This is a genomic window from Arthrobacter sp. HS15c (assembly GCF_040812005.1).
Classification (GTDB): Bacteria; Actinomycetota; Actinomycetes; order Actinomycetales; family Micrococcaceae; genus Arthrobacter.
Window position 1 is genome coordinate 1 of record NZ_JBFOHM010000001.1, and the last position, 115,343, is coordinate 115,343.

The 115,343-nt window shown below is 66.2% G+C and carries 103 protein-coding genes, 4 tRNA genes, 2 pseudogenes and 1 riboswitch (1 of these 110 running past the window's edge); of the genes and pseudogenes, 34 read left to right on the plus strand and 75 right to left on the minus strand.

Features of this window, described 5'->3' with window-relative positions; genetic code table 11:
* The 6 genes and pseudogenes from ABV518_RS00005 to ABV518_RS00030 form a co-directional block, all read left to right on the plus strand.
* Positions 1-850: pseudogene (locus ABV518_RS00005) on the plus strand (pyruvate dehydrogenase (acetyl-transferring), homodimeric type); the annotation flags it as partial.
* 185 nt (positions 851-1,035) lie between these two features.
* Positions 1,036-2,280, plus strand: a complete 1,245-nt coding sequence (locus tag ABV518_RS00010; RefSeq protein WP_131131849.1) for a CdaR family transcriptional regulator — start codon at positions 1,036-1,038, stop codon at positions 2,278-2,280.
* Between the two features lie 88 nt (positions 2,281-2,368).
* Complete coding sequence (locus tag ABV518_RS00015; RefSeq protein WP_367764796.1) at positions 2,369-3,298, plus strand: ACP S-malonyltransferase; 930 nt, start codon at positions 2,369-2,371, stop codon at positions 3,296-3,298.
* Positions 3,295-4,356 (plus strand): beta-ketoacyl-ACP synthase III, encoded by a 1,062-nt coding sequence (locus ABV518_RS00020; RefSeq protein ID WP_367764798.1) that lies wholly within the window; start codon positions 3,295-3,297, stop codon positions 4,354-4,356. Before ABV518_RS00015 ends, ABV518_RS00020 begins: the two co-directional genes overlap by 4 nt.
* An 80-nt stretch (positions 4,357-4,436) precedes the next feature.
* Positions 4,437-4,682 carry an acyl carrier protein gene (locus ABV518_RS00025; RefSeq protein WP_009359314.1) on the plus strand — a complete coding sequence of 82 codons (246 nt, stop codon included), beginning with the start codon at positions 4,437-4,439 and terminating at the stop codon, positions 4,680-4,682.
* Between the two features lie 160 nt (positions 4,683-4,842).
* Complete coding sequence (locus tag ABV518_RS00030) at positions 4,843-6,078, plus strand: beta-ketoacyl synthase (protein WP_131131846.1); 1,236 nt, start codon at positions 4,843-4,845, stop codon at positions 6,076-6,078.
* A gap of 106 nt (positions 6,079-6,184) precedes the next feature.
* Here ABV518_RS00030 and ABV518_RS00035 read toward each other — a convergent pair whose 3' ends face one another.
* From ABV518_RS00035 to ABV518_RS00115, 17 genes are all read right to left on the minus strand, one after another.
* Positions 6,185-6,688: a DUF3145 domain-containing protein gene (locus ABV518_RS00035; RefSeq protein ID WP_131131845.1), complete on the minus strand. Its 504-nt coding sequence runs from the start codon at positions 6,686-6,688 to the stop codon at positions 6,185-6,187.
* Positions 6,689-6,973: 285 nt separating this feature from the next.
* Positions 6,974-7,900 (minus strand): tyrosine recombinase XerC, encoded by a 927-nt coding sequence (locus tag ABV518_RS00040; protein WP_367764801.1) that lies wholly within the window; start codon positions 7,898-7,900, stop codon positions 6,974-6,976.
* 50 nt (positions 7,901-7,950) lie between these two features.
* A complete protein-coding gene (gene dprA / locus ABV518_RS00045) occupies positions 7,951-9,135 on the minus strand; it encodes a DNA-processing protein DprA (protein ID WP_367764802.1) in 1,185 nt (394 codons plus the stop codon).
* A gap of 10 nt (positions 9,136-9,145) precedes the next feature.
* Positions 9,146-10,690 carry a YifB family Mg chelatase-like AAA ATPase gene (locus ABV518_RS00050; protein ID WP_367764803.1) on the minus strand — a complete coding sequence of 515 codons (1,545 nt, stop codon included), beginning with the start codon at positions 10,688-10,690 and terminating at the stop codon, positions 9,146-9,148.
* Entirely contained in the window at positions 10,691-11,047 is a 357-nt protein-coding gene (locus ABV518_RS00055; protein WP_131131801.1) for a YraN family protein, read from the minus strand.
* 118 nt (positions 11,048-11,165) lie between these two features.
* Entirely contained in the window at positions 11,166-11,492 is a 327-nt protein-coding gene (locus tag ABV518_RS00060; protein ID WP_056335405.1) for a DUF2469 domain-containing protein, read from the minus strand.
* Positions 11,493-11,546: 54 nt separating this feature from the next.
* Entirely contained in the window at positions 11,547-12,284 is a 738-nt protein-coding gene (locus tag ABV518_RS00065; protein WP_367764804.1) for a ribonuclease HII, read from the minus strand.
* Positions 12,285-12,286: 2 nt separating this feature from the next.
* Positions 12,287-13,150 (minus strand): signal peptidase I, encoded by an 864-nt coding sequence (lepB, locus tag ABV518_RS00070; RefSeq protein WP_367764805.1) that lies wholly within the window; start codon positions 13,148-13,150, stop codon positions 12,287-12,289.
* Positions 13,151-13,828 carry a signal peptidase I gene (gene lepB, locus ABV518_RS00075; RefSeq protein ID WP_367764806.1) on the minus strand — a complete coding sequence of 226 codons (678 nt, stop codon included), beginning with the start codon at positions 13,826-13,828 and terminating at the stop codon, positions 13,151-13,153.
* A gap of 83 nt (positions 13,829-13,911) precedes the next feature.
* Positions 13,912-14,271, minus strand: coding sequence for a 50S ribosomal protein L19 (rplS, locus tag ABV518_RS00080; protein ID WP_131131797.1), 360 nt, complete (start codon positions 14,269-14,271; stop codon positions 13,912-13,914).
* A 240-nt stretch (positions 14,272-14,511) separates the two neighbouring features.
* Positions 14,512-15,312, minus strand: coding sequence for a tRNA (guanosine(37)-N1)-methyltransferase TrmD (trmD, locus tag ABV518_RS00085; protein ID WP_367764807.1), 801 nt, complete (start codon positions 15,310-15,312; stop codon positions 14,512-14,514).
* Positions 15,313-15,858 carry a ribosome maturation factor RimM gene (gene rimM / locus ABV518_RS00090; protein ID WP_367764808.1) on the minus strand — a complete coding sequence of 182 codons (546 nt, stop codon included), beginning with the start codon at positions 15,856-15,858 and terminating at the stop codon, positions 15,313-15,315.
* A 109-nt stretch (positions 15,859-15,967) separates the two neighbouring features.
* Complete coding sequence (locus ABV518_RS00095) at positions 15,968-16,210, minus strand: RNA-binding protein (protein WP_066292169.1); 243 nt, start codon at positions 16,208-16,210, stop codon at positions 15,968-15,970.
* A gap of 1 nt (position 16,211) precedes the next feature.
* Positions 16,212-16,625: a 30S ribosomal protein S16 gene (gene rpsP / locus ABV518_RS00100; protein WP_367764809.1), complete on the minus strand. Its 414-nt coding sequence runs from the start codon at positions 16,623-16,625 to the stop codon at positions 16,212-16,214.
* 204 nt (positions 16,626-16,829) lie between these two features.
* Complete coding sequence (locus tag ABV518_RS00105; RefSeq protein WP_367765309.1) at positions 16,830-17,267, minus strand: hypothetical protein; 438 nt, start codon at positions 17,265-17,267, stop codon at positions 16,830-16,832.
* 117 nt (positions 17,268-17,384) lie between these two features.
* Entirely contained in the window at positions 17,385-18,260 is an 876-nt protein-coding gene (locus tag ABV518_RS00110) for a VOC family protein (RefSeq protein ID WP_367764810.1), read from the minus strand.
* Between the two features lie 105 nt (positions 18,261-18,365).
* Complete coding sequence (locus ABV518_RS00115; RefSeq protein ID WP_367764811.1) at positions 18,366-19,448, minus strand: amidohydrolase family protein; 1,083 nt, start codon at positions 19,446-19,448, stop codon at positions 18,366-18,368.
* A 72-nt stretch (positions 19,449-19,520) separates the two neighbouring features.
* A riboswitch (TPP riboswitch) is annotated at positions 19,521-19,628 on the plus strand.
* Here ABV518_RS00115 and thiC point away from each other — a divergent pair.
* A complete protein-coding gene (thiC, locus tag ABV518_RS00120) occupies positions 19,623-21,431 on the plus strand; it encodes a phosphomethylpyrimidine synthase ThiC (RefSeq protein WP_367764813.1) in 1,809 nt (602 codons plus the stop codon). Its footprint overlaps the riboswitch before it by 6 nt.
* A gap of 71 nt (positions 21,432-21,502) precedes the next feature.
* Here thiC and ABV518_RS00125 read toward each other — a convergent pair whose 3' ends face one another.
* Together ABV518_RS00125 and ffh are read right to left on the minus strand one after the other, a co-directional pair.
* The gene (locus ABV518_RS00125) at positions 21,503-22,237 is read right to left on the minus strand and encodes an alpha/beta fold hydrolase (protein WP_367764814.1); all 735 of its coding nucleotides are present in this window, start codon (positions 22,235-22,237) and stop codon (positions 21,503-21,505) included.
* Positions 22,238-22,340: 103 nt separating this feature from the next.
* A complete protein-coding gene (gene ffh, locus ABV518_RS00130) occupies positions 22,341-23,924 on the minus strand; it encodes a signal recognition particle protein (protein ID WP_367764815.1) in 1,584 nt (527 codons plus the stop codon).
* 144 nt (positions 23,925-24,068) lie between these two features.
* On the opposite strand from ffh, the gene ABV518_RS00135 reads away from it, so the two are divergent.
* The gene (locus tag ABV518_RS00135) at positions 24,069-25,472 is read left to right on the plus strand and encodes a glucose-6-phosphate dehydrogenase (protein WP_367764816.1); all 1,404 of its coding nucleotides are present in this window, start codon (positions 24,069-24,071) and stop codon (positions 25,470-25,472) included.
* A gap of 78 nt (positions 25,473-25,550) precedes the next feature.
* Here ABV518_RS00135 and ABV518_RS00140 read toward each other — a convergent pair whose 3' ends face one another.
* Positions 25,551-25,889 carry a P-II family nitrogen regulator gene (locus tag ABV518_RS00140; protein WP_131131786.1) on the minus strand — a complete coding sequence of 113 codons (339 nt, stop codon included), beginning with the start codon at positions 25,887-25,889 and terminating at the stop codon, positions 25,551-25,553.
* The gene (locus ABV518_RS00145; RefSeq protein ID WP_367764818.1) at positions 25,886-27,235 is read right to left on the minus strand and encodes an ammonium transporter; all 1,350 of its coding nucleotides are present in this window, start codon (positions 27,233-27,235) and stop codon (positions 25,886-25,888) included. The genes ABV518_RS00140 and ABV518_RS00145 overlap by 4 nt, the downstream gene beginning before the upstream one ends.
* A 226-nt stretch (positions 27,236-27,461) precedes the next feature.
* On the opposite strand from ABV518_RS00145, the gene ABV518_RS00150 reads away from it, so the two are divergent.
* Entirely contained in the window at positions 27,462-28,718 is a 1,257-nt protein-coding gene (locus ABV518_RS00150; RefSeq protein WP_367764819.1) for an MFS transporter, read from the plus strand.
* A gap of 39 nt (positions 28,719-28,757) precedes the next feature.
* Here the strand turns inward: ABV518_RS00150 and ftsY are convergent, their stop codons facing one another.
* The 9 genes from ftsY to coaD form a co-directional block, all read right to left on the minus strand.
* A complete protein-coding gene (ftsY, locus tag ABV518_RS00155; protein ID WP_367764820.1) occupies positions 28,758-29,966 on the minus strand; it encodes a signal recognition particle-docking protein FtsY in 1,209 nt (402 codons plus the stop codon).
* A 65-nt stretch (positions 29,967-30,031) separates the two neighbouring features.
* Positions 30,032-33,622 (minus strand): chromosome segregation protein SMC, encoded by a 3,591-nt coding sequence (smc, locus tag ABV518_RS00160; RefSeq protein ID WP_367764821.1) that lies wholly within the window; start codon positions 33,620-33,622, stop codon positions 30,032-30,034.
* Between the two features lie 105 nt (positions 33,623-33,727).
* Positions 33,728-34,813, minus strand: a complete 1,086-nt coding sequence (locus ABV518_RS00165; RefSeq protein WP_367764822.1) for a hypothetical protein — start codon at positions 34,811-34,813, stop codon at positions 33,728-33,730.
* Between the two features lie 59 nt (positions 34,814-34,872).
* Positions 34,873-36,159 (minus strand): MFS transporter, encoded by a 1,287-nt coding sequence (locus ABV518_RS00170; protein ID WP_367764823.1) that lies wholly within the window; start codon positions 36,157-36,159, stop codon positions 34,873-34,875.
* Positions 36,160-36,291: 132 nt separating this feature from the next.
* A complete protein-coding gene (gene mutM, locus ABV518_RS00175; RefSeq protein WP_367764824.1) occupies positions 36,292-37,248 on the minus strand; it encodes a bifunctional DNA-formamidopyrimidine glycosylase/DNA-(apurinic or apyrimidinic site) lyase in 957 nt (318 codons plus the stop codon).
* An 8-nt stretch (positions 37,249-37,256) separates the two neighbouring features.
* The gene (gene rnc, locus ABV518_RS00180) at positions 37,257-37,985 is read right to left on the minus strand and encodes a ribonuclease III (RefSeq protein WP_367764825.1); all 729 of its coding nucleotides are present in this window, start codon (positions 37,983-37,985) and stop codon (positions 37,257-37,259) included.
* Between the two features lie 21 nt (positions 37,986-38,006).
* Positions 38,007-38,210 (minus strand): 50S ribosomal protein L32, encoded by a 204-nt coding sequence (rpmF, locus tag ABV518_RS00185; protein WP_009356569.1) that lies wholly within the window; start codon positions 38,208-38,210, stop codon positions 38,007-38,009.
* A 36-nt stretch (positions 38,211-38,246) separates the two neighbouring features.
* Complete coding sequence (locus ABV518_RS00190; RefSeq protein WP_367764826.1) at positions 38,247-38,771, minus strand: DUF177 domain-containing protein; 525 nt, start codon at positions 38,769-38,771, stop codon at positions 38,247-38,249.
* Between the two features lie 138 nt (positions 38,772-38,909).
* Positions 38,910-39,395: a pantetheine-phosphate adenylyltransferase gene (gene coaD / locus ABV518_RS00195; RefSeq protein WP_131131778.1), complete on the minus strand. Its 486-nt coding sequence runs from the start codon at positions 39,393-39,395 to the stop codon at positions 38,910-38,912.
* A 43-nt stretch (positions 39,396-39,438) separates the two neighbouring features.
* Between coaD and ABV518_RS00200 the strand changes: the two genes are divergently transcribed.
* Positions 39,439-40,668: an aminotransferase class I/II-fold pyridoxal phosphate-dependent enzyme gene (locus ABV518_RS00200; protein WP_367764827.1), complete on the plus strand. Its 1,230-nt coding sequence runs from the start codon at positions 39,439-39,441 to the stop codon at positions 40,666-40,668.
* Complete coding sequence (locus ABV518_RS00205) at positions 40,668-41,456, plus strand: spermidine synthase (protein ID WP_367764828.1); 789 nt, start codon at positions 40,668-40,670, stop codon at positions 41,454-41,456. The genes ABV518_RS00200 and ABV518_RS00205 overlap by 1 nt, the downstream gene beginning before the upstream one ends.
* A gap of 16 nt (positions 41,457-41,472) precedes the next feature.
* Here the strand turns inward: ABV518_RS00205 and rsmD are convergent, their stop codons facing one another.
* The 5 genes from rsmD to ABV518_RS00230 form a co-directional block, all read right to left on the minus strand.
* Positions 41,473-42,102, minus strand: a complete 630-nt coding sequence (rsmD, locus tag ABV518_RS00210) for a 16S rRNA (guanine(966)-N(2))-methyltransferase RsmD (RefSeq protein ID WP_367764829.1) — start codon at positions 42,100-42,102, stop codon at positions 41,473-41,475.
* A gap of 45 nt (positions 42,103-42,147) precedes the next feature.
* Positions 42,148-44,415: an ATP-dependent DNA helicase RecG gene (locus ABV518_RS00215; RefSeq protein ID WP_367764830.1), complete on the minus strand. Its 2,268-nt coding sequence runs from the start codon at positions 44,413-44,415 to the stop codon at positions 42,148-42,150.
* Positions 44,405-45,424 (minus strand): DAK2 domain-containing protein, encoded by a 1,020-nt coding sequence (locus ABV518_RS00220; RefSeq protein ID WP_367764831.1) that lies wholly within the window; start codon positions 45,422-45,424, stop codon positions 44,405-44,407. The genes ABV518_RS00215 and ABV518_RS00220 overlap by 11 nt, the downstream gene beginning before the upstream one ends.
* A 22-nt stretch (positions 45,425-45,446) precedes the next feature.
* Positions 45,447-46,487, minus strand: coding sequence for a thiamine-phosphate kinase (locus ABV518_RS00225; RefSeq protein ID WP_367764832.1), 1,041 nt, complete (start codon positions 46,485-46,487; stop codon positions 45,447-45,449).
* Positions 46,488-46,548: 61 nt separating this feature from the next.
* Positions 46,549-47,733, minus strand: coding sequence for a hypothetical protein (locus ABV518_RS00230; protein ID WP_367764833.1), 1,185 nt, complete (start codon positions 47,731-47,733; stop codon positions 46,549-46,551).
* A gap of 385 nt (positions 47,734-48,118) precedes the next feature.
* Here ABV518_RS00230 and ABV518_RS00235 point away from each other — a divergent pair, with 385 nt between their 5' ends.
* Complete coding sequence (locus tag ABV518_RS00235; protein ID WP_367764835.1) at positions 48,119-48,613, plus strand: DUF3515 domain-containing protein; 495 nt, start codon at positions 48,119-48,121, stop codon at positions 48,611-48,613.
* A 29-nt stretch (positions 48,614-48,642) separates the two neighbouring features.
* Here the strand turns inward: ABV518_RS00235 and ABV518_RS00240 are convergent, their stop codons facing one another.
* The 6 genes from ABV518_RS00240 to leuC all read right to left on the minus strand — a co-directional run bounded on the left by ABV518_RS00240 (position 48,643) and on the right by leuC (position 55,231).
* On the minus strand, positions 48,643-49,791 hold the full coding sequence (locus tag ABV518_RS00240; protein WP_367764836.1) for a D-alanine--D-alanine ligase family protein: 1,149 nt from the start codon (positions 49,789-49,791) through the stop codon (positions 48,643-48,645).
* A gap of 2 nt (positions 49,792-49,793) precedes the next feature.
* Positions 49,794-50,846 carry an NAD(P)H-dependent glycerol-3-phosphate dehydrogenase gene (locus ABV518_RS00245; protein ID WP_367764837.1) on the minus strand — a complete coding sequence of 351 codons (1,053 nt, stop codon included), beginning with the start codon at positions 50,844-50,846 and terminating at the stop codon, positions 49,794-49,796.
* Positions 50,843-51,664, minus strand: coding sequence for a lysophospholipid acyltransferase family protein (locus tag ABV518_RS00250; protein ID WP_367764838.1), 822 nt, complete (start codon positions 51,662-51,664; stop codon positions 50,843-50,845). Before ABV518_RS00250 ends, ABV518_RS00245 begins: the two co-directional genes overlap by 4 nt.
* A 10-nt stretch (positions 51,665-51,674) precedes the next feature.
* Entirely contained in the window at positions 51,675-53,000 is a 1,326-nt protein-coding gene (gene murA, locus ABV518_RS00255; RefSeq protein WP_131131769.1) for a UDP-N-acetylglucosamine 1-carboxyvinyltransferase, read from the minus strand.
* 164 nt (positions 53,001-53,164) lie between these two features.
* Positions 53,165-53,767, minus strand: a complete 603-nt coding sequence (leuD, locus tag ABV518_RS00260) for a 3-isopropylmalate dehydratase small subunit (RefSeq protein WP_310161999.1) — start codon at positions 53,765-53,767, stop codon at positions 53,165-53,167.
* Between the two features lie 9 nt (positions 53,768-53,776).
* On the minus strand, positions 53,777-55,231 hold the full coding sequence (gene leuC / locus ABV518_RS00265) for a 3-isopropylmalate dehydratase large subunit (RefSeq protein WP_367764839.1): 1,455 nt from the start codon (positions 55,229-55,231) through the stop codon (positions 53,777-53,779).
* A 113-nt stretch (positions 55,232-55,344) separates the two neighbouring features.
* On the opposite strand from leuC, the gene ABV518_RS00270 reads away from it, so the two are divergent.
* Positions 55,345-56,064, plus strand: coding sequence for an IclR family transcriptional regulator (locus ABV518_RS00270; RefSeq protein ID WP_066292257.1), 720 nt, complete (start codon positions 55,345-55,347; stop codon positions 56,062-56,064).
* A gap of 47 nt (positions 56,065-56,111) precedes the next feature.
* Positions 56,112-56,651, plus strand: a complete 540-nt coding sequence (locus tag ABV518_RS00275) for a DUF1697 domain-containing protein (protein WP_367764841.1) — start codon at positions 56,112-56,114, stop codon at positions 56,649-56,651.
* 57 nt (positions 56,652-56,708) lie between these two features.
* On the opposite strand, the gene ABV518_RS00280 is transcribed toward ABV518_RS00275, so the two are convergent.
* From ABV518_RS00280 to ABV518_RS00315, 8 genes are all read right to left on the minus strand, one after another.
* The gene (locus ABV518_RS00280) at positions 56,709-58,325 is read right to left on the minus strand and encodes a GTPase (RefSeq protein ID WP_367764843.1); all 1,617 of its coding nucleotides are present in this window, start codon (positions 58,323-58,325) and stop codon (positions 56,709-56,711) included.
* The gene (locus ABV518_RS00285) at positions 58,322-60,106 is read right to left on the minus strand and encodes a dynamin family protein (protein ID WP_367764844.1); all 1,785 of its coding nucleotides are present in this window, start codon (positions 60,104-60,106) and stop codon (positions 58,322-58,324) included. Before ABV518_RS00285 ends, ABV518_RS00280 begins: the two co-directional genes overlap by 4 nt.
* Positions 60,107-60,198: 92 nt before the next feature.
* A tRNA-Glu gene (locus ABV518_RS00290) sits at positions 60,199-60,271 on the minus strand.
* Positions 60,272-60,401: 130 nt separating this feature from the next.
* Positions 60,402-60,473 (minus strand) — tRNA-Gln (locus ABV518_RS00295).
* A gap of 151 nt (positions 60,474-60,624) precedes the next feature.
* The gene (locus ABV518_RS00300) at positions 60,625-61,347 is read right to left on the minus strand and encodes an HAD family hydrolase (protein WP_367764845.1); all 723 of its coding nucleotides are present in this window, start codon (positions 61,345-61,347) and stop codon (positions 60,625-60,627) included.
* Positions 61,348-61,361: 14 nt separating this feature from the next.
* Positions 61,362-62,876, minus strand: a complete 1,515-nt coding sequence (gene gltX / locus ABV518_RS00305; protein ID WP_367764846.1) for a glutamate--tRNA ligase — start codon at positions 62,874-62,876, stop codon at positions 61,362-61,364.
* Between the two features lie 57 nt (positions 62,877-62,933).
* The gene (locus ABV518_RS00310) at positions 62,934-63,710 is read right to left on the minus strand and encodes a fumarylacetoacetate hydrolase family protein (protein WP_131131761.1); all 777 of its coding nucleotides are present in this window, start codon (positions 63,708-63,710) and stop codon (positions 62,934-62,936) included.
* A gap of 41 nt (positions 63,711-63,751) precedes the next feature.
* Positions 63,752-64,555, minus strand: a complete 804-nt coding sequence (locus ABV518_RS00315; RefSeq protein ID WP_367764847.1) for an MBL fold metallo-hydrolase — start codon at positions 64,553-64,555, stop codon at positions 63,752-63,754.
* 118 nt (positions 64,556-64,673) lie between these two features.
* Here ABV518_RS00315 and ABV518_RS00320 point away from each other — a divergent pair, with 118 nt between their 5' ends.
* The gene (locus ABV518_RS00320; protein ID WP_367764848.1) at positions 64,674-65,270 is read left to right on the plus strand and encodes a hypothetical protein; all 597 of its coding nucleotides are present in this window, start codon (positions 64,674-64,676) and stop codon (positions 65,268-65,270) included.
* A 124-nt stretch (positions 65,271-65,394) separates the two neighbouring features.
* Here the strand turns inward: ABV518_RS00320 and ABV518_RS00325 are convergent, their stop codons facing one another.
* From ABV518_RS00325 to ABV518_RS00385, 13 genes are all read right to left on the minus strand, one after another.
* Positions 65,395-66,507, minus strand: a complete 1,113-nt coding sequence (locus ABV518_RS00325; protein WP_367764849.1) for a branched-chain amino acid aminotransferase — start codon at positions 66,505-66,507, stop codon at positions 65,395-65,397.
* A 111-nt stretch (positions 66,508-66,618) separates the two neighbouring features.
* Entirely contained in the window at positions 66,619-67,671 is a 1,053-nt protein-coding gene (locus ABV518_RS00330) for a 3-isopropylmalate dehydrogenase (protein ID WP_367764850.1), read from the minus strand.
* A 47-nt stretch (positions 67,672-67,718) separates the two neighbouring features.
* Positions 67,719-68,438, minus strand: a complete 720-nt coding sequence (locus ABV518_RS00335; protein ID WP_367764851.1) for a class F sortase — start codon at positions 68,436-68,438, stop codon at positions 67,719-67,721.
* Between the two features lie 117 nt (positions 68,439-68,555).
* Positions 68,556-69,152 (minus strand): hypothetical protein, encoded by a 597-nt coding sequence (locus tag ABV518_RS00340; RefSeq protein WP_367764852.1) that lies wholly within the window; start codon positions 69,150-69,152, stop codon positions 68,556-68,558.
* 274 nt (positions 69,153-69,426) lie between these two features.
* Positions 69,427-70,986, minus strand: coding sequence for a methionine--tRNA ligase (gene metG, locus ABV518_RS00345; RefSeq protein ID WP_367764853.1), 1,560 nt, complete (start codon positions 70,984-70,986; stop codon positions 69,427-69,429).
* Between the two features lie 33 nt (positions 70,987-71,019).
* On the minus strand, positions 71,020-71,775 hold the full coding sequence (locus ABV518_RS00350; protein WP_131131755.1) for an ABC transporter ATP-binding protein: 756 nt from the start codon (positions 71,773-71,775) through the stop codon (positions 71,020-71,022).
* A complete protein-coding gene (locus tag ABV518_RS00355) occupies positions 71,772-74,567 on the minus strand; it encodes an FtsX-like permease family protein (RefSeq protein WP_367764854.1) in 2,796 nt (931 codons plus the stop codon). Before ABV518_RS00355 ends, ABV518_RS00350 begins: the two co-directional genes overlap by 4 nt.
* 207 nt (positions 74,568-74,774) lie before the next feature.
* Positions 74,775-76,364, minus strand: coding sequence for a phosphoglycerate dehydrogenase (serA, locus tag ABV518_RS00360; protein ID WP_367764855.1), 1,590 nt, complete (start codon positions 76,362-76,364; stop codon positions 74,775-74,777).
* A 126-nt stretch (positions 76,365-76,490) separates the two neighbouring features.
* Complete coding sequence (gene ilvC / locus ABV518_RS00365) at positions 76,491-77,516, minus strand: ketol-acid reductoisomerase (RefSeq protein WP_131131752.1); 1,026 nt, start codon at positions 77,514-77,516, stop codon at positions 76,491-76,493.
* Positions 77,517-77,614: 98 nt separating this feature from the next.
* On the minus strand, positions 77,615-78,127 hold the full coding sequence (gene ilvN / locus ABV518_RS00370) for an acetolactate synthase small subunit (protein WP_055796055.1): 513 nt from the start codon (positions 78,125-78,127) through the stop codon (positions 77,615-77,617).
* A 2-nt stretch (positions 78,128-78,129) separates the two neighbouring features.
* Entirely contained in the window at positions 78,130-80,037 is a 1,908-nt protein-coding gene (locus ABV518_RS00375; RefSeq protein ID WP_310161970.1) for an acetolactate synthase large subunit, read from the minus strand.
* A 378-nt stretch (positions 80,038-80,415) separates the two neighbouring features.
* Positions 80,416-82,137: a dihydroxy-acid dehydratase gene (ilvD, locus tag ABV518_RS00380; RefSeq protein WP_367764856.1), complete on the minus strand. Its 1,722-nt coding sequence runs from the start codon at positions 82,135-82,137 to the stop codon at positions 80,416-80,418.
* A gap of 141 nt (positions 82,138-82,278) precedes the next feature.
* The gene (locus ABV518_RS00385) at positions 82,279-83,205 is read right to left on the minus strand and encodes a LysR family transcriptional regulator (RefSeq protein WP_367764857.1); all 927 of its coding nucleotides are present in this window, start codon (positions 83,203-83,205) and stop codon (positions 82,279-82,281) included.
* Positions 83,206-83,358: 153 nt separating this feature from the next.
* On the opposite strand from ABV518_RS00385, the gene ABV518_RS00390 reads away from it, so the two are divergent.
* The 3 genes from ABV518_RS00390 (at position 83,359) to ABV518_RS00400 (ending at position 85,672) form a co-directional block, all read left to right on the plus strand.
* Positions 83,359-84,396 (plus strand): hypothetical protein, encoded by a 1,038-nt coding sequence (locus ABV518_RS00390; RefSeq protein WP_367764858.1) that lies wholly within the window; start codon positions 83,359-83,361, stop codon positions 84,394-84,396.
* A complete protein-coding gene (locus ABV518_RS00395) occupies positions 84,347-85,480 on the plus strand; it encodes a PQQ-dependent sugar dehydrogenase (protein ID WP_367764859.1) in 1,134 nt (377 codons plus the stop codon). The genes ABV518_RS00390 and ABV518_RS00395 overlap by 50 nt, the downstream gene beginning before the upstream one ends.
* Positions 85,481-85,596: 116 nt before the next feature.
* Positions 85,597-85,672: transfer RNA gene (locus tag ABV518_RS00400), tRNA-Lys, on the plus strand.
* A gap of 87 nt (positions 85,673-85,759) precedes the next feature.
* On the opposite strand, the gene ABV518_RS00405 is transcribed toward ABV518_RS00400, so the two are convergent.
* From ABV518_RS00405 to ABV518_RS00415, 3 genes are all read right to left on the minus strand, one after another.
* Complete coding sequence (locus tag ABV518_RS00405; RefSeq protein WP_367764860.1) at positions 85,760-86,662, minus strand: SDR family oxidoreductase; 903 nt, start codon at positions 86,660-86,662, stop codon at positions 85,760-85,762.
* A gap of 148 nt (positions 86,663-86,810) precedes the next feature.
* Complete coding sequence (locus ABV518_RS00410) at positions 86,811-87,491, minus strand: HNH endonuclease family protein (protein ID WP_367764861.1); 681 nt, start codon at positions 87,489-87,491, stop codon at positions 86,811-86,813.
* 133 nt (positions 87,492-87,624) lie between these two features.
* Entirely contained in the window at positions 87,625-88,080 is a 456-nt protein-coding gene (locus ABV518_RS00415) for a MarR family winged helix-turn-helix transcriptional regulator (protein ID WP_367765310.1), read from the minus strand.
* Between the two features lie 95 nt (positions 88,081-88,175).
* Between ABV518_RS00415 and bcp the strand changes: the two genes are divergently transcribed.
* The 8 genes from bcp (at position 88,176) to ABV518_RS00455 (ending at position 98,189) form a co-directional block, all read left to right on the plus strand.
* A complete protein-coding gene (gene bcp / locus ABV518_RS00420) occupies positions 88,176-88,649 on the plus strand; it encodes a thioredoxin-dependent thiol peroxidase (RefSeq protein ID WP_367764862.1) in 474 nt (157 codons plus the stop codon).
* A gap of 89 nt (positions 88,650-88,738) precedes the next feature.
* Positions 88,739-88,820: transfer RNA gene (locus tag ABV518_RS00425), tRNA-Leu, on the plus strand.
* A gap of 274 nt (positions 88,821-89,094) precedes the next feature.
* Positions 89,095-89,769, plus strand: coding sequence for a fasciclin domain-containing protein (locus tag ABV518_RS00430; RefSeq protein ID WP_131131744.1), 675 nt, complete (start codon positions 89,095-89,097; stop codon positions 89,767-89,769).
* 192 nt (positions 89,770-89,961) lie between these two features.
* Positions 89,962-91,635, plus strand: a complete 1,674-nt coding sequence (locus ABV518_RS00435) for an ABC transporter substrate-binding protein (protein ID WP_367764863.1) — start codon at positions 89,962-89,964, stop codon at positions 91,633-91,635.
* Positions 91,636-91,714: 79 nt separating this feature from the next.
* Positions 91,715-93,217 (plus strand): malate:quinone oxidoreductase, encoded by a 1,503-nt coding sequence (locus tag ABV518_RS00440; RefSeq protein WP_367764864.1) that lies wholly within the window; start codon positions 91,715-91,717, stop codon positions 93,215-93,217.
* Positions 93,218-93,286: 69 nt separating this feature from the next.
* Complete coding sequence (locus tag ABV518_RS00445; RefSeq protein WP_367764866.1) at positions 93,287-96,502, plus strand: efflux RND transporter permease subunit; 3,216 nt, start codon at positions 93,287-93,289, stop codon at positions 96,500-96,502.
* 116 nt (positions 96,503-96,618) lie between these two features.
* Entirely contained in the window at positions 96,619-97,728 is a 1,110-nt protein-coding gene (locus tag ABV518_RS00450) for an LLM class flavin-dependent oxidoreductase (RefSeq protein WP_367764867.1), read from the plus strand.
* Positions 97,728-98,189 (plus strand): MarR family winged helix-turn-helix transcriptional regulator, encoded by a 462-nt coding sequence (locus tag ABV518_RS00455; protein WP_367764868.1) that lies wholly within the window; start codon positions 97,728-97,730, stop codon positions 98,187-98,189. Before ABV518_RS00450 ends, ABV518_RS00455 begins: the two co-directional genes overlap by 1 nt.
* A 40-nt stretch (positions 98,190-98,229) precedes the next feature.
* On the opposite strand, the gene ABV518_RS00460 is transcribed toward ABV518_RS00455, so the two are convergent.
* Both ABV518_RS00460 and ABV518_RS00465 read right to left on the minus strand, forming a co-directional pair.
* The gene (locus ABV518_RS00460; protein WP_367764870.1) at positions 98,230-99,036 is read right to left on the minus strand and encodes a transglutaminase family protein; all 807 of its coding nucleotides are present in this window, start codon (positions 99,034-99,036) and stop codon (positions 98,230-98,232) included.
* 72 nt (positions 99,037-99,108) lie between these two features.
* A complete protein-coding gene (locus ABV518_RS00465) occupies positions 99,109-99,906 on the minus strand; it encodes a hypothetical protein (protein WP_367764872.1) in 798 nt (265 codons plus the stop codon).
* A 68-nt stretch (positions 99,907-99,974) separates the two neighbouring features.
* On the opposite strand from ABV518_RS00465, the gene ABV518_RS00470 reads away from it, so the two are divergent.
* From ABV518_RS00470 to ABV518_RS00480, 3 genes are read left to right on the plus strand one after another with little or no spacing between them, the layout of a single operon-like run.
* Positions 99,975-100,637, plus strand: coding sequence for a DUF1684 domain-containing protein (locus tag ABV518_RS00470; RefSeq protein ID WP_367764874.1), 663 nt, complete (start codon positions 99,975-99,977; stop codon positions 100,635-100,637).
* A gap of 52 nt (positions 100,638-100,689) precedes the next feature.
* Entirely contained in the window at positions 100,690-101,532 is an 843-nt protein-coding gene (locus ABV518_RS00475; protein ID WP_367764876.1) for a fumarylacetoacetate hydrolase family protein, read from the plus strand.
* A 17-nt stretch (positions 101,533-101,549) separates the two neighbouring features.
* A complete protein-coding gene (locus ABV518_RS00480; protein ID WP_367764878.1) occupies positions 101,550-102,053 on the plus strand; it encodes a GtrA family protein in 504 nt (167 codons plus the stop codon).
* Between the two features lie 14 nt (positions 102,054-102,067).
* On the opposite strand, the gene ABV518_RS00485 is transcribed toward ABV518_RS00480, so the two are convergent.
* The 5 genes from ABV518_RS00485 to ABV518_RS00505 are packed head-to-tail and all read right to left on the minus strand — an operon-like array spanning position 102,068 to position 107,893.
* On the minus strand, positions 102,068-103,225 hold the full coding sequence (locus ABV518_RS00485; protein WP_367764881.1) for a cysteine desulfurase family protein: 1,158 nt from the start codon (positions 103,223-103,225) through the stop codon (positions 102,068-102,070).
* 7 nt (positions 103,226-103,232) lie between these two features.
* Complete coding sequence (gene nadC, locus ABV518_RS00490; protein ID WP_367764882.1) at positions 103,233-104,120, minus strand: carboxylating nicotinate-nucleotide diphosphorylase; 888 nt, start codon at positions 104,118-104,120, stop codon at positions 103,233-103,235.
* Entirely contained in the window at positions 104,113-105,873 is a 1,761-nt protein-coding gene (gene nadB / locus ABV518_RS00495) for an L-aspartate oxidase (protein WP_367764884.1), read from the minus strand. The genes nadC and nadB overlap by 8 nt, the downstream gene beginning before the upstream one ends.
* Entirely contained in the window at positions 105,873-107,177 is a 1,305-nt protein-coding gene (nadA, locus tag ABV518_RS00500) for a quinolinate synthase NadA (RefSeq protein ID WP_367764886.1), read from the minus strand. Before nadA ends, nadB begins: the two co-directional genes overlap by 1 nt.
* On the minus strand, positions 107,174-107,893 hold the full coding sequence (locus ABV518_RS00505; RefSeq protein ID WP_367764888.1) for an NUDIX domain-containing protein: 720 nt from the start codon (positions 107,891-107,893) through the stop codon (positions 107,174-107,176). The genes nadA and ABV518_RS00505 overlap by 4 nt, the downstream gene beginning before the upstream one ends.
* Positions 107,894-108,143: 250 nt before the next feature.
* Between ABV518_RS00505 and ABV518_RS00510 the strand changes: the two genes are divergently transcribed.
* The 5 genes and pseudogenes from ABV518_RS00510 (at position 108,144) to ABV518_RS00530 (ending at position 112,210) form a co-directional block, all read left to right on the plus strand.
* Positions 108,144-109,514, plus strand: coding sequence for an amino acid permease (locus ABV518_RS00510; RefSeq protein WP_367764890.1), 1,371 nt, complete (start codon positions 108,144-108,146; stop codon positions 109,512-109,514).
* 17 nt (positions 109,515-109,531) lie between these two features.
* Positions 109,532-109,696: pseudogene (locus tag ABV518_RS00515) on the plus strand (biotin attachment protein); the annotation flags it as partial.
* A 4-nt stretch (positions 109,697-109,700) separates the two neighbouring features.
* Positions 109,701-110,528 carry an alpha/beta fold hydrolase gene (locus ABV518_RS00520; RefSeq protein ID WP_367764892.1) on the plus strand — a complete coding sequence of 276 codons (828 nt, stop codon included), beginning with the start codon at positions 109,701-109,703 and terminating at the stop codon, positions 110,526-110,528.
* Positions 110,529-110,651: 123 nt separating this feature from the next.
* On the plus strand, positions 110,652-111,467 hold the full coding sequence (locus ABV518_RS00525) for a serine hydrolase (RefSeq protein WP_367764894.1): 816 nt from the start codon (positions 110,652-110,654) through the stop codon (positions 111,465-111,467).
* A gap of 95 nt (positions 111,468-111,562) precedes the next feature.
* Complete coding sequence (locus ABV518_RS00530; protein WP_367764896.1) at positions 111,563-112,210, plus strand: phosphoribosyltransferase; 648 nt, start codon at positions 111,563-111,565, stop codon at positions 112,208-112,210.
* 93 nt (positions 112,211-112,303) lie between these two features.
* Here the strand turns inward: ABV518_RS00530 and ABV518_RS00535 are convergent, their stop codons facing one another.
* The 3 genes from ABV518_RS00535 to ABV518_RS00545 form a co-directional block, all read right to left on the minus strand.
* The gene (locus ABV518_RS00535) at positions 112,304-113,635 is read right to left on the minus strand and encodes an MFS transporter (RefSeq protein WP_367764898.1); all 1,332 of its coding nucleotides are present in this window, start codon (positions 113,633-113,635) and stop codon (positions 112,304-112,306) included.
* Between the two features lie 151 nt (positions 113,636-113,786).
* The gene (gene hpaB / locus ABV518_RS00540) at positions 113,787-115,241 is read right to left on the minus strand and encodes a 4-hydroxyphenylacetate 3-monooxygenase, oxygenase component (protein WP_367764899.1); all 1,455 of its coding nucleotides are present in this window, start codon (positions 115,239-115,241) and stop codon (positions 113,787-113,789) included.
* A 55-nt stretch (positions 115,242-115,296) separates the two neighbouring features.
* Positions 115,297-115,343 carry the final stretch of a flavin reductase family protein gene (locus ABV518_RS00545; protein ID WP_367764900.1) on the minus strand. 490 nt of this gene lie beyond the right edge of the window, so 47 of the gene's 537 nt are visible here — the last part of the coding sequence; the start codon falls outside the window, past its right edge; its stop codon occupies positions 115,297-115,299.

Here is a 115,343-nt window from a genome sequence, read left to right on the forward strand (position 1 = left end):
AGCCGCGGACCAAATGACCCGCGGCTTCATCATCGGCGCCACCGCAGGACGGACCACCCTCACCGGCGAAGGACTCCAGCACGCCGACGGCCACTCCCCCATCCTCGCCGCCACCAACCCGGCTGTAGTCACCTACGACCCCGCCTACGGCTACGAAATGGGCCACATCATCCGCGACGGCATCGAGCGGATGTACGGACCCGACTCGTCCGACCGGAACCTGATGTACTACATCACCGTGTACAACGAGCCGATCAGCCAGCCCGCCGAACCCGAAGAGCTTGACGTTGAAGGTGTGCTGAAGGGCATCTACCTGCTGGCTCCGGCCAAGATCGACGGTCCCCGGACCCAGGTCCTGGCGTCCGGTGTCTCGGTGCCGTGGGCGCTGGAAGCCCAGCGCCTCCTCGCGGAGGACTGGGGCGTTTCGGCCGACGTCTGGTCCGTGACGTCCTGGAACGAACTGCGCCGCGACGGCATGGCCGCGGAGGAGGACGCGTTCCTGAACCCGGGCCAGCCCGCACGGGTTCCGTTTGTCACCCAGCAGCTCGCTGGTGCCACCGGACCGATCGTGGCGGTCTCGGACTACATGAAGGCCGTCCCGGACCAGATCCGCCAGTTCCTCCCGAACGAGTTCGCCTCGCTCGGCGCGGACGGCTTCGGCTTCTCCGACACCCGGGCAGCAGCACGCCGCTTCTTCAAGAACGACATCCACTCCATCGTGGTCCGTTCCCTGGAGATGCTGGCGCGCCGCGGCGAAGTGGACGCCCAGGCTCCGGCGAAGGCAATCGAGAAGTACCGCCTGCACAACGTCAATGCCGGTTCCACCGGCAACGCCGGCGGGGATTCCTGATCCACCCCCGCTGACTGTCACTGGCAGTTGGTCCGACGACGGCGGCCCTCACCTTTTGGTGGGGGCCGCCGTCGTTGTTCCTGGCTGGCGGTTGCGGCCGGCGGGGAGGACTGTGACCCACAACCCCGTCCGTTGTAGCCTTCGCACAAATGGAGCTTGCGGGGCAGGCACCGTATGCTCAAAGGATGCCAGAGCCAAGTTCCCCGCCCGTGAAGCGCAAGCCGTCCTCGCGCAGCATGACTCCGGAGAAATCCGAAACCCTGAAAAAGCTCCGGGCGAGCGTGGGCCAACTGTCCACCACAACCCTTCGGCAGCTTGAAAAATCACTGCCGTGGTACAGCCGGCTCAGCTCTGACGAACGGTCCGCGCTGGGCATGGTGGCGCAAAACGGCATCGCTGCCTTCGTCACCTGGTACGAACGTCCCAGCTCGCCGTCGTGGATCCTGTCCGACGTCTTTGGCACTGCCCCGACGGAGCTCACACGCTCCATCAGCCTCCAGAAAGCGCTCCAGCTCATCAGGATCGTGGTTGAAGTGGTGGAAGACCAGGTTCCTGTCATCGCGCCCGAGGCCGACCAGCCCTCGCTCCGCGAAGCTGTTCTGCGGTATTCGCGCGAGGTTGCCTTCGCTGCCGCCGACGTCTACGCCAGGGCTGCTGAATCCCGCGGTTCCTGGGACACCCGGCTGGAAGCGCTGATCGTGGACGCCATCCTCCGCGGTGAAAACACCGACGCCCTGCGCTCACGCATTGCAGCCCTGGGCTGGAAAGCCCAGGAGCGGTTCACTGTGATGGTGGGAAATTCGCCGTCGGAACCCAGTGCCAGCTACGTCAGCGAACTGCGGCGACTCGCCGGACGCTATGCCGAGGATGCCCTGGTGGGGATCCAGGGTGACCGGCTGATCCTGATCCTGGGCGGCGTGCACGACCGTGAAACGGCTTACCTTAAACTCAGCGAAATGTTTGCCCCGGGGCCCGTGGTTTACGGGCCCGAGGCGAGTTCGCTGCTGGAGGCCAGCGGATCCGCGCAGTCCGCCTTTGCCGGCCTGACGGCAGCCCGGGCATGGCCGTCGGCTCCGCGTCCCGTAGCCGCCGACGACCTGCTCCCTGAGCGGGTCATCTCCGGCGACGACGCGGCCCGCCGGTCACTCGTCAAGAACATCTACCGTCCGCTCGTGGCTGCTTCCAACGGGCTCGTGGAGACGCTGGGAACGTACCTGGAGCTGGGCCATTCGCTGGAGGCGACCGCCCGGGAGCTCTTTGTCCATGCGAACACCGTCAGGTACCGGTTGAAGCGCGTGTGTGACGTCACGGGCTGGGATCCGCTGCTCCCCCGGGAGGCGTTTGTGCTGCAGGCTGCGCTGGTGGTGGGCCGCCTCGCGGCGCCCCCGAAAGCACCGGCCGAGCGTCATCCGGCGCGGAATCAGACCTGAGGCGTTGTAGACTTCCTACAACCTGACCCCGTGAGCTTGGTGCAGAGAAACACCGCTGGATCACACAGTAATTTGGAAAGCTGGATACGTGCTTGCAATAGTCTGCCCTGGACAGGGCTCACAGACCCCGGGTTTTCTGGCCCCCTGGCTGGAACTGCCTTCGGTAGCAGGCCAGCTGGCCTCCCTGAGTGAAATCGCAGGCATCGACCTGACAGCCCATGGGACCACCTCGGACGAGGAAACCATCAAGGACACCGCTGTGGCGCAGCCGCTCATTGTGGCGGCCGGCCTCGTGGCTGCGAAGTCCCTCTTCGACGTCGAACTCAGTTCCCTCCCGGTGATCCTCGCCGGCCACTCGGTCGGTGAAATCACCGCTTCTGCCCTGGCCGGAGTCCTCACCGAGCAGGAAGCCATGGCTTTTGTCCGGGAGCGCGCCAACAGCATGGCCGCAGCCGCGGCGGTCACCCCCACCGGCATGAGCGCCGTGGTGGGCGGCGACCCGGCCGAGGTCCTGGCCGCGATCGAAGCGTCAGGTGCCACCCCGGCCAACGTCAACGGCGCAGGCCAGACTGTGGCTGCAGGGACCTTTGACCAGCTCCAGGCGCTGGCTGAGAACCCGCCTGCCAAGGCCCGCGTTATTCCGCTGAAGGTGGCCGGGGCGTTCCACACCTCCCATATGGCGCCGGCGGTCACTGCCCTTGAAGCGCTCAAGCCGACGCTGAACCCGCAGAATCCGCGGGTGCCGCTGCTCTCCAACTTTGACGGCAAGGAAGTTACAGGCGGAACCGCCGGCGTTGAAAGCCTGATCGCCCAGGTCTCCCGTCCTGTCCGCTGGGACCTCTGCATGGATACCATGGTGCAGCGGGGCGTCACCGGCGTCATCGAACTGGCACCCGCCGGCACGCTTGCAGGGCTCGCAAAGCGCGGCATGCCCGGAGTCAAGACGGTTGCCGTCAAGACGCCGGACGACCTCTCGGCCGCACTGGCACTCTTCGCAGAATTGGAGGGCAACGCATGAGCGTTCCCACGCTGAAACAGGCCCCGGTCCAGGAGAACACCCGCATCCTGGGAATCGGCGCCTACCGCCCGGACATCATTGTCACCAATGACGACGTCTGCCAGTGGATTGATTCCTCGGACGAATGGATCCGGCAGCGTACCGGTATCGTGACCCGCCACCGCGCCCCGGCTGACGTCAGCGTCATCGACATGGCTGAACGGGCGGCGCAGGAGGCCCTCAGGCACGCCGGCATCGAAGCCTCCGAGCTCGGCGCGGTCATCGTCTCCACCGTCACCCACCCCTACGCCACGCCGTCAGCGGCGGCCAGCCTGGCCGACCGGCTGGGCGCAACCCCGGCCCCCGCCTTCGACATCTCGGCTGCCTGCGCCGGCTACTGCTATGGCATCGCCCAGGGTGACGCCCTGGTCCGCTCCGGCGCGGCCAAGTATGTCCTGGTCGTTGGGGCGGAAAAACTCTCCGACGTCATCGACAACCATGAGCGCACCATCTCGTTCCTGCTGGGCGACGGCGCCGGCGCCGTCATTATCGGCCCCTCGGACACGCCGGGCATCGGCCCGTCGGTATGGGGTTCAGACGGCAGCAAATGGGACGCCATTGGCATGACGCGGTCGATGCTCGACGTCCGGACCCTGAGCCAGGCGGCGCGCCAGTCGGACGAGTCCGGCGACTTCGCGCTGATGGAAGAAGCCCAGGACCTGTGGCCGACCCTGCGCCAGGACGGACAGACCGTCTTCCGCTGGGCCGTCTGGGAAATGGCGAAGGTGGCACAGCAGGCACTGGAGGCCGCCGGTGTGCAGGCCGAAGACCTGGTGGCGTTCATCCCGCACCAGGCAAACATGCGGATCATCGACGAAATGGTGAAGAAGCTCAAGCTTCCCGAGACCGTCACCGTGGCCCGGGACATTGCCGATGCCGGCAACACCTCGGCCGCCTCCATCCCCCTGGCCACGCACAGACTGCTCCAGGAGAATCCGGGCCTCAGCGGCGGTCTTGCGCTGCAGATCGGCTTCGGAGCCGGCCTGGTCTTCGGAGCCCAGGTAATCGTCCTTCCTTAGGAACACCCAACACGGACAGCATCCGCTGTCTGAACCATTTCCGGCAGCCCCTGCCGGCAATAACAGAAAAGGAGCCATCAATGGCTAGCAACGAAGAGATCCTGGCCGGCTTGGCTGAAATCGTCAACGAAGAGACCGGCCTCGCCCCCGAGGCTGTGGAGCTGGACAAGTCCTTCACCGAGGACCTGGACATCGACTCCATCTCCATGATGACCATCGTGGTCAACGCTGAAGAGAAGTTCGGCGTGCGCATCCCGGACGAAGAGGTCAAGAACCTCAAGACCGTCGGCGACGCAGTCAGCTTCATCGCCGGCGCACAGGCTTAGCCTAAGCTCCAGCCGCTTACGGCTTGGCTGGGCTGCCGGCCCGGATTCCCGGACCGGCAGCCCAGCCGCATTCACCCGGCAGCCACCTGCCTACACCCCACACGCGGGACCCCGCCGGAGAAAACCGGAGCCGGGCTGCCCACCGACAGAGAGTGATCCCATGACACGCAAAGTAGTCATTACCGGTCTGGGTGCCACCACGCCCATCGGCGGCGACGTACCCACTATGTGGAAGAACGCGCTTAAGGGGGTCTCCGGTGCCCGCACCCTGGAAGACGACTGGGTTGCCAAGTACGAACTTCCCGTCCATTTTGCTGCGCGCTGCAGCACCCCGGCCCTTGAGGTCCTGAGCCGCGTCGAAGCCAAGCGCATGGACCCCTCCACGCAGTTCGGCGTCATCGCCGCGCGGGAGGCCTGGGCCGACTCCGGCATTACCGAGATTGACCACGACCGCCTTGCAGTTGCCTTCGCAACCGGCATCGGCGGCGTCTGGACCCTGCTGGACGCGTGGGACACGTTGAAGGAAAAGGGGCCGCGCCGTGTTTTGCCGATGACGGTTCCCATGCTGATGCCCAATGGCGTCGCCGCAGCCGTCAGCCTCGACCTGGGCGCCCGTGCCGGCGCCCACACCCCGGTTTCCGCCTGCGCATCCGGCACCGAGGCCCTCCACCTTGGCTTGGACCTGATCCGCTCCGGTAAGGCCGACGTGGTGATGTGCGGCGGCGCTGAAGCTGCCATCCACCCGATGCCTCTCGCGGCGTTCGCATCCATGCAGGCACTCTCCCGCCGGAATGACGACCCGCAGGGCGCTTCCCGCCCCTACGACCTGGGCCGCGACGGCTTTGTGATGGGCGAAGGCGCCGGCGCGCTGGTCCTCGAAGCCGAAGAGCACGCACTGGCCCGAGGCGCGCGGATCTATGGCGAACTCGCCGGCACGTCCGTGACCGCCGACGCCTACCACATCACCGCACCTGACCCCGAAGGCCTGGGCGCCACCCGCGCCCTGAAGGCAGCCATGTTCGACGGCCGCATCCAGGCTGAGGACGTGGTGCACGTCAACGCGCACGCAACGTCGACGCCTGTTGGTGACAAGCCCGAGTACACGGCGCTTCGTGCCGCCCTGGGGAACCACCTCGACAGCGTGGCAGTGTCAGCCACCAAGTCGCAGATGGGCCACCTCCTGGGTGCGTCCGGTGCCGTGGAAGCCGTCCTCACGGTGCTCGCCGTCTACGAACGCAAAGCCCCGGTGACCATCAACCTGGAAAACCAGGACCCGGAAATCCCGCTCGACGTCGTCACCTCAGCGCGTGACCTCCCGGCCGGCAACATTGTGGCGCTGAGCAACTCCTTCGGCTTCGGCGGCCACAACGCCGTGATCGCGGTACGCAGCGTCTAGCACCACCGGAGTGAAACAGCAGGGGCCCCGCCGGTTGGCGGGGCCCCTGCTTTGCTATGGACACAACTGGGACTGCCCGGCCGCGGACAGTCCATGATGGCGGCGGTCAGCCCACCTGGTGGAGCCAGCGCACCGGGGCGCCTTCGGCTGCGTGCCGGAAGGGTTCGAGTTCCTCGTCCCACGCCTCACCAAGGGCAAGGGACAGCTCGTGATAGACCGCGGAGGGATCACCGGCACCGGATTCGTAGGCATACCGGATCCTGTCTTCTGACACCATGATGTTGCCGTGCACGTCGGTCGTTGCATGGAAGATCCCCAGTTCGGGGGTATGCGACCAACGGCCGCCGTCGACGCCCTGGCTTGGTTCCTCGGTGACCTCGTAGCGGAGGTGGGCCCAACCGCGCAGCGAAGAGGCCAATGACGCTCCGGTCCCGGGCGTGCCGGTCCAGGAGAGCTCCGCCCGAAACATTCCGGGCGCGGCAGGCTGAGGGGTCCACTCAAGATCCGTCCGCTTGTCCACGACGGATCCAATCGCCCACTCCACGTGCGGGCACAGTGCGGTAGGGGCCGAGTGTACGAACAACACACCGCGGGTCATTGCAACAGACATTCCATCCTCCATAGCTGTAGGTACGTCTTCCCCAACGACCTCTGCCCGGATGAAATGTGCTGTGCCGTGTTCCTGACGGCTGCGGTTATCCCTGCCTTTATATGTAACTGTGTCCGGACTTGCTGGTACGCGCGAAGCAGTGAGCTTCAAGCGAAACTTGAAAGTTGCCGGACTTGACTCTTATTGTGCCGCACGCCGCCTAATTACGCCACTGCAATTCCCTGATCCCGTCCCTCAGGCCGCTAGTTGTTCGAAAGTTACAGGCACCGCCGGCGGACGGCGGACTCAAGCCCTTGGATGTGCCTGCTTGTAGCTGTTCCGGAGCCTTTCCACGGAGACATGGGTGTAGATCTGCGTCGTGGCCAGGCTGCTGTGCCCCAGGATCTCCTGGACCGCCCGAAGGTCCGCACCGCCATCAAGCAGATGCGTAGCGGCCGAATGCCTGAGCGCATGAGGACCCGTGGCCGAAGTGTCCCCCAGGGCTTCGAAGAGGTCCTTCACCACGGCGCGTACCTGCCGCTGGTCCACCCGGCTCCCCCGTGATCCCAGGAACAGTGCAGGACCGCTCTGCTCCCGGACCAGCCGTGGCCGGCCCCTACGCAGCCAGTCATCGACCGCAACGGCTGCTGGGACGCCGTAGGGTACGGTTCGTTCCTTGTTGCCTTTGCCGATGACGCGGAGTGTGCGGCGGTCCGGGTTGAGGTCGTCGACGTCCATCCCGGCCAGTTCGCCCACACGAAGGCCGGTGGCATAGAGGAGTTCCACCATGGCCCGGTTGCGTATTGCCAGCGGCGCGCCGTCCGCGGCGGCTTCCTCAAGCGTGGCCAGCAGCCTTGTCAGTTGCTGGGCCTGCAGGACGCCCGGCAGGGACTTGTCCTTTTTCGGGGCCTTCAACCGCAGCGAGGGATCCGTTGTGAGGAGTTCTTCCCGGAGGGCCCAGGCAGTGAACGAACGCGCTGTTGCCGATCTCCGGGCGAGGGTTGACCGGGAGGACCCTGCCTCGCTTTGGGCACCCAGCCACCGCCGCAGCGTGCCGAGTTCAAGGCCGGGCAGGTCAGTGACTCCTTCAGATGAGCAGTATGCCAGCAGGCTCCGCACGTCCGAGAGGTAGGCACGCACCGTGTGCTCCGACCTTGCGCGCTCCCCTGCCAGATATTTGCCGAAGGCTGCGGCGGCCCGGTCAAGGGCCGGGGGCAATTCTTGGTTCTCCACATCCCTACTCTCCCAGCATTTGTTCGCAGACAGGGCCCGGACACAGCGGCCTACGCTGACGCTTTGGACCGCTTCCACCCGCCCCGTTCCGAAACGGCCAGGCCAAGGAGCCCCAGCCTGCCCAGACCCGCACGTACCGATTCCTGGCTGAGCCCGGCAACGGTACATAGTTTGTCGACAGAGCTTGTGGACCTGAGCGGGAGTGCGTCGAGCAGGATCAGGTCCTCGAGGGTCAGGCCGTCGTGCTCTGCTGCGCGTGCCGTCCGGGTTTCGGGAAGGGCTTCTCCGCTCGGTGAAGCCAGCTCAGCGATCTCGCCGGCATCCGTCACGCAGACTGCGCCGCCGTCCCGGAGCAGGCGGTGGCAGCCCGCCGAATTGGCACTGTGAACCGAACCGGGGACCGCTCCGACAGCCCGGCCCAAGGTTTCTGCGTGATGGGCTGTGTTCAGGGCACCTGACCGCCAGCGTGCTTCGACCACCACCGTCACGGCGGACAGCGCCGCGATGAGGCGGTTGCGTTGCAGGAACCTGTACCGGGTCGGCGCCGACCCGGGCGGGACCTCGGCCAGCACGGCTCCCTGGTTACACACCGCCCGGAGCAGGTCTTCGTTTCCGGATGGATAAAACCGGTCCACACCGCCGGCCATGACGGCGATGGTGGGCACGGCGCCCGATCCCCCTGCCAAGGCCGCGCGATGGGCGTGGGCATCTATGCCGTAGGCGCCGCCGGACACGACCGTAAAGCCGCGCTGGGCCAACGAGTAGGCAAGGTCACCGGTGACGGACGCCCCGTAGCTGGTGCTGTCCCGGGACCCCACCAGGGCCACACACCTCGAAACGTCCGGGAGTTGCTGCTCCAGGCCGCGCCACCACAGGCAGATCGGCTCCTGGAGTCCGAGGTCGGCAAGTTGCGCGGGCCAGAGGTCATCAGAGGGGACCAGCAGCCGGCCACCGAGGCGCGCCATGGTGGCGAGGTCCCGTTCGGGTGCGAGGTCCGGAATCCTCGGGGCCCAGCGTTTGAGCGCGGCCCCGATCCCTGCCCAGCTGGTTCCTGCTCCGTTGTCCGCCAGGAGCGCCGTGATCTCCTGCTCCAGTGCCGGTCCGGCGCTCAGTTGGCCGGTGGCGATCCGCAGCGCGTCGGTTGCTCCCGCAGCTTTGACCAGGGCGAGCCCTGCCGCGTCCTGCGGTTCCATCAGCCGCGACAATGAGGCGCGGGCTATCCGTTCGTTGTCCATGTGTGGTTCCTTATGCCGCGGCCGAGGCGGCCTGCCGGAGGGCGAGGGCCTGTCCAATGTCGTTGGGGTCCGGCCTGTCCCGGTGTGCAAGGTCGGCCAGGGTCCAGGCGAGCCGCAATACCCTGTCGTATCCCCTGGCCGTCAGGACGCCGCGCTCCAAGGAATGGTCGAGGATGCGCGTCGAAGAAGCGGGGAGGCGGAGTTCGCCACGCAGGATCCGCCCGGGAACCTGCGAATTGGTTTCAAGGCCTAAGGGGTGCAGCCGTTCGGACTGCCGGCGGCGGGCGGCACGCACACGCTGCGCCACAGCGGCGGTGTCCTCTTCCATCCCGGCCTGGCCGAAGTCCGCCAGGGACACGCGCTCCACCTGCAGCTGGATGTCCACGCGGTCCAGGAGGGGCCCGGACATCCTGGCGAGGTAACGGCGCCGCATCATGGGAGTGCAGGTGCAGTCCAGGCCCTTTCCGGATGCCTTGCCGCAAGGGCACGGGTTCGCGGCAAGGACCAGCTGGAACCGGGCCGGATACGCTGCCGTGCCGGCCGAGCGGTGGATCACCAGTTCGCCGCTCTCCAGCGGCTGGCGGAGGGCATCCAGAACCCGGCGTTCGTATTCGGGGGCCTCGTCCAGGAACAGCACACCTCGGTGGGCCCGCGAGGCGGCTCCCGGGCGGGGCAGCCCTGAGCCGCCTCCGATGATTGCGGCCGCGGTAGCGGAATGATGCGGGTTTTCAAAGGGCGGCCTGCGCAGGAGCTGGACTGCCGTGGAGGGAAGGCCGCAGAGCGAATGGATCGCGGTGACTTCCATGGCCTCATTGTCCGCAAGGTCCGGCAGCAGGCCGGGCAGCCGTTCAGCCAACATCGTTTTCCCGGCCCCCGGAGGTCCGGTGAGCAACAGATGGTGCGCGCCGGCTGCTGCCACTTCAAGGGCCTTCCGCGCGTCACCCTGGCCTGATACGTCGGCCATGTCGGGTACGGTTTCGTGGCCCGCCCCTGCCCCGTTCGCGTCAGACTCGTCCTCGGGTTCGAAGTCCAGGGCCAGTTCCTGCGGATCGGCGCCAAAGTCCAGGGCGAGCCTGGCAAGCGTCCGGTAGCCCCTGACGTTGGCGCCGGGCACCAGTGCCGCCTCGGCCAGGTTTGCCTGTGCCACAACGAGGTCCGGGTACCCTGCCTGCACGGCAGCCATTACTGCCGGGAGGATGCCCCGCACGGGCCGCAGCCGGCCATCCAGCCCCAACTCGGCGATGAAGACCGTGCGCTCGGTGGGTTTGATGTCATTCGCGGCCCGCAGGACCGCCATGGTGACGGCGAGGTCGAAGCCGGAACCGCGCTTGGGAAGCGACGCAGGAATCAGGTTTGCGGTGATCTTCCGCCGGCTCAGCGGAATTCCGGAGTTCTTGGCTGCCGAACGTATGCGCTCCTTCGCTTCGTTGAGGGCGGCATCGGGCAAGCCCAAGAGGACGAATGCCGGAAGGGTCTGGCCGATGTCCGCCTCAACCTCAACGATGTACCCGTTCAGCCCCACGAGGGCAACCGAGTAGGTCCGGCCCAGAGCCATCTACCCCACCCCCTTGAGGTGCTCCACCAGAGGGTCGCCGCCGCCGTCGTCCACCACCGCGATGACGTCGACACGCCGCAGCGGCATCCGCAGTTCACGGTCCCGGCACCAGGCCGAACCCAGGCGGTGCAGGCGCGCCAGTTTGGCGGTGCCGACGGCCTCAAAGGGGTGCCCGTAGTCGAGGGTGCGGCGGGTTTTCACCTCGGCGATCACAAGGGCGTCCCCGTCGAGGGCCACAATATCGATTTCGCCTTCGGTGCAGCGCCAGTTCCGCTCCACCACCAGCATGCCCAGCGATTCCAGATACAAGGCGGCGAGCTCCTCGCCGCGCCTCCCCAGCAGGTCTTTGGATTTCATTTCTACCTCCGCAACCAGCCTGCAGGGGCAGGACGGCGGAGGACAGCGAACGATTGGCCTATGTGGGCAACCCGGCCGGATTCCGGGGATGTTGGGGACTAGTGGCGCTCAGGGGGCCTCAGTTACCGAGGTCAACATCCTTGGGCAGCGCCAGTTCCTCGTTGCGTGGAAGCTCCTCGACGTTGACGTCTTTGAACGTGAGCACGCGGACGCTCTTGACGAAGCGGGCGGAGCGATAGACGTCCCATACCCAGGCGTCCTGCAGGGTCAGGTCAAAGTAGACTTCGCCGTCTGCGCTGCGTGCCTGGAGATCCACATGGTTTGCGAGGTAGAAACGCCGTTCGGTCTCGACAACGTAGCTGAACAGTCCGACGACATCGCGGTATTCACGGTAGAGCTGGAGCTCCATGTCGGTTTCATAGTTTTCAAGATCCTCGGCACTCATGCTTCCATCTTGCACCATTGAGTGCAGCACTGGCGCCACGGCGGACGGCAGTTGTCAGAGTTCGCCGCCCAGCAGCCGCCAGCTCACGCGGTGGTACGGGGTTGGGCCGGCCGCCCGGAGCACGTCACGGTGCATGGACGTGGCGTAACCCTTGTTGATGTCCCAGCCAAAATCAGGGAACTCGGCGTGCAGCTCGCGCATTTGCTGATCCCGTTCGACCTTGGCAATCACGCTGGCGGCCGCAACGCTCAGGCAATGCATGTCCGCCTTCACCCGGGTGTGGACGGGGGCGTCGCAGCCGGGGCCACTGGGCGCCTCATCAAACAGGGAAAGCTGCACCTCCGGCGAGAGCCAGTTGTGGCTGCCATCCAGGAGGACGATGTCAGGGGTGATCCCTCCGGCCAGGATGTCAGTCCACGCGCGGGTGCCGGCCAGCCGCAAGGCGGCGATGATACCAAGCGCGTCGATCTCCGCAGCCGAGGCATGCCCTACCGCCGAAGCGACGCTCCATTTGCGGACCAGCGGTTCCAGCCGCTCCCGTTCGGCGGGGCTGAGCAGCTTACTGTCGCGCACCCCCGTGAGCGGCTTTTGGTTCAACAGGTCCACGACGGCGATTCCCACGCTCACCGGGCCGGCCAGCGCACCGCGCCCCACTTCGTCGACGCCGGCAAGATACCGGGCGCCGAGCGCCTTGAAAGTGCGTTCGTGGCGCAGGGTGGGGGCTTTGGAACGCGGGCCCGTAGCAGGCCGCGCGGCAGCCTTGGCTGGCGCGACGGGCGAAGCTGCGGACATCGTCATTTTCCGGCGGGCACGTTCTTGAAAACGTCCGGGTAGTTGTCGAGGACTGTGAGCCGGTTCAGCGGCCACGCGATCACTGCTGCCTTGCCCTCGATGTCGGCCAGGTTGACGAAGCCTCCGTTGGCGTCCATGTGGGCGCGGGAATCAGCGGAATGGTTGCGGTTGTCACCCATGACCCAGACTTTTCCCTCCGGCACAACAACATCGAAGTTGCGGATCTGCGGGACTTCGGCGCCGTTGACGTAGCCTTCGTCGATCGGGGATCCGTTGATGGTCAGTTTACCGCCGGCGTCGCAGCAGATCACGTGGTCCCCGGGGAGGCCAATGACGCGCTTGACGAGATGCTGCTCCGAGTTGTCCGGCAGCAGGCCCACAAACGTCAGTCCGTCCTGGACCCACGTGAACGGTCCCTGGGTCTCTTCCGGTGCGGCCGACAGCCAGCCCTGGGTGTCACGGAAGACCACCACATCCCCATGTGACAGGGCGAACGGTTCGGGCACGAGCAAGTTGACGAAGATGCGGTCGTTGACGTCCAGGGTGCTGACCATGGATTCGGACGGAATATAGAACGCGCGGAACAGGAACGTCTTGATCAGGAATGACAGCACCACCGCGATGACCACCACGGTGGCGATTTCCTTCAGCCAGACAAATACGGGACTGGGAGCGGAAGGCTCAGTGCGGGGAGCGGCTGAATGCTTTCCGGCGCCAGGACTGGCGGGAGCCCTGTCCTGGCCTGCAGCCGGTGCGGATTCCGAAGCGGCACCGGCCTCGTCCGTGTCGGCAGCAGCGTGGGCGGTGGGTGCATCCGGGCCGCCCTCATGGCCGGAATCAGGGATCCTGGCGTGGTTCTCGGGCATCTACTGTCCGTCCTCTGTTGTTGGTCCTGCCTGCTGCGGCCGTGATACTGCAGCAAATCTATCAAGCGGCCAGACAATCTGGACCGGCCGGCCGATCACCCTGTCCAGCGGCACCATGCCGCCGCCGGGAGCGCCGAGCAGGCTGCGGGAATCAGCGGACAGTGACCGGTGGTCCCCGAGCAGCCACAGCCGCCCGTCCGGCACCACTGCGGTGAACGCCTGCCGGCTGGCGGCGTCCCCCGGGAAGACATACGGTTCGTCCAGCGGCGCACCGTTCACGGCGATCATTCCGTCCTTGTCACAGCAGACCACAGTGTCGCCGGGAAGGCCGATGACTCTCTTGACGTAGGTGGTGTCGCTCCCGGCCAGCCCAAGCCACTGGGCGGCGGCCACCGCAGCATCAGCCAGCGGACCCTTCCCGCTGTTCAGCGGCGCGAAGGTGCCCCGCCCGTCAAAGACCACAATGTCACCCCGGCGGACGGGTTCTGCCTGGAAGTCCGTCCTGGACACCAGGATGCGGTCCCCGCCCTGCAGGAGCGGCTCCATGGACTCCGAGGGAATGTAGTAGACGTCAAGCCACAGTGAGCGGACGAGTCCACTGATGGCTACGGCGAGCAGGAGCGCCAGGAACGCAAAACGCCAGCCCATTCTTCTGGGCTGGCGTTTTGTCTGGTCCATGAATCCGTATCCTGGGGCGCTGTTGCGAATGGCTCCGGCGCCGGCCTGGTACGGCTGTGGCCCTGCCTTGTAGGTCCGGGGACTTACTTCTTGGGCTGGAAGTCGCGCTTTTCCTTGATCTTCGCAGCCTTGCCGCGCAGGTCGCGCATGTAGTACAGCTTGGCGCGGCGTACGTCACCCTTGGAGACGACCTCGATCTTTTCGATGATCGGGGAGTGCACCGGGAAGGTACGCTCCACACCGACGCCGAAGGAGACCTTGCGGACGGTGAAGGTTTCGCGAAGACCGTCGCCGTGGCGGCCCAGGACGAAGCCCTGGAATACCTGGACACGGGAGTTCTTGCCTTCGATGATGTTCACGTGGACCTTGAGGGTGTCACCCGCGCGGAAGACAGGAACATCGGTGCGCAGCGAGGCTGCATCTACGGAATCGAGAATATGCATGATTGCACTCCTGGTGAACGCCACAGGTCATTCACTTTGGGTCACGGCGGGCAAGCCCGGAAGCACCGGAAATTACCGCCGAAAGTTAAGTGGATCCGGTTCCTTCACTGATTGAAGGTCCCGGGGTGTCCGGCTGTTGGTTGCGCTCCCCCTGTAGCAGGTGCGGACCCAGCAGACACAAGGACTAATTTTGCCACATCCGGGGGCTTACAGCCAATCCCGGCCGACGGCGTGCACCCGTCAGTTGGGCGCGTCGGGCCGGGGACGGAGATGGCCGTCGACGACGTCGTACCCCAGGTCCGCGAATGCCGTGCGGTCCGCGCGGGGCAGCTTCCCGGCGTCGAACGTCGCCAGCAGGTCGGGACGGCGCTCGGCCGTCCGGCGGAACTGCTCATGGCGGCGCCACTGAGCGATCTTCCCATGGTTGCCGCTCAGGAGTACGGCCGGCACTTCGCGGTCCCGCCAGACGGAGGGTTTAGTGTAGACGGGGTATTCGAGCAGCCCGTCCGAATGTGACTCCTCCACCAGGGAATCGGGGTTGCCGACAACACCGGGCAGCAACCGGCCAATGGCCTCGACCATGGCCAGTACGGCCACTTCGCCGCCGTTCAGGACGTAGTCGCCCAGGCTCATGGGCCGCACCGTAAAGTGTTCTTCCGCCCATTCGATGACGCGTTCATCGATGCCCTCGTAGCGTCCGCAGGCGAAGACGAGCTGGTCCTCCTCGGCCAGCTCGTACGCCAGGGCCTGGCTGAAGCGCTCCCCCGCAGGCGACGGGACGATCAGCACGGGCTTGGCTGCCTTGCCTCCGCTGGCCGCTGCCACGGACGCCAGGGCCTGCGCCCATGGTTCGGCCTTCATCACCATGCCGGCGCCGCCGCCGTAGGGGGTGTCGTCCACGGAGCGGTGCTTGTCCGTGGTGAAGTCGCGCAGGTCGTGGACCAGCAGGTCCAGCAGGCCGTCCTGGCGGGCCTTCCCGATGAGGGACAGCTCCAGGGGCGCCAGGTATTCCGGGAAGATGCTGACGACGTCGATTCTCATCTACGCGTGGTCCCCCGGTCCGGCGGCACCGGCGTCGTCGGTGTTGACGTCAAACAGGCCATCCGGCGGAGTCAGCAGGACAAACCCTTCGGCGACGTTGACCTCGGGGACGATCTGCTCCACGAACGGAATCAGGATTTCCTTGCCGTCCGGGGCTTCGACCACCAACAGGTCCTGGACGGGCATGGTGTGCAGGGCCGCGATCTTGCCCACCACCTGTGAGCCGACCCGGGCCTCGAGGCCCACCAGCTCGTGCTCGTACCAGCCTTCGTCGTCGTCTTCGTCCAGCTCTTCGGTTTCGATGAACAGTTTGGCGCCGCGGAGGGTCTCCGCTTCGTTCCGCGTCTCGATCCCGTCGAAGGCGAGGAGCAGGATGTCCTTGTTCCAGCGGGCACTGACCACAGTCAGGGGACCGACTGAGGCGGGTTCCACCACGAACTCGGTGCCCGGAACGAACCGGTCCGCCGGCGCGTCAGTCAGCACCTGGACCGTCACTTCCCCGCGGATTCCATGCGGTTTGCCGATTCGTGCCACCTGAAGCTGCATCTGTTCCTCTGTTCATGGTTGTGCCGGATTAGGCGTGATGGTGAAAGCACTCCGGCCCCTCCACCGTTGGTGGAAGGGCCGGAGCAAAAAACTGATGTTGCCGAGCGCTTTAGCGGCGGCGGTCGGTGTCGACGACGTCGACCCTTACCGGCTCGCCGTCAGCCAGTGCCGCCACAACCGTGCGCAATGCGCGTGCCGTGCGGCCCTGACGGCCGATCACCCGTCCGAGATCGTCCTGATGAACGCGCACCTCGAGGGTGTCCCCACGGCGGTTGTTCTTCGAGGTGACCTTGACGTCTTCCGGGGAATCAACGATTCCGCGGACCAGGTGTTCGAGCGCTTCAGCCAGCAATCTACTCAGCCTCGGTGGTCTCTGCTTCGGCCTCGGCCGGGGCGTCAGACTGCTTGGACTTCTTGGTGATCGCTTCCGGGATGATCACGGAACCCTTCTCCGGAGCAACGAAGGCGGCCTTCGGAGCTTTGGTCTTCAGGGTGCCTTCCTGGCCCGGGAGGCCCTTGAACTTCTGCCAGTCACCGGTGATCTTGAGGATCGCGGCAACCTGCTCGGACGGCTGTGCGCCGACGCCGAGCCAGTACTGGGCACGCTCGGAGTCAACCTCGATGTATGAGGGCTCTTCGGTGGGGTGGTACTTGCCGATTTCTTCGATTGCACGGCCATCACGCTTGGTGCGTGAGTCTGCAACGACGATGCGGTAATACGGTGCGCGCATCTTGCCAAAGCGCTTAAGGCGAATCTTTACGGCCACTTTTGTGGTCACTCCTGTTTCAGAAAAGGGGTGAACCCGACGTTCTGCACCCGTGGGGCGGGCCATACTTGAGGGTTCGAAGGACAGGATCCGGACGCGGAGAGAGGGGCCACGCAGATCGAGTACCTGTTTATTGTGCCAGATCAGGGCCCGGATTTCGACTTGGCTCGGATCTGCCGGACCTGCGGCAGGGCAGCGGGAGCCTCAGGACGACCAGACGTACAGCCCGGTACGGTCGGCGTCGTCAACTGCACTCGCCAGTTCCGCGAGCTGCTGCACGTATTTCCTGGCCTCTGTCGCATCAAACGGCATGTCGTCCTGGGCCGCCCATTGTTCGGCGACATCGTCCAGCACGTTGCCTTCGCCTTCGGTTTCGTAGCTGAGCAGTTCCGCGAGCGCCCGGACCATGGCGGGTGGAACCCCGAGCAGTGAATCACTGGCCACGTCAACCATGGCCAGCTCGTAGTCCGCTCCCCCGGCGTGCACGGCGGCGCCGGCGAGATCCCCGAGCTGTTCAATCTCGAAATCGCTGATCCCGGGAATCCGAAGACCGGCAGGGGCGGGGGAACCGCCGTCGTCCAGGATCCCGGCACGCTTCAGCGCGGCGTCGTGGGTTGAAACAAAGATTTCGGTGAAGCCCATGGGAATCGCCCTCATTCCGTCGACGGTGCGGCCCTGGCGGGCAGCTTCACGGGCTGCCCCGGCCGTTCGGAATCAGCCTAGTACACCGCCTGCCGCACATCCGGCCGCCGCACCTGGCTAGCGGACGGCGACGCGGAGGCGGTTGCGCCAGGGATCTTCGAACCGCAGCTCCGCTCCGGTATGGTGGCTGTCCACCCCGGCGACTTTGAGCCGGTCGGCAAGGGCTCCGACGTCGTCGCCCGACGGCACTTCGATGAGCACCTCACCCAGGCCGAGGGTATCTTTCCGGGGACCGGCGCCGCGGCTGTTCCAGACATTCATGGCCATGTGGTGGTGATAGCGGCCGGCTGAGACAAAAAGCGCCTGCCCGTGCCAGCCTGCGGTTTTTTCGAACCCCAGCGTGCCCACATAGAAGTCCTGGGCGGTATGGACGTCGCCGACCTGGAGGTGGACGTGCCCCACTCCGGCGGCCGTCCGCTGCTGGCCCTCGACCGACTCCTGGGTGAGGTGCTGCTCCAGGTAGCGCTGGGGAGGCAGGGCCAGGCTGTCCATGACCACCTCAGTCCCGTTCCACGACCAGTTTTTGCGCGGCCGGTCCCAGTAGAGCTCGATGCCGTTGCCTTCCGGATCGTTGAAGTAGAAGGCTTCACTGACCAGGTGGTCCGCGCTTCCGGTGAAGGAGCGCGGCTCGTATTGGGCCGCGGACGCGACGGTGGCCGCCAGGGCTGTCTGGTCCTCAAAGAGCAGGGCCGTGTGGAACAGGCCGGCTTCTCCCCTGCCGGGCAGGTTCAGCCCGGGAGCGGTGGCGAGATGGACCAGCGGTTTTCCCAGCCGGCCCAGATACAGGCCGCCGTCCTGTTCGGCCACAACATCGAGGCCCAGCGCGCGCTGGTAGTAGTCGGTCATGAGCTTCATGTCGCCCACCTTGAGCATCACGGTGCCCATGGTGAGCTCGGCAGGTAGAAGGTCCTGGCTGGTGGGTTCTGCGGTCATCGAAAACTCCCGGTCCGGTGGCCGCCGGGTTTCGGTGGCCTCTACTAATCTAAATTACTTGAAGCTTCAATTTATTCCCAGTGGCGCCGGTGTGATCTTCAACCGTCAGCGGATCAGTTCTCCGCGCAGCACAACGTTCCTGAGCGAGGCGACGGTTGTAAGCACCTCCCGCGGGTCGTACCGGCAGACCACCACGTCAGCGCTGGCGCCTTCGGAGATCCCGTCAGCGCCGAGCCAGCTCCGCGCGCCCCAGCAGGCTGAGTCCAGCGCCGCCGCCGGAGGCAGGCCTGCCCGGTGCAGCGCCAGGATTTCGTCGGCGATCCGTCCGTGCCGGATGACGCTGCCGGCGTCGGTCCCCGCATAGATCGTTACGCCGGCCTCAAACGCTTCCAGCACCCGTCCGGCCCTGCGCTCCCACAGCGCACGCATGTGGGCGGCGTACCGCGGGAATTTGGCTTCGGCCTGGCGGGCGATGTCGGGGAAAGTGTCGATGTTGATCAGGGTCGGCACAATGGGCACGCCCTGCCCGGCGAGCCGCGGAAGGTGGCGGGGAAGCAGTCCGGTGGCGTGCTCGATGCAGTCGATGCCGGCGTCAAGCATCTGGTCCAGGGTGTCTTCGGCGAAGCAGTGGGCGGTCACGCGGACGCCCTCGTCGTGCGCCGCCTGCACGGCATCACGAACGACGCCGTCGGGAAACGACGGAGCGAGGTCGCCGGCGCCGCGGTCGATCCAGTCCCCCACCAGCTTGACCCAGCCGTCGCCGGCCCGCGCCTGCTTGCGCACCGCCTCCACCAGGCCATCAGGCTCCACCTCGACGGCGAAGTCCCTCAGGTAGCGCCGGGAACGGGCAATGTGCCGCCCCGCGCGGATGAGCCGGGGCATGTCGTGGCGCTGCTGCAGCCAGCGCGTATCGCTCGCCGCACCGGCGTCGCGGACCAGGAGGGTGCCGGCGTCCCGGTCGGTGCGGGCCTGTTCTTCGGCCACCCCATCCGGCACGGCGCCGCCGGGTCCCAGGCCGATGTGGCAGTGGGCATCAACGAACCCGGGGAGGACCCAGCCGTCGAGCACAACATCCGGTGCGGCGGCGGGCCGGTGGAACGTGAGGCGGCCGTCGACGGACCACAGCCCCTGCCGTTCCTCGTTGGGTCCGGTGAGCACAGTTCCGCTGAATTCGATGATTCCGGCCATGGCACCAGCCTAATCCGCTGACGACGGTGCGGTCGCGGCAGGGACGCCCCGCCCGGACCTGTGGTAGCTTCATCTAGACCACACGGGAGCCCTTGCAGGGGCTGAGATCGGGCTGACGCAGCCTGCGACCGTTGAACCTGTCCGGGTAATGCCGGCGAAGGAAGTGAGTATTCATTGAGTACACAAGAAACACAGCTGATCCCTGCCCAAAATGCGGCGGCCGCCTCTGAAACCCAGTCGCTGAAGTCCCACTCGCTGGCTTTCATCAACGATGAAGCCACCGGGATCCGGGTGCCGGTCACCGAGATCGCGCTGGAGCCGTCGCCCAACGGCGAGGCGAACGGTCCTTTCCGGACCTACCGCACCGCCGGCCCGGGCAGCGATCCGGTGGTGGGCCTTAACCCGTTCCGCTCCGAGTGGATCGAGGCCCGCGGCGATACGGAGCCCTACAGCGGCCGGGAACGGAACCTGCTCGACGACGGCAAGTCGGCCGTGCGCCGAGGCGCTGCGTCGGCGGAGTGGAAGGGCGCACAGCCGGTGCCCCGCCGCGCCGTCGAAGGCCGGACCGTCACCCAGATGCACTACGCGAAGCACGGGGTCATCACCCCCGAAATGCAGTTCGTCGCCCTCCGCGAAAACTGCGACGTGGAGCTGGTCCGCAGCGAAGTGGCCGCGGGACGTGCGATCATCCCCAACAACATCAACCACCCGGAATCCGAGCCGATGATCATCGGCAAGGCCTTCCTGGTGAAGATCAACGCCAACATCGGCAACTCGGCCGTGACCAGCTCCATCGCCGAGGAAGTGGACAAACTCCAGTGGGCCACCCAGTGGGGCGCCGATACAGTGATGGACCTGTCCACGGGGGATGACATCCACACCACCCGTGAATGGATCATCCGCAACTCCCCCGTGCCCATCGGCACCGTGCCCATCTACCAGGCGCTGGAGAAGGTCAACGGCGAGGCCAACAAGCTGACGTGGGAAATCTTCCGCGACACCGTGATTGAGCAGTGCGAGCAGGGCGTGGACTACATGACCATCCACGCCGGCGTCCTGCTGCGTTATGTGCCGCTGACGGCCAACCGCGTGACCGGCATCGTCTCCCGGGGCGGCTCCATCATGGCCGGCTGGTGCCTGGCCCACCACCAGGAGAACTTCCTGTACACGCACTTCGACGAGCTGTGCGAAATCTTCGCCAAGTACGACGTCGCGTTCTCGCTCGGCGACGGACTGCGGCCGGGTGCCACGGCAGACGCGAACGACGCCGCCCAGTTCGCCGAACTGGACACTCTCGCTGAACTGACCCAGCGGGCCTGGGAATTCGATGTGCAGGTCATGGTGGAAGGCCCGGGCCACGTGCCGTTCCACCTGGTCCGCGAGAACGTGGAACGCCAGCAGGAGCTGTGCAAGGGAGCCCCCTTCTACACGCTCGGGCCGCTGGTGACGGACATAGCACCTGGCTACGACCACATCACCTCGGCCATCGGCGCCACGGAAATCGCGCGCTACGGCACCGCCATGCTCTGCTACGTCACGCCCAAGGAACACCTCGGCCTGCCGAACAAGGACGATGTGAAAACCGGTGTGATCACCTACAAGATCGCAGCCCACGCAGCCGACCTTGCCAAGGGCCACCCCGGCGCGCATGAACGCGACGACGCCCTCTCCAAGGCCCGGTTCGAGTTCCGCTGGCGGGACCAGTTCGCACTGTCCCTGGACCCGGTGACCGCGGAAGCGTTCCACGACGAGACACTGCCGGCCGAGCCGGCGAAGACGGCCCACTTCTGCTCCATGTGCGGCCCGAAATTCTGCTCCATGCGGATCAGCCAGGACATCCGGGATGAGTATGGATCAGCGGAATCACAGGCTGCCCTGGCGGAAATGGCGGCCGGGATGCGCGAAAAGAGCGAGGAGTTCCTCGCGGCAGGCGGAAAGGTCTACCTGCCTGACCTGGAGGTACCCGAAGCCGCCCGCCGCTAGCGGGCTTGAGGCTCTGTCCGGCCGGCATTTGGGGGCTGGCCGGACGGATGCACCTGAACAAAGCATTCGGGTCAGGACGCCCTGAGCTGCCGCCGCCGGCTGACGTCGGCTATGAACGAACGGATGTAGCGGTCGCCTTCGGGGGAATCCTGGGGGCGGTGGCCTCCCGCGGCGTGGCGGTGCAGGGCGCCTGTTTCCCTGAGGTACCCGGCGATCTCTTCGTAAAGGGGTTCCCAGCCGCCGGTCAGGACCAGGGTGGGGACACCGGGAACGATCTGCAGCGGCGCTTCCCAGGAGGGAGCCTGAAGCCGGAGCCGCCGCGCCGACCTTTTTTCCTCCTGTGTGGCCGGCTCCTCGAGGTCCGCCGCGTAGACGCGGCGGATAAACTCCCGCTGGAAGTCCTCATCACCCAGTTGGTGGCGGACATCAAAGAGCGGCTGCATGAGTTCCCGGTGCGCCGCCGTCGCCGGCAGCTCCGCCGTCAGGGACAGGCAGGCCGGCTCCACCAGCGTCAGCGAATACACCAGGTCCGGGCGCTCGACGGCGGCCATCATCGCCGAGATCGCGCCCTGGGAATGCGCCACAATGTGGCCACCGGCCGCTCCCCGGCCGTCATCGGCAAGGGACCTCAGGACGATCGCTGTGTCCTCGGCGAAGGACGATTCCACCGGTTCAGCCACAGGATCGAAGCCGTGGCGCCGCAGGAACAGGGCGTCGTAGGCCAGGGCCATGCCGTGCTGCCGGGGCCAGGCAGCCGAGCCGAAGCTTCCGGCGCCGTGCACGAACACTACCCTCTGCTTGAACATGACCCAACCCTATTCCACGGCCCCCGCATCCGAACCACGTAGCGCCAAGTGTCGTTTAGGCCGCCCGCGCCGACACTTCGCGCGACCCAGTTGGGGGACGTGGTTATTTGCCGAGGAACTTGTCGAAGCCCTTGGGCAGGTTGAGCTGCGAAGGATCGAAGTCGCCGGCCTGCTGGCCGAACGCCGCGCCCGTGGGGAGCGCCTTCGCTGCTCCGGCGCGCCGGGCCTCGGCGTCCCTGAGCTCCTGGGCTGCCTTGGCCGGGTTGCCGGAACGGGCCTTCTTCTTTGGGGCGTTCTTGGCGCCCTTGCGTGCGCCGCCGCCGGGGCCACCCATTCCCGGCATACCCGGCATACCGGGCATGCCGCCGCCCTGGGCCATCTTCTTCATCATCTTCTGGGCCTGGGCGAAGCGTTCCAGCAGCCCGTTGACTTCTGAGACGTGCACGCCGGAGCCGCGGGCAATGCGTGCCCGGCGGGAGCCGTTGATGATCTTGGGGGCAACGCGTTCGTGCGGCGTCATGGACCGGACGATTGCCTCGACGCGGTCGATCTCCCGCTCATCGAACTGCTCCAGCTGCTGGCGGATGTTCTGCGCTCCGGGCATCATCATCAGCATTTTCTTCATGGAGCCCATGTTGCGGATCTGCTGCATCTGCGCCAGGAAGTCATCCAGGGTGAAGTCTTCCTGGTCGGCGAATTTCTTCGCCATCCGGGCCGCTTCATCCTTGTCCCAGTTCTTTTCAGCCTGCTCGATCAGGGTGAGGACGTCGCCCATGTCCAGGATGCGGGACGCCATCCGGTCCGGGTGGAACAGCTCAAAGTCGTCCACGCCCTCGCCGGTGGAGGCGAACATGACCGGCTTGCCGGTGACCGACGCGACGGAGAGGGCGGCACCGCCGCGGGCGTCGCCGTCGAGCTTGGAGAGCACGATGCCGGTGAAGTTGACACCCTCATCGAACGCGACCGCCGTGTTCACGGCGTCCTGGCCGATCATGGAGTCGATCACGAACAGCACTTCGTTGGGAACGATGGCCCGGCGGATCTGCCGCGCCTGTTCCATCATGTCGGCGTCGACGCCCAGGCGGCCGGCGGTGTCAACGATCACCACATCGTGGAGCTTCTGGCGGGCTTCCTCGACACCGGCGCGGGCCACGGCCACGGGATCGCCGGCGGGGTGCTCAAGCTCGTGCGTGGCGCCGGGGTGGGGTGCGAAGACCGGGACGCCGGCACGCTTGCCCACCACCTGGAGCTGGGTGACGGCGTTGGGCCGCTGGAGGTCGCAGGCGACCAGGATGGGGCTGTGGCCCTGAGCCTTAAGCCATTTGGCGAGCTTGCCGGCAAGGGTGGTTTTACCTGCACCCTGGAGGCCGGCGAGCATGATGACGGTGGGGCCGGTCTTGGCCAGGCGGATCCGGCGGGTCTCGCCGCCGAGGATCTCAACCAGTTCGTCGTTGACGATCTTGACGATCTGCTGGCTGGGATTCAGCGCGCCGGAGACCTCTTCACCCAGGGCCCGCTCGCGGACACGGGCAGTGAATTCGCGCACCACCGGAACGGCAACGTCGGCATCCAGCAGGGCGCGGCGGATCTCCCGGACTGTGGCATCGACATCGGCCTCGGTGAGGCGGCCCTTGCCACGGAGATTCTTGAAGGTTGCTGTCAACCGGTCAGAGAGTGAATTGAACACGCGCCGTGCACTTCTTTCAGTGGATGGACGGATGGCGGCCCTGCGGCACACCAGCGCCTCGGCTGTTGTTTCCAACTGCTTCGGCGACGGGACTCGACTATCTAGGGTACCAAGACGGACCTTCAAGATGGCATGCTGGCTTAGGTGACGAGCCTAACGACTGTAAAAACCCTGCTCATTCTTGGTGCTTCCGGCGATCTCACGGGCCGGCTGCTGCTTCCCGGGCTCGCCCGGCTGGTGGCGAAGGGACGCGCGGAAGGCCTCAAACTGGTGGGGGCCGGCTCCGACGCGTGGACTCCGGAACAGTGGCAGGCCCGGGTCCACGACGCCTTCGCCGCCGCCTCCGAATCCGCTGACGCCGCCGGACGGAAGGCTTTGGCGGCCATGGAGGCCGGCACCTCCTACCATCAGCTGGACGTCACGGCGGACGGGCCGCTTGCCTCCTTGCTGGCTTCGCTGGACGCGCCGGCCGCCGTCTACTTCGCCCTTCCGCCGCAGGTCAGCCAGAGGGCCTGTGAAACCCTCAAGCCTGGCCAGGTACCGGCCGGGACGCGCCTGGTCATGGAGAAGCCGTTCGGCTCGGGAGAGGCATCCGCCCGCTCCCTCAACCGGACACTCACGGCATTGGTGCCCGAGGACCACATCCACCGGGTGGACCATTTCCTCGGCAAGGCCACCGTCCTGAACATCCTGGGCCTGCGCTTTGCCAACAACTTCCTGGAACCGGTCTGGAACCGGGAGCATGTGGAGAAAGTGGAGATCATCTTTGACGAGGACCTGGCGCTGGAGGGGCGGGCGCGCTACTACGACAACGCGGGAGCCCTGCGGGACATGATCCAGAGCCACCTGCTGCAGATCATGGCGCTGATGGCCATCGAACCGCCGGCCAGCGTCGGCGAACGGGACCTGCGCGACGCCGTCTCGACGGTGCTGCGTGCCAGCAGCGTCAAGCCACCGTACGCACGGTCCACCCGGCGGGCGAGGTACTCCGCCGGGGAACTGTCCGGCAAGCAGGTTCCGGACTACGTCAAGGAGGAAGGCGTCGACCCTTCCCGCGGTACCGAGACGCTCGCGGAAGTCACCGTGTCGATCGACAATTGGCGCTGGCGGGGCGTCCCATTCATCCTGCGCTCCGGCAAGGCCCTGGGCGTGAAACGAAAGGAGGCTGTGGTGACGTTCCGTCCCGTGCCCCATCTGCCCGTCGGTTTCACGGGCGTGGACGCCCCCAACCGGCTGCGGATCGGCTTTGGACCGGACACCCTGGACCTCGACGTCGATGTGAACGGCCCCGGCGACATTTTCAGCCTTGACCGGGCAACCCTTCATGCGGGGCTGAATGCCTCCGAGCTGCTCCCCTACGGCGAAGTGCTGGAGGGCGTGCTGAACGGCGACCCGCTGCTGTCCGTCCGCGGGGACACTGCCGAGGACTGCTGGCGGATTGTGGAACCGGTCCTCAAGGCATGGTCGCGGGGCACGGCGCCCCTGCAGGAGTACGACGCCGGGTCGTCGGGTCCTGCGGACTGGCCCGGGTCGGAGCCGGAAGAGTAAGGGGGCAGATGACAAGAGCGGGCAGGTAACCTTTCCAGGTTCCTGCCCGCTCTTTGCCTCTGGTTATCTGCCGGGTGGCTAGATTGCAGCTACCCCGCGCTCCCCGGTACGGACCCGGACTGCTTCGAAGACATCCATGGTCCAGACCTTGCCGTCACCTGCGCGTCCCGTGTTGGAACTTGCGATGATGACGTCGAGGATGTCGTCGGCCTGCTCGTCGGTAGCCAGCACCTCAACCCTGATCTTCGGCAGGAGGTCCACGTTGTATTCGGCTCCCCGGTACACCTCCGTGTATCCGCGTTGCCGGCCGTAGCCGCTTGCCGCGCTGACCGTCAGGCCCTGGACACCATAGGCTTCCAGGCCTTCCCGGATGGATTCGAGCTTCTCCGGCCTGACGATTGCTGTGATCAGTTTCATGCCCCCACGCTTTCCTTGCCTGTTGCTGATTCTGTCTTCTTGGAGCCGGCGGTTGCGCCCTCTTCCGGGGCTCCCTTGCCGGTGATCAGTTCGTGAAGGGGCTGGAAGCTGCCGCCGTGGCCGCCGACGCCGAACTCGTAAGCCGTTTCGGCGTGCAGGCTCAGGTCAACGCCCACCACTTCCTGCTCATCCGAGACCCGGAAGCCCATGGTCTTGTGGATGGCGAGGGCAATGATGGCGGTCAGGATGGCCGAGTAGGCGATGGCGATGCCGGCTGCTGCCAGCTGGGCCCACAACTGGGTGGCTCCGCCGCCGTAGAAGAGGCCGCCGCCCACGCCGTCGGCGGGGAGGGCGATGAAGCCCAGTGCGACGGTGCCGATGATGCCTGACACGAGGTGGACACCCACAACGTCGAGGGAGTCATCGAAGCCCCAGCGGAACTTGAGGCCGACGGCAAGGGCGGACGCGACACCGGCGACGACGCCGAGGCCGAGCGCGCCGACCGGGCTGACGTTGGCGCAGGCCGGGGTGATGGCAACCAGGCCGGCAACGACGCCGGAGGCGGCACCGAGGGAGGTGGGGTGGCCGTCGCGGATGCGTTCGGTGATGAGCCAGCCGAGCATTGCTGCTGCCGGGGCCGCGAGCGTGTTGACCCAGATCAGGCCGCCCTGCTCAGCGGTGGTGGCGGCGCCGCCGTTGAAGCCGAACCAGCCGAACCACAGGATGGCCGCGCCCAGCATCACGAACGGGATGTTGTGCGGGCGGTGGTTCGGGTCCTTGCCGAAGCCGCGGCGGTTGCCGATGATGAGCACCAGTACCAGGGCTGCCACGCCGGCGTTGATGTGCACCACGGTGCCGCCTGCGAAGTCAATGGCCGGGCCAAGCGCCTGGCCCACGGCGCCTTCGGGACCGAAGAGTCCGCCGCCCCACACCATGTAGGCAAGCGGGCAATAGACCAGCGTGACCCAGACGGGAACGAACACGGTCCAGGCGCCGAACTTGGCGCGGTCAGCGATCGCGCCGCTGATCAGGGCGACCGTGATGATGGCGAAGGTCGCGGCGTAACCGACCTTGATGAGGCCGTCAGGAGTGGTGATGCCCTCGAGCCCGAATGTTGCGAACGGGTTCCCGACAATCTGCAGGAATCCTTCGCCGGAGCTCATCGATGCACCCCAGAGAACCCAGACAACACCGACCATGCCGATGGAAATGAAGCTCATCATCATCATGTTCAGTGCGGCCTTGGCGCGCGTCATGCCGCCGTAGAAAAATGCCAGGCCCGGTGTCATAAACAGCACGAGTGCTGCCGCCACCATGAGCCATACGTGACCTGCGGTAAGTTCCATGGTGCACGTCCTCTCTCAGATCGATACTGCGGATCACTCCGCCTGCCAACGCCTTTTGCGTCCTATAAAGAGTCTGGTCGCGCTGTGTTTCGCCCACGGAGGATTTAGATTGCGCGTTTGTTACAACAACCTCTAGGAAGTAAATGGTGCATATCTGGCTTGTTACGGTTATGTTTCATCCCTCTCGCAAGCCACCCGTACCCGAAAGCGCAAGGACACCGGCCATATGACGTCTCCACCCCCTGTGAGCGGCGCCACGTCGCGGATCCCGGGCCCGAGTCGGCCTGGGCAGGACAAGCTTCCGCGCGACATCAAGGTGATGCTGGCCGCGGCGTTCCTTATTGCCCTCGGATTCGGGCTTGTTGCGCCTGTGTTGCCACAATTCGCCACAACCTTCGGGGTCGGCAATACCGAGGCAGCCGTGATCGTGGCCATCTTCGCGCTGATGCGCCTGGTCTTCGCCCCGGCCGGAGGGGCCCTGATCGCCCGGTGGGGTGAACGCCCGGTCTATGTTGCTGGACTCCTGATCGTGGCGGCGTCCACCGCAGCCTGCGCCTTCGCGCAGGGCTACTGGCAACTGCTGCTGTTCCGCGGCCTGGGCGGCATCGGTTCGGTCATGTTTACCGTGGCCTCCATGGCACTGGTGATCCGCCTGGCGCCGCCGGAGAGCCGGGGCCGGGTGTCCGGCGCCTACGCCTCGGCGTTCCTGGTCGGGAATGTCTGCGGCCCGATCGTCGGCGGCCTGCTCGCAGGCTTTGGCCTTCGGGTGCCTTTCCTCGCCTACGCCGCGGCGCTGGTGGTCGCCGCCGCCGTCGTCCAGACACAGCTCAGCCACGAGCGCAGGGAGGCCGGCCACGGGCAGGGGCGGAATCCCGACATGCGGCTGGCAGATGCCCTTGGCGTCGGAGCCTACCGGTCGGCGCTCGTCTCAAGCTTTGCGAACGGGTGGGCAACGTTTGGCGTCAGGATGGCGACGGTTCCGCTGTTTGCTGTGGCGGCCCTCGGCGCGGGGCCGGAGGCGGCGGGCCTTGCGCTGGCAGTGTTCGCCGCGGGCAACGCGGCGGCACTGACTGTCTCCGGCCGTCTCGCCGATTCACTGGGCCGCAAGCCCATGATGGTGACAGGCCTGCTCGTCACCGGCGTGGCCACTGCCGCCATTGGCTTCACGCACGAACTGGGCTGGTTCCTGCTGGCCTCCACTCTGGCCGGCATCGGTTCCGGTCTGCTGGGGCCGGCGCAGCAGGCCGCGGTCGCGGACGTGATCGGCTCCGGCCGCTCCGGCGGCAAGGTCCTGGCCGTCTACCAGATGACAGCCGACATTGGTGCCATTGCGGGGCCCATCCTGGCCGGTGTGCTCGCCGACCGGCTGGGCTACGGCTGGGCGTTCGGCGTCACGGGCGCCATCCTGGTCGTGGCAGCGGCCAGCTGGTCCGTCACGCGTGAACCGCTTAAACGCATCGAGGGTGGGATCCCGCCGCAATAGCCCGCGGCGGGATCCCACCCCTCGATGGACAACCCAGTGTCAGTTCAGCAGCGCGTCCACGAATCCCTCGGCCTCGAAGGGGGCGAGGTCGTCGGCGCCCTCGCCCAGGCCGATGAGCTTGACGGGCACACCGAGCGATTTCTGGATGGCGACGACGATCCCGCCCTTGGCAGTGCCGTCCAGCTTGGTCAGGACGATGCCGGTGATGTTGACCACCTCGGAGAAGACCCGTGCCTGGTTGAGTCCGTTCTGTCCGGTGGTGGCATCCAGGACCAGGAGCACTTCATCAACCTCGGCGAGCTTTTCGATGACGCGCTTGACCTTGCCTAGCTCGTCCATCAGGCCCACTTTGTTCTGCAGGCGCCCGGCGGTGTCAATCATCACAACGTCGACCTCCTGGTCGATGCCTGCCTTGACCGCCTCATAGGCGACGGACGCGGGGTCGGCGCCGTCGACGTCGGACTTCACGGTGGGGACTCCCACCCGCTGGCCCCAGGTGGCCAGCTGCTCCGCGGCCGCAGCGCGGAAGGTATCCGCCGCACCCAGCAGCACGTCTTTGTCTTCCGCAACGAGCACGCGGGCGAGCTTACCCACCGTGGTGGTTTTGCCGACGCCGTTGACCCCAACCACCATCACGACGGCCGGCTTGTCCGCATGGCGGGTGGTGTTCAGGCTGCGGTCCATGGTGGGATCCACCAGTTTGATGAGTTCTTCTCGCAGCAGGGCCTTGACCTGCTCCGGAGTCCGCGTGCCGAGGACCTTGACGCGTTCGCGCAATGCGTCCACCAGCTGCATGGTGGGTTCGGTTCCGAGGTCTGCCAGGAGGAGTGTTTCCTCGACTTCGTCCCAGACGTTCTCGTCGATCTTGTCGCTGGAGAGGAGGGCCAGCAGGCCCTTGCCAAGAATGTTGTTCGACCGGACCAGGCGTTCGCGCAGGCGGGTCAGCCGGCCGGCAACGGGAAGCGGGGTCTCCACCTGGATGGTTTCAAGGCCCGCCGCGTTATCGGGGACATCGGTTGTTTCCAGCCCGTCGACGTCGACGCCGGCAGGGCCGGTACGCTCCGCCGGCGCCACGGGGGCGTCCTCCAGCAGCGTTCCCCCGCCTTGCGGAGTTACCGGATCATTGGCGTCGCGGGTGCCCGGGTACTGGGTGATGTTCTTCCGCGCCTTCAGCAGGACCGGGATCAACCCACCAATAACCGCCAGGGCAGCAACTATGGACAGAATAATGGGGAGGATGTCATTCACTCCCCTAGCTTCTCACAACGTTTCACGCTGTTGTTCTGCGCATCCGGCTCCCACGTGCGGGAACGCTACACCTCGGCACCCAGTCGCTGGCTGATGACGGTGGAGACGCCGTCGCCGCGCATGGTGACGCCGTACAGCGCATCAGCCACTTCCATGGTCCGCTTTTGGTGCGTGATCACGATCAGCTGGCTGGACTCGCGGAGTTCCTCGAAGATGGTGATGAGCCTGCCCAGGTTGGTGTCGTCAAGGGCCGCCTCGACCTCGTCCATCACGTAGAACGGCGAGGGCCGTGCTTTGAAGATGGCCACCAGCAGGGCGACGGCGGTCAGGGACCGTTCGCCGCCGGAGAGCAGCGAGAGCCGCTTGATCTTCTTGCCGGCCGGACGCGCCTCCACCTCGATGCCGGTGGTGAGCATGTCTGAGGGGTCTGTCAGGACCAGGCGGCCCTCGCCGCCGGGAAAGAGGCGGGCGAAGACGCGGACGAACTGGGCCTGGGTGTCGTCAAAGGCTTCGGCGAAGACCCGCTGGACACGGTCGTCCACTTCCTTGATGATGTCCAGCAGGTCCTTGCGGCTGGACTTGAGGTCCTCCAGCTGGGTGCTGAGGAACTGGTGCCGTTCTTCCAGCGCGGCGAATTCCTCCAGTGCCAGCGGGTTGACCTTTCCCAGGGCGGACAAGTCCCTTTCGGCCTTTCGGAGGCGTTTCTCCTGCTCCTCCCGGACAAAGGGTTTGCCTTCCACGACCGGAGCGCCGGTGTCATCAACAGGTGCCCGGAGGGCTGCCCATTTGTCCTGGGTTTCATCTGCAGGGACAGGCACAGGAACGTCCGGTCCGAAGTCAGCCACCAGCAGGTCCGGGGTAATGCCGAGCTCCTCGATGGAGCGTGTTTCGAGGGCTTCGATCCGCGCCCGCTGCTGCGCACGCGCAAGCTCGTCCCGGTGGACCGAATCCGTCAGTTCTGCAAGCTCGCGGGCGAAGGCGTCGTTGGCGGTCCTGATCTCCAGCAGGGCGCCGTCGCGCTGTTCGCGGTTCTCTTCGGCGAGGTCGCGTTCATGCCTGGCCAGCTCCACGGACACATCGATGAAACGCAGGGCCAGCTCCACGCCTGCCTGCACCGCGGCGGCCCTCCTGGCCTGGATCCGGCGGCGGCGGGCCCGTTCGGCCGCTTCTTCCCGCGCCTTGCGTTCAGTGGCCGCGGCCCGTTCCAGCGACTGTGCCCGGTTCCGGGTGGCCGTCAGCTGTTCCTCCGTGCTGCGCAGCGACAGCCGAGCTTCCATCTCCGCCGAGCGTGCCTGCGACGCTGCCAGGGCCAGGGCATCCCGGTGTTCGGTGGAGGGTTCCTCTTCGGCCGGTGCCTGCTGCGCCGCGGCCAGCCGTTCCGTGATGGCTGCGAGCGCTTGTTCCTCGTTGGCCACGTTGGTTTCGGCCTTGGCGAGGGAGGCGGCAAGCCTGTCGCTCTCCCCCACGGCGCTGCGCAGGACGGAATTCAGGTGGCCCAGCCGCTCGGCGACCGCGGCGAGCCGGGCGTCGGATTCGTGCAGGCGGTCCAGGGCGGCCTCGGCCCTCGCCTGTGCTTCGGTGCGCCGGGCTTCGGCGCTGGCCAGTGCGAACCTGTTCCGTTCCAGGTCCGCGGTGACAGCGGCGAGCCGCGTCCCGGCGTCGTCGACGGCGGCCTGCACCTCCAGCAGGGACGGTGCCTTCGCCGAGCCGCCGGTGACCGTCAGCGCCGTGAAGACGTCCCCGGCCCGGGTCACCGCCGTCAGGTCCGGCCTGTCGGCAACCAGCTGTCCGGCGCTGTCCAGATCCTCAACCACGGCCACCCCCGCCAGGAGCGCCGCCACGGCGGGGCTAGTGCCCTCCACCGCGGAGGCAAGGTCGACGGCCCAGCGCGCACCCGCCGGCAACGTTTCGCCCAGCGGGACGCCCGGGTCCTGCACGGCAGCTGCTGACGCCAGCAGCAGGGACGCGCGCCCGCCGTCGTCGTCCTTCAGGAACTGCATGACCTCGGCAGCCACCGCCGGGTCCCGGACCACAATCGCTTCGGAGGCGTCGCCGAGGGCGGCGGCAATCGCCGTTTCGTACCCGGGGCTTATGGTGAGGTCCGATGCCAGGGTGCCAACGACGCCGTCCAGCCCGGCGTTGAGCGCATGCGCCGTGCCGTCCTTACGGTTGAGTCCGAGTTCGAGCGCATCCCGCCGGGCGGCCAGGGCGTCGCGTTCGCGGACCGCCTCTGCGCCGGCGGCAGTGAGGGCGGAGATCTCGTCACGGACGGCGTCGAGTTCGGCGCTGGCATCCTCATAGTCGGCGTCGAGGCTCTCCTCGCCTTCCTCGACCCCCGCCACCTGTGTCTCCAAAGCGGTGAACTCCGACTGGGCCTGCCGGCGGCGTTCCTGCCCCGCGGCGAGCGACTCACGGAGCCTGCCCAGCTCCGCCTGGGCGGATTCCACCCGCGACCGTGCGGCGCCAACCTGGCCGGCGAGCCGGGCCAGGCCTTCGCGCCGGTCCGCAGCGGCACGGAGGACGGCGGTCAGCCGCTTGTCCTCGATTGCCGCTTCGTGTTCAGCCCCGGTCTTGGCGGCAGTCGCTGACTCCAGGGCGCTGCGCCTGTCCAGGATGTGGCGGTCAAGTTCCGTCAGTTCGTCCCGGACCCGGGCAGCCTGCCGTTCGAGCTGTTCAGGATCCCGCCCGGAGTACGGCTCAGCGTCCACCGCTCCCAGCAGGCGGCCGCGTTCCTGGGCCAGCGAGCCCAGGGAACGGAGCCGTTCCCGCGCTGCGGACAGCCTGTACCAGGTGTCCTGCGCCGCGTTGAGGAGCGGGGTGGCCTCGGCTGCCAGCTGCTCCATGGCGGCCTGTTTCCTGCGCCCGGATTCCAGTTCCTTCCCGACGACGCTGCGGCGGGCCTTCAGCGCCTCCTCATCCGCCACGTCCTGGTCGAGGGCTGCCTGGTGCCGGACCAGGTCATCGGCGAGCAGCCGCGCACGTGCGTCGCGGACGTCGAACTGGACGCGCTGGGCGCGGCGGGCCACATCGGCCTGCTTGCCCAGCGGGGTGAGCTGCCGCCGGATCTCGCCGGTGAGGTCGCTCAGGCGCTGGAGGTTGGCCTGCATCGCTTCCAGCTTGCGGACGGTCTTTTCCTTGCGGCGGCGGTGTTTCAGGATCCCTGCCGCCTCTTCGATGAAGCCGCGGCGGTCTTCCGGGGTGGCGTGCAGGACCTTGTCCAGCTGGCCCTGGCCGACGATCACGTGCATCTCCCGGCCCAGGCCGGAATCGGAAAGCAGCTCCTGGATATCGAGCAGCCGGCAGCTGGCACCATTAATGGCGTATTCGGAACCCCCGGTGCGGAAGAGGGTCCGCGAGATGGTGATCTCGCTGTACTCGATCGGGAGTGCCCCGTCAGCGTTGTCGATGGTCAGGGACACGTGGGCCCGCCCCAGCGGGGGCCGCCCGGAGGTCCCGGCGAAAATGACGTCTTCCATTTTGCCGCCGCGCAGCGTTTTTGCTCCCTGCTCGCCCATGACCCAGGAGAGCGCGTCCACCACGTTGGACTTTCCGGAACCGTTCGGCCCCACCACTGCGGTGACTCCGGGTTCAAAGTCGAAGGTGGTGGCTGACGCGAACGACTTGAACCCCCGGACGGTAAGGCTTTTAAGGTGCAAGGTGTTTCTGGTCTCCTGAGTGGCTGAAGCGGCTGCTCTGCTGCCCCAAATCTACTGCGTCACTGCGGGTTTCCACGGATTTGCAGCAGTTCCCGGCCGTGACGGCTACTGCCGCACCACCGCCGGAGACCAGGCATGTTCGATGAAGAGCGAGGGCTGCGCCGCCGGATCGATGGCCAGGGACCAGATGTCGCTGTCCTGGCCGGACTCATCCCGCGGAACGCCGTAGACCACTGTACTGGCGTCGAGCCACTCCAACTGGTCGTCAATATTTCGTTGTTCGGCGAGGACCGTTTCCGTTCCGGAGGCGATGTCCAGCACCGCAATGTTGCGGTGGCCCACGAGCGTACCGGAAACGCTCTTCTTGTAGGCGATCCGGGTTCCGTCCGGAGAGACCGACGGACACTCGATCCCTGGAGCGGTCACCGTCAGAGTCTTGTCCTGCAGGCTTCCCCGCACGAGCCAGATCTTGCCTTGGGATGAGGCTGTGGCATAGAACGCGTCCGGCTGGCCCGGGACGAAGGTCACGCCCCAGATATTGCGGTCCGAGGCCTTGATCTGGGTTCCGCCGGAAAGAAGGGCGAACTCCTCGAGGTTCCCGTGCACGGTGCCGTCCCGGCCGCGGATGACGGTCTCCGTGGAAAACCCTGCGGCGGCGTACGAGTGCCCGGACACAAACACTGTGCTTGCCAGCAGGGACCCGTCGGCGCTGATCCGGGTACGGCTGGGAATGCCTCCCAGGGCCCACGATTCGACCGGGTCCAGTGAGCCGTCGTAAACAGTGGCCTCAAATTTGGTGGGGATCTCATTCCTGGTACTCAGGCAGCTCACCAGGTTCATCACCGCATACACGCGGTCACAGCTGTGGCCGCTGAGCGCCCGCTGGCCTGTTGGGTCGGCCAGCAGGACGGTTGCCGCCTGCCCGAAGCCCTGCCCGGGAGCCGTGTTCCGGAACATCACAAAGGGGGCAGCCGGCAGCCCTTCCGCCGCGACGGTGGCAACGGGCGAGCCCGCTTGCTGGCTGGTTTTGGCCGCCTGGAACGCTGAAACGGTGAACACGGACGCGCCCGCAGCCACCAGCACGACAATTGCCAGCAGGATGAGCCACCGCCGCCGCATGCCGGATTCCGGCAAGGCTGCGGCCGGCGGAGCATCAGCAGGAACCGCCTCGCGCGCGGGGAGCGTGGCCACGGATCCGTTGCCTGCAGGCTTCGGCGGCCCCTGAGCCGGCTGTGGCCCCTTTCCCCGGCTCACGGTGCGGCCACCCGTCGGCGGGCCCCGCCAAGCAGGACCGTACCCGCTGCGAGAGCTGCCGCCAGCAGGCCGGCCACGCACAGCACAGCAGTCACAGGCCCGACCAGGTACCACAAAACCCCGAACCCGGCGGCTGCCGCCATCCGGCTCAGGGCCACGACGGTCTGCGCGGTGCCAAGCGCCGTCGCCAGGTTCTCCGCCCGGCTCAACTGGCTGACCATGGCAGCGAGGACACCGTCGGTCGCTGCGTAGAAAACTCCGAGCAGGAGCAGGCAACCCATGGTGGCACCCAGGCCGCCGAAAGGCAGGGCCGCGAGGACGTAGCAGGCCAGCAGGGCCAGGTGGCCGCCCAGGAAAACGGGGATCCGTCCCCACCGGTCCGCCAGCTTTCCCAGCGGAATGGCGAACAGGAGGAAAACAACATTGGTTCCCACATAGAGCAGCGGGAACCACTGGACTGCAAAGGAACCCCGGTCATGGAGGATCAGGTAAATGAACCCGTCACCAATTGTCAGCAGGCCCAGGAGCCCGGCAGTCAGCACGAGCCGGGCCAGGCCCTGCTCCTTCAGCGTGCGCCAGCGCAAACGGGACCACTGGAAACGCGGACGGCCCGCTGCACTGGCTGGGCCGGCGGGACCGCGCCTGCGGCCGGGGACGAGCAGTACCAGCACGGCAACGCCGATGACTGAGAAGGCCAGAGAAACGATGAACACCGTGCTGAAGCCGTTGGGGATCAGCACCAGCACCAGGAACGCCAGCAGTGGCCCGGTAGCGGCACCCACACTGTCCAGCATGCGGTGGACCCCGAACGATCTTGCCAGGTGCTCCGGCTGCGCCGCTTCGGAGATCAGTGCATCGCGGGGAGCCGTACGGATGCCTTTTCCGATCCTGTCGCCGGTGACGATTCCGGCTATGGTCCAGAATCCGCCCGCGAACAGGAACCCGATCCTGGCCACCATGGAGAGGCCGTACCCGGCCACCGCTATGCGCTTGGGCTGCCCTGTGCGGTCCGATACCCATCCTGCGGCAATCCGCACGATGGCGCTGGCGCCCTGGTTAATGCCGTCGATGATTCCGAAAGCGATGGTGGACAGTCCCAGGAATCCGGTCACGTAAAGCGGCAGGATGGCTGCCACCGATTCTGACGAGATATCCGTCATCATGCTGACGATTCCCAGCCAGATGATGACCGGAGACAGCCGGAACGCCGTGGCGGCGGCAGCCGGCATCTCTGTTGGGGAGTCCTTCTGGCCGCCGGTGCGGTCCGACATCGAAAGGTACAAGGGCTGCCTGGTTCCTGCTGATGGGCTGGGGCGTGGCAGCCGCCTCAAGGCGGTCCGCCGCTTCTTATGGCCCCAGTCTGTCAATGGAACCCACATTGCGGAACCGCAGAATCCGCAGACTTTGGCTGCCCGCTACCAGCGCCCGTTCCGGGGTCGCGGCTGGCAGACAGGGCAGGTGTAGGAGGAGCGGTTCATGAACTGCTCCCTGCGGATCGGGGAATTGATTCCGACGGCGGCGCAGCGGCCGCAGGGCTGGCCTTCCCGCCCGTAGGCGTTAAGGGAGCGGTCGAAGTAGCCGGAGGCACCGTTGACATTGACGTACAGCGAATCGAAGCTGGTCCCGCCGGCCGCCAGCGCGTCCAGCATGACGTCACGGGCGCTGCTCACCAGCTGCGCCGCGTCGGCCCGCCGCAGCTTGTCGGTGGGCCGGGCGTAATGCAGTTTTGCCCGCCACAGGGCTTCGTCGGCGTAGATGTTGCCGATCCCCGAAACCAGCCCCTGGTCCAGCAGGGCGCGCTTGAGGCCCGTCTTGCGTTTCCGGAGCCGGCTGTAGAAATTGTCGAAGGAAAAGGCCGGATCGAGGGGGTCTCGGGCGATGTGGGATGCCTCTTCGGCGATCAGCGGAAGGGGGGACTCAGCGAGGCCGCCGGGGCCGCCGTCGTCCGTGGGAACCAGGGCGGTGACGAAGAGTCCGCCAAAGATCCGCTGGTCCACAAACCGGAGCTGTTCGGGCATGCCGTCGCGAGGACTCAGCCGGAGCCTGACTTTGAGGTGCTTTTCGTCCGCGGCCGTGGCGTCCTGCATCAGCAACTGGCCGCTCATGCCAAGGTGGGCCATGAGGGCGACGGCGGGAGCCGCGGGCGTGGGGGAAGTCTCCGTTCCGTCCCGAAGCGGCATCCAGAGAAACTTTCCGCGGCGGACGACATCCGCTACGGTGGCCCCTTCCAGGTTTCCGGCAAAGTCTTCCGTACCCAGGGCATGGCGGCGGATGGACCGGGGGTCCAGGACGTCAACCGCTGTGATCGTGCGTCCGCGGACCCAGCTCACCAGTCCACGGCGGACCACTTCCACTTCCGGGAGTTCCGGCACGGGTCAGCCTAGTAGGTCGCAGCGGAGTCCGCGGAGTCATCCGCGGCCGCTGCACGGGGAGCTCCCGAGAGCACGCGCCAGGCGTCCGCTGCGGCTTCCTGCTCCGCTTCCTTCTTGGAGTGGCCGGAGCCCTTGCCGTAGGCGCTGCCGCCGATCTCCAGGACGGCCGTAAACGTGCGGGCGTGGTCCGGCCCGGATCCTTCAACTGCGTAGTGGATGCTGCCGAGCTGCCTGCTGGCCGCCAGTTCCTGGATGCTGGTTTTCCAGTCTGTCCCGGCGCCGAGGGCGGCTGCGTCCTTCAGGAGCGGGCCAATCAGCCGCATGACCAGCTGGCGGGCCGTTTCGATGTCGTTGGAGACGTAGGTGGCACCGATCAGCGCTTCCATGGTGTCCGCGAGGATGGAGGCCTTGTTCTTGCCCTCCGTGAGCTTTTCGCCCTGGCCCAGGTAAATGTAGTCGCCGATGCCAAGGCTTCGGCCGATGCCTGCAAGGGCGCGGGTGCTGACGACGGCGGACCGCCGCTTGGCAAGGTCACCTTCGGGCAGGGAGGGATTGTCCCGGTACAGGGCATCCGTCACGGAGAAGCCCAGGATGGAGTCACCCAGGAATTCGAGCCGCTCGTTGGTGGGGATTCCGCCGTTTTCGTAGGCGTAGGAACGGTGTGTGAGAGCAAGACGAAGCGTCCCGGCGTCAATGGAGACACCGAGACGCTTCAGAAGCTCTTCAGTTGAAGACATCATCTCAGCCTGAATGGCCAATTAGACGTCTGCGACCTTGCGGCCCTTGTACTCAAGGAACAGCGCAGTGCCAGCCGAGTCGGTAACGACCTTTGCCTGGTGCGGCAGGCTGTAAGTAACCTGGCCGTTCTCTACGGTCTTCACCAGGTGGGGGGCAGTTGCCTTCCACTGGGAGCGGCGGGCGCGGGTATTCGAGCGAGACATTTTCCGCTTGGGAACAGCCACGGCTAACTCATTTCTCTCTAGACAAACACGTACAAATCAATTTTGCCGGTCAGGCTTAGCCATATCAGCTAGGGCAGCCCAGCGAGGATCCAAGACCTCGTGGTGGTGCCCCGGCTCGTCTTCCAGGCGAGTTCCGCATTCGGAACAAAGGCCCTGGCAGTCTTCCCGGCACACCGGCTGGAACGGCAGCATGGTGACAACTGCGTCCCGCAACACCGGTTCAAGATCGATCAGATCGTGCTCGACTCGACGTTGCTCTTCATCGTCTTCCTCATCCGAAAGCAGGACGCCTTCATAGAAGAAAAGTTCTTGCACATTGACCTCAAGGTCATACGCAAGGGGATCCAGGCATCGGCCGCACTCGCCCGTTACTGCAGCGATTGCGGTTCCTGATACCAGAATTCCTTCGTGTACGGCCTCAAGCCTCAGATCCAGCTCGATATCCGAGCCTTCCTGAACGCCAATGAGCGCCACACCAAGATCACCTGGTGCGGGTACATGTTCCGTCAGTGTCCGCATGCTTCCCGGGCTGCGCCCGAGGTCCTTGACGTCGAACGCCAAGGGCGAACTAGCATCTCGCTTAATGAGAACTCCTGTTGAACATATGACCGACGTACCATCTTAGCCTGAAGTCCGGTTTGGACTCAAACCAGGCCACCGAAGGCCGCCGAGTACCGGACTAGCCTACCCTCTCGGCAGCTATTCGGACGAAGACTCGCCAGCCAGGAGCCTTTTTTGCACCGAACGGGGCACGTAGTCCGACACACTGCCGCCCAAACCGGCAACTTCCTTAATGAGGGTGGAGGACAGGTGCAGGTAATGCGCCTCGGCGGGCAGGAAGACCGTTTCCACACCGCTGAGCTGGCGGTTCATGGTGGCCATGGGCAGTTCGTAGTCAAAATCGGATGAGGACCGGAGTCCTTTGACGATCGCGGAGACTCCCCGCTGGCGGCAATACTCTGCCAGCAGGCCCTCCCCGACAGGTTCCACCACGATCCCCTTCAGGGATGCGAGGGTCTCCCTGGCCATGTCGATCCGATCACCCAGGCTGAACCTGTACTTCTTCGCATAGTTGGTGGACACGGCCACTATCACCTCATCAAACAGGCCGGCCGCCCGCGCGATGACCTCGAGATGGCCGTTGTGGATGGGGTCAAAGGATCCGGGGCAGACAGCGCGTCTCATGCACCGAACCTACCGCATCCGGACGCCGGGATACCATGACTGAATGCATCCACCACGGGACCTTTTTACGCCCACCGCACCTGCTCCGTGGCAGCGCGCAGCCCTCGGAGCCAACCTGCTCGGGCAGGACGGCGCACTGGGGGTCACCATATTTGAAGAAATGACCACGCTGGCGCTGCAGACCGGCGCCATCAACCTCGGCCAGGGTTTCCCGGATGAGGACGGACCGGCGGAGATCAGGGCCGCCGCCCAGGCCGCCATTGCCGCCGGGGCCAACCAGTATGCCCCCGGCAAGGGCATCCTGGAACTCCGCGAGGCCGTCGCGGCCCACCAGGAACGGTTCTATGGGCTGGCCCCGGACCCGCAGACGGAGGTCATCGTCACGACGGGAGCCACGGAGGGCATCGCCGCTTCGCTGCTGGCGCTGACCGGTCCCGGCGACGAAGTCCTGACGTTCGAACCCTTCTATGACTCCTACGGCGCCATCATCGGGCTGTCAGGAGCCACCCACGTCACGGCCCCGCTGCTTGCCCCGGACTTCCTTCCCGACATGGAAGCGCTTGAATCCGCCTTCAGCGACCGCACCCGGGTGGTGCTGCTCAACAACCCGCACAATCCCACGGGTGCTGTCTTCCCGCGGGAAGTACTCGAGCGCGTCGTTGACCTTGCCCGGAAGCACGACTGCCTCATCGTCACCGATGAGGTGTACGAGCACCTGACCTTTGGTGTCAGCCACATTCCGGTGGCCACGCTGCCGGGGGCTGCGGAGCGGACCGTGACCATTTCGTCGGCAGGCAAGACCTTTTCCTTCACGGGGTGGAAAATCGGCTGGCTGACCGGACCAGAGCACCTGGTGTCGGCCATCCGCACCGTGAAGCAGTTCCTGACCTACAGTTCGGGGACGCCGTTCCAGTCCGCCATCGCCACGGCCCTCGCCCTCCCCGATGACTTCTACGCCGGCGTTGCCGCCACACTGCGGCACAAGCGCGACATCCTCAGTGAAGGGCTCCGCGCGGCCGGTTTCGACGTCTTCACGCCGCAGGGCACGTACTTCGTGAACGTGGACACCGCCCCGCTGGGGATCAGCGACTCGGTGGACCTGGCCCGCCGGCTTCCCGCACTCGTAGGGGTGGCCGCGATCCCCGTTCCCGTATTCTGCCATCCTCACGGCGCCGAGCGGACGCGCAGTTTGCTCCGGTTCGCGTTCTGCAAAAAGGTGGAAGTCCTGGAAGAGGCCGCCGGCCGCCTGGCCGGGCTCCGCGGGAAACTGTGATGCCGGCGGACGGCAAGCACGCGGCAAGCAGGTTCCTGCGGACCAGCGGCCAACATGCCGCCATTGAAGCCGACGACCTCATCGACGGCGCGTACATCCTCAGCATCGGCGGCGCCGAACAGTCCCACGTCAACGTGGCGCATCCCGAGGAAATCTTCTACGAGTACCTGCGCCGCATCGGCCACCTGGTGGACCTCGCGGCTCCGGAAGGGCAGCCGATCAGGGCGCTCCACCTCGGGGCCGGCGCCCTCACCCTGGCCCGCTACATCCAGGCGACGAGGCCAGGATCAGTCCAGTACGCCGTCGAGCTGGAGCGCGAACTGCTGGACTTCGTGCTTCAACAACTACCCTTGCCTGAGGGGACAGACCTGCATCCGGTGATCGGAGACGCCCGTGACGCCCTCGCCGGACTGGCTCCGGAACTGCGGTTCGACGTCGTGATCCTGGACATCTTCTCGGGTCCGGACGCTCCAGGCCACATCGCGTGCATGGAGTTCTACCAGGAGGCCCGCGCGCGGCTCACGGCCAACGGGATCCTGATCGTGAACGTCGGGGACGAGCCTGGCCTCACCCTGGTGCGCAGCCAGGCAGCTGCGTTGCGCCGGGCAATGGAGGACGTCGCCGCCTTCGCGGAAGCGGGGATGTTCGACGGGCGCTATCCGGGCAACATCATCCTCGCCGGAACCCAGGTCCCGTGGCCGGACAGCTGGTCAGTTGAACTGACCGCACGGGGACCGCATCCGGCCAGGGTGCTGGCAGGCGTTGACCTGGACGGACTGGCGGGCTGACGTCAGCTGATGGCGTTTAGTTGCTGCCCGACGCCCCAGCCTGTTCGTCAACGGCTTCGTCGGCCTGAACAGCGTCCGGAACGGACGGCTCGGCGAACCACAGCCGCGTCTCCCCATACTTCTTCTCGGCGAACCGTTCCATGGCCTGCGGCCAGGCCGGTTCCGGCGAACGCGACGACCGCTCAACCACCACGACGGCGGCCGGTGCCAGGTGTGCGTTGAGTTTGGCGAGCACGGCGGACAGGGCGGACTCATCCAGCGGGTAGGGGGGATCCAGGAAGACAAGGTCCCAGCTGGCATCCAGTGTGGCCCGTTCGAGGAACGACTCCACCTTGGAGCGGTGTACTGTGACGACTTTCCGCCCCACCACGCCGTTGACCAGGTCCGCGTTGCGCTGGCACACGCCGCTGGCCTTGGCGTCGAACTCGACGAGGTCAACAGTGCCCGCGCCCCTGCTGCCGCTCTCCACACCGAGCGACCCGGACCCGGCGTACAGGTCCAGGACCCGCGCGCCGGAAATGACGTCGAAGGCGTCCAACCGCGAAAACAGTGCTTCCTTGACCCGGTCCGTGGTGGGCCGCGTCAGCGATCCTGGCACACTGGTCAACGGGGTGCCGCCGGCGGCTCCCGCGATGATCCTGCTCATGCCGGGCACCTCCCGTACGGTGCCGCTGTGCCGGCTTGCGCCACGTTATCCGCGTTCAAGGAACGCCTCCTTTTCGGGGTTAAGGTATCCATCGATGGCTTGTGCCAGCTGCGGATGCTGCTGCAGGGAGGGGTCCGAACCCACGATCTTCTGGGCGTCCTCCCGTGCCCTGGCAATGATGTCCTCGTGCTCCAGCACCCTGAGGAGTTTCAGGGTGGAACGGCCACCTGACTGTGAGGCGCCCAGGATGTCCCCTTCACGCCTCAGCTTCAGGTCTTCCTGCGAGAGTTCAAACCCGTCGGTGGTGGAGGCCACGGCGTCCAGCCGGCGGCGGCTCGGATGGCCGGGCTCCAGGGTGGTCACCAGCAGGCACGTGCCGGGATGGCCGCCTCGGCCCACCCGCCCACGGAGCTGGTGGAGCTGGGAAATACCGAAACGGTCGGCGTCGAGGATGACCATGAGGGTTGCGTTGTGGACATCAACGCCCACCTCGATGACTGTGGTGGAAACCAGGAGTTTGGTCCGGTTGGCCGTGAAGTCCGCCATGGCCGCTGACTTGACCGCGGGGTCCTGGCGGCCGTGAAGCGGAGCCAACGGCACGCCGGCCAGGGCCGGCTCCTGCTGGAGCTGCTCGACGACGGCCGTCACCGACGCGAGTTCGCGGGCTGTTCCGTTCTCTTCCAGGTCCGCCGCGGTCGGTTCCGTTTCGCCCGGGCTGAAGTCGCCGTCGTCGTCGGTTCCGATCTTTGGGCAGACGACATAAACCTGGTGTCCGGCCTCGATCTCCTCCCGCGAACGGGACCAGATGCGGCCGGCCCAGCCAGGGTTCTCGGCCAGACCCACCACATGCGTGGAAATCGGGGCCCTGCCCGCGGGCAGCTCATCAAGCACCGACGTTTCAAGGTCTCCAAAAACCGTCATCGCGACGGTCCGGGGAATGGGTGTGGCTGTCATAACCAACAGGTGCGGGGGTTTGCTTGCCTTCGCCCGCAGGGCATCCCGCTGTTCAACGCCGAACCGGTGCTGCTCGTCCACCACGATCAGGCCGAGGTCGTAGAAGGACACGTTGCCACTGAGCAGGGCGTGCGTGCCGATCACGATCCCAGCTGTTCCCGAAGCAGCGTCCAGCAAGGCCTGCTTGCGGGCGGCTGTGGACATGGACCCGGTCAGAAGGGTCACCTGCACAGCTTCATTGCCGAATCCGCCCAGCAGCCCGTCGCGGGACAGGGGGCCCAGGGTGCGCCTGATGGATTCGAAGTGCTGGGCGGCGAGGACTTCCGTAGGCGCCAACAGGGCCGCCTGCCCCCCGGCGTCCACTACCTGCAGCATGGCCCGGAGCGCCACGACCGTCTTCCCCGAGCCCACCTCGCCCTGCAGCAGCCTGTTCATGGGGCCGTCCTGGGCGAGCTCGGTGGAGAGCGTTTTGCCAATGGCGGCCTGGCCGGCGGTCAGGGTGAACGGCAGCTGCCGGTCGAAGGCGGCCAGCAGGCCGTCCGCCACCGGGCGCCGTGCGGTGGCTTCCTCCGCGGCCAGCTGGGCACGGCGACGGGCGAGCGCCGCCTGCAGGACCAGGGCTTCCTGGTACCGGAAACGGTCCCGCGCACGCTGCCAGTCCGCTGTCGACTCCGGTGCGTGGATCAGCCGGTACGCCTCAGCGACCGGCAGGAACTTTTCACGTGCCGCTACAGCGGGCGGAACCGGGTCCGGCAGCTCGTCGAGGTCGGCCGTTTGCAGCAGCGCCTCGACGACCTTCTGGATGGCCCAGCTGGTGAGTTTGCCCGTGGCCGGGTACACCGGGATCGGCATCAGGGCCAGGGACTCCGGATCCTTGCCCTGGACGAAAGGGTCCTCGTCCAGCAACAGGAAATCCGGGTTGGTGAGTCCCAGCAGACCCCCATAGCGTGTGACCTTGCCGGAGAACAGCGCCCGCCGCCCCTGCAGGAGCTCAGCCTTGGCGCGGTAGCCGTTGAAGAAGCTGACCTTGAGCGTGCCCGGGACTTTGCCGCGGAAGTCGCTCCCCCCTACCATCCGGAGCCCCGGCGTCCCGTCGTCGTCGGAAATCACGACGTCGGTGATGGTGCCGCGGCGTGCCTTCATGGTCCGGGTGCTGATGGACACGACCCTGGCTATCAGGGTGACGTCCTCATCCAGCGGGACCTCGCTGATGGGCGTCAGTTCACCCCGGTCCAGGTATCGGCGCGGAAAGTAGTTCAGCAGTGCACCGACGGTGGTCAGGCCAAGGTGTTTCGCGATGACGCCGGCGGAGCGTTTGCCGACCATGCGTCCGAGGTCCAGGTCGAGTTCAGCGCTCATGCCCACTGGAGTTCACCGGGTCGGCCTGGGGGTCGCGGGGCAGGGCGAGCTCACTGACCGTGATCTGCATGGGTTCGCCCAGGGAACGGATGAGCCTGACGGCGGGTTCAGCGTCTGGAACGTGGACGTGGACACGCCAGCGGTAGTTGCCGTCCGCCTCAGCGGCGGTGCCGACCTGGCTCATGATGACGGACTCGCCGATCTCGTCCAGCCGCTGCCGGAGGGTGGCCGCGTTGAGCGGCGAGAGGCTGATGGTGCACATGACCTCAACGCCGTCGTCGTCAGGCATGCTGGTGTGGATGTGCGGGTCCTGGACGTCGTAGCCGTGCAGCCCGTCCAGGAGTTCGCTTTGGAGTTCCTCGCCCAGGATGGCGGAGCGGAGGCAGTCCAGGATGAGCAGCATCCCCACGCCGCCGGCGTCCACGACGTGCGCTGCCTGGAGCGCGTCCAGCTGCCCCTCGGTCCGGATGACTGCGGCCAGGGCACCCTCAACCGCGGCGTCCAGCGAAAGGCCCAGGGCATGGTTGCTGTCGTCACCGTTCTGCCCGGCATCAACCGCGGCGGCGGCACGGGCGGCGGCTTCCATGACAGAGAGCATGGTGCCCGGGACGGGGTCGCTCAACGCGGACCAGGCCCTGATCTGGGCCCGGTTGAGCGCCGCGGCGAGCAGGGTGGACGTCAGCCGGGTATGGCCTGCCAGTGGCTCCGCGGCGGCGCACAGGAAGACGGCGAAAAGTGTGCCGGAGTTGCCCCTGGCCTGTTCCATGGCCGCCTGGCCGGCTGCCGCCAAAACTGCACCGACGTCCGTTTGTGCGGCGTCAGGCTGGCGCGGGTCCCCGCTGTGGCCGGCGCCTGGTCCGTGGCCGTGGAGCGCCTGGGTTGCCGCGCGGACGGTTAGGTAAAGGTTGGTGCCGGTATCGCCGTCTGCCACGGGAAAGATGTTGATTGCGTTGAGGCGGTCGCTGTGGTTGCCGAGGGCCGTTTCAGCTTTGCCCAACCATCGCTTCATCGCTTGCGCGTTGGCGGCAACCTTAGTGTGCAAAGTGATCCCATCCCCCGGTGTCCGCGGCGTGGCCCGCAATTGTGATGCCCGGGCTTTCAGTTTCTCCCGGGGCCTGTACTGAGCCTATCGCAGTGAATCCGGGAGGCAGCTGAATGCCGGGAGGGAATGTGGCCAGGAGCCCGTGGTCCTCTCCCCCGGCAAGTACCCAGCCCAGGGGGTCGTTGTTGAGCAGGCGCGACGCCGGTTCCAGCCCTTCGGCGAGCTGCTTGAGCGTCAGCGGATCCAGGTCAAGGATGACGTTGCTGGAACGTGCGAGCCGGGTGCCGTCGCGGAGCAGTCCGTCCGAGACGTCCAGCATTGCTGTTGCACCGCCGGCCCGGGCCTGCGGACCAGCGGCAAGAGGCGGCCACGGCCTGCACTGCAGGGTTACAAGTTTCCGCTGTTCCGGGCTGAGTGAGTCATCCGCTGAGTCCGATTCCAGAAGGGCGAGCCCCGCTGCAGCCCGTCCCACGGTTCCCGCGAGCGCCAGCACGTCCCCCGGGCGGGCTCCGGACCTGAGCACGGGCGTTCCGCCGCTGAGTGTTCCCAGCACCGCGACGCTGACAGATATTTCCCGTCCCCGGCCAAGATCGCCGCCGGCCACGGAACAGTCCTTGGCGCCCAGGTCCCGGATGCCGGCCGTCAGGCCGTCGGCAAGGTCCTCCACCCAGCTGACCGGTGTGTCCGGCGGCAGCGTGAGGCTGACCACCATGGACGTGGCCGTGGCGCCCATGGCATTGATGTCACTGAGGTTCTGGGCAGCAGCCTTCCAGCCCACGTCAAAGCCGGTGGTGCGGTACCCGCTGGGCCACTGGAGCCGGAAGTCCTGGTCCTGCACCTGGGTGTCGATGCTGATGACCGTCCGTCCGTCCGGCGCGGCAATGATCGCGGCGTCGTCCCCCGGCCCCAGCAACGTGGCTGCGGAATGGCGGCTGTCCAGCTCCAGCCGCGGAAAGATGCGGTCCAGCAGATCGGATTCGGACAGACCGGCGACCGTCAGTGTTTTTTCTGGCAAGGGAATTTCAGGCACCCCACTACGCTACCGCCCGGATCTGACAATGCACGGCGCCCGGCAGTCGCATCGGGACGGTTCAATCTCCGCGTAAGTCCTGGCAGGGAATTTGAACCTGGGCAAACTTCCAGATCGCGGGTGCAACTACCGCTGCTGCGCTGGGCAGGGCCGGGTCGCTTTGGCATGCGAGCCTCGCCGAATCCACGCCTGGCGCCCAGGCGGGGCCTTCTTGGCGAAAGGTGGTCGCGGGGAAGTAACTGACCATGAGGAAGGCCAGGAAAAAACCAGTCACCAGTATCGAAGCGCTGCGCGATATCCGCCGTCGTTCAAGTGCGGCCGCCGCAGCGAGCGGGAGCAGCAGGAGAAGGAACATGGCCGGAGCGGCCGCATAGCGCATGTAGCCGAACCCGGCCCAATCGGCCTGCACGAACCTGGCATAGGTGAACATGATGTTGCCGCTCAGCACGACTGATGCGATCCAGCAGATCCAGGAGGCTGCGAAGGCGCCTGCGGCGGCGATCTTCAGGTCGCGTCGGCCTGCAACAACGGTGTAGGCGAGCAGCCCGAGGACCAGGAGCGCAGGGACGAGCAGGGACCATGCCCCGAACGTGACGATGTTTGAAGCCAGGGTCCGGCTGTCGGGGTGCCAGATTGAGCCGATCGGCAATAATCCAAAACCCAAAAAGACCGACCAGCCGTCCGCAACATCGGAGGGCGACGGTCCGGTGAACCGAGGGTTGTTCAGCGTTGTCAGAACCTGCAGGATGATGCCCAGAAACAGTCCTGCCGGTGCTGCAAAGTTGCGACGCCGGATCGCCGTCCAGATGGCCAGGGGCAGGAACATGCCGGTGATGATCTCACTGGAGGCAGTAACGAAGGCCACAACAAACATCGTCCCGCCCACAACGGGCGACTTGGGTTTATGCAGCAGCAACCAAGGCGCGAGCCATAGGAGGTACCAGTGGAGGTTTGCGGCATTGCCAAGTACTTCCTCCGGACCTATGGGCAGCAGTACAGGGATAGCCGCGATCATTAGCCGTACCGGCACGGACTCGGAGACGCAGCGGGAAAGATGGAAGACGCCGACGGAAATGAGCGCCACGACCAGACAGCTCATCAGCGACATTGCCACCGCGTATCCCTGAAGTGGCACCACTGCGTGCGCCATGCTGGCCAACGCACGCGGCAGTACGTGGAGGCAGCCATCGTAGGGCAAGGCAATGCTGCGCAGGTGGCCGTCGCTGAGCACGTCCCGGAGGAACACACCGCCGTCCTCGGCCCATACTGTCCTGCGTGTCATGGCAGGGAGGCGTGCCCAGGTGAACAGGGTAAGGACCACCACTGCACCAGCCCAAGCGAGGGATTTGAGCCCTTGGGCCGCCGAAGTCACACGAACGGAGTTCACCTCCTTCGTGACGGTTCGGCGTGCGACGTCAATGTCGATTATTTTCGTCATTTGGTCAGCATTTTATAGCCCTGCAGCCCCGCGGACAGACACCTGGGAAATCGAATACGCCGCCAGTCCCCATATTCTTGCGGCATTCAGGATGTTTTCGTAGCCGCCGTGCTAAATGCCGGCGGATTGGCGCCGGCATCACCAAATTAGAGATGATGGTTTGATGCGCCGCACCCCCTTGCCTGCAATAACCATGCCCGCCCAATCGGCGCTCACCAGGGCTTCCGGGGGAGTGGCGGTCCTGCTGGCGGTACTTGCCCTGACCGCGTGTTCGCCGGTGGTGGATGTCTCGGCCGCCCAGGATGCGGCCAACCCCGCCTGCGCGCCGATGATGGTGGCCCTGCCCGATGCGATCGGGGACGCGGGCCTGCGGAAAACCAACAGCCAGGCTACTGCTGCGTGGGGCGACCCGTCCCAGGTGATCCTGCGCTGCGGCGTCAACGTCCCGGGACCGACCACAGACCGCTGCGTCAGTGTGAACGGCATTGACTGGGTCATCAAGGAAGGCGACCCGGTCTACACCCTGACCACCTTCGGCCGGGAACCGGCCACCGAAATCCTGATGGACCCCGGGAACATCAGCTCAGCGACTGTCCTTGCCGACCTGTCGGCGGCTGCCGCGAAGATCCCCGCCACCGGGAACTGCGTCGGCCAGGAGGAGCTGCAGAACCTGCCGTCCACCCAGTAGGTCTCGACAGGGTGCCGGCGGGTGGGCCCTTAACGCAGCCCGGTCTTCCGGTTAAGTGCCAGGTAGATGAGTTCGTCAATGAGGTCTGCGTAGTCCAGCCCGGACGCCGCCCACATCTGGGGGTACATGCTCTTCGGGGTGAAGCCTGGCATGGTGTTGATCTCGTTGATGATCAGCTCACCCTCAGGGGTGTAGAAGAAGTCGACGCGGCTCAGTCCCTCGGCCCCCACAGCATCGAACGCTGCGGCGGCCAGCTCACGGACACGGGCGATTGCTTCCTCGGGGATGTCAGCGGGGCAGCTCAGCGCGGCGGCGTCGTCCTCAACATACTTGGCGTTGAAGTCGTAGAACTCGTGCCCTCCCCCGGCCACGGAAATCTCACCCGGCATGGAGGTCCGCGGCGCTGCCGTCCCGCGGCCTTCCAGGACGGCGCACTCGATTTCCCGTCCCACGATGCCGGCTTCGATGACCAGCTTGAGGTCATGGCGGCGGGCTTCCTCGACGGCGGCGTCCAGGCCCTCCAGCGAGTCCACCTTGGAGATTCCCATGGAAGATCCTGCGCGTGCGGGCTTCACGAACACGGGGAAACCGAGGCGGTCCACCTGTTTCCGGACCGCTTCAGCGTCTGTGAGCCATTGCCGGTCGGTGACCGCAATGTACGGTCCCACGTGGAGTCCCGCCGCCTCAAAGACCACTTTCATGAAGTGCTTGTCCATGCCCACCGCAGAGGCCAGGACCCCGGCGCCAACGTAGCGGGTGTCGGAAAGTTCCAACAGCCCCTGGATGGTGCCGTCCTCACCAAACGGTCCGTGCAGGAGCGGGAAAACGACGTCGACCGTTCCCAGTTCCTGGGGCACTTCGTTGGGTGCGGCAACGATGAGCTGGTGCTCGCCGCCGATCTCCGCCAGCGTCACAGTTTCGGACGACGGCGGGACCTCCGGAAGCGCCGACGCGGACAGTGACCACTGGGCTGTGTCCCCGGACGCAAGAACCCACTGGCCCGACTTGGCGATGCCGATGGGGATGACCTCGTATTTGTCCTTGTTGATGGCGCCGAGCACGCCGGCGGCGGTCACGCAGCTCACCGCATGTTCGCTGGACCGGCCGCCGAACAGCACGGCCACCCGCGGCTTTGGTGCGGTGGACGGGGCCGCTGCGGTCAGGTTGTCTTCGGACATCGTCAGTAATCGCCTTCAGGTTTCAGTTCCCGGGCCAGCAACAGCGGCCCGAGTTGGTCAACGGACAGTTTGCCGGCCAGGACGGCCACAACGGCTGCGGTAATGGGCATTTCGACGCCGAGCTTGCCTGCCAGTTCGTGTACGGCCTGGCCGGACTTGATCCCTTCGGCGGTCTGGGTCATTTTCTGGGCCACTTCGTCGAGTGTCAGGCCCTGCCCCAGCAGCCGGCCTGCGGTGTGGTTGCGGGACAGCGGCGAGGAGCATGTGGCCACGAGGTCGCCGAGACCGGCGAGGCCGGCCATCGTCTGGGCCTCGCCGCCGAGGGCCAGTGCCAGCCGCGAGGTTTCAGCCAGGCCCCTGGTGATCACGGAGGCCTTGGTGTTGTCCCCCATCTGCTTGCCCTCGCAGATACCCACGGCGAGGGCAATGACGTTCTTGACGATGCCGCCGATCTCCACGCCCACGACGTCGGCCGTGGTGTAGGGACGGAAATAGGGCGCAGTGCAGGTCCGCGCGATCCAGCCGGCAGCCTCCGCATCGGTACAGGCCACCACTGACGCCGTCGGCTCCTCGCGGGCGATTTCCATGGCCAGGTTGGGACCCGATACCACCGCGATGCGGTCAGCGGGGATCCCGAGCTCCTGGCTGATGACCTCGCTCATCCGGGCGTCGGTGTCGAGCTCCAGTCCCTTCATCAGGGACACGACCGTGGCCTGCGGGTCGATCAGCGGCTTCCACTCGCGGAGCTGGAGCCGCAGAGACTGGGCCGGTACGGCCAAAACCACGAGGTCAGCCCCTGCCAGCACCATTTCCACATCCGTGGACGCGGTGATGCTCGCCGGCAGGGCGATGTCCTTCAGGTACTGGATGTTGCGGTGGATGGTGTTGATTTGCTCCACCACTTCGGGGCGCCGGCCCCACACGCGGATCTGCCGTTCGTCGCCTGCGGCGATGGCGGCGTCGGCCAGGATCTTGGCGAAGGTAGTCCCCCAGGAGCCGGCCCCAAGGACAGCAACGGAGCGGGCCGAACCGGGGCGGAGTCCTGCAACCGTCACGTGGCGTCCGCCTCGTCGCCGGCCTGGCTGCCGGCCGCACCTGCGGTTCCTGCAGCCGTACCGGGAGCTGCGGCCTGCTGCCCCCGTTCAACAAAGCGGCCGTGCTTTGCCTGGTTGTGTTTGGCGGGATCCCAGCGCTCGGCGGGTGGCTCTTCGTTCCGGATGCCTGCCAGCAAGGCGGTGACGGCGTCCATGATCGCCTCAGTGGCCGCCGTCAGGGTTGCCTTGTCCAGCGGACGGCCCATGTAGGGGCTGAGGTCCACCGGATCGCCCACCACAACCCGGGACGTCTTGCGCGGAAAGATGTGGAACCGCTTGGCGTAGCGCGGGAAGACTTCGTGGGCGCCCCAGTGCGCAATCGGAACGACGGGAATGCCGCCCTCGAGCGCGAGCCTGGCTGCACCGGTGTGGCCTTTCATGGGCCACAGGTCCGGGTCCCTGGTCAGGGTGCCTTCAGGGTAGATGATGATGGCCCCGCCCTCGGCGACGATCTCCTGGGCGACCTGCAGCGAACGGTTGGCTCCCGCCGTCGACCGTTCCACGGGGACCTGCTTCGTGGCCCTCAGGACCCAGCCCAGCACGGGCACCTTAAAGAGTCCGGCCTTCGCCAGGAAGTGCGGCGCACGTTTGTTGTTATAGAGCAGGTGGCCCACAATGAGCGGGTCGATCTCGGTGCAGTGGTTGGGGGCTGCGATGAAGCCGCCAGCGGGAAGCCGGTCCGTGCCCTCCCACTTCTTGTTCATCAGCAGGTTCATCACCGGCCGCACAATACCGGCAACAACCACAAACGTGGCCTGGCTCTTGGCCGATTCCTTCACGTGCCCCCCGCTACTTTGCCGTGGTGATGTCGAAATCGGCGCCGAGGCCTGCCAGTTTTTCCGTGAACCGCTCGTAGCCGCGGTTAATGATGTCGATTCCGGTCACACGGGACGTGCCGGTGGCCGCCAGGGCGGCGATGAGGTGGCTGAAGCCGCCGCGCAGGTCGGGGACGTCGATGTCGGTGCCCTTGAGCTGGGTGGGTCCGGAGATGACAGCCGAATGGAGGAAGTTGCGCTGGCCGAAACGGCACGGCACGCTGCCCAGGCATTCGCGGTGCACCTGGATGCTGGCCCCCATCCGGATCAGCGCGTCGGTGAAGCCGAAGCGGTTCTCGTAGACGGTCTCGTGCACAATCGACACGCCTTCAGCCTGGGTCAGCGCCACCACGAGCGGCTGCTGCCAGTCGGTCATAAAGCCGGGGTGCACGTCGGTTTCCAGTACCAGCGGGTTGAGCTTGCCGCCTCGGTGGTAGAAGCGGATGCCGTCCTCGCCGATGTCCATGCCGCCGCCCACCTTCCGGTAGGTGTTGAGGAAGGTCATCATGTCCCGCTGCGAGGCGCCTTCAACAAAGATATCGCCGCGCGTTACAAGCGCCGCAGATGCCCACGACGCCGATTCGTTGCGGTCCGAGAGGGCGCGGTGGTTGTAGCCGCCGAGGTCACGGACGCCTTCGATGCGGATGGTGCGGTCCGTCTGGACGCTGATGATGGCGCCCATCTTCTGCAGCACGGCAATGAGGTCGATGATTTCCGGTTCCGTGGCGGCACCTGAGAGCTCGGTGATGCCTTCGGCGCGGGTAGCGCTCAGCAGGACCTGCTCGGTGGCCCCCACGGAAGGATAGGGCAGGGAGATCTTGGCTCCGTGCAGGCCCTTGGGCGCGGAGATGTGGATGCCGCCCGGGCGTTTTTCCACGACCGCTCCGAACTGGCGCAGCACATTGAGGTGGTAGTCGATGGGCCGGTCGCCGATTTTGCAGCCGCCCAGGTCAGGAATGAAGGCCTCACCGATGGCGTGGATCAGCGGTCCGCACAGCAGGATCGGAATCCTGGAGTCGCCGGCGTGGGCGTCGATGGCGGTGCTGGGGGCAGTCTTGGCCGCCTTGGGGTCGAGCGTCAGGTCACCGTTGACGGGATCCTTCGCCACGGTCACCCCGTGCAGCTGCAGGAGGGAGGTGACGACCTCCACGTCCTTGATCTCCGGAACGTTCCGCAACACCGAGGGTTCGTTGCCCAGCAACGCCGCCACCATGGCCTTGGGGACAAGATTCTTGGCCCCGCGGACGGTGACGCGGCCTGTAAGCGGGACTCCGCCGCGGATTGTCAGAACACTACTCATATACCGGTTTCCTTACGATTACTCGCCCCCAAGTCCTTGCAAAGGCTCCAGCTAAGCATAGGAGGTCGCGTTACCGAACCGAAATACGCGGGCCCCGCCGGTGTGGTGGGAGGGCCCGCGTGGCGCCCTCCGTGGCCCGGCGTATCAGCTTCCGTTCCGCTGGTTCAGGACAGGCGGGCCGGGAGCGTTTTCGGCTTGAAGGCGGGGCGTGTGGCCTCGTAGGCGGTGATGTCCTCTTCGTGCTGGAGCGTCAGGCCGATGTCGTCGAGGCCTTCGAGCAGGCGCCAGCGGGTGTAATCGTCGATCTCGAACGGTGCCACGATGTTGCCGCAGACAACTGTCTTGGACAGCAGGTCAACGGTGACTTCGGTGCCTGGGGCGTTCTCGAGCTCTTTCCAGATCAGCTCGATGTCGTCCTGGGCCAGTTCGGCTGCCAGCAGGCCCTGCTTGCCGGAGTTGCCGCGGAAGATGTCGGCGAACCGGGAGGACAGGACGGTCTTGAAGCCGTAGTCCTTCAGCGCCCAGACGGCGTGCTCGCGGGACGATCCGGTGCCGAAGTCCGGCCCGGCCACCAGGACGGAACCGGCGTTGAACGGCGCCTGGTTCAGGATGAAGGAGGGGTCCTTGCGCCAGGCGGAGAAGAGCGCGTCCTCAAAGCCGGTCCGGGTGATCCGCTTCAGGTAGACAGCCGGGATGATCTGGTCCGTGTCGACGTTGCTCTGGCGCAGCGGGACGCCGATGCCCGTGTGGGTGGTGAACTTTTCCATGGCGGTCTCCTAGGCTGCGTCGGTGCGGATGGCGGCGGATTCGGGGGCCGGATCAAGGTCCGACGGCGAGCTCAGGGTGCCGCGGATGGCCGTGGCTGCTGCCACCACCGGCGAGACGAGGTGCGTGCGTCCGCCCTTGCCCTGCCGGCCTTCGAAGTTCCGGTTCGAGGTTGAGGCGCAGCGCTCCCCGACCTCCAGCTGGTCCGGGTTCATGCCCAGGCACATGGAGCAGCCAGCGAAGCGCCACTCGGCACCGAAGTCCTTGAAGACCTTGTCCAGGCCCTCGGCCTCGGCTTCCAACCGGACGCGCGCCGAACCGGGAACCACCAGCATGCGGATGTTCGGGTCTTTCTGGCGGCCGCGGACGATGTCGGCGGCGGCGCGCAGATCCTCCATCCGCGAATTGGTGCACGAGCCCAGGAAGACGGTGTCCACCCGGATGTCCTTCATGGGCGTACCGGCGGTCAGGCCCATGTACTGCAGGGCGCGCTCTGCGGCAGCCTTGGCGTTCTCGTCGCCGAAGTCCTCCGGGGACGGAACCGAGGACGAAAGCGAGACGCCCTGGCCCGGGTTGGTCCCCCAGGTGACGAACGGCTCAAGCGTGTCGGCGTCCAGGTCCACCTCGACGTCAAAGGTTGCGTCGTCGTCGGTACGCAGGGTGTTCCAGTACTCGACGGCGGCGTCCCACTCTGCGCCCTGCGGGGCGTGCGGGCGCCCGTACATGTAGTCGTAGGTGGTCTGGTCCGGCGCGACGAGGCCGGCACGGGCCCCGGCTTCGATGGACATGTTGCAGATGGTCATCCGCGCATCCATGGACAGCGCCCGGATGGCTGAGCCGCGGTATTCCAGGACGTAGCCCTGGCCCCCGCCCGTGCCGATCTTGGCGATCACGGCGAGGATAATGTCCTTGGCCGTAACACCAGGACGCAGTGTGCCCTCGACGTTGATGGCCATGGTCTTGAACGGCTTCAGGGACAGGGTCTGGGTGGCCATGACATGCTCCACCTCGGACGTGCCGATGCCCATTGCGAGGGCGCCGAACGCGCCGTGAGTGGAGGTGTGCGAGTCGCCGCAGACCACGGTCATGCCGGGCTGGGTCAGGCCCAGCTGCGGTCCGACTACGTGGACGATGCCCTGCTCGGCGTCCCCGAGCGAATGCAGCCGGACGCCGAACTCGGCGCAGTTGTTCCGCAGCGTCTGGATCTGGGTACGGCTGGTGAGGTCGGCAATGGGCTTGTCAATGTCCAGCGTGGGAGTGTTGTGGTCCTCGGTGGCAATGGTGAGGTCCGGGCGCCGCAGCTTCCGGCCCGCCAGCCGCAGTCCCTCAAAAGCCTGCGGGGAGGTCACCTCATGGACGAGGTGCAGGTCGATGAAGAGAAGGTCGGGCTGGGCGTTGGCTCCTTCGCCGTCGCCTTTGCGCACCACGTGCGCGTCCCAGACTTTCTCGGCCAGTGTCTTTGCCACGGCCATCTCCCTTCACTGCTGTTTGGCTGTTAAGCTCCACTGAATCAGGGCGGCCGGGCAAATCGCCAGCCGAAACATTTGCATCTCAGATAATGAGACGGCAATATCATTACATGGACAATTCTAGTGGAGTCGGCGTCATTGATAAAGCGGCCCATGTGCTTGACGCACTTGAGGCAGGGCCCACCACCCTGGCGCAGCTTGTAGCTGCCACAGGCCTCGCCCGGCCCACTGTCCACAGGCTTGCCCTGGCCCTGGTCCACCACCGGCTCGTCAGCCGCGACATCCAGGGCAGGTTCGTACTCGGCAGCCGGCTCGTTGAGCTGGCATCCGCGGCCGGCGAGGACCGCCTGATCGCCTCCGCGGGACCCGTCCTGATGCAGCTTCGTGACGCCACCGGCGAGAGCGCCCAGATCTTCCGCCGCCAGGGTGACTGGCGTGTCTGCGTTGCCTCTGCTGAGCGCCCCATCGGTCTCCGGGACACCATCCCGGTGGGTACGCAGCTTTCCATGAAGGCCGGCTCCGCCGCCCAGGTCCTGCTCGCGTGGGAAGACCATGACCGTCTCCTCGAGGGCCTCCAGTCCGCACGCTTTACGCCCACCGTCCTGGCAGGAGTCCGACGGCGGGGCTGGGGCCAGAGCCTCGGCGAACGCGAGCCGGGGGTCGCGTCAGTGTCCGCACCGGTCCGTGGGCCGTCCGGCCGCGTCATTGCGGCAGTTTCGATCTCGGGCCCCATCGAGCGCCTCACCCGCCAGCCGGGCCGGCTTCACGCCGAAGTGGTCTGCAATGCAGGGCGGATCCTTACCGAAGCCCTGCGCAAGAACAACGACTAGCACCTCCCTCCGGTCCCCGGGGTCCCGCCACATATTAGGCTGTCGGCATGAACAGCTACGCAGTCTTCCTCCGCGGCATCAACGTGAACGGGATCAACATCAAAATGGCGGACCTTAAGGCGGCGCTGGAATCCACGGGCTTCGATGGCGTCAAGACCCTGCTGGCCAGCGGCAATGTGGTGCTGGCCAGCGGGCTGGCCCCCGCCGCAGTGAAGAAGACGTTCGAGGACTGCCTCCGGAAATCCTTCGGCTATGACGCCTGGGTGGTTGTCCTGACCGCACGGCGCGTGTCGGAGCTCGTGGGCGCCTGCCCGTATCCGGACGATGACAAGTCGGCCCACACCTACATCACGCTGGCGTCAGACACGGCCGCGCTTGATGAGCTGGACGCGGCCGGGGCGGCGCTCGAAGGATCGGAGCAGAAACGGCTCGGTCCCGAGGCGCTGGCCTGGCTTGCGCCCGCCGGCGGCACGCTGGACAGCCCCTTCAGCAAAATCTCGTCCAAGGCAAAATACAAGGCAACCACCACCACCCGGAACCTGCGGACGCTGATCAAAGTGCGCGACGCCGCGGCAGCCCTACCGTAGCCGGCCGGGTTGGCGGAGCGGCGGACCTGGGACCCCGGGGCTTCTACGGCAGGGTCCCTACTTTGCACTTGCCTTATCCAGCGCGGCATTAAATGACCTGAGCCGGGCCACCTCCACTTCAACCGGATCAACCACCAGCTCCGCGGCCACGTCCCCGACGGCGGACCTGAGGCGCCTCCTGGCGGTTGCGGCCCGTGCGCGGGCGGCAGCCGCCCCGATGAACTTCCCCGTCAGCGCCAGGAAAATTCCGAGACACACTCCCCCGGCGATCATCAGTGTGGGGACCGGCCAGCCTTCAACCCGCGGCACGTCCGGTACGGGCAACTGGAGATATCCCAGGCCGGCGAGCACGCCGAGCCAGGCGAGGCCACCGAGAACTGTCAGCAGCGCGAGCCATTGGACCAGGTTGAAGACCGGCCACCACCAGGACTTCCGCGCCGCCGACAGGTCTGTACCGGCTATCGCCTGGTCCAGGGCGTCAGGGAGGCGTTCCCTGCCTTCACGGGCGGCACCACGGATCGCAGCCCGCCATGGGCCCGGCGCACCGGCGCTGGCGTCGTCCGCGAACTGTCGGACGGCGGCATCCGTCCGGGCGCGTTCGGGAGCGCCGGCCGGGGGCAGTGACGTGCGGCTCAGTTCGGACGGCGCAGAGCTGCGAAGATTCAGCCGCCGGAGCGGATCCGGCCGGAACTTCAGGAGCCAGCGCGTCACCGGCCACCCGGTGCGGCGGGCTGACTCCAGCCGGTAGGAGCGGTCCACGGCCCCTACCACCAGGGGCACGTTGGCGGCCGTGGCCAGCTCGTCCGCGAGCCGCGCCTTTGAAGCGGCCCTGACGCCGGCGGCCTCCCCGTCCCCAGAGACCTCGCGCAGCTGCCGGGATGCGCGCGCCACATCGGCGGTGAGCCGTTGTGCCGAGGCCTGGCGTTGCAGGACCACGTGTCGGATGGCTGCCCTGACCCGGTCCACCCCCGCGCCCGTCACCGCCGAGGCGCCGATGACCTGGACTGAGCCCAGTCCGTCCCTGGCGAGAATCCCCTTCAGCGATTCCAGAACCGGCCGGACGTCCCGGTCGGGCAGCTTGTCGGTCTGGTTCAGCACCACCAGCGTGACGGCGCCGTGCGCGGCCAGCGGGGAAAGGAAGTCGTTGTGCACGGCGGCATCGGCGTATTTCTGCGGGTCGAGCACCCAGACCAGGACATCCACGAGGCCTACCATCCGCTGCACGATGTCACGGTTGGCTGCCCTGGTGGAGTCAAAGTCCGGCAGGTCGAGAAGTATCAGCCCGGTTTCCTCATCCGCGAGGCCGTCCACCGCCGTGGCATGGTGCCGGCTGCGCACGTCGAGCCAGTCCAGCAGCGGGTCGCTGCCGTCCGCTCCCCAGACCCCCGCAAGGGGTTCCGTGGTGGTCGGCCTGCGGACGGCCGCCGTCGCAATCTCAGCGCCGCTGACGGCATTGAAGAGGGACGATTTACCGCTGCCGGTGGCGCCGAAAAACCCGACCACGGTGTGGTCCGCTGACAGGGAACGCCGGGACGCCGCGCGTTCCAGAAGCTGGAGCACCTCCTCCAGCACCTCGTCGGGCAGGACGCCTTCGGCCAGTTCGCGGGCATCGTTGAGCGCTTCGAGCCTGCCGCCCAGTTGCGAGGACACCCGGGCGCTGCCGTGCCGGCTCATGCAGCGTCCGCAAGACGGGTCAGCGCGGCCGCCTGGCCTGCCAGCACGCCGGGGTCCGGGGGCCCAACAGGCAGCCGGTCAAGGAACGTGCGCTGCTCGGCCTGCAGCAGCCGCAGGCACCGCTGATGAAGGTCCTCCCGCGCCGTTTTGGCCAGCCGGCGGACCGCGTCCTCACCGAAGACCGCTTCCAGCAGTTTCTGGCCCACAACGGCGGTGCCGCCGGCCACGCCAACTTCCAGGCCGGTGAGCCCCGCTGTCATCGAAAACACCACAATCATCAGCGCCGCCCCCAGGCCATTGATCCCGAAGGACAGCCACCTGGCTTGGGTGCGCTTCCCTTGGCCTTCGGTGCGGATCAGTTCCATCAGGCCTGCCTGCCACGCCCGGATCTCCGCGGCAACCGTGGCGGCAAAATCCGGGGCTGTCCCGGAAAGGTCCGCGGTTCCCAGCAGCTGCCTGCCTGCGGGGTCCGCACGCCACCTCCGGTCGACTTCCTCAGCAGCATTGGCGGCTTCATCAAGGATGACTGCCTGCAGCCCGGTTTCGATGGCAGCCTCAACCCTTACGGCGGGCGGAGGTTCGCCGCGGAAGAACGCGCCCGCCCGGTCGCGGAACCGTCCGATGCCCTGTTCAAGGCTGCGGAAGAACTCGCCGGTGCCCACAAAGTCCTGCCAGCGGGCGAGCACTTCCCCGCGAAGCAGGGCACCGTCCCTGGTTGCATCGAGGATGCGGCCCGCCGCTTGTTCGTAGGCAGCAACGGCGCTGTCCTGGAGCGTTGCCCTGGCCTCCCGCTGCTCCCCCTGGGCCCGCGCCATGCTGCCGATCCGCCCCGCCAGCGCCTTGACGCTTCCGTTCAGGGTCCGGCGGGCAATTTGTGACCGTCCCGTGGCGTCCGCGGCCAGGTCGTTCAGCCACGTCCGCAGCGGCTCCACCGCGGCCGGCGGCAGCATGCCCATGGGGTCAAGCCCAGCCTCCGCCACGAGGAACAGGCGGGCCGAGCCCAGGCCCTCCCTGCGCAGCAGCGCCTGAAGGTCCGCGCTGACTTCCGCCTCCGCCCCCGCCGGTACGCGGTCCAGCACCACTGCCACCAGGATGTCCCGGGACGCGGCATCCAGGAGCAGCTTCCAGGGAACGGCGTCCGCGTAACGGTTCGCAGTGGTGACAAACACCCACAAATCCGCGGCGGCAAGCAACTGCCCGGCCAGCCTGCGGTTGTCATCGGCGATGGAGTCGACGTCGGGCGCATCAAGCAGTGCGATGCCCTGCGGAACGGCCCCGTCCGCGACCAGCACCAGGGACGAGATCGCGGCTGCGTCCGGCGTTGCGCCGGCACTGCCGGCCGGGAGGGCATCGGCGGACACGGCGCCCCTGATACGGCTGAGGCTGGGCAGGACGCGCTGCCCCTCGAACCAGCCGGCATCCGCCGGATGGTGCAGAAGGATGGGTTGCCGCGTGGTGGGCCTGATGGCGCCCGTCCGGGTGACGGGGTGCCCTGCAATGCCGTTCACGAGGGTCGACTTGCCTGCGCCGGTGGAACCCCCGACGACGGCAAGCAGGGGTGCGTCCAGGCTGCGGTACCGGGGCAGGATGTAGTCATCCAGCTGTGCGATGGCGTTCCGGACTTCGAGCCGGGTCTGTTCAACCCCCGGCGTGGACAACGGAAGGGTGACTCGGGACAGCTCCAGGCGCACGGCCTCCAGCAGGTCAATCGGAGCTGACGCGGCCGCTGGCGGGTCGTGCTGGCGGCGTGTTGGCTGCACGGGCTCGTTATCGGTGGTCACAGCATCATCATGCCAGTTCAAGGACGGGCAGGGCCGGGAAGTTCCGGAAACGAAAAACGGCCCCGGGCTGATGCCCGGGACCGTTTGATCTGTGACCCCAGCGGGATTCGAACCCGCGTTACCGCCGTGAGAGGGCAGCGTACTAGGCCGCTATACGATGGGGCCGCGTACTTCCGGAACCGCATTTCTGCCGTTCAGGCTAAGTGAGTATTTCATACACTCAGCCGGTGTTTCAAATCGGACGAACCGGCTTGAAACCCCTGATCTTCCGCGGAAATCCGTGGATTTATCAGAGCTGGGATACCAGGACTCGAACCTAGAATGACGGTACCAGAAACCGTAGTGTTGCCAATTACACCATATCCCAATGGAACTTTCGGGCCGGATCCGCAGGTCTAAACCAGCGCTCCCGGCGCCTCAGCACGAGTAATTACTTTACCCGAGACTTTTCCAGCGCACAAATCGATCGGCCGTTAGGTGGGTCACACGGCCTGTGGAGCCTTCCAATGCCTCCCCCGTCAGGCCAATATCGCCGCCAGGGAGCTGATCTCGTAGCCGGCAAAGCCCTCCCGCGGCTCCCCCACCCTGTTGAGCCAGACACCCAGCAGGCCGGCCGCCGTCGAACCTTCCGCATCCAGCATCCGGTTGTCGCCGACATACAGGGTGTCCGCGGGGCGGGTGCCAAGCAGGCGCACGCCCTCGAGGTAGATCGCCGGCTCCGGCTTGGCCACCCCTACGGTGTCGGTGCCGACCAGGCGCTTGATCCGGTCCAGCCCGGCGCCGTCAAGTTTGGCCCGCTGGTAATCATGGACGTTGTTGCTCACCGCGCCATAGGGAACGCCGGCAGCATCGAGGGCGTCAAGGAGCGGCGCAACGTCCTCGAAAGCCTTAACGTAGCCCGGCTGGATACGCCCGTAGTTGGAGAGCCACTGGTGGGCCTCCTCGCCGTCGGCAAGGTCCACGCCGAAGTGCCCCAGGGCTGCGCGGCCGCGCAGGAGCCGCTGGTCGTTGAAGGTGAGCTCACCGGCCAGGTACCGGTCGTAGTAGTGCGTGGTTTCGTGGGTGAAGATCCTGCCGAACCTCTCCCACCCGGTCTGGTCCAGGCCGGGCAGGAGGTGTTCGCTGACCTCGCGCAGGGCCGTGGTCATGGCGTATTCGAGATCCACCAGGGTGTCGTCTATGTCAAAGAGAATCCCCCTGATGGTCCCGAACGGCGTCTTCAGGAAACCGTCAGCCGGCATGCCGGAATCCTTCATCAGCCGCGGAACGTGCGGAGGCGGACAAGGGAGGAGTCCTTCCCGAGGATGACCATCGACTCGAAGAGCGGCGGCGAGATCCGGCGGCCGGAAATAGCCGTGCGGACAGGACCGAAGGCAAGCCGCGGCTTGATGCCGAGGTCCTCCACGAGGGCCTGCTTCAGGGCCGCCTGGATGTTCTCCGGGCTCCAGTCCTCAACGGGCTCCAGCGCCGCGATGGCGGCGTCGAGGACTTCGGTGAGGTTCGCTGGCAGCCCCTTGCGGGCATCGTCGGCGACGTCGATGGCGTCGTCGGATTTGAACAGGAAGCCCAGCATCTCGGGTGCCTCGCCCAGCAGCGTGATGCGCTCCTGGACCAGGGGCGCGGCCTCGGTGAGGATTTCCTCCTGGCGCGCACTGAGGTGCTCCCCCACGAACCCGGCGGACTGCAGGTACGGGACAAGCCGGTTCCGGAAGTCTTCCGGGTTGAGCAGGCGGATGTGCGTGCCGTTGATGGCCTCCGCCTTCTTGATGTCGAACCGCGCCGGGTTCGCCAGGACGTCCTTGACGTCGAAGAATTCAATCAGCTGGTCCACGGTGAAGATGTCCTCGTCGGCGGAGAGGCTCCAGCCCAGCAGTGAGAGGTAGTTCAGCAGGCCTTCGGGAATGAACCCGCGGTCGCGCAGCAGGAACAGGTTGGACTGCGGGTCGCGCTTGGACAGCTTCTTGTTGCCTTCGCCCATCACGTACGGGAGGTGGCCAAAGAGCGGCAGGTAGCTGGCGACGCCGATCTCCATGAGGTAGCGGATCAGCACAACCTGGCGGGGCGTGGAGGACAGGAGGTCCTCGCCGCGCAGCACGTGCGTGATCCCCATGAGCGCATCGTCCACGGGGTTCACCAGCGTGTACAGCGGCGAGCCGTCGGCACGGACGATGACGTAGTCCGGGATGCTGCCGGCTTTGAAGGTGATGTCGCCGCGGACCAGGTCCGTGAAGACGACGTCTTCGTCGGGCATGCGGACGCGCAGCACGGGCTTGCGCCCCTCGGCCTTGAACGCGGCGAGCTGCTCGTCGGTGAGTTCGCGGTCAAAGTTGTCGTAGCCAAGCTTCGGGTCGCGGCCGGCAGCACGGTGGCGGGCCTCGACTTCTTCCGGCGACGAGTAGCATTCGTAGGCGAAACCGGCCTCGAGGAGCTTGGCGACAACGTCCTTGTAAAGGTCCAGCCGCTGCGACTGCCGGTACGGCTCGTGCGGGCCGCCGACCTCCACGCCCTCTTCCCAGGTGATCCCCAGCCACTTCAGGGCCTCCAGCAGCTGCTGGTAGCTCTCTTCCGAGTCGCGTGCCGCGTCCGTGTCCTCGATGCGGAACACAAACGTGCCCTTGGTGTGCTTGGCATGGGCCCAGTTGAACAGGGCGGTCCGGATCAGGCCCACGTGCGGTGTCCCGGTGGGTGACGGGCAGAACCGGACGCGTACCGGAGTATCGGCAGTGACGGTCGGGATGGAGGCAGCAGAGGACGCAGAAGCAGTAGTCATAGTGGCTCCAACTTTACCGCTTGCCGGAGGGTGCACCCGCCCGGATCGCGCGGGCCGTCAGCGGCGCACGATGGGGTTGGACAGGCGCCCGATCCCTTCGATCTCCACTTCAAAGCGGTCGCCGGCCTGCACCAGGCCCACGCCGGCCGGCGTTCCGGTCATGATGACGTCGCCGGGCAGCAGCGTAAATGCCTGCGACACGATGGACACGAGTTCGCGGACGCCGCGGATCATCTGGCTGGTGCTGCCGTCCTGGCGGAGCTCGCCGTTGAGCCGGCCCTGGATCTGGAGGTCCTCGGTGTCCAGTTCCGTCTCGATCCACGGGCCCAGGGGCGCTGAGGTGTCGAAGCCCTTGGCCCGGGCCCACTGCAGGTCCGTTTTCTGGACGTCGCGGGCGGTGAGGTCGTTGCCGCAGGTGTAGCCGAAGATGACGTCGTCGACGCGTTCTTCCGGGACGTCCTTGCAGATCCGGCCGATGACCACGCACAGCTCGGCCTCGAAGGAGACTTCCTCGGAGAATTCGGGCAGCACGATGGGGTCGTTCGGGCCCACCACCGAGGTGTTGGGCTTCAGGAACAGCAGCGGCTGGGCGGGTACCTCGTTGCCCAGTTCGTGGGCGTGCTCGACAAAGTTGCGGCCGACGCCGATCACCTTGCTGCGGGGAATGATCGGCGCCAGCAGGCGGACGTCTTCGAGCTTGTGGTGGACCGCCGTGCGTTCCACGCCGTTGAAGAACGGGTCACCGTGGATGACAGTGATTTCCTCACTGCCCGGCTGGCCCTCCACAATGCCGTAGAGGGGATCAGAATCGACTACAAACCTGGCAATACGCATGGTTCCCAGCCTACCGTCTCCGGCCGCCGTGGCTGGCCCGCTCAACCGTCCCGGGCGGCTCCACGGAGGTAGTCCAGCTGGGCTGCCACCGACATTTCGGCAGCGCGCCTGACGGAAGGCCCGACGTCGGAATACACGGCGTCGGTCACGTCACCGACGGCGGCGTCCGGGCCCAGCCGGCCCAGGGCGGCGCGGATCTGCGCCAGCCGTTCGAGCCGGTGGTCGCGGTAGGCGCGGACGATCAGTTCAAGGGACGGCAGCACCGGGCCGTGGGCGGGAAGGACCGTGGCTGCCCCCAGCGCCTCGAGCCTGTCCAGGGTTGAGAGATAGTCCCCGAGCGTCCCGTCCGGGTAGTCCAGCATGGTGGTGCCGCGTCCCAGGATGGTGTCGCCGGTCAGCACGGAACCCTGCGGGCCGTCGCCTGGGAGGTTGAAGCAGACCGAATCGGAGGTGTGGCCCGGCGTCGCCAGGACCCGGATTTCCAGTCCGGCTGCCCGGATTACCTCGCCATCCCGCAAGGTTGCACCGCCGCCGTGGCAATGGGCGGGGTCGGCGGCCCGGACCGGCGCGCCGGTCAGCTGATGCAGCCGGGCCGAGCCGGCGGTGTGGTCCGCATGGCGGTGCGTGACAAGGATGAGCTCCACGGCGCCGGCCCCGGCAAGCGCCTGGAGGTGGGTGTCGTCCAGCGGGCCGGGGTCCACCACCACCGCGGCCGGACTGCCGGCCGTCTGCAATACGTAGGAGTTGGTGCCCTCCAGGCTCATGGGTCCCGGGTTGGGGGCCAGGATGAACCGGGTCAGGGCTGAGCTGCGCTGCAGGAGGGGGCCGGGAGGTGACGTCACCATCCCATCTTTGCATCCTCCCCTGCACGGCTGCCCTGACGCCGGAATAGAACGCCACACGGGCGGGGTTGACCACCAGTGAAGACCATACCCCTCCATCAGGAAGCCTGAACCAGACATCATGAGCACCACAACCACACTTGCCGATCTCCTCGTCGAAGCTGATACTGCCGGCCACGACCACGCTGCAACGGAGAAAAACAGCGGACTCCTGCACATCCACAACCACGCAACGGGCGGGATTGTCTGGTTCCCAACGTGGAAGAAGTTCCGCGAGACCTCGGATTGGCGCGAAGCGGTGGATGGCGTCGCGGAGGATTTCCGGTCAGGTTCAGCACCCGTCGAAGAACAGGCGGCCACGTTCCTGGCCGACGACCTGGGCATACTCCTGAAACGCGCGGCTGCCTCCAGCGATGCAACCATTTTCGTCCAGGAAAACCTGACCAGGCACCTGACCCGGACCTGGGCTGTTGCCGACGCCATCGCCGAGATAACAGGGAAGGACCTGCCCACCGGAAGCACCACGCCGGCAGTCTTTGCCGACTACCCTTATGACGTCTACGCGCAGGACGGCGGCGTTTTTGCGACGACGCTGTGGAACGACATCATTGATGCCCGCCGCAACCAGGCCATTGCTGACGAAGCCGCGCGCAAGGCGCTGAAGCCGGTCTCCCGCAAGGCGCTCAAGAACGCTGCCCGGAAGGCCGCCCGGCGCTGATGCCCACCGCCCGGCTCCCGTCCCCCGGGATTAAGGAACGACGGCGGCCGCCCGGCACACTGCCCAAGCTTGGAGCAGGTGCCGGCCAGCCGCCGTCGTCATTCTTTGTGGGTGTGCGGCCTGCTTAAGCCAGGCGGGTCAGCCAGCCGTGGGTGTCCGGGACGGTGCCGGTCTGGATGCCCAGCAGCTGCTCGCGGATGGCCATGGTGGTCTCCCCCGCTTTGGCGTCCTCGGAGCCGATGAACTCCGTGGCGTCCTTGAGCACGCCGATGGGAGTGATCACGGCCGCGGTTCCGCAGGCGAACACCTCGGTGATGTCGCCGGAGGCAACGCCGTCGCGCCATTCGTCCAGGGTGATCTTGCGTTCGGTGACTTCGCGGCCCATGTCCTTGGCCACCTGGATGACGGACATCCGGGTGATGCCCTCCAGGATGGTGCCGGTCAGCGCGGGCGTGACCAGCGAACCGTCCTTCATCACGAAGAAGACGTTCATGCCGCCGAGCTCTTCAATGGCGTTGTCGTTGAACTGGTCCAGGAAGAGGACCTGCTTGCAGCCGTTGGCTTCGGCCTCCTGCTGGGCGATCAGCGAGGCTGCGTAGTTGCCGCCGCACTTGGCTGCACCGGTGCCGCCGCGGCCGGCGCGGGCATATTCACGGGAGATCCAGATGGAAACCGGCTTCAGCTCGCCGCCGAAGTAGTTGCCAGCCGGTGACGCGATGACACGGAACGAAACTTCACGTGCTGCGCGGACACCCAGGAATGCCTCGGTGGCGATCATGAAGGGGCGCAGGTAAAGCGCTTCGCCGTCGCCGCCGGGAACCCATTCCTTGTCCGCCGCCACCAGTTCGCGGATGGCGCCGAGGAAGTACTCCGCCGGAAGCTCCGGCAGGGCCAGCCGGCGGGCCGAACTGTTCAGCCTGGCAGCGTTGGCTTCCGGACGGAAGGTCCAGACGGAGCCGTCCGCGTGGCGGTAGGCCTTGAGGCCTTCGAAGATCTCCTGGCCGTAGTGCAGCACGGCTGCCGACGGGTCGAGGCTGATGGGTCCGTAGGCTTCAACGCGTGCGTTGTGCCAGCCGCCGTTGCCGCTCTCGTCGACGCTGTAGTCGACGACGGCGGTGTGGTCGGTGAAGTAGTTGCCAAAACCTGGGTTCGCCAGGATGGCTGCACGCTCTTCAGCTGACTTCGGGGTGGCCGAGGGCTGCTGGTTGAATTCGACGCCATGGGCAGTCTGAGTCATGGTTCCTCCACGATCGGCTGCCCGTGGACGTGGTTCATCCTTGAACCTCAGGGCAGCATTTGGTGATTCGAAACTAGCTTACGCCGGTTAACCGAGTCGCAAGAGCACGGCCTAGAGCGCTGCAGCGATGGCATCCCCGATGGCGCTGGTGGTACGGGAGCCGCCGGCGCGGTTTTCGACGTCGGTGATGACCGCCGCTTCGATCTTCCGGGCCGCTTCGGTGTAGCCGAGGTGGTCCAGCAGGAGTACCGCCGACAGGATGGCGGCAGTGGGATCCGCCTTCTGCTGGCCTGCAATGTCCGGGGCGGAGCCATGCACAGGTTCGAACATGGACGGAGCGGTGCGGTCCATGTTGATGTTGCCCGAGGCGGCCAGCCCGATGCCGCCGGTGATGGCCGCGGCGAGGTCGGTCAGGATGTCTCCGAACAGGTTGTCCGTGACGATGACGTCAAAGCGTGACGGGTCGGTGACCATGAAAATCGTGGCGGCGTCAACGTGGAGGTAGTCGTGGGTGACCTCCGGGAACTCCTGGGCCACGGCCTCGACGGTCCGCTTCCACAGGTGGCCGGCGAAGACCAGGACGTTGTGCTTGTGGACCAGGGTGACATGCTTGCGTTCCCGTGCGCTGGCGCGGCGGAAAGCATCCCGGACCACACGCTCCACGCCGTGCGCGGTGTTCAGTGAGACCTCGGTGGCCACTTCGTGCGGCGTGCCGCCCCGCAGCGTGCCGCCGTTGCCGACGTAGGGTCCCTCGGTCCCTTCACGGACGACGATGAAATCGATGGTTCCCGGGTTGGCCAGCGGGCTGCCCACGGTGCCAAAGAGGCGGGACGGACGCAGGTTGACGTAGTGGTCCAGGCTGAAGCGGAGCTTGAGCAGCATCTCGCGTTCGATGATGCCGGACGGGATCCTGGTGTCGCCCGGGGCAGCACCCACAGCCCCGAAGAGGATCGCGTCGCGCGTCCGCAGGTCCTCGAGGACCTCGTCCGGAAGGGTCTCGCCGGTGGCCAGCCAGTGCTCGGCGCCGAGCTTGTAGTGGTGCTGCTCGAGGTTGACGCCTTCGGCGGCGACGGCCTTTTCGAGGACCTTCAGTGCCTCGGCAATGACCTCGGGGCCAATGCCGTCACCGGGAATGACAGCGAGATTGATGGTGGATGCGCTCATGGTCCAAGAATATTTAGGGGATCCGCATGCCGGACAATCAGTCTCAGCTATTGAGACGCGGCTTCGGGTGAGGCCACCACCACCACGTTGGTTCCCCAGAAGTCATCGGTGTAGCAGGAAATCAGGACCAGCCTGTTAGGTACCACCTGCCAGATGGGGCTGTCCTTCAGGCCCGACTTGACGTAAGTAGTGACCGAATCCACGCGGTAGGCGACATCCCCTGCGGAGGTTGTGACGGTCAGCCGGTCGCCGGGCGCCGCATGGGTGCTCAGCCGGTTGAACGGCGCCTCCTGGTCCTGCCAGCTGTGGCCGGCCACGTACGTGGTGTTGACCGAGCCTGCTCCCGGCACCCCGTAGGGTGTCAGCCAGTAGCCGTCCATGGTGGGCGGCGGCACGATCGTCTGGGAGGCGCGGTCGGCGCCGGTTGGTTCGAGCGGATGGACCACAACGTCGATCCCCGCTGCGGGGTAAACCAGCCGTTGTGGCGGCGCGGCCGGCGGTCCGGCCGGAACCGGGACAGCCGCCGGCGGGGTGGGTGTTGATGGGGCCGGTGGCGGCGCCTGCACTGCGACTCCGGTTTCCGGGGCCGGGGAGCGGTTCGGTCCGGCCAGTAATGGAAAAAGGGCGAATGCCAAGTAGCCAAGGACGCCGCAAAGAACCACGAAAACGAGGCTCCTGGCGTTGTAGATCCTGCCCTGCCGGGCCGGCGGCTCGGGGTTCGGCCCTTCCGGTGACGCGGTTGATTCCGGGGAGTAGTCAGTGTCCATGGCGCCCCCGCCCGTTGGTGTCAGAACTTACCTGGCTGCCGGCAGGCGCCGTGTCCTTGCGGCCACGGCGCCTGCCGGAGTGTCACGCAGCGCCCTCGCGGGCGTCAGTCACCGACGTCAATCTTTCCGGCGCCGGGACGCCAGTCCGCTTGCGGGCAACGTCTTGCGGGCGGCTACTCCCGTTGCTGCGAGCAGCATCAGCGCCAGGCCACCGGCCCAGGGGGCAACAGCAACGCCAGGCGAACCCGTCACAGCGGTCTGCACATTGAACCCTGGATTGGTGGCAACCACGGCACCCGCCCCGGCGGGCTTTCCGACCACGGCCCCGCTGGGATTACCGGCACCCGGCACGACTGCCGGCGGCACTACGGGCGGAACCACAGGTGGAACGACTGGCGGCACGGTCGTGGGGACACACTTGTTGTTGAACGTGGCCTGCCCTTCGGCGGTCCAGTTCTGGCCTTCCGGCACGATGCTGCCATCGTTCGGCGGGATGATGTCCTCGCTGAGCTGGTGGTTGGCATTGGCGTGGCCGTTGAGCCCGTGCAGGTCAATGGTGATGACCCTAAAGGGGTTGGTGTTTGAGCCCGTGGCGTGACAAATAGTGATCTTGTCGCCGCCGCCCGGTGATTCCGTTGGCGATGCGATTGCCGTCGCCGAGGCACCCAGGATTGCGAGGCCCGAAACACCTAATGCGGCAAGGATCCGTTTCATTTCCGTCTCCGTCCATAGTCTGGTCGAAACTGATCAGACGCGAGGGAAAACGGCGACCGCCCCTAAATGACGGGTACAACAGCAAACAGACAGCATCGGGGGCGACGGTTCTCCCAGATGTGAATCATCAGTTCGCTTACAGAGCTAGGCTACGTATCCGGCTACTTGCCCGTCTCCAGTACTCAGTACCCGCATTCGAGGACGGGCACTACTTGTTTCGGCCGTGCCGGTACATATTCCGGGCCGGAGCACGTGGTCCGGCCCGGAATGTACCCTAAGCCTCGGCCGGTTCCTCGTACTTGGGGAAGACGGGCGCCGGCGCCGGCAGCGGCGTTCCCGCGGCGATCGGTGTGGTGAGCGCAGAGAACTGCCGGGACGCGCCGTCGGGCTGGCCTAGCGTCTCAAGCAGCGCAGCCGTGGCGGTGGGCATGACCGGCTGCGCGAGGATGGCCACGATCCGCAGCACTTCCAGCGTTACGTAGAGCACCGTGTTCATGCGTTCGACGTCGGTCTTCCGCAGGACCCAGGGCGCCTGGTCTGCGAAGTAGGCGTTGGTGTCCCCCAGCACCGACCAGATGGCTTCGAGGGCGCGGCTGAACTCCTGCTTTTCAAAGGCAGCCCTGGCGGCCCCAAGCAGCCCGTTGGCCTGCTCAAGGATGGCGGTGTCCGCGGCAGTGAAGGCTCCGGGTACCGGCACTTTGCCTTCGCAGTTCTTGGCCACCATGGAAAGTGACCGCTGCGCCAGGTTTCCGAAGTTGTTGGCCAGGTCCGAGTTCATGCGGCCCACGATGGCTTCGTGGTTGTAGCTTCCGTCGGCGCCGAACGGGACCTCGCGGAGGAAGAAGAACCGTACCTGGTCCAGGCCGTACTGCGCCACGAAGTCCGCAGGTGCCACCACGTTGCCGAGGGACTTGGACATCTTCACGCCGTTGTTGTGCAGGAAGCCGTGGATCATCACGCGCTTGGGCAGTTCCAGTCCGGCGCTCATCAGGAAGGCCGGCCAGTAGATCGCGTGGAACCGGGAGATGTCCTTGCCGATGACGTGGACGTCAGCGGGCCAGAACTTCCTGAACGATTCCGAGTCGACGTCCGGGTAGCCGACGCCCGTCAGGTAGTTGGTCAGCGCATCAACCCACACGTACATCACATGCTTGTCGTTGCCGGGAACGGGGACGCCCCAGTCAAACGTCGTGCGGCTGATGGACAGGTCTTCGAGGCCGCGCCTGACGAAGCTGATGACCTCGTTGAAACGGGACTGCGGTGCGCCGAATTCGGGCTGTGCCTCGTACAGCGCCAGGAGCCGGTCCTGGTAGGCCGACAGCCGGAAGAAGTAGCTCTCTTCCGCCGTCCACGTCACCTCGGTGTCCGTCTCTTTCGAGTAGCGCACGCCGTCGTCCTTGACCACGGTGTCGTCCTCGACGTAGAAGGCTTCGTCGCGGACGGAGTACCAGCCCTCGTATTTGGACAGGTAGATGTCGCCGTTGGCTTCCATCTTCTTCCAGATGGCCTGCGATGCGGCGTAGTGGTCCTCATCCGTCGTGCGGATGAACCGGTCGTAGCTGATCCCCAGCGCGGCGTGCGCCGCCTTGTAGACTTCCGCGTTCCGGTCCACCAGCTCCTTGGGCGTGATGCCTTCCTTTTCGGCCGTCTGGGCGATCTTCATGCCGTGCTCGTCCGTGCCGGTCAGGAACATCACGTCATGGCCGTCCAGCCGCTTGAAGCGCGCCATGGCATCGGTGGCGATGTACTCGTAGGCGTGGCCGATGTGGGGCACCCCGTTGGGGTACGTGATGGCCGTGGTGATGTAGAACGGGTTTTTCTCTGGAGCAGTCACGTTCGGACGGTACCTTTGGTGCGGAGGGACGGGCTAGATAAGTTCAGTCAGCGTATCGCTCAGGCGGACCAGTTCGTGGTCGTGTGAAGCGACCAGCACCGCGATTCCGTCGTTGGTGGTGTCTTTGAGGATGCTGATGATGCGGTTGGCGGATGCCCTGTCGAGGCTGGCCGTCGGCTCGTCAACCACCAGGACACGGGTGCCCAGGATCAGTGCCCGGGCAATGGCCACCCGCTGGCGTTCGCCGCCGGAGAGCTGAGCGGGGCGGTGCCGCATGCGGCGCCCCAGCCCCACGAGGTCCAGGAGGTCCTTGGCCATGTCGCGGCGCTGCTCCACCTCGCCGTCGGGCACGGCGGGCAGCAGGACGTTCTCCAGTGCGCTCATGCCGTCGATGAGCGCACCGCCTTGGTCCACGTAGCCGATGAGGGCACGGCGGCGGTCGGCGATTTCGTCGTCCCCCATGCTTTCAAGGGAGTCGCCTTCCCAGAAGACACGGCCCGACGTCGGCAGCGTCAGTCCCGCGCCCACGGTCAGGATGCTGGTCTTGCCGGAGCCGCTTCGGCCGGCGACGCAGTGCATCTCGCCGGCGTGCAGCGTCAGGTCAAAGCCCTCAACGACGCTGACCGCCTCGGCACCGCCCTTGCCGCCGCCGTAGCGGATGGTGATGTCGCTCAGTTCCAGCGGGGTGCCGTGGTCCGAGGCCTTGACGATGGTGTTGGCACGGGTCTGCAGGGGCGCCTCAACCGAGCCGGACCTCCGGCTCCGGTGAACATTCGTCTCGTTTGTCATTGGACCACTTTCGTTGCAATCGGTATCCAGCAAATTACAGCCACGAGGCCGGCGACTCCGGCCCACAGGGCGGCATACGGGGCAAGGAGGAGCCCGATGCCCAGCGCGCCCAGAACGCCCAGCGGCAGGGCCACCGTGCCCACCAGCGCGTTTTCGAACAAGCGGACCTGGCGGAGCATGTCCGGGTTCCAGCCCATGGCCTCAAGGATGCCAAGGTACTGGCGTTTCGCATTGAGCTCAAAACGTCCGGTCACCAGCGTCAGCACGAGCCCCACGATCACGCCTGAAAGCGCCAGGAGGATGCTCGGGAAAGCGACGCTGGCAGCGGCGAGCCCACTGAGTGCGCTGGCGCCGGCGGCCCGCGGGATGTCGATCAGCAGTGCGATCAGCCCGCCGACAGCGGCCCCGAAGACGCCCACTGCAACAGCCAGCGACAGGGTGTTGAACTTGTTTGTGCTGAGCTGCCGGTTGGCGAACGTCAGCGGGGAATCCACCGGGATCAGGCGCTCGTCATGCTGCGGTTCCTGGTCCACCTCGTCGCGGTGGCGCAGTTGCTGCGCCGCGAAGAAGGCCGCTGCCGCATACAGGACGAGGACCGACGCCGACACGATGACCGTCGTCAGGCTCCAACTCACAACGCTCAGGGCGATTCCAGCGACGGCGAGCAGCGCGGCGCCGACCGCGAATTCCTCCAGCACCCAGCTTCGGATCCTTCGTTGGGTCCAGCCCATGGCGCGCAGGGTGCCGGCCTCGGTCTTGCGTTTTCGGATATAGCTCACGGTCGAGGCGCCGGTCAGCAGCGCGGCGCCGCAGAGCGTCAGGAAGAGCAGGGTGACGTTGGTGCCGGTGAGGGACCCGGAGACAGCGTCGGCGGCGTTCTGCCTGACCCAGGACTGCTGGACGGTGCCCAGCGCGGATTCCTTGCCTGCGCCGTCCTTGGAGTAGCCGGGAACAAAGATGCTGGCGTCCTCGCGGGCCGACCCGGCCACGACTGTGGCTTCCAGGCCCATCTCGCGGATTTCGCTGGCCAGCTTCTCGACGTCGGGCTGTGCCTGTTTCCAGCTTCCGGGCGCTTTGGCGCGGACGCGGACGGCGTCGATGACGGAGGCGTTGTCCTTGTAGCCGCGGGCTGCAGCGAGGCCGTAGTAGTCGGTAATGGCACCGGCGGACTGGCTCGCCAGTCCGGTGGCGCTGAGGGACGGCTCAAGCTGGGTGGCTGTGACGTCCTTGCCCTCGGCGTCCTTGGTCAACGTGAAGGGGGTGGGATCGTAGCCGCCCAGCGGGAGGCGGTTCACGTCGCCTGCGGCCTCTGCGACAGCAGCCGGGTCAAAGGTTCCGTAGACCATGGCGAGCGGTGCGGCCAGCTTCTCACCGGTGTCGAGGTCTTCGCGGTACGAGCGCTCGTCCACGGGTTCGCGCTGCGTCTGGTCTACCGGCCCGCCGGAAGGAGTCTTCTCGGGCAGCCGGTTGACGGTCACCCATTCCCCGGGGACAGCAGATTTTTCAACAGCGCCGTTGGCCGCGGTGTCGCCGTCGGTGTATTTCGGGGCGGCGGCAAAGTCCGTGCTCCAGGTGGCCGGGGTGTAGAGCCCCTGGTTGAAGTTGCCCTGGCTGCCAAGGAGCGATGAGTGGTCGGTTGAACCGGGCCAGGACAGCGCGAACGGATCCTTCGAAACGAAGGGGAGGTAGTCCTTGTCCAGCGACCGCGATGCGGTGCCGACTTCCTTGACCACCTTGCCGGAAGCGTCGATCTCTTCGATCTTGACGTTGTACTTCAGGTCCAGTGAGGTGCCGGAGCGGACAATCAGCGGGATGGCCTGGGAGTCCGCGGTGAGCTGGCCGTTGCGCTTTGCCTGCTGGTACTGCGTCATCAGGGGCGCCCAGTACTTGAGCTTGACGCCCAGGAAGTCTGGGCCTTCTGACAGCTCTTTCATGCTGATGCCGTTGGTAAAGAGGCTTTCGAAGTGCCGGCCGATTGCACCGGCGTTCCGGGCGTCGGCGGGCGGCGCCTTCTCCAACGGGGCCAGGAAGTCACCTGCCGAGCCCAGCAGCGCGCGTTCCGCCACGGGGTCGACGGCGACGACGGACTCGGTCACTTCGGGCGACAACGGCAGCGAGACGGAAAGGTTAAACAGGTTGTGTTCGGAGCCACCGGCCGGGTCCGGGAACTTGATGCCGGTTTCGCCGGCCGGCGCGGCAATTCGGATGCTGCTTCCTCCGGCGGCTTTTTCCTCCACGAGCTTGGCCTTGCCGAGGCTGCCTTCTGCAGTCGATTTGAAGAGGGTCTGTTCGGAGAGGCCGTCGGAGCTGACCGCGCTGGCCGTGAGCCGGTACTTCTTGGCGGTGTCGCTGAGGACCGACTCGGCGGCCGGCCACTGGGCGGGCGCCGTGGCGCCTGCGGCCTGGTCCGCCGTGGCGGTGCCCGCGAGGCCGGCGTTGTAGCCGAGGTAGTCCATGGCATCGAGCCGGGGGGCTTCCAGGTTCTGGGTCACGCGCGAGACCAGGCTGATGGGAGCCGCCACCGAGGTCCCTGTCAGGTCCCGGATGGATTCCAGCTGCTCAAAGCTGATACCGCCGCTGCCGCTTGCGATTTCCGGCTGCATCAGCGCGCCGGAACCTGCCTTGGCCTGGACCAGGACATCATAGAGTCCGCGTGAATTTTCATCCACCGTCCGGTTGAGTGCTGCCTGCGACTGACCTTGGACGAGGACCGACAAGCACATGGCTGCGATCAAGATGGCCGCGGTCAGCAGCAGCACTTTGCTTCTGATGAACCTCTGGACGGCGTTCATTGGGCTCCCTGAAACCTGGATTGCGTGCGCACACCATCATCCGCGTTTGACGGACGTGAGGGTTGGTTTCCTGCCTGGTGTGCAAAAAGTATTGGCCGGCCTGCCGGCCCGGTCCTGAAACAGGACCTAGCCATTGTAAGCAGACCGGCCAATCATACGTGGCCGACGTTAAGTCGCGGTCACGCGTGGTTCACGATGCTGGGGATGCTAGTCCTCAAGGTCCACTTCGCGGACCATTTCCGCGCCGATGCCTGCCTTGATTGCATCCAGGACCTGCTGCGGCACGGAACTGTCGATCGTCAGCAGGGCCAGGACCTGGCCACCCTCAGCCTGCCGGGCAACCTGCATGCCGGCGATGTTGATGTTGTTCATGCCCAGGATGTGTCCGATGGTGCCGATCACGCCGGGCCGGTCCGCGTAGGCCACCACCACGAGGTGCTCGCTGATGGGGATCTCGACGTCGTAGCCGTTGACGCCCACGAGCTTCTGGATCTGCTTCGGGCCCGTGAGCGTACCTGCCACGGAGATCTGGCTGCCGTCACTCAAAGCACCCCGGATGGTCAGGACGTTGCGGTAGTCCTCCGCCTCCGCCGTCGTGATGAGGCGGACGTTGATGCCGCGCTGTTCAGCGATGACCGGGGCGTTGACGTAGGAGACCTGCTCGGTCACGACGTCGGCGAAGATGCCCTTCAGTGCGGCGAGCTCGAGGACCTTGACGTCCAGGGCGGCGATTTCGCCGGCAACCTCGACGTCGATCTGGGTCAGCGAGGCGTGGGTCAGGGCGGTGAAGATCCGGCCAAGCTTTTCGATCAGCGGGATGCCCGGACGGACGTCAGGGGCAATCACACCGCCGGCGACGTTGACGGCGTCCGGAACAAGTTCGCCGGCCAGCGCGAGGCGCACTGACTTTGCAACCGAAACGCCGGCCTTCTCCTGGGCTTCATCGGTGGAGGCGCCCAGGTGCGGGGTCACGATCACATTGTCGAGGCTGAAGAAGGGCAGGTCGGTGCTGGGTTCCTTGACGAAAACATCCACGGCTGCGCCGGCGATCTGGCGGTCCTGCAGTGCCGCGAACAGGGCCTCTTCATCGACCAGGCCGCCGCGGGCAACGTTAATGACGTAGGCGGTGGACTTCATCTTGGTGAAGGCGTCTGCGCCGAGCATGCCGACGGTCTCCGGCGTCTTGGGCATGTGGATGGTGACAAAGTCGGACTGGCTCAGCAGTTCGTCCAGGCTGACCAGCCTGACGCCCAGCTGCGCGGCACGGGCCGAGGTGATGTAGGGGTCGTAGGCGAGGATCTCGGTGTCGAAGCCCTGCAGGCGGGCAGCGACCAGTGCGCCGATGCGGCCAAGGCCGATGATGCCGACCTTCTTTTCGAAGAGTTCAATGCCCGTGTACTTGGAGCGCTTCCATTCGCCGTTTTTCAGGGCGGAGCTTGCCTGCGGGATGTGACGCGCCAGGCTCAGGATGTGGCCCACCGTGAGTTCTGCGGCCGAGACGATGTTCGAGGTGGGCGCGTTGACCACCATCACGCCTGCCTGCGTAGCGGCCTTGATGTCCACGTTGTCCAGGCCCACGCCGGCGCGGGCGATGACCTTGAGGTTCTTCGCGGCGGCGATGGCCTCGGCGTCCACCTGTGTGGCGGAGCGGACCAGGATGGCGTCCACGTCCGCGATGGCCGACAGCAGCTGGGACCGGTCGGCGCCATCCGTCTGGCGGATCTCGAAGTCCGGGCCCAGGGCCTCGATCGTGGCGGGCGAAAGTTCTTCGGCGAGCAGTACTACGGGTTTTGACACGGCTGATCCTCTGCGTTGCAGTCCTGGGGATAAATCAAGTCTAGGCTGACGGAAAGGCCGGGCTCACATTGTTAAGTGTGAACCCGGCCTCACTGGCGCACGGTAAAGGGCGCCTGGGGAGCAGCCTTAGCGGGCTGCGGAGCCCTCTACGTAGTCCTCGTCCTGCTGCTGCCAGGAGAACAAACCGCGCAGTTCACGGCCGACAGCTTCGATCGGGTGCTGTTCTGCCTTGGCACGCAGCGCCTTGAACTCAACGCCGCCGTTGTCCTGGTCTTCGATGAAGCGCTTAGCGAAGGCACCGCTCTGGATGTCCGCGAGGACAGCCTGCATGTTTTCCTTGACCTCGGGGGTGATGACGCGCGGGCCGGAGACGTAGTCGCCGTACTCGGCGGTGTCGGAAACGCTCCAGCGCTGCTTGGCGATGCCGCCTTCCCACATGAGGTCAACGATGAGCTTGAGCTCGTGCAGGACCTCGAAGTAGGCGATCTGCGGCTGGTAGCCGGCTTCGGTCAGGGTCTCGAAACCGTACTGGACCAGCTGGGAGACGCCGCCGCAGAGGACAGACTGCTCGCCGAACAGGTCGGTTTCGGTCTCTTCGGTGAAGGTGGTCTTGATGACGCCCGCACGGGTGCCGCCAATGGCCTTCGCGTAGGACTTCGCCAGGTCCCAGGCAGCGCCGGAAGCGTCCTGCTCGACTGCGATGATGTCCGGGATGCCACGGCCGGCTTCGAATTCGCGGCGAACCGTGTGGCCGGGAGCCTTCGGAGCGATCAGGATGACGTCGACGCCCTCCGGAGCCTCGATGTAGCCGAAGCGGATGTTGAAGCCGTGTGCGAAGGCCAGTGCCTTGCCCGGGGTCAGCTTGTCCTTGATGGAGTCGTTGAAGATCGAGCGCTGGTGCTGGTCCGGCGCCAGGATCATGATGACGTCGGCCCATTCGGCGGCGTCGGCCACGTTCTTGACGGTGAAGCCGGCGTCCTCGGCCTTGGCGATCGAGGAAGAGCCTTCCTTCAGGGCGATCGTAACTTCGACGCCGGAGTCGCGCAGGTTCAGCGCGTGGGCGTGGCCCTGGGAGCCATAGCCGACGATCGCAACCTTGCGACCCTGGATGATCGACAGGTCGGCGTCGTCGTCGTAGAACATTTCAGTCACTTTTGTAACTCCTCTTGAGTGGATTCTCGGGGTAATTAGTCTGGGTGTTGCGGTACTGCACGGGCATTGCGCTGCTGGTGGGGCTGTGCCCCGCCGTCCTAAGCGCTGCGCAAGGCCCTGTCACTCATGGAGCGGGATCCCCGTCCAACGGCCAGGGTGCCGGACTGCACAATTTCGCGGATGCCGAAGGGCTCCAGCACTGAGAGCAGCGCCGTGAGCTTTTCGGGGTGGCCGGTTGCTTCAATGACTACGGAGTCTGTGGAGACGTCAACCACTGAAGCTCGGAACAGGTCTGCAGCCTGGGTCACCTGCAGACGAGTCGCGGCATCCGCACGTACCTTGACCAGGATGTGGTCTCGCTGTACGGAAGATTCGGAGGTCAGCTCAACGATCTTGATCACGTTGACCAGTTTGTTGAGCTGCTTGGTGACCTGCTCAATGAGGTCACCGTCGGCGTCGACGACGACGGTCATCCGGGACATGCCCGGGACTTCCGTCGGGCCGACGGCCAGGGAGTTGATGTTAAAGGCGCGGCGTGCGAACAGGCTCGCAACGCGGGTCAGTACACCGGGCTTGTCTTCAACCAGAACGGACAGTGTGTGACGGCTCATGATCAGTCCTCCTCTTCCCATTCCGGGGTCATGTTGCGGGCAACCTGGATCTGGTCGTTGCTTACGCCGGCGGGCACCATCGGCCACACCATGGAGTCGGGGCTCACCACGAAATCGATGACCACGGGGCGGTCGTTGATCTCGAGGGCCTTCTGGATGGTGGCATCAATGTCTTCGTCACGTTCGCAGCGGAACGACGCACAGCCGTACGCCTCCCCCAGCTTGACGAAGTCCGGGATGCGGACGGTCTCGTGGCCGGTGTTCAGGTCGGTGTTGGAGTAGCGGCCCTCGTAGAAGAGGGTCTGCCACTGGCGCACCATGCCCAGCGAGGAGTTGTTGATGACGGCAACCTTGATGGGAATCTTGTTGATGGCGCAGGTGGCCAGTTCCTGGTTGGTCATCTGGAAGCAGCCGTCGCCGTCGATGGCCCAGACCACGCGGTCCGGTTCGCCGACTTTGGCGCCCATGGCAGCCGGAACCGCATAGCCCATGGTTCCGGCACCGCCGGAATTGAGCCAGGCGTGCGGACGCTCGTACTTGATGAACTGCGCTGCCCACATCTGGTGCTGGCCCACGCCGGCCACGTAGATGCCTTCGGGACCGGTGAGCGCGCCAATGCGTTCGATGACGCGCTGCGGGGCCGAAAGCCCGTCCTCCGGCTCGGTCCAGCCCAGCGGGTAGGTTTCCTTGAGGTTGTTAAGGAAAGCCCACCACGTGGTCAGGTCCGGGGTGCCGGCGGCTTCGAACTGTGAACGTACCGCCTCGGTGAGCTCGGGGATGATTTCCTTGACGGATCCCACGATTGGCACATCGGCCGTGCGGTTCTTGGAGATTTCGGCGGGATCAATGTCCGCGTGGATCACCTTGGCGTGCGGCGCGAAGGACTTCAGGATGCCAGTGACGCGGTCATCGAAGCGTGCTCCGAGGGTGATGAGCAGATCGGACTGCTGGAGCGCCGTGACCGCGGACACCGTGCCGTGCATGCCGGGCATGCCCACGTGCTGCGGGTGGGAATCCGGGAACACACCGCGCGCCATCAGGGTGGTGACGACGGGCGCGCCGGTCAGTTCAGCCAGCTCACGGAGTTCCGCGGAAGCGTGCGCCTTGACCACGCCGCCACCCACGTAGAGCACCGGCTTGGTGGCCGCAGCGATCAGCTTGGCCGCTTCGCGGACCTGCTTGTTGTGGCCGCGCGTCACCGGGCGGTAACCGGGGAGGTCGATCTTGGGCGGCCAGGAGAAGGTCATCTGCCCCTGCTGGGCGTCCTTGGCAACATCCACCAGGACCGGGCCGGGGCGTCCGGACGAGGCCAGGTGGAACGCCTCCGCCATCACGTGCGGGATGTCGTTGGGGTCGGTCACCAGGAACGAGTGCTTGGTGATCGGCATGGTGATGCCAACAATGTCGGCTTCCTGGAATGCGTCGGTGCCGATCACACCGCTGGACACCTGGCCGGTGATGGCCACCAGCGGCACGGAGTCCATGTGGGCATCCATGATGGCGGTAACGAGGTTGGTGGCACCCGGGCCGGAGGTGGCGATACAAACGCCCACCCGGCCGGTGACCATGGCGTAGCCTTGCGCGGCGTGGCCGGCTCCCTGTTCGTGACGGACCAGTACGTGATTCATCCTGGAGGCCATCAAGGGGTCATAGGTAGGCAGGATCGCGCCACCGGGCAAACCAAAAATATCGTCCACGCCGAGTTCTTCGAGCGAGCGGACAATAGCTTGCGAGCCGGTCATCACCGTTGGGGGTACAACGTTGTTCGGCCCAAGGACAGGAGAGACAGCAGCAAGATCAGCGACGACACCGGCGTGGTCAGCCGTTCGGTCGGCGCGTTCCGGAGCCTTGGGGGCTCCAGCGGACTTAGTAGCCATCAGCGAGGGGCTGATCGGCGATCCTTTGCTCATCGGACTCTTCCTTGTGGATCATCTGTATTTTTGGAAACTGCGGGAAATAAAAAAACCCCTCAGCCTGGTGGCTCTTTGAGGGGTTTGCGCGTGACGGTTCGTTACCAGTCGGGCTATTGAGCCACGCGCCTGGTAAGGACGACGACGGCGCCGGCGGTAACGAATGAGATCATGCGTTCAGTTTTCCCTCTGCGTGAGATGCATGTCAACGACGACGGCGCGCATCTCACAGTGTGGACTCCCTTGTCCACTAATTGGTAGCGCTCCATCAACATAGCGGAGACGCATGCCTACCACCTTAGGCGGCAGGGCTTAATAAGAGTGATACCGAGGGGCCCCTTTGGTGAGGCGCTCAGCGCCTCACCAAAGGGGAAGGTATCACCCGCAGTATGCGCCGGTGGAGGCGCTGTGCACCAGCTTGGCGTACTTGGCGAGCACACCCTTGGTGTACCTGGCCGGGAGCGGCTCCCAGCCGACCTTGCGGGACTCGAGCTCTGCTTCCTCGACCAGGAGGTCGAAGGAGCGGGCGGCGATGTCCACGCGGATCCGGTCGCCGTCCTTGACGAAGGCGATGGGGCCGCCGTCGACAGCTTCCGGCGCAACGTGGCCGATGCACAGGCCGGTGGTTCCGCCGGAGAAGCGGCCGTCGGTCAGCAGGAGCACGTCCTTGCCGAGGCCGGCACCCTTGATGGCGCCGGTGATGGCGAGCATCTCGCGCATGCCCGGGCCGCCCTTGGGTCCTTCGTAACGGATGACCACCACGTCCCCGGCCTTGATCAGGCCCTTGTCCAGCGCATCCAGGGCGCCCTGTTCACGCTCGAACACCCGTGCGGTGCCTTCGAAGACGTCGGCGTCGAAGCCGGCGCTCTTGACGACGGCGCCTTCCGGCGCCATGGAACCGTGCAGGATGGTGATGCCGCCGGTCTTGTGGATCGGGTTGTCCAGGGCGCGCAGGATCTTGCCGTCGAGGTCCGGCGGGTTAATGGACGCGAGGTTCTCGGCAAGGGTCTTGCCGGTGACGGTGAGGCAGTCGCCGTGCAGCAGGCCGGCGTCGAGCAGGGCCTTCATGATGACCGGCACGCCGCCGATCTTGTCGACGTCGGTCATGACGTAGCGGCCGAAGGGCTTCAGGTCACCGAGGTGCGGGATCTTGTCGCCGATGCGGTTGAAGTCGTCCAGGGTCAGCTCTACCTCGGCTTCGCGGGCGATGGCCAGCAGGTGCAGCACGGCGTTGGTGGAGCCGCCGAAGGCCATGGTCACGGCGATGGCGTTCTCGAAGGCCTTCTTGGTCATGATGTCCCGGGCAGTGATGCCGAGGCGGAGCAGGTTGACCACTGCTTCGCCGGACTTGCGGGCGAACTCATCCCGTCGGCGGTCTGCCGAGGGCGGAGCGGCGGAGCCCGGCAGGGACATGCCCAGGGCCTCGCCGATGCAGGCCATGGTGTTGGCCGTGTACATGCCGCCGCAGGCGCCTTCGCCGGGGCAGATGGCCTTTTCGATGCGTTCGAGGTCGCCGAGGCTCATTTTGCCTGCGGCGCAGGCGCCGACGGCTTCGAAGGCGTCAATGAGGGTGACTTCCTTTTCGGAGCCGTCCTCGAGCTTGACCCAGCCGGGCATGATGGAGCCGGCGTAGAGGAAGACGCTGGCAAGGTCCAGGCGGGCGGCAGCCATGAGCATTCCCGGGAGGGACTTGTCACAGCCGGCCAGGAGCACAGAGCCGTCGATCCGCTCGGCCTGCATGACGGTTTCCACGGAGTCGGCGATGACTTCGCGGGACACCAGGGAGAAGTGCATGCCTTCGTGGCCCATGGAGATGCCGTCCGAGACGGAGATGGTGCCGAACTGCATGGGGAATCCGCCGCCTGCATGGACGCCTTCCTTGGCGCCCTGGGCCAGCCGGTTCAGGGAAAGGTTGCAGGGAGTGATTTCGTTCCAGGAGCTGGCGACGCCGATCTGCGGCTTGGCGAAGTCGTCGTCCCCCATGCCGACTGCGCGGAACATGCCGCGCGCGGGGGCGGCGTGGATTCCGTCGGTGACCACCCGGCTGCGGGGCTTGATGTCAGGCTTGTTTTCGGTTGCGATCTGGGTGTCCTCACTCATGCGTCAAAGTCTATGACTCAGATGAGGGGGCCAACGACACTGACGGGGTGCGTGAAGCCCAAATCCGTGAATATTTCGATCAAATAGTGGACTCTCGTCTCATATATTGAGATCACCGCTCCCCGTAACGGCGAAAACGTGTCAGAAATCACCAGGCCCGCGCCCGGCCGCAACCGACTCGGCCTCCTGCCGAAGCATCTCCAGCACCTTCCGGATGGTGGTCCGGGCCGCAACGTCGGGCCGGGCCAGGGCCACGATGCTGCGGCGGGCGGTCACGCCCACCAGGGGCCTCAGCACAAACCCGCGGCCCTGGTTGGCCGCCGCGGTGTACCGGGGCAGCAGGGCGAGGCCATGTCCGGCGCTGACCAGTGCCTCAAGCACCCTCAGGTCCGGGAACAGCTGCGCCCTGACCGCCGTGGAGCCGGCCTGTTTCTCGATTTGCCGCAACACGGCGTCGAACGGAAATCCCTCCGGAACCCCCATCCAGGGGTAGCCCACCACGTCCCGGGCGGTCAGCCGGGATTTCGACGCCAATGCGTGGCCTGCCTGCATCGCAACGTCCAGGGGCTCGTTGAGCAGGGGGACCACGATCAGTCCGTGGGAGGCGAACACCTCCGGGCCATCCACGCTGTGGGCCAGGACAATGTCGTAGTCCGCCGCGAGGCCGGCGAACCCGGCCACACCCGGGTCCTCGAAGTGGGCTTCAAGGTGCAGGCCGTCGATGGCCCCGACCCGGTGAAGGAGTCCCGGCAGGAACATCTCCGCCGCACTGGGGAAGAAGGCTGCCCGCACATGAGCCTGCCAGCCGTGCCGGTACGTGTCGATGGTCGCCTCCGCACGGGCCATTGCCGTTGACACATCCGCAGCTGCAGAAGCCATCGCCAGGCCGGCTTCGGTGAGGCGGACGCCACGGCCGGCCTTCTCGATGAGGACAACGCCAAGCTCGTCCTGCAGCGTTTTGAGCTGCTGGGACACAGCCGACGGCGTGACGTGCATGGCTTCGGCGGTGGCACCCACCGTGCCCCGGTCGGCAAGTTCACGCAGAATCCGCAGCCGCTTGAAGTCCATGTAGAGAGGCTACTGGACGGCCCCAGCGTTGTTCGGGCCTCCTTCAGGGTCCGACGGGCACTCGGACCAATCCCTGTGACCTAGACAGCCCCGTTTGCCCCGACGTACCGTCAGGGAACGGCAACCCTGCCATCTGGACTGAAAGGCCCTGATATGGATTTTGTCTTCTGGATCATTCTCATCGTGCTGATTGTCGGTGTTGTGTGGTGGCTGCTGAACCGCAGCAATTCCAGCAAGGCCACCGGCGACGACGGCCGGACCGGAGCTACTCCGGCGGAAGGAATCCGGGCGGACGGCGCCTTGTCAGGCGGGAGTGCCGCCGCTTCCGCCGCAGCAGCGGGCACCGCGGGGATCGCCACGGCCGCAGGCTTCGGACGGCCGTCGGAACCGGTTCCCCCCACGACAGCGGACGACGACATTTCCGAGCCGGCCGGTCCATCGGATGCCGGACGGGTTGCCGAACACGATTCGGCAGTGCCGCAGCGGACGGAAGCAGTACCTGCACTTTCACCGGCCCCGGCCCCGGCCCCGGCGGAAGCACCGGCACCACCCGTCCCGGCGGAGCCAGCGGAAGCACCGGCACCACCCGCCCCGGCGGAGCCAACGGCAGCTCAGGAATTGCCGCCTGCCGGAAACGACGACACAGCAGCGCCCGCTGCCGGCCCGGCTCCGGACAACGAGGCAGAGTGGGAGACCCAGTGGTCGGAGGCCGGCGGATCGCCTGCTCCCCATACAGCCGCCGCAACCACGGCTTCAGTAGACGCGGCAGGCACAGGTACAGCGGGTACTGCGGACGCAGAGGCCACCACGGCCGCTCCGGTCCATCATCCCGAGTACACCGGGCCACACTCCCCCACCCTGCCTGGGGCTGAATCAGCCGCGGCCGAGTCGGGAAGTGACGGAACCACCACCGATGAGCCCGTCGAGCCCACCCCGGTCGACTCCCAGACAATTCCCGAACCTGCAGGCCATCTGGCGGCGGACCGCCCGTACGGCGACGGGTCGGCATCGCCGTCTGCGGACGGGAGCGGTCCTGCCGACTACACGGTGAAGGGTGACGCCGGCTCAATGGTCTACTACGAAGAGGGGCATCCGGAGTATGAGCAGACCCGCGCGGGAGTCTGGTTTGAATCACCGGCCCATGCCGAAGCAGCAGGTTTCCGCGCCCCGCGGCGGACCCGGCTCCAATAGGCTCCGGCTCCGGCACACCGCCGCGGCCTGGACTGCCGCCTTTTCCCTGATCCTTACAGGATGCACAGGCGACGGCGCCGGGCCCCCCACCGGTGGCAGCACAAGCGTGGGAACGGGCACTCCCGGAACGCCTGCCGTGGTGGAACGGCTGGACCTCGGACTACAGATTCCGTGGGCCGCCGTGTTCCTGCCGGACGGAACAGCAGTCATTTCCGAGCGTGACTCCAGGCTGCTCAAGGCAGTCCGCGGTGGCCGGTCTGCCACCATCGGAGAGCTCCCCGGAGTGGTTCCCGCCGGGGAGGGCGGGCTGCTCGGACTCGCGCTCTCCCCTGCTTTCGCTTCGGACAACTTGCTCTATTTCTATTTCACGGCAGAGCGGGACAACCGGATCGCCCGGGCGGTCCTCACGGACGACGGTGACGGGACCTACACCATCGGCCCCCCGGAGGTCATCTTCACGGGCATCCCGAAGGCATCCACGCATAACGGCGGCCGGATCCGCTTTGGACCCGACGGCCTGCTCTATGTGGGGACCGGCGATTCACAGCGCCGGGAGCAGCCTCAGGACCCGAATGCCCTGGGCGGGAAGATCCTGAGACTGACACCGGAGGGCCGCCCGGCGGCCGGCAACCCCTTCGGCAATGCTGTCTACAGCCTTGGCCACCGCAACGTCCAGGGACTGGCTTGGGACAGTACGGGCCGGCTGTGGGCGAGCGAGTTCGGGCCCGACGTCAATGACGAGCTCAACCTCATTCTTCCGGGCGCCAACTATGGCTGGCCCTCGGTCACCGGGGCGCCGCACCGGGAAGGATTCCGGGACGCGAAGGTGGTCTGGCCGTCAACCGCTGAATCCTCACCCAGCGGGCTGGAAATTGATGGCTCCACCGCGTACCTGGGTGCGCTCCGTGGCCAGAGATTGTGGACGGTTCCCCTGGACGGCGAGGAAGCCGGAAATCCTGTGGCCTATTTCACACAAGAGTATGGCCGGATCCGCGACGTTATCCGGGCTCCGGACGGCCGGTTTTGGCTGCTGACGAACAACCAAAACCCTGATTTTGTGCTGATTTTGGCCCCTCAGGGTTGATGCGGCCACCCGCCTGCTCGGCCGATTTCACATGGGCCAAAAGTTCGTGTAGAGTTTCATGTCGTTGCGGAGATCAACCGGGAAATAAAAAGCCCCGGGAGATCAAAACACAAGATGCACCTCTAGCTCAATTGGCAGAGCAATTGACTCTTAATCAATGGGTTCCGGGTTCAAGTCCCGGGGGGTGCACCAACCGAAACCCCGTCTTCATGGCCACAAGCCAGAAGGCGGGGTTTTGCTTTGCCCTTCGATCATGCTGGGGATATTGACGCGCTATTTCTAGGTTTGCTGCGGAAGCTGACTTGCCTGTTCGCGGAGAAAGTCCGTGGCTGCCTTGGGGTTGATGCCCCGCTGGCGCAGAGGCATATCGTCCCACGTGGCCTCGTAAAGGTCCTGGTGTAGCCCGGCGCCGAAGGCGGAGGCCAGCGCGTCGTTACGGCGGTTGAGCAAGCGCACCGCAAGACGGGCTACGGGGCGGGGCATGCGCTGAACGTCCATCCCCCGGCGAGTAAGGTCCTGGGCGATCGCGACGGCCTCGTTCTTCGTCAGGAGCTCCGGGCCTCCGACCTCTATCAGCGCCGGCGGCGCAGACTCGAGTGCTACCGCGCAAAGAAGGATGGCTACATCCTCCGTGGCCACCCACCGCCTCTTGGTGTTGCCTTTGCCGATGATGGCTGCCTTTCCGCGGGCAATATCAAAGCGTGCCATCGGGGCGAGGTGGACTTCCTGGAAGGCGTCCGCGCGGACGATAACAGTCTGCATAGAGGAGTTGCCCAGGCGTTTCTCGACCGCAAGCTTGGCGTGTTCCAGCGGCGTGCCGATGGGGGCGTCAACCCCCGCGAACGAAAGGTAGACGAAGCGGTGCACTCCGGCGGTCTCGGCGGCATCGACCAGTGAGACCATGCCCTTCTCATCTACATCCCCGATTGTTGACGAGCTGGCCCCCGTCAGGCGGCGACCGATTGCCGTTGCGGTCGCGATCACTGTATCGATGCCCTCGCATGCAGCCCCCAGACTGGCGGGTACCGTAAGATCGCCACGCACGATCTCCGCGCCGATCACGCGCAAGCCAGCGTCGTCTGTGCCAGTCCTTAGAAGGCAGCGGACCGGCTGTCCCTCCGAGCGCAGCCGACTGGTAACACGGCTGCCGAGATCACCGGTGGCGCCAACAACGAGAATCATGACCGTTCCACTCCTAAGGCGATGGGCAGGTGGTGGAGGTGACGTATTGATGGGAGCTTAAGACTGGCCGCCGCGGGCGTCAACGCCTCCTTGCACCTGGGGGCACCTGCAGATCTGGACGAGCTCTGCAGGTGGCGGCACGGACTATTTACATGCAGGAATCCAGGATTCCTGCGATCGCATCATGCTCGGCCGGGGTGACCCACAGCTGGTACTTGGCCTTCACGGCCGTCTGGCGGGCCACGTATTCGCAGCGGAACGTCCTGTTCGGCGGGAGCCACGTGGCTGCGTCCTTATCCCCCTTGGCACTGTTCGTGCGGCCATCTGCGGCCATAAGGTTCAGCGGGTCGTTGGCCAGCTGTCTGCGCTGGTCTGCGCTGAGCTGCCGGGCGCCTTTCTGCCACGCGTCCGACAGGGCAACGATGTGGTCGATCTGGACGGCAGCACTGGTGGTGTTGCCACGGACGAAGTTGATGGTCGTGCCCGTGTACCTGTCCGCCAGGGTGCCGGTCAGGACAACACAGTCCTGCGTCCCGGGCTTGAACGTTTCGCCTTCGAGGTCCCTGGCAAGGATGTCGTTGCGCGTATCACAGCCGTTGCGGTCGACGTCGGCCCAGGCGGGGCCGAACTCATCGCGGCTATAGCCGGTCTTCGGGGCCCGGCCCTTCACCGGGACGTTGTCCAGCTGGGCGAGGGCAGCTGCGGCTTCGGTTTCGAACGTCCTTGGTTCGGCATGGGCTGCTGTGTCGCAGCCGGCGAGGGAACCTGCAAGGAGCAGTCCTGTGAGGAGGGCAAGGGTCCTGGTGCTGGCGGCGCGGTTGATCAACAAATTCCTTCATGGGCACGGACCGGGGCTTCACCGCCGCGCGACGGGACACGGTCGCAAGCGACCTGTTGGCGATTAAAGAAAAGCGCGCAACCACTGTGGAGCCAGTGATTGCGCCTGCTGGGCGGTGGTGCAGTCAGCCTACCGGGGAACCGTCCGGCAAGGCCTTGGAGTCAGGGGAAGCGAATTGGCTTGCCAGTTCCCGGACCACGGCCTGGAGCTCCTGGCGAAGGACATCAGGATCAATCGAAGCGGCCGCCAGGACCGAACGTTCCATCTCGACTGCGGCCGTCACCGCCTCGCGTCCACGATCCGTCAGTGAGACGACGTGGCTCCGGCGGTCCGATGTGCTGCGGACACGGGCGATGTGTCCGTGTGTTTCCAGCCTGCTCAGCGTCTTGCCCATGGTCTGCGCCTGGACGCGGACGTACTGGGCCAGCTGCGCTTGCGTCATGGGGCCCTGGGCCGCCAGGACTTCGATCGCGATGACACCGGCATGGGTCAACCCAATGGCGCCGAGTTTTTCGTTCCACGAGTGTTCTACGAGACGGGCCGCGGTGGACAGTAGGCGCCCAGTGGGCCAGTGATCCATATCAGGCATACCAGCAGTATAGCCAAGTGCCGATTCGCCCCGGTCCAGCACGCTTACTAAGCTGGAATGTCCCGCCTTCAACAAGGAGATTAACTGTGGCTGACAGACTCACGACCGGTACGGAAGCACCAGGCTTCACTTTGACGGACTCGAACGGAAAGGACGTCAGCCTGGCTTCCATGCGCGGGCGCAACACCGTTGTGTACTTCTATCCCGCCGCGTCCACCCCTGGCTGCACCAAGCAGGCCTGCGATTTCCGTGACAACCTGGCCTCCCTGCAGGCGGCCGGTTACGAAGTCCTGGGCATCTCCCCCGACCCCGTGGAGAAGCTGGCAAAGTTCGCCGCCGCCGAAGCCCTCAGCTTTCCGCTTCTCTCGGACGAAGACCACGCCGTGGCCGAGGCCTACGGCGCATGGGGCGAAAAGAAGAACTACGGAAAGACCTACCAGGGCCTGATCCGCTCAACCATCGTGGTGGACCCCGATGGCAAGGTGTCCATGGCGCAGTACAACGTCCGTGCGACAGGCCATGTGGCAAAGCTGCGCCGTGACCTCAAGCTTGATTCCTGACGGTTCCGCCGGCTGACGGAACCCGTCGCCGGCCGGCGCTACAATGGAACCTGGCATCCGCCGTCGCAGGTTTTTGCGGCGGCAGCCAAGCGCGAGTGGTGAAATTGGCAGACACGCAGGATTTAGGTTCCTGTGCCTTCGGGCGTGGGGGTTCAAGTCCCCCCTTGCGCACAGCCGGATAAATGAAAATACAAAATCCCGGGTCCCAGAGGCCCGGGATTTTGTTGTTTAAGCCCCCGAGAAGCCCGGCATTCCGCGGATTCTGAGTCGACGGGGCACCAACCGAAAAAAACTCCTTGAGATTCACCCATCCGCTTCACGGCAGCGCCCGAATACACAGTGAGACACCAGCCAAGGGCAGGTGCCCACCAAGTCGGAAAAGGCCACATGCGGCAGGCAGATTGCCCGCGGCAGGCAATGATCGGCACTAACAAGGAGAATCGAAATGCAGTCAATCAAGCGCACAACTTTCACCGTTGCAGGTGTTGCAGCTGCAGCTCTGCTCAGCCTGACCGCTTGCGGCGGCTCGGCCACCACGGCGAACTCTTCCTCAGCACCGGCATCCACGCCTTCTGCCTCCAGCATGGCGCCGTCACCGTCGGCCAGCTCCGCTGCCCCCATGGACCCGGCAGCCAACCTGGTTGGTGCCGGCTGTGCAGGCTACGCCGAGAAGGTTCCCACCGGCGCAGGCTCCGTTGCCGGCATGGCACTGGATCCCGTAGCAGTTGCAGCTTCGAACAACCCCATCCTCACCACCCTGACGGCGGCGGTCTCCGGCAAGCTGAACCCCAAAGTTGACCTCGTGGACACCCTGAACGGCGGCGAGTTCACGGTCTTCGCGCCGGTCGATGACGCCTTCGCCAAGATCGACGCCGCCACCATCGAGACGCTCAAGACCGACGACGCCCTGCTGAGCAAGATCCTGACCTACCACGTGGTCCCCGGCCAGATCACCCCGGACAAGATCGCCGGCACCCACGCCACGGTCCAGGGCGGATCAGTCACCGTCACCGGCAGCAAGGACGCCCTCATGGTTGATGGCGCCAGCGTGATCTGCGGCGGCGTCCAGACCAAGAACGCCACCGTTTACCTGATCGACTCGGTGCTGATGCCCAAGTAACCCTGGGCATCAGCTCCGGGCTCCCCTGGAGCCGCCCGGCCTGACTCCCCCGGCGGCTCCGCGCACAAAGTTGGACCCGGCCCTCACAGGCCGGGTCCAACTGCGTCCCCGGGACCTTCCGGGTCCGTCAACTAGACTGGGCTCGCGCCCGCAGACAGCGGAGCCGGCCAGCAGCCCAGAGGTGATCAACGAGTGCCCAGCAGTACATCGCGACGAACGGTGATCAAGACAGGCGCCGTTTTCCTGGCTCTGGGCATGACATCCTGCACCGGCGTCCCGGCCCCCTCACCGTCTTCCCCCACCACGTCGACGACATCAGCGGGCGAGGGTCCCTCCGCCACTTTCACGTTCGGCACGGCGTCCCAGCCGCTTGGGCTCGACCCGGCACTGTCCAGCGACGTTGAGTCCTACCGGATCACGCGGCAGATCCTCGAAGGCCTGGTGGGAGTGGACCAGACAACGGGCAAACCCACGCCGCTGCTGGCCACCGAGTGGACCGAATCAGATGAAGGCCGCTCCTACACGTTCAAGCTGCGCAGCGGAGTCACCTTCCACGACGGAACCCCCTTCAACGCGGACGCCGTCTGCGCCAACTTCAACCGCTGGTTCGCGTTCCCCGCGGCGCTCCGCCAACAGGCCCCGGGAAGCTCCTTCAAGGGCGTCTTCAAGGCGCACTCCGACGAGGCATCGCTTTCCATCTTCAAAAGCTGCACCGCCGTTTCTGCCGACACAGTCCGGATCGACCTCACGCAGCGCTTCACCGCTTTCCTCCAGGCCCTGACGTTGCCGGCTTTCGCCATGGCGTCACCGGCCGCACTGGCCGCCGGGACTGCGGATGTGCTGGACCAGGTACGGGGCGGGCAGCCCCTGTCAGCCTTCGCCACCAACCCGGTGGGGACCGGCCCCTTCAGCCTTGGCACGTGGGACGACGCCAGCCTCACCCTGGTCAGCAACAAGGACTACTGGGGCGATCGGGGGCAAATCGCCACCATCAACTTCCTGACCTACGACCATCCGCAGACCCGCCTGCAGGCACTCCTCGACGGAAAGATTGACGGCTTCGACGCCGTCACGGTGGGAAACTTTGACCAGCTGGTCAAACGCGGCATGCAGATCGTGCAGCGGGACCCTTTCTCCGTGATGTACGTGGGCATCAACCAGGAAGTCCCGGTCCTGCAGGACGTGAAAGTGCGGCAGGCGATCGAGATGGCGATCGACAAGGACACCCTGATCCGGAAATTCTTCATCGACAACACCGCCCAGGCCTCCCAGTTCGTGCCACCGAAGATCAGCGGCTTCAACAACGAAGCCCCGTCGCTGGGCCATGACCCGGCCAAGGCAAAGACCTACCTGGAAGAGTCCGGCTATAACGGCGAAGAACTCAGGTTCTACTATCCGCTGAACGCCACCCGGCCCTACCTCCCCACGCCTGAGAAGGTCTATGCCGAGATCAGCCGCCAGCTGACCGCTGTCGGACTGAACATCAAACCCGTCCCGGTGGACTGGTCTGACGGGTACCTGCAGAAGGTCCAGTCCCCCGGCGACCACGCCCTCCACCTGCTCGGCTGGAACGGCGCTTACGCCGACGCCGACAACTTTGTCGGGCCGCTGTTCGGCGAGAAGAACGGCGAGTTCGGCTACCAGGACCCCCAGGTCTTCTCCAAGATCAACCGGGCCCGCAGCATGCCGCAGGGACAGGAACGTGATGAGCAATATCACACCATCAATGTCCAGATCGCCGCGTCGGTTCCGGCCGTTCCCATTGCGTTCCCCATCTCGGCACTGGCACTCTCGGACCGGGTGGCCAGCTACCCGGCCTCCCCGGTCTTAAACGAAGTTTTCACCAAGGTCCAGCTAAAGCCTTGACGGGCCCGTCCAATTTCAGTAAGAGGGTCACGCGGGGATATTCTGTGACAGCCAGAGCCGCTGCTATCGGAGACTCACTGTGACTTTTATTTCCAAGACCAAACATGCCGACGTCGTCCTGATCGGCGGCGGCATCATGAGCGCCACACTGGGGGCGTTCATCAAGCAGCTCGAACCCACCTGGACCATCTCCCTCTTCGAGCGCCTCGACGAGCCCGGACTGGAAAGCTCCGGCCCCTGGAACAACGCCGGAACCGGGCACGCCGCACTCTGCGAGCTCAACTACTCCCCTGCAGCCAAAGACGGCTCGGTGGACCCCACCAAGGCGCTGCTCATCAACGAACAGTTCCAGCTGTCCCGGCAGTTCTGGTCCCACCTTGTGGAGCAGTCCCTGATCGGTTCGCCGAAGGGCTTTATCAATACCGTCCCGCACATGAGCTTTGTCATCGGCGAGGACAACACCAAGTTCCTGCGGACCCGGTACGAGGCACTGAAGCCCCACCCGCTGTTCCGCAGCATGGAATACTCCGAGGACCACGGCCAGATCGCCAAATGGGCCCCGCTGATCGTCAAGGGCCGCGACCCGAAGCAGCGCATCGCCGCCACGCGGGCGGCCGAAGGCACCGACGTCGACTTCGGGGCACTGACCCGGGAGCTGACCACCTACCTCGGGAACAACGGCGTCGAGATCAACTACGGCCATGATGTGACCGGCATTTCCAAGGCGTCCGACGGCGGCTGGGACCTTTCGCTCAAATACCCGGCCTCCGGGGAACACGGCAGGATCCACGCAAAGTTCGTGTTTGTCGGAGCCGGCGGCGGCGCACTGCACCTGCTGCAGGCCTCGGGCATTCCGGAAAGCAAGGGCTTTGGCGGCTTCCCCGTCTCCGGCCAGTTCTTCCGCTGCACCGATGAGACCCTCGCCGCCCAGCACAGCGCCAAGGTCTACGGCCAGGCCTCCGTGGGCGCACCGCCCATGTCCGTGCCGCACCTGGACACGCGCTACGTCGACGGCAAACGCTCCCTGCTGTTCGGCCCGTACGCCGGTTTCTCCACGAACTTCCTGAAGAACGGCTCGTACCTGGACCTGCCCCTGTCCATCCGGCCCAGCAACATCATCCCGATGCTCGCCGTGGCCAAGGACAACATGGACCTCACGGCCTACCTCGTCAAAGAAGTGGCCAAGCGCCACGGCGACAAGGTGGAAGCCCTGCGCGAGTACTACCCCGAAGCCAAGGACGGCGACTGGGAACTCATCACCGCCGGCCAGCGTGTACAGATCATCAAGAAGGATCCGAAGAAGGGCGGCGTGCTGCAGTTCGGCACGGAAGTCATTGCCGGCCGCGACGGCTCCATCGGCGCGCTCCTGGGCGCCTCCCCCGGGGCCTCCACCGCGGTGCCGATCATGATCGAACTGCTGCAGAAGTCCTTCCCCAAGAACTTCAAGGGCTGGCAGGGCAAGCTCAAGGACATGATGCCCGGCTACGGCACCAAGCTGGACAGCAACCCGGAACTCGCCGCGGAACTTGAGAAGGCAACCGCCACGGCCCTCCAGCTGGAGAGCGTCTCCGCGACCCGCTGACCCTGCCGGGGTCGGCGGGCAGCAGTTCATCTCCACACCAGTCCGCCAACCCCGTCAGGAGACCAAGCGATGTTCCGGCTGGCACAACTTTCACTGGCAAACAGGGCACTGATCGCCCTCATCACGGTATTCGCGTCGGTGTTCGGGGTGATCACCATGTCCTCGCTGAAGCAGGAACTGATCCCCTCCATCGAGTTCCCGCAGATCACCGTGCTGTCGGCGATGCCCGGCGCGTCGCCGGAGGTGGTGGACAAACAGGTCAGCGAACCGCTGGAGAAGGCGCTGAACGGCGTCGAAGGCCTGGAATCGACGTCGTCAACATCCCGCACGGGCGTCTCACAGATCTCGATGACGTTCACGTACGGCTCCAACCTGGACCGGGCGCGGAACCAGATTGACCGGGCCATCTCCAACGCCAAACGCCAGCTGCCGGATGACGTCCAGCCGCAGGCCATCGCCGGCAGCATCAGCGATTTCCCCATCCTGTTCCTGGCGGTCTCCTCGGACAGATCCCTGAGCGAGCTGAATGCCGACCTGCAGCGGCTCAGCATCCCCCGGCTGCAGAAAATCGACGGCGTCCGCAGCGCCGATGTGACCGGCGGCGCCACCCAGCACATCCAGATCCTGCCGCGGACGGACGCCCTTGCGTCCACCGGGGCAACGATCACGGCGATCCGCGATGCACTGGCCAACAACGGGGCGTTGATTCCTGCCGGAACCATCGAAGAGGACGGCAAGACCCTCTCCCTCCAGATCGGCAGTCCGGTGGACTCCCTCGACGCCGTCCGGGCCCTTCCGCTTGCCGGCACCAAGCAGCCTGCCACCATCGGCGCCGTGGCGGACGTCTCGCTCAAGGATGACGAACGCACCTCCATCTCCCGCACCGACGGCAAGGAAACACTGGCGGTTTCCGTCACCAAAAAGCCCGAGGGCGACACTGTGGCCATCTCCCACGCCGTTGCCGGCGTCATCGGCGACCTTCAAGCCGAGCTGGGCTCCAACGCCAAATTCACGCCGGTCTTCGACCAGGCGCCCTTCATTGAGAAATCCATCAAGGACCTGACCACCGAGGGCCTGCTGGGCCTGGGGTTCGCCGTGGCGGTGATCCTGGTGTTCCTGATGTCGTCCCGCTCCACGCTGGTGACGGCGGTGTCCATCCCCCTGTCGCTCCTCATCACGTTCATCGGACTGTCCGCGACCGGGTACTCCCTGAACATCCTGACGCTGGGGGCACTGACCATAGCCATCGGCCGCGTGGTTGATGACTCCATCGTGGTCATCGAGAACATCAAGCGGCACCTCGCCTACGGGGAGGACAAGGTCACCGCCATCCTGACGGCCATCCGGGAAGTAGCCGGGGCGATTACCGCCTCCACCCTGACCACGGTGGCCGTCTTCCTGCCCATCGCGTTCGTTGGCGAACTCGCCGGCGAGCTTTTCCGCCCGTTCGCGCTCACCGTCACCATGGCTCTGCTGGCATCCCTGTTGGTGTCGCTGACCATTGTTCCCGTGCTGGTGTACTGGTTCCTGAAGTCCCCGTCGGCCGCTGCCGTCGGGTCCGCCGCAGCCCGCGAGGCCGCCGCGGCCGTGCGTGCCAGGGCGCTGGAAGCCGAGCAGAAGAGCCTGCTGCAGCGGGGCTACCTCCCCATCCTGACCAAGACCCAGAAGCATCCGGTGGTGACGCTGATTGCCGCCGGGCTGGTGCTGGCCGCCACCGGCGCCATGACCCCGTTACTGGCCACAGACCTGCTGGGCCAGTCCGGGCAGAACAGCCTCACTGTGCGCCAGGTCCTGCCGGGCGGCACCAGCCTGGCCGAGACCAGCGCCGCCGCCGTCCGGGTGGAGGGGGTGCTGCGCGGCATCGACGGCATCAAGACCGTCCAGGTCACCTCCGGCAATGCCCAGGCGGGCTTCGCCGCGCTCATATCCTCCGGGGCCTCCAATTCGACCTTCACCGTGGTGACGGACGAAAAAGCTGACCAGGCAGAGCTCCAGGAAAAAGTCCGCACAGAGCTTTCCGGCATCCCCGACGCCGGAAAGATCTCCGTGGGCACGCAGCAGGGCGGCTTCGGCACATCGTCCACGGTGGACATCACCCTGCGGGCCGCCACCTCCGCCGATCTCCGCACCGCCAGCGATGCGATGGTGGACGCAATGGGCGGCGTGCCCGGCACCAGCGAGGTGGCCACCAACCTGGCCGCCAGCCAGAACGTTGTCCAGGTCAAGGTTGACCGTGCCAAGGCCGTGGCCGCCGGACTGAACGAGCAGCAGGTGGCGGGTGTGCTCGCCGCAACGATCAGTCCGGTCCCCGCCGGGACGGTCCGGATCGAAACCGACGACTTCCCGGTCCAGATCGGCGAGGGAACCCGGTTCACCAGTGTTGAGGCCGTACGCAACATCCCGCTGCCGGGGGGACGGGCCACGCTGGGCACCATTGCCGACGTCGAGCAGGTGGAGGTCCCGATCTCCATCACCGCCAGCAACGGGCAGCGGACCGCGAAGGTCTCCCTCACGCCGTCGGGCTCCAACCTTGGCGCCGTGAGCGCCGAAGTCCAGTCCCGCCTCGACGATGTCCAGCTGCCTGCCGGGGTCACGGCCACCCTGGGCGGGGCCACCACGCAGCAGGCAGAGTCCTTCCGGCAGCTGGGGCTGGCCCTCCTGGCCGCCATCGCCATTGTGTACGTGATCATGGTGGCCACCTTCAAATCCCTCGTCCAGCCGCTGATCCTGCTGGTGTCCGTCCCCTTCGCGGCCACCGGCGCCGTGGCGCTGCTCCTGCTGACCGGCGTGCCGCTGGGCCTGCCGTCGCTGATCGGCATGCTGATGCTTGTGGGAATTGTGGTGACCAACGCCATTGTGCTCATCGACCTGATCAACCAGTACCGGAAGCCAGGCGACGGCAGGGCGGGAATGCCGGTGGCGGACGCCATCACCCACGGCGCCCGCCAGCGCCTGCGGCCCATCCTCATGACAGCTCTTGCCACCGTGTTCGCGCTGACGCCCATGGCGCTGGGGCTGACCGGCGGCGGCGGGTTCATCTCCCAGCCACTCGCCGTCGTGGTGATCGGCGGCCTGGTCTCCTCCACGGCCCTCACACTGGTCCTGGTCCCCGTTCTCTACCGCCTGGTGGAGGGGCGCCGCGAGAGGAAGGCGCTGCTCCGGGCGCTGCACGAGCGCCCGGAACTGGGTCCCGCGGACGACGTCGACGACGAGTTCCGCGACTGGACCACGGGCATGGTTCCCAAGGTCAGCGGCCGCCGCGCCGCGCCGGGCGAGCCGGGCTAAACGAACGGGAATATTCCGGCCCGGGAGGTGTTGTATCCGTCGATAGATGCATATGCATCTAAATCGGGTATAGTGGTGGTAAGCCCACCACGGACAGCCAGAACGGAAGGCACATCATGCAGATCGGCGTATTCAGCGTCAGCGACATCACCACTGACCCCACCACGGGACAGACCCCCACGGAGCACGAGCGCATCAAGGCCTCCGTGGCGATCGCCAAAAAGGTCGAGGAAATCGGCATGGACGTCTATGCCATCGGCGAGCACCACAACCGCCCGTTCTTCTCGTCCTCCCCCACCACCACCCTCGCGTACATCGCGGCGCAGACTGAGCGGATCACGCTGTCCACCGCCACGACGCTGATCACCACGAATGATCCGGTGAAGATCGCCGAGGACTTCGCGATGCTCCAGCACCTGTCCGATGGTCGCGTGGACCTGGTTCTGGGCCGGGGCAACACGGCCCCCGTCTACCCCTGGTTCGGCAAGAACATCCAGGACGGCGTGGAGCTGGCCATCGAGAACTACAGCCTGCTGCGCCGGCTGTGGGACGAGGACACCGTGAACTGGTCCGGCAAGTTCCGGACCCCGCTGCAGAACTTCACCTCCACGCCCCGCCCGCTCGACGGCGTCGCCCCCTTTGTGTGGCACGGTTCCATCCGAACGCCGCAGATCGCCGAAGTTGCCGCCTACTACGGCGACGGCTTCTTTGCGAACAACATCTTCTGGCCCAAGGAGCATTACCAGCAGCTGATCAGCCTCTACCGCGAACGCTACGAGCACTACGGCCACGGCAAGGCGGACCAGGCGATCGTGGGCCTCGGCGGCCAGTTCTTCATGCGCAAGAACTCCCAGGATGCGGTCAAGGAATTCCGCCCCTACTTCGACAACGCCCCGGTCTATGGCCACGGCCCGTCGCTGGAGGACTTCACCTCGCAGACCCCACTCACAGTCGGCAGCCCGCAGGAGGTCATCGAAAAGACCCTGACGTTCCGCGAGTACTTCGGCGACTACCAGCGCCAGCTGTTCCTGATCGACCACGCCGGCTTGCCGCTGAAGACCGTGCTGGAACAGCTCGACCTGTTCGGCGAAGAGGTCCTGCCGGTCCTGCGCAAGGAGTACGCGGCCCTCAAGCCCGCGCACGTTCCGGACCCGCCCACCCATGCCGGCCGGGTCGCGACGCTGCTGGCCGCGCAGAGCGCCGAAACAACCCCATCGGAGGCGTGATGGCCACCGACGGCGAATCACCGGTCCGGCTTGCCGCGGAGACTTGGGAGTCCCTGTTCCGGGCCCAGGTGGCGGTGATGCGGAAGCTCCAGGCCGGGCCCGCCTTCAGGAAGGTGGCGCTGAACGAGTACGACGTCCTGTTCACGCTCTCCCGCTGCCCGTCGGGCTGGCTGCGGCTGAACGAGCTCAACGACCACGTCCTGCTGAGCCAGTCCAGCCTCAGCAGGCTCGTGGAGCGGCTCGAAAAGCGGGGACTGGTGGCGCGGATGGCGGCCCCTGAGGACGGCCGCGGGGTGCTGCTGAAGCTGACCGACGCCGGCGCCGAGCTGCAAAAGGACATCGGCCGCGAGCACGTCCGGGATATCTCCGGGCTGCTGGGTCCGGCGCTGACGGCAGCCGAGCAGAAGGAACTGAGGCGTCTGACCGAGAAACTGCGCCATTCAGTGGGAGCGCGCCACTAAACGGCGCTTCGGCGGGGCCCGGCGCCGGGAGTCGCCCGGCCTAGCGCAGCACGACGAGCTTGGCCGGGTCCTCCACAGGCAGGTTGCCGTTCACGACGGCGGTGACGCTCATCTGGTGGAGGGTGAGACTTCCGCCGACGGTGGAGAGGAAAGCGGTATCGGCAGAGTCCCGGCCGGCCGTGATCCTGAGCATCGACTCCCGCGGGGCGAGCCCCGTGGGGTCGATGACGTGCCAGGCCCCGTTGACGTGGGCTTCGGCCACGGCGTGGAAGTCCATCGGGCTTAGTCCAGGCGCGTAGACAGCAGTCAGCCGGGCGGGGATGTCCTTGGACCGGAGCAGCGCGATGGCAAGGTGGGCGAAGTCGCGGCAGACGCCGCGGCGGTGCAGGAGGGTATCCACTGCTCCGTCGGTGCCCCGTGATGATCCGCTGATGTACCTCAGCTCGCCGTAAACCCAGTTCCGCACGGCATGCAGCAGCTCCTCGCCGTGGAGCCCGCCGAATTCCGCATAGGCCGTGGGCAGGAGCCGGTCCGACTCGGCGTACCGGCTGGGGCGGACGTAGCGGATGAGGTCCGCCAGCGGTGCCTCTTCGGGGACGGCCTGTCCGGCAACGGACGCCGAATAGTCGACCGTCACCTCGGCAGGGTCCGGGAACTCCATGTAGTGGATCCGGCCCCCATGGTGGTCCGACAATTCAGTCAGCGGAACCTGCGCGCCTTCCACCGTTACCGACAACGATTCCTCGAACGAGGTGTAACCGGGATTCCTGGCCACGGAAATGGCCAGCGCAACCTTGGTGTCGGCGACGGTCCTGAAAACCAGGCGGGCGGAAACAGAGCGGTCCATTGATCTCCGGGGTGTGAGGAAGTGGTTTGCCAGTCTCCGCTCTGGCCCGGCGGGGGTGGGCCGGCAGCAGGACTAGTTCTTGATCTCCAGAGACATTAGCATCCGTTGGACGTTGGCGAATTCGGCGCCCTCGTCCACATACTTCGCAGCCTGGTCCAGGGTGTCAAAGGCCTTGGCGGGAGCCACCTTTTCATCCGGCGCAAACGCCTTGAGGGCCGGAAGGTCCCCGAAGGAATAGTCACCCTTGCCGGCCGGGCCGCGGACCACGTTTCGCAGTTCGCACGCCTGTCCGTCGGCGCCGCCCACGATGTTCGTGATGCCGAAGGACCCGAAGTACCGGTAGCCCTGGATCACCCTGAACACCACATGCGGGGCGATGGTTCCCTCTCCTGCCAGGGCCGGCAGGTCCACGGGCACGCTGCTGATCACGGTGTAGGGGCGGCGCGCCGCCTCCGCGCATTCCTGAGCCGACGGCGGCAGTCCCGTCCGCAGCGAGGCAAGGACGGTTCCGTCCGGCTTCTTTACCTCAACCTTCAGCGCACCTGCCATCGTCCCTTCCTCGGGCGTTACGGACTGGGCGATCCATTCCTCCGGCAGGTCAAAGCTCACCGTCTTGCCGGGATCCGAAAAGGTCTTCCACGCAGCCGAGGTGGCCCCCGCACCTGGCGTCGGCGAACCCTGGCCGCCGGACGTCGTCGGACCCGCCGAGGCCGTGGCCGTCCCTGTCGGGGCCGCGGTTGACGCAGTTGCGTCCGGCTGCGCGGTCCAGGACGGTTCGGCCTGACCTTGGGCGCTGCAGCCGGAGGCCATGCCTCCGCACACGAGCACGGCCATGATCCGGAACCCCAGCACTGCTGTCTTGCGCGTCATGCAGCCAGCGTAGCGCCGGGCGCCGCCGCCGCAAGGTAAGCGCGCTCCGAGGGGCTAGGCTGGTGGCTATGGCGGAAGAGCAGTATGGCGTGGCGGACGACAGTCTGGCGGACATCTCCGCCATCGACATTGCGGATTGGCGCCTGCGGACGTTCTCCCTCTACGAGACGGTCCGGAAAATTTCGGTGGAGAGCCCCGCGGAGGCCCATTCCTATTGGCGGCACGAGCGCGACCGGATGTTCGCCACCCATCCCGCGTCGGCTCTGACCAGACAGGACAAGGCGCGCTTTTCCGGACTCAGGACCGCTGACTACGATCCCATCTACCGCTTCCATGTGCCGCTGACCGGGGAAGGCGCGGGACGGGAAATGTCGGTGGAAACCGCCACCGACGGCGTGGTCAACTTCGTCCGCCTCGGCACCTTCGACCTTCCGGAGATGGGGCAGCTCGCCGTCTGGAAGCTTCAGGGGTATGGCGGCGGCATCTTTGTTCCGTTCAGGGACGCAACAGCCGGGCAGCCCGGCGGCAGCTACGGTGCCGGCCGCTACCTGATCGACACGATCAAGGGCGCCTTCCATGGTGTCCACGGCAGCGGTCCCGGCGCCGAATTCGTGCTTGACTTCAACTTCGCGTACAACCCCTCCTGCGCCTACAACGAGGCCTGGGCATGCCCGCTGGCCGGCCCCTCCAACCGTCTCGCCGTCGAGATCCCTGCCGGCGAACTGTACTGACCGCCCGGCAACCCGGCCCCTGCCGCCGTCGCACGTCCTTGAAGGAATGCTTATGACCACCCCGCTCCGCCTTGCCCGCGTCCGTCCCGTCTCCCCCGCGGCGCCCGGGGAACAGTTCTTTGTGGCCAACAGTGCCGCTGACTTCGCCAGTGACGCCGGCACCACCTGGACCGTGGTGGACACGCCCTTCCCCGGATCCCCGGCCAACGCCGCGAGCCCTGCCCGCGCCGGCTGGACGCCGGGCGACGATGTGCACCAGAGAAGCTTCGAGTTCCTCGCCCCCAGTGTCCCGGCCAACGTCCTGGGCATGGCCCACAACACGGGCGGGGCCGGCCGTGCCCTCCCGCGCCAGGCATTCCACAAGGCCGCCACCAGCGTGATCGGGCCGGGCGACGCCATTGAGCTGGCGTCAGACGCCGGCCATGTTGACCCCGAAGCGGAACTGGCCATCGTGATCGGCCGGAAGGCGCGGGGCCTGACTCCGGACAACGCCCGCAGCGCGGTGCTGGGATTCACCATCGGAAACGATGTGACCTCCCGGGACCTGCAGAAGTCGGACGAGCTCTGGATCAGCGCGAAGAGCCAGGACACTTTCACGCCTGCCGGGCCGTGGATCGTCACGACGCTCGATGTTGCAGACCTGGCCATCGGCATCGTCCACAACGGCACTGCGCTGGCGCCTGCCAGCAGCGCGGACCTGGGCTGGAACGTGGACGAAATCCTGGTGTACCTGACGTCCTTCATGACCCTGCACCCCGGGGACCTGGTCCTGACCGGATTCCCGGCCGAGTGTGCCCCCATCGGCCCCGGCGATACGGTCACCTGCCGCGTGGAGGGCATCGGCGAACTCACCAACCCGGTGAAGGCAGCGTCCTGGGAGGGATCCGCCGCCTGATGTGTCAGGCTTGACCCATGGATTCCCCTGCTGCGCCCGCCGCCCAGCTGACGCAGCAGCCAGGCGTCCAACAAGGCCGCCGGGCACCATCCACACGGCACCACCACGGGATCCTGAAGTTCCCGGTGGTCCGCCAGCTCATCCGCTTCACCGGCGTGGGCATCGTCTGCACGGCCGCATCGCTGGGGCTCTACGCGCTGCTGCGCCCCTGGCTGGGTCCGCAGCTGGCCAATGCGGCGGCCCTGGTCGTGACGTCATTTCTGAACACCGCCCTGAACCGCAGGCTCACGTTCAAGATCTCGGGACAGCGCAGGATGGCCCGCGACCACCTGCACGGGCTGCTGGTGATCGCCGTTGCCCTGGTCATCACGGGAAGCAGCCTCGGCATCCTGCACTGGCTGAAGCCCGAAGCCACTGTTGCTGACGAGCTCTGGACCACCACGCTGTCCGGTTTCCTGGCCACCGCTGTCCGTTTCACCATGCTCCGGCACTGGATCTTCCGCCGCGCCCGGCACATCTAGGATAACGGGGCCCGTTATGCCCGGCCGAGGGTCCGGACGCTCGCGACGGCGGCCAGCACGGCCTGGGCAGCGGCTTCCAGGTCCGCGGCACTGACGGATGAGTCAAAGCTGAACCGCACCGCCGTCTGCGCCACCTCGGAAGGGACGCCGAGTGCCGTCAGGACCGGTGACGGCGCGTCCGAGCCCGCCGCGCAGGCCGAACCGCTGGAGCACACCACTCCTTGCCGTTCAAGTTCGAGAAGGACAGATTCCCCGCTGGTGCCGGGAAAGCAGAAAGACGCCACGGATGGCAGCCGCTTCGTGGGATGGCCGGTCAGGACAGCCCCGGGCACGCCGCCGAGCACCGCCGCCGTGAAGCTGTCACGCAGCGCCGCCACCCGGGCGCCCGGGCCAGTCTGGTCCCGCTGGGCCAGGGTGAGGGCGGTGGCCAGGCCTACGGCTCCGGCGACGTTTTCAGTGCCCGAGCGGCGGCCGCGTTCCTGTCCGCCGCCGTGGACCAGGGGTTCGATCCGGGTCCGTCCGCGGACGTAGAGCACGCCGCAGCCCTTGGGCGCCCCGAGCTTGTGGCCGGAGATACTCAGTGCGTCCACGCCGAGCGCCTTGACGTCCAGGGGCAGCCAGCCTGCGGCCTGGACGGCGTCCGTGTGGAACGGGATGCCCTGCGCCCTGGCCAGCGCCGCCAGTTCGGCGATGGGCTGGACGGTGCCCACTTCATTGTTGGCGTACATCACGCTGACCAGGGCGGTCTCCGGGCGGAGCACGGCGGCGAGCGCCTCCGGCGTCACAAGCCCCGTCCCGTCAACGGGAACCACGTCCACCGCGAACCCGTGGAACCGTTCAAGGTAGCGTGCCGATTCCTCCACGGCAGGGTGTTCGATGGCGCTGACCACTACGCGGTTGAGCCGCGGATCGGCGGCCTGCCGGGCCAGTGCAATGCCTTTCACGGCAAGGTTGTCGGCCTCGGTGCCGCCCGAGGTGAAGGTCACCTCGCCTGCCCTGCAGCCCAGCACGTTTGCGACGGCGGCACGTGCGTCCGCGAGCGCGGCGGCGGCGGCTTCGCCCAGGGAATGATGGCTCGACGGGTTGCCGAACTCTCCGGTCAGGTAGGGCCACATCGCATCCAGCACCTCCCGGCGGACGGGGGTGGTGGCGGCGGCGTCGAGGAAAATCACGGGGCGCTCATCCGACGCTCAGCTCAACGTCCAGGCCCAGGTCCAGTGCCGCAACGCTGTGGGTCAGCCCGCCGATGGAAATGACGTCCACACCGGTGGCGGCGATTCCGGCCACGGTCTGCAGGTTGACGTTGCCGCTGGCCTCCACGCGGGCGCGTCCGCCCACCAGTGCCACGCCGGTCCGGAGCTCCTCCACCGTGAAGTTGTCCAGCATGATGGTGTCCACCCCCGCGGCAAGCACGGGTTCGATTTGGTCAATGCTGTCCACTTCCACCTCAAAGTGCGTGGTGTGGCCCAGCTGTGCCTTGGCTGCCGCCAGGAGGCCGGTGAGTTTGGCGGGGTCGCCGCCGGTCATCACTGCCAGGTGGTTGTCCTTGGCCAGCACGGCGTCGGACAGGCTGTACCGGTGGTTCGCCCCTCCCCCGCAGCGGACGGCAAAGCGTTCCAGGACGCGCAGCCCGGGAGTGGTCTTCCGTGTGTCGGTGATCCGTGCGGCGGTGCCCTCGGTGAGCTTCACGAATTCTGCCGTCTTGGTGGCAATCGCGGACATGCGCTGCACCAGGTTGAGGGCGACGCGTTCGGCAAGCAGGACAGAGCGTGCCCGGCCACTGACCCGTGCGAGGTGCTTGCCGGCGTCGAACGCCTCACCGTCGGCGACCAGCAGCTCCACGTCGGTATCCGGGTCAATGAGCAGCATGGCGTCCCGGAAGACCGTGGCGCCGCTGAAGACGCCGGGGACCCGTGCGTTCAGGACCGCCGTCGCCCTGGCCTCCGCCGGGATGAGCAGCTGCGAGGTGATGTCACCGGCGGGGGCGTCCTCGGCGAACGCCCGCTCCAGGATCTCCCGCACAGGCGCCGTGGGGAGTGCCAGGTCAAACACGGTGGATTCAGTCATGGACAAGGCTCGCTTTCGGGCGGGTTAGGCAGGTGTCTTCAAATTCTTCATGGAGGCCGGCGGTCTCGGCCGGGCTGTCGCTCCGGTAGTGGGCGCCCAGGGACTCGGTACGCCCCCGGGCCGCATCCACCAGCAGACGCGCGGCCAGCAACAGATTGGCATCCTCATGCCCCCGCGCGTCACCATCAAGGGGCACCAGCTCAGGACGGACGACGCCGGCCCATCCCTCAAGCGCGGCCCCCGCCTCCCCCAAAAGCACCCCGTTCCGAAGCACCCCGGCCTTGGCAGTCATCACCCGCCGCAAAGCGTCACGCGAGAAGGGCGCTGGCTCCGTGCCATCGAACCCATGTGGCAGCTCCGGAGGTCCCGACAGCGCAGTTGTTGCGTGAGCGCCCGCACCGGCCGCCGAGCTTGCGAGGCGGTTGCCGGTGCGAGGCGGGAGCGCAGGCGCCGAGGGACCTGCGGAGCTGCTACCCAAAAACGCCTCAACAGCGCGACGCCCAAAGACAAGCCCTTCGAGCAGTGAGTTGCTGGCGAGCCTGTTCGCACCCTGGACGCCGGTGCAGGCGACTTCGCCGGCGGCGTAGAGCCCGGGGACGCTGGTTCTGGCGTGGAGGTCGGTGGCGACGCCGCCCATCCAGTAGTGGGCGGCCGGGGCGACGGGCACAAGCTCGCGGGTCCAGTCGAGGCCCGCGGCGCGGGTCCTGGCACTGAGGGTCGGGAACCGGCGCGCCAGGAAGCCTGCGCCCTTGGCAGCCTCGATGACGGTCGCGTCGAGGTAGACGTGGCCGTTGGGGTCGCCAAGCTTGGCCAGGTGGAGGGCGATGCTTCGGGACACCACGTCGCGGGGGGCCAGTTCGGCGTCCGGATGGTATTCGGGCATAAAGCGCCGGCCCCGGGAGTCCAGCAGGATGGCGCCCTCGCCGCGGACGGCCTCCGAGATCAGCAGCGGGTCGGCGTCCGAAGCGGCCTGCGTCCGGGCGGGTACCAGGCAGGTGGGGTGGAACTGGAAGAATTCAAGGTCGGCGACGGCGGCACCGGCACGCCACGCGAGGGCGAGTCCGTCGGCGGTCGCCACCGCCGGGTTGGTGGTCTGGGCGAACAGCTGGCCTGCGCCGCCGGTGGCCAGCAGCACGGCATCCCCCCGGATGGCAAGGCTCCGGCCACCATGGCTGTACCTGACACCGGTCACCCTGTCACCGGATTTCACCAGTTCGGTGGCCAGGGCATGCCCGATCAGCCGGATCTTTCCTGCTGCCTGCCGCGACAGCACGGCGGTGACCAGGGCGTGGACTACGCCCGCCCCGGTGGCATCGCCGCCGGCATGGAGGATGCGCGGCGCGGAATGGGCGGCCTCCAGGCCAAGGGCGGGCCCGCCGTCGTGGTCCTGGTCAAAATGAACACCAAACCGCACCAGGCCGGCAATGTCGTGGCGCGCCTCGGTGCAGAGCACGCGGACGGCCTCGTGGTTGCAGTGCCCGGCACCCGCGGCAAGGGTGTCTGCGATGTGCGCAGCCACGGTGTCGCCTGGCGCGGGTTCGTCCAGCACGGCCGAGATCCCGCCCTGCGCGTAGAACGTGTTGCTGTCCGCGAGCGCGCCCTTGGTCAGCACCACGACGTCGGCGCCCGCCTCCGCCGCCAGCAGGGCGGCATACAGGCCGGCTATGCCGCTTCCGACGACGATCAACCGCTGCGGGGACGGGCTGCGGTCAGCAGCGGCACGGGTCTGTCCGACGGCTGGGATCGCGGTCATTACGGCCTGGCGGCGAGCATGCGCTCGAGCGCTGTCCTGGCGTTCGCCTGCACGGCGTCCGCGACGGTGATGCGGTTGACCACGCGGCCTGCCACCAGCTCCTCCAACACCCAGGCGAGGTAGCCGGGGTGGATCCGATACATCGTGGAGCAGGGGCAGATCACCGGATCCAGGCAAAAGATGGTGTGCTGGGGGTATTCGGCGGCGAGCCGGTTGACCATGTTGACTTCAGTGCCGATGGCGAACGTTGTGGGTTCGGTGGCGGCGGCGATGGCCTTTTTGATGAAGTCGGTGGACCCTGCGGAGTCCGCGGCGTCCACCACTTCCATGGGGCATTCGGGGTGCACGATCACGTTGACGCCGGGGAAGTCGGCGCGGGCCTTCTCGATCTGGGCCACGTTGAAGCGTTTGTGGACCGAGCAGAAGCCATGCCAGAGGATGACGCGGGAATCCAGCAGGGCCTGTTCGTCGTTGCCGCCGAGTTCCTTGCGGGGGTTCCACATGGGCATCTGCTCCAGCGGCACGCCCATGGCCTTGGCGGTGTTGCGGCCCAGGTGCTGGTCCGGGAAGAACAGGACGCGCTGGCCCCGTTCGAAGGCCCATTCCAGGACGGTCTTGGCGTTGGAGGAGGTGCAGACGATACCGCCATGCTCACCGCAGAAAGCCTTCAGGGCTGCGGAGGAATTCATGTAGGTGACGGGGATGACAGGAACCCGGCCGTCGGCGTCGGGCTCGGTGCCGTAGATCTCCTCCAGCTGTTCCCAGCACTCTTCAACGGAGTCCGTGTCCGCCATGTCCGCCATGGAGCAGCCCGCGGCCAGGTTCGGCAGGATCACGGCCTGCTCCGGCCGTGACAGGATGTCCGCCGTCTCGGCCATGAAGTGGACACCGCAGAAGATGATGGCCTCTGCATCGGGCTTCGTCAGTGCGGCGTTGGCCAGCTGGAACGAGTCACCCACGAAGTCGGCGTACTGGATGACCTCGTCACGCTGGTAGAAGTGGCCCAGGATCACGGCACGCTCCCCCAGGACGTCCTTCGCCGCACGGATCCGCCGGTCCAGTTCGGCGTCGCTGGCCAGTTTGTACTCCTCGGGCAGCTGCCCCTGGCGGGGCGTGGCCGCCGGGGCAACATCGGCGCTGGACGCACCCGGGCCGTAGGCGGGAATGCCGGCAAGGGCTTCGGCGAGGTCGTAGTCCCAGGGGCCCTTGGCCAGCGCCGGGCTGCACGTGGTTCCGGCTTTGCTGCCGGCCGTTTCGGCCTGTTCGCGCGTGATCAGCTGGATTGCTGTGTTGACGCTGCTCATGGTGTGCTCCTGTTATCTGGGTCGAGGCCGGGGCGGCCGGTGAAGCGGTAGAGGCGGGGCGGGCGGTGCTTCCCGCCCTGGAGGTATTCGCCGGTTTCTTCAATCTCCGGTGTGGAGGTGATCTGGCGGCGGAAGTTGGCGGGGTCCAGCTGGCGGTCCAGGACGGCTTCGTAGACTTCCCTGACCTGGGCCAGGGTGAAGTACTCACCCAGGAAGTGGTAGGCGATGGAGCCGTACGCCAACTTGTTCCGCAGCCGCCACAGGGCGTAGTCAACGATCGCGTTGTGGTCGAAGGCCAGGTCACCGACGCGGTCGGCCCGGAACCACCTGACGTTCTCTGATTCGTCGGCGAGGGCGGCTTCGGTGGGCTGCACCAACGCCCAGTAGACGATGGAGACAACGCGCTGGCTGGGCGAACGGTGCAGGCCGCCGAACGCGTACAGCTGCTCAAGGTAGCTTGGCGCCAGGCCGGTGGTTTCCTGCAGGTTGCGTGACGCCGCGTCCTGCAGGGATTCCGAATGGGTCAGGGGTCCACCGGGGAGCGCCCACAGATCCTTGTACGGTTCACGGATGCGGCGGACCAGCGGGATCCACAGCGTGGGGCGGCCTGACTTTTCACTGGGGCGCAGGGCGAAAATGACCGTGGAGATCGCGAGCGACGGGGGCGCGCTCCGGCGCTCCGCCACATTGGCTGCACTGGTGTACACGATTCCCACCCCGCTCTCCCTGATTAGTTAAAGTCACATTGACCAGAACTAATTCTAAGCCCCGCCTGTCCCGAATCAAAATGTTTCTGCCAACACGACGTCATCGGGGCGGGAAGTGGCGGCCGCGGACGTGCCAACCGCGTGTTCCATCACCGAGGAGGCCCGCAGGACCGTCCCAGCTTGGGCGCCGGTTGCCGAGGCGGTAAATTCGAGTGGTCCCACGAGGACCACCAACTACACCCCAAGAAGGTTTAAAGGCATGACAATGAAGTCCACGCAGGTGCGGCCGGAAACCCACCTCGGCCACAGCATGAAACCGCGCCAGCTCACCATGATGGGGCTGGGGAGCGCGATTGGCGCCGGCCTCTTCCTGGGCTCCGGCGCAGGAGTGCAGGCCGCCGGGCCGGCCGTGCTGGTTTCGTACCTGGTGGCGGGCACGCTCATCATCCTGGTGATGTGGGCGCTGGGCGAAATGGCCGCAGCCAACCCCACCAGCGGCGCGTTCTCGGTGTACGCCGAACGCGCCCTGGGGAAGACCGCCGGCGCCACGGTCGGGTGGCTGTGGTGGCTGCAGCTCGTCGTGGTGATCGCCGCCGAAGCCCTGGGCGCGGCGGGACTGCTGTTCTCCGTCTGGCCGGTCATCCCCGTCTGGGCCCTCGCCCTCATCTTCATGGTGGTCTTCACCGCCATCAACCTGGCGGGGGTGAAGAACTTCGGGGAGTTCGAGTTCTGGTTCGCCATCCTCAAGGTCGCGGCCATCGTTCTCTTCCTGGCGGTCGGCGCCGCCCTGCTCCTGGGGATCCTTCCCGAGGTCGCGTCGCCGGGACTTTCCAACATCACCGAAAACTTCGCCCCCGCAGGCCTCGGCGGGGTGGCCACCGCCCTGTTTGTGGTGATCTTCGCCTTTGGCGGCACCGAGATCGTTTCCGTGGCCGCGGCGGAGACCGAGGACCCTGAACACAGCGTCGGCAGGGCGATCAAAACCGTCGTGTGGCGGATCCTGGTCTTCTACATCGGCTCCGTCTTTGTTATTGCGGCGGTACTGCCGGCCACCTCGGAAGGCCTCGCGTCGCCGTTCGCAGGAGTCCTCGACGCCGCGCGGATCCCGGGTGCCGGTACGGCAATCACCCTGGTCGCCGTCATCGCGCTTCTCTCCGCCCTGAATGCAAACCTCTACGGCGCCTCGCGGATGGTGTACTCGCTGTCAGAGCGCGGAGAGGCGCCGCGGTTCCTGTCCCGGCTGAGCGGGGCGAGCGTGCCCGTGCTGGCCGTCGGTGTTTCGGTGGCCTTTGGTTTTGCTGCGACTGTCCTGGAACTGCTGTTCCCGGAGCGGATCCTGCCGGCCCTCTTCCAGCTGGTGGGTTCCACCTGCCTGGTGGTGTGGGGCACTGCCCTCGTCTCGCAGCTGATCCTGCGCCGCCGGGCCGACCGGGCCGGGACTCCCCTGCCGCTGCGGATGAAAGGCTTCCCGGGGCTGACGATCCTTGGCCTGGTCCTGCTGGGCCTGATCTTCGCCGTCGGCTTCAGCGCGGAAAGCAGCCGCATCCAGCTGCTCAGCACCTTCGCCCTGGTTGCCTGCCTCGCTGCGGCGTGCTGGATCGGCGCGCGGCTCACCTCCCGCGGGCGCTAAGGTCGAGCGGAACCAGTAAAGTGGTGCCTACCTTCGGTGGGGCAGGCGACAGGATCAATGTCGGCGATCCACCGATCGTGTTCGAGGTGCCGGACAATACCGCCGGAATCGTGGGCACGGTCCCGAAGGACGAGGCACCGAAGCGCCGGGTCCGCCTGAGCGCCGTACTTGATGAGGACTGACACCATGAGCGGCAGGCACACCGGCGAGATCCATTCCCACACCGTTGAGGGCACCGACCCCCAGCTCTACGTGCAGGTGCACGAGCCCCAGACCGACGCCGGACTCAGGCCCGTCCTGCTGCTCCACGGTTTTTCCTCCTCCAGCAAACTCAACTGGGAGGACACCGGCTGGGTGCCTGCCCTGCTGGAGGCCGGACGGCGCGTCATCACCGTGGACCTGCCGGGCCACGGCCGCAGCGGCGCCCCGGAGGACCGGGACTCCTACTCCCCCAGCCGCATCCGCGCGGACCTGCTCCAGATCGTGTTCGACGCCGGCGTCCGGCCACTTCGCGACGGCGACCCGGCCAGCGGCCTGGACGTGGTGGGCTACTCGCTGGGCTCCCGGCTCGCCTGGGAATTCGGCGCCACCCAGCCGGAGATTGTCCACCGGCTGGTCCTGGGCGGCCCGAACGTCGCCGACCCGCTGGCCGCCTTCGACCTGGTGGCCGCCCAGCGGTACCTCGCCGACGGAACTCCAATTGCCGACGAGTCCACGGCCGGGCTGCTGAAGATGGCCATGCTGCTGCCCAGCAACAATATTTTCGCCCTGCTTTCCCTGGTTGAGGCAATCAAGGACGAACCATACGATCCTGCCGAAGCCGTCCCGCACATGCCCATGCTCCTCGTGGCAGGCGACAAGGACGAGCGGGCCGCCACCATGCCGCAACTGGCGGAGCTGGGCACAAAGGCCGGCTCGATGCCCGAGCAGCTGCTGCTTCCGGGCCGCAACCACACCAATGCGATCACCAGCAGGGCATTCAAGCAGGGCGCCATCAATTTCCTGGCGGTCTGATCCCGGAGTGCCGTGGCCTGACAGGGGTTTCATAGCTCCCGCATAGGTTCCGTTGGTTGGATCGGCAGATGCCCGATCCTCTCCAGCCGCGCGCCCGCCGCCTTACGCCGCCGTTCGGTCCTGGTGGCCGCCGCGGCGTTCCTCGCCGTTGTCCTCATCGCCGCCGCCTACAACCTGGCGCATGCCCTGCCCTGGCCGGGATCGGCGTCGCGCGCTGCAACGGGCGCCGACTCCCGTGCCGGCACTGCCCGGATTGATGCGGGCCTGGATACAGCCATCAATGGCATCATCGGCGCCAACGGCGAGTACCAGGTGGGGGTTGCGCTGCTGGATACCGACGGCGGGGACCTGCACCAATATGGTGTGGAGGAACCGTTCGAGGCAGCCAGCACGGCGAAGATTCTGACCGCTGCGGCCTACTACAGCCTGGTGGAGGACGGTTCGGCGTCGCTCGATGATCCGCTGGGCGCCTACACCTCGGGGTTCCAGATCCAGGCGATGGTCCAGGACAGCAACAATGATTCGTGGAGCCTGCTGATGGACGCCGTCGGCCTGTCCCGGCTCTCGGACTACGCGGCTTCCCTCGACATCAGCTACGACGCCGAGGTGAACACTCTCTCCACCGCCGACATGGCCCACCTCCTCGCGGAACTTTCCGAAGGCAGGCTCCTCAACCAGGAGCACACGGCGCAGCTGCTGTCCTACATGCAGGACACCAACTACGAAGACCTTGTTCCGGCCGCGGTCCCGGCTGGCGTGACGGTGTTCCACAAATATGGACTCCTCGACGACGAACTCCACGATGCCGCCATCCTCTCCGCGTCCGAAGGGACCTACGTCCTGGTGGTCTACACAAAAGGCGCCGACTTGAGCGATGTCCCGCAGCGGACGGCCGTGATCCATGAGATCACCGAGGCCGTCACCGCCGTCCTTTTCTGACCCCGCAGCCCCGTCCCGGACAGGCGCCGGCTTCCCGTCACGGCAGTGGCAGAAGGTAGGCTGGAAGCGGGGCGGATTCAGCCGGAGAGGGAACAATGAGCACGCGTTTTGAAGACCGCACGGATGCCGGTGAGCGTCTGGCCGCGGTGCTGACGCAGTTCCGGGAACGTCCCGACGCCATTGTCCTGGGGCTGGCGCGCGGCGGGATCCCGGTGGCCGCAGCCGTTTCGAAGGCCCTGTACCTGCCGCTCGGTGCGGTGCTGGTCCGGAAGCTGGGCATCCCCGGCCACGACGAGACCGCTTATGGCGCCCTGGCCTGGTCCAACGGGCGCGTTGTCCGGCTGCTCAACAGGCCGCTGATGTCCCGGGTCCTGGAACACGGTGTCCGCCAGGAATGGCTGGATGAGGTGGAGCACAGGGAACGCGCCGAGCTCCTCCGCCGGGTTGAAACGTACCCAGCCATCAGGCATGACCTCACGGGGAAAACGGTGCTGCTCGTCGACGACGGCCTGGCAACCGGAGCCACCATGCGGGCCGCCGTCGAAGCTGTCCGGTCCGGCGGCGCAGCCCGCGTTGTGGCGGCGGCGCCTGTTGGTTCAGTGGAGGCTGAAGCCGCCGTCGCCGCCGTCTGCGATGCTGTCCTCTGCCTGCACCTGCCGGGCAAGTTCCGCGCCGTCGGCAGCTTCTACCGCCGTTTTGAGCAACTGACGGACGAGGACGCCATCAGCCAGTTGGACCAGTAGTCGCCGGCTCACCCGCCCGTTAACGGACACCAGGCACGGACCACGTGGTCCGTGCCTGCTGTCGAAACGTCCGCGCTGTTGCCCGGCCGGTCCCTAGTGGTGGCTGATTCCCAGCGGGCGGCCCTTGGTTTCCTTGGCCAGCAGGACGCCGGCGGCCGAGATCACGCACAGGATCATGATGTAGATGCCGATCGACCCGGTCCACTTGGTGCTCTGCAGCAGCGACTCCGCGATGGTGGCCGCAAAGGCTCCGCCGAGGATGGCGCCAAAGGCGTAGCCGATGGAGATGCCGGAGTACCGCACGTTGGCCGGGAACATCTCGGCGTACATCGCGGACATGGGTCCGTAGGACAGGCCGAGGCCCACGGTCAGGACAAACAGTGCCACGCCGTAAAGCACGATGTCCTTGGTGTCGATCAGGGCGAACATCGGGATCATCCACGCAAACACGATGCCGTAGCCGATCAGGAAGGTTTTAACCCGGCCGATCCTGTCGGACAGCCAGCCGCCGACCAGGGTGAAGATGAGCCACCCGAAGGATGCCAAGGTGGTGGCCAGCAGGATCTGCGGGGTGGGCATCTTCAGTGTCCGGGTGGCGTAGGAGATGAAGAACGCGATCAGCAGGTAGCCGGCGGCGTTGTTGCCGATGAAGATCATGGTGGAGTAGAGGACAGCCTTCTTGTGCTTCCGGATGAGCTCGCCGAGGGGCGCCTTGCTGGCTTCCTTGCGGGCTGCCATCTCCTTGAACACCGGGCTCTCGGCCACGGCGCGGCGGATCAGGTATCCGACCGCGATCAGCACGATGGACAGCAGGAACGGAACCCGCCAGCCCCACGTGCCGAAGTCCTCCTTGGACATGCTGCTGTTGAGGAAGAACAGCAGCCCGGTGGCCAGGATCATGCCTACGGGAACACCAATCTGCGGGTAGGCACCGAACAGGCCGCGCTTGTTCAGCGGTGCGTGTTCGACCGCCATCAGCGCGGCACCGCCCCATTCGCCGCCGGCGGAGAAGCCCTGGACGATTCGGAGGGTGATCAGCAGGATCGGTGCCCAGACGCCGATGTCGTTGTAGGTGGGCAGCATGCCGATCAGCGCCGTCGCGGCACCCATCATGAGCAGGGTGAACACGAGCATGGCCTTGCGCCCGAGGCGGTCACCGAGGTGGCCGGCGACGACGGCGCCCAGCGGGCGGAACAGGAAGCTGATGCCGATCAGGGCGAAGGACAGGATCTGCGCCAGGCCGGGGTTCGAGGCCTGCAGCGGGGTGAGGAAAAGCGGCGACAGCAGCGTCCCCGTCAGCTGGGCAAAGATGAAGAAGTCGTACCACTCGATGGTGGTGCCTACGAGGGTCCCGGCCAGGACCTTGCGTTCTTCCCTCCGGGTGCTGGGCCCGGCAAGTGAATCCACCAAAGAAGGTGTGGTCATTGAAACTCCATTGTTTAAGGCAGGGGTGCTGCCAGGTGAAACGCCTTCATGATTACCGACAGAACGGTCAGTTAGTTAGTAGGGTACTACGAAAATGTGAGAGAGAACACGCCCGCGGGGATTTTTCGGCCCGCCGCGGCAGCCGGAGGCCTCAGTCGTCCCGGGACAGGAACTCCCTGACCCTGGCACGGACGGGCCCGCGGTCGTAGGAACTGACGAGGGCGCCGGCCATCCGGACGGGGTCGCCAAAGAAGAAGTACTCGTAGAGCGCCTGCCGTCCCGAGAACGAGGAGACACTGGCATCAAACGCCAGCTTGAACAGCCTCACGCGTTCCGGGCCCGTGAGCGTCTTGGCCTGCAGGTACAGCTCGATGTCTTCCAGTGCCTCGCCGGCGACGTCGGCTTCGCCGGGAAGCGCCATCAGGCCGGAGGCGGAAAACTTCCGGATGATCTGGGGGAAGCGCTGGGCAACCTTGGGATACCAGTTCCGGGCAGCATTCAGGGTGGACCACTTGGGCAGCATCACGCCGTCGTCGTTCAACGCAGCCTCCGCTTCCGACGCGGCCATCAGCGCCTTGCCGATCTCAACCGTCTGGATCAGCTCGGCGAGATCCTCCTGGATGTGCTGGAAACCGTCGATGCCGATCGCATCCGCAATTTCGGACGCAAGGCCCAGGTAGAACTCGCTCTTGGCGATGGTGCGCGTGACCACCTGGTGCGTCATGAGTGCTGCGGCACCGGTTTCGGAGTAGAAGACGTTACAGAGTTCCGGATGCCCGAGCATGAAGATCCGCTCATTGGGGACGAAGGTATTGTCAAAAACGACGACGGCGTCCATCTCCTCGTAGCGGCTGGCCAGCGGTTCGTCGTGCCTGCCTCCGCCGTGGTGCAGCGAGGTGCGGCACAGGTACCGGACGCCTTCGGCGTCGTTCGGGACCGCGAAGGCATACGAATAAGGGGCGTCCTCGGGCGTCCCGCGCAGGATGGTGGACGGGAACACCAGGAGCTCGTCCGCTATCGGGGCGATAGTGGCCAGCATCCGGGCGCCGCGGACCACGATGCCGTCCTCGCGCTCCTCGACGACGCGGGCAGACAGCTGGCCGCCCAGCTGCTCGGATCCCGACACGGAGCGGTTGGCCTGCGGCGGAATCAGGGTGTGGGTGGCAAGGAGATCGTTTTCGCGGCAGTGCTCGTAGTACCTGCGGATGTTTTCACCGAACATCGGGTCCACCTGCCCGAACCACTTTTCCGAGGCGGCAAGCGCGGTCAGCGCACTGTTCATGTAGTCCCCGGTCCGGCCAAGGAAGCCGTTGGAGTACTCCGCCCAGGTCCTGGTGGCAGCTCGTCGGTGGGCCAGATCCTCCTTGGTCCGCGGGACCAGGAAGGAAGCGCTGACCTTGTCACCGGTAGTGGGCGAATCGTAGGTCAGCGCCGCAGCATGCCGGGGCTCGTGCTGCATGTCAAAGAGCCGGGCGTACGTGCGTGCCACGTTGGCGAAGGACGGGTGGTCGGCAACGTTCGAGGTGACCGCCTCGCCGTCGATCATGACGTGCGGGGTCATGGAATTGAGCTTGTCCAGGTACTGCTGGCCGGTGCGGATGCCCATCGTGTTTCCTCCAGTCGTCGTTGAACTGCCACATGCTTTCCTGCGGCGGGCAGGGTCAGAGGAGGTTCTCCATCCCCAGCTGGCTCTCCGGAATGATGGTGA

Excerpts from the sequence above, each read along its gene's own strand:
- ABV518_RS00010 (WP_131131849.1), top strand. The coding sequence starts at position 1,036 with ATGCCAGAGCCAAGTTCCCCGCCCGTGAAGCGCAAGCCGTCCTCGCGC.
- ABV518_RS00020 (WP_367764798.1), top strand. The coding sequence starts at position 3,295 with ATGAGCGTTCCCACGCTGAAACAGGCCCCGGTCCAGGAGAACACCCGC.
- ABV518_RS00025 (WP_009359314.1), top strand. The coding sequence starts at position 4,437 with ATGGCTAGCAACGAAGAGATCCTGGCCGGCTTGGCTGAAATCGTCAAC.
- ABV518_RS00030 (WP_131131846.1), top strand. The coding sequence starts at position 4,843 with ATGACACGCAAAGTAGTCATTACCGGTCTGGGTGCCACCACGCCCATC.
- ABV518_RS00035 (WP_131131845.1), bottom strand. The coding sequence starts at position 6,688 with ATGTCTGTTGCAATGACCCGCGGTGTGTTGTTCGTACACTCGGCCCCT.
- dprA (WP_367764802.1), bottom strand. The coding sequence starts at position 9,135 with ATGGACAACGAACGGATAGCCCGCGCCTCATTGTCGCGGCTGATGGAA.
- ABV518_RS00050 (WP_367764803.1), bottom strand. The coding sequence starts at position 10,690 with ATGGCTCTGGGCCGGACCTACTCGGTTGCCCTCGTGGGGCTGAACGGG.
- ABV518_RS00055 (WP_131131801.1), bottom strand. The coding sequence starts at position 11,047 with ATGAAATCCAAAGACCTGCTGGGGAGGCGCGGCGAGGAGCTCGCCGCC.
- ABV518_RS00060 (WP_056335405.1), bottom strand. The coding sequence starts at position 11,492 with ATGAGTGCCGAGGATCTTGAAAACTATGAAACCGACATGGAGCTCCAG.
- ABV518_RS00065 (WP_367764804.1), bottom strand. The coding sequence starts at position 12,284 with ATGTCCGCAGCTTCGCCCGTCGCGCCAGCCAAGGCTGCCGCGCGGCCT.
- lepB (WP_367764805.1), bottom strand. The coding sequence starts at position 13,150 with ATGCCCGAGAACCACGCCAGGATCCCTGATTCCGGCCATGAGGGCGGC.
- lepB (WP_367764806.1), bottom strand. The coding sequence starts at position 13,828 with ATGGACCAGACAAAACGCCAGCCCAGAAGAATGGGCTGGCGTTTTGCG.
- rplS (WP_131131797.1), bottom strand. The coding sequence starts at position 14,271 with ATGCATATTCTCGATTCCGTAGATGCAGCCTCGCTGCGCACCGATGTT.
- trmD (WP_367764807.1), bottom strand. The coding sequence starts at position 15,312 with ATGAGAATCGACGTCGTCAGCATCTTCCCGGAATACCTGGCGCCCCTG.
- rimM (WP_367764808.1), bottom strand. The coding sequence starts at position 15,858 with ATGCAGCTTCAGGTGGCACGAATCGGCAAACCGCATGGAATCCGCGGG.
- ABV518_RS00105 (WP_367765309.1), bottom strand. The coding sequence starts at position 17,267 with ATGGGCTTCACCGAAATCTTTGTTTCAACCCACGACGCCGCGCTGAAG.
- ABV518_RS00110 (WP_367764810.1), bottom strand. The coding sequence starts at position 18,260 with ATGACCGCAGAACCCACCAGCCAGGACCTTCTACCTGCCGAGCTCACC.
- ABV518_RS00115 (WP_367764811.1), bottom strand. The coding sequence starts at position 19,448 with ATGGCCGGAATCATCGAATTCAGCGGAACTGTGCTCACCGGACCCAAC.
- ABV518_RS00125 (WP_367764814.1), bottom strand. The coding sequence starts at position 22,237 with ATGTTCAAGCAGAGGGTAGTGTTCGTGCACGGCGCCGGAAGCTTCGGC.
- ABV518_RS00140 (WP_131131786.1), bottom strand. The coding sequence starts at position 25,889 with ATGAAACTGATCACAGCAATCGTCAGGCCGGAGAAGCTCGAATCCATC.
- ABV518_RS00145 (WP_367764818.1), bottom strand. The coding sequence starts at position 27,235 with ATGGAACTTACCGCAGGTCACGTATGGCTCATGGTGGCGGCAGCACTC.
- ABV518_RS00150 (WP_367764819.1), top strand. The coding sequence starts at position 27,462 with ATGACGTCTCCACCCCCTGTGAGCGGCGCCACGTCGCGGATCCCGGGC.
- rnc (WP_367764825.1), bottom strand. The coding sequence starts at position 37,985 with ATGTCTTCAACTGAAGAGCTTCTGAAGCGTCTCGGTGTCTCCATTGAC.
- coaD (WP_131131778.1), bottom strand. The coding sequence starts at position 39,395 with ATGAGACGCGCTGTCTGCCCCGGATCCTTTGACCCCATCCACAACGGC.
- ABV518_RS00200 (WP_367764827.1), top strand. The coding sequence starts at position 39,439 with ATGCATCCACCACGGGACCTTTTTACGCCCACCGCACCTGCTCCGTGG.
- ABV518_RS00205 (WP_367764828.1), top strand. The coding sequence starts at position 40,668 with ATGCCGGCGGACGGCAAGCACGCGGCAAGCAGGTTCCTGCGGACCAGC.
- rsmD (WP_367764829.1), bottom strand. The coding sequence starts at position 42,102 with ATGAGCAGGATCATCGCGGGAGCCGCCGGCGGCACCCCGTTGACCAGT.
- ABV518_RS00215 (WP_367764830.1), bottom strand. The coding sequence starts at position 44,415 with ATGAGCGCTGAACTCGACCTGGACCTCGGACGCATGGTCGGCAAACGC.
- ABV518_RS00220 (WP_367764831.1), bottom strand. The coding sequence starts at position 45,424 with ATGAAGCGATGGTTGGGCAAAGCTGAAACGGCCCTCGGCAACCACAGC.
- ABV518_RS00235 (WP_367764835.1), top strand. The coding sequence starts at position 48,119 with ATGCCCGCCCAATCGGCGCTCACCAGGGCTTCCGGGGGAGTGGCGGTC.
- ABV518_RS00240 (WP_367764836.1), bottom strand. The coding sequence starts at position 49,791 with ATGTCCGAAGACAACCTGACCGCAGCGGCCCCGTCCACCGCACCAAAG.
- murA (WP_131131769.1), bottom strand. The coding sequence starts at position 53,000 with ATGAGTAGTGTTCTGACAATCCGCGGCGGAGTCCCGCTTACAGGCCGC.
- leuD (WP_310161999.1), bottom strand. The coding sequence starts at position 53,767 with ATGGAAAAGTTCACCACCCACACGGGCATCGGCGTCCCGCTGCGCCAG.
- ABV518_RS00270 (WP_066292257.1), top strand. The coding sequence starts at position 55,345 with ATGGACAATTCTAGTGGAGTCGGCGTCATTGATAAAGCGGCCCATGTG.
- ABV518_RS00275 (WP_367764841.1), top strand. The coding sequence starts at position 56,112 with ATGAACAGCTACGCAGTCTTCCTCCGCGGCATCAACGTGAACGGGATC.
- ABV518_RS00280 (WP_367764843.1), bottom strand. The coding sequence starts at position 58,325 with ATGAGCCGGCACGGCAGCGCCCGGGTGTCCTCGCAACTGGGCGGCAGG.
- ABV518_RS00300 (WP_367764845.1), bottom strand. The coding sequence starts at position 61,347 with ATGCCGGCTGACGGTTTCCTGAAGACGCCGTTCGGGACCATCAGGGGG.
- gltX (WP_367764846.1), bottom strand. The coding sequence starts at position 62,876 with ATGACTACTGCTTCTGCGTCCTCTGCTGCCTCCATCCCGACCGTCACT.
- ABV518_RS00310 (WP_131131761.1), bottom strand. The coding sequence starts at position 63,710 with ATGCGTATTGCCAGGTTTGTAGTCGATTCTGATCCCCTCTACGGCATT.
- ABV518_RS00315 (WP_367764847.1), bottom strand. The coding sequence starts at position 64,555 with ATGGTGACGTCACCTCCCGGCCCCCTCCTGCAGCGCAGCTCAGCCCTG.
- ABV518_RS00320 (WP_367764848.1), top strand. The coding sequence starts at position 64,674 with ATGAGCACCACAACCACACTTGCCGATCTCCTCGTCGAAGCTGATACT.
- ABV518_RS00325 (WP_367764849.1), bottom strand. The coding sequence starts at position 66,507 with ATGACTCAGACTGCCCATGGCGTCGAATTCAACCAGCAGCCCTCGGCC.
- ABV518_RS00330 (WP_367764850.1), bottom strand. The coding sequence starts at position 67,671 with ATGAGCGCATCCACCATCAATCTCGCTGTCATTCCCGGTGACGGCATT.
- ABV518_RS00335 (WP_367764851.1), bottom strand. The coding sequence starts at position 68,438 with ATGGACACTGACTACTCCCCGGAATCAACCGCGTCACCGGAAGGGCCG.
- ABV518_RS00340 (WP_367764852.1), bottom strand. The coding sequence starts at position 69,152 with ATGAAACGGATCCTTGCCGCATTAGGTGTTTCGGGCCTCGCAATCCTG.
- ABV518_RS00350 (WP_131131755.1), bottom strand. The coding sequence starts at position 71,775 with ATGACAAACGAGACGAATGTTCACCGGAGCCGGAGGTCCGGCTCGGTT.
- ABV518_RS00355 (WP_367764854.1), bottom strand. The coding sequence starts at position 74,567 with ATGAACGCCGTCCAGAGGTTCATCAGAAGCAAAGTGCTGCTGCTGACC.
- ilvN (WP_055796055.1), bottom strand. The coding sequence starts at position 78,127 with ATGAGCCGTCACACACTGTCCGTTCTGGTTGAAGACAAGCCCGGTGTA.
- ABV518_RS00375 (WP_310161970.1), bottom strand. The coding sequence starts at position 80,037 with ATGAGCAAAGGATCGCCGATCAGCCCCTCGCTGATGGCTACTAAGTCC.
- ilvD (WP_367764856.1), bottom strand. The coding sequence starts at position 82,137 with ATGAGTGAGGACACCCAGATCGCAACCGAAAACAAGCCTGACATCAAG.
- ABV518_RS00385 (WP_367764857.1), bottom strand. The coding sequence starts at position 83,205 with ATGGACTTCAAGCGGCTGCGGATTCTGCGTGAACTTGCCGACCGGGGC.
- ABV518_RS00390 (WP_367764858.1), top strand. The coding sequence starts at position 83,359 with ATGGATTTTGTCTTCTGGATCATTCTCATCGTGCTGATTGTCGGTGTT.
- ABV518_RS00395 (WP_367764859.1), top strand. The coding sequence starts at position 84,347 with ATGCCGAAGCAGCAGGTTTCCGCGCCCCGCGGCGGACCCGGCTCCAAT.
- ABV518_RS00405 (WP_367764860.1), bottom strand. The coding sequence starts at position 86,662 with ATGATTCTCGTTGTTGGCGCCACCGGTGATCTCGGCAGCCGTGTTACC.
- ABV518_RS00415 (WP_367765310.1), bottom strand. The coding sequence starts at position 88,080 with ATGGATCACTGGCCCACTGGGCGCCTACTGTCCACCGCGGCCCGTCTC.
- ABV518_RS00430 (WP_131131744.1), top strand. The coding sequence starts at position 89,095 with ATGCAGTCAATCAAGCGCACAACTTTCACCGTTGCAGGTGTTGCAGCT.
- ABV518_RS00445 (WP_367764866.1), top strand. The coding sequence starts at position 93,287 with ATGTTCCGGCTGGCACAACTTTCACTGGCAAACAGGGCACTGATCGCC.
- ABV518_RS00450 (WP_367764867.1), top strand. The coding sequence starts at position 96,619 with ATGCAGATCGGCGTATTCAGCGTCAGCGACATCACCACTGACCCCACC.
- ABV518_RS00455 (WP_367764868.1), top strand. The coding sequence starts at position 97,728 with ATGGCCACCGACGGCGAATCACCGGTCCGGCTTGCCGCGGAGACTTGG.
- ABV518_RS00460 (WP_367764870.1), bottom strand. The coding sequence starts at position 99,036 with ATGGACCGCTCTGTTTCCGCCCGCCTGGTTTTCAGGACCGTCGCCGAC.
- ABV518_RS00465 (WP_367764872.1), bottom strand. The coding sequence starts at position 99,906 with ATGACGCGCAAGACAGCAGTGCTGGGGTTCCGGATCATGGCCGTGCTC.
- ABV518_RS00470 (WP_367764874.1), top strand. The coding sequence starts at position 99,975 with ATGGCGGAAGAGCAGTATGGCGTGGCGGACGACAGTCTGGCGGACATC.
- ABV518_RS00475 (WP_367764876.1), top strand. The coding sequence starts at position 100,690 with ATGACCACCCCGCTCCGCCTTGCCCGCGTCCGTCCCGTCTCCCCCGCG.
- ABV518_RS00480 (WP_367764878.1), top strand. The coding sequence starts at position 101,550 with ATGGATTCCCCTGCTGCGCCCGCCGCCCAGCTGACGCAGCAGCCAGGC.
- nadC (WP_367764882.1), bottom strand. The coding sequence starts at position 104,120 with ATGACTGAATCCACCGTGTTTGACCTGGCACTCCCCACGGCGCCTGTG.
- nadB (WP_367764884.1), bottom strand. The coding sequence starts at position 105,873 with ATGACCGCGATCCCAGCCGTCGGACAGACCCGTGCCGCTGCTGACCGC.
- nadA (WP_367764886.1), bottom strand. The coding sequence starts at position 107,177 with ATGAGCAGCGTCAACACAGCAATCCAGCTGATCACGCGCGAACAGGCC.
- ABV518_RS00510 (WP_367764890.1), top strand. The coding sequence starts at position 108,144 with ATGACAATGAAGTCCACGCAGGTGCGGCCGGAAACCCACCTCGGCCAC.
- ABV518_RS00520 (WP_367764892.1), top strand. The coding sequence starts at position 109,701 with ATGAGCGGCAGGCACACCGGCGAGATCCATTCCCACACCGTTGAGGGC.
- ABV518_RS00530 (WP_367764896.1), top strand. The coding sequence starts at position 111,563 with ATGAGCACGCGTTTTGAAGACCGCACGGATGCCGGTGAGCGTCTGGCC.
- ABV518_RS00535 (WP_367764898.1), bottom strand. The coding sequence starts at position 113,635 with ATGACCACACCTTCTTTGGTGGATTCACTTGCCGGGCCCAGCACCCGG.
- hpaB (WP_367764899.1), bottom strand. The coding sequence starts at position 115,241 with ATGGGCATCCGCACCGGCCAGCAGTACCTGGACAAGCTCAATTCCATG.